The following is a 113,926-nucleotide window of genomic DNA, read 5'->3' on the forward strand; positions in this document are numbered from 1 at the left end:
GCCTCGGGCTGTCCGGGCCGCAGGTCGTCGAGGGCTGGTACGGCCGCCCGTTCCCGAGGTCGCCGCTGACCGCGACGCGGGAGTACGTGGATGGCGGTCGCCGCCCGCGCCGGGCGCGGTTCGGGTCACCGGGCGGAGTTCGGCCCGGGGCGGGTCAGCTGCCGAGGGTGGTGTCCTGGAAGATCCAGAGGTTGCCGACACTGATGGGCTCGCCGATCAACTTGGTGCAGGCGGTCGTGCTCTCCTTCGACCAGGCGAAGCCCACCACCGAGGCGGGACGGTTCTTGGCCTTCGCGTCGACCTTGTCGATGTCGGTTTTCACGCGTTTCGCGAAAGCGTCCGCCGACTCCGTGGCGGTCTCCACCTTGAGCTCGACCAGGAAGCGGTCGCCGAGGAAGAGGTCCGCACGGGAGCCACCAGTGGTGTCCACTGTGAAGGGCGGCTGCCGGGACACCGGGATATCCGCGTCCTGCAGCGCGAGGTAGAGCTCGACCTCCAGCCAGGACTCCCAACCGCCCTCGGATTGACAGGCCCTGCCGATGCGGCCCTTGTTGGCCTCCGCCCATGCGACGGCCGTCTGGATGAATATCTCGTGGTACCCCAGGTCCACCCTGGTGCCCTGGGAGCTCTGCGACTCGCTGCTCGAATCGTCCCGGGGCACATAGTCACCGACGGGCTGGCCGGGGTACTCCTGCGAGGAGTGCTCCTCCGACGAGGAGCCCTGATCCTCGGAATCCTCCTCCGACGAGGAGCCCTGGTCCCCGGAATCCTCCTCCGACGAGGAGCCCTGGTCCCCGGAATCCTCGTCGGAGGAGTTCCTCTTGATCTTCGGGCGCTTGGACGCAGGGCCATCGCCGCCGTCTTCGGCCTTCCGCTTCGTCCCGGTCGACACGGTTCTCGCCGCGGGGTGGTCCTGCTCGTCGTCGGAGATGTCCTCGGAGACGTCTTCGGACATGGGGTTCCCCTCCCTGGTCGGTGCCGAGAATCCTCCGATATCGACTATGTCCTGTAACCACCGATACAAGTCAGATGAAGAGACTTTCACATGACATCACTGTTTATAGAGGTAGCTTCCGCCTCACCCGCCACGCGCGAAAACACGGTCGGACATGGCCGTTCGGCTGGTCGGGACCCGGGCGAGCCATGGATTCATACAGGTGTTCGCCCCTCGCCACGGTGTCCGGAAATCGCGCCGGGACGGCGTTCGGCTGCCTGGCGGCCGTGCACGGTCAACCGCCCGCGACCTCCTCGATGACGTTCACCTGCCGCCTCAGGCAGCCGCGGTCAGCGGTGTTCCGAGCGCGTGTCCGTAGCGGTGGAGGATCAGCTCGGCCATCGCGGCATGCGCTCCCAGGGGAGCCGAGGCGAGCCACGGGGCGTGGGCCGCGCACTCGGTGGCGAAGCGGCCGGGGGCCGTGAAGTAGGAGGCGACGGCGATGTGGTGACGGCCCCTCGCGCGCAGGGCGGTGATCGCCTCCGGCACCGTCGGGGTCGCCGCCGAGGCGTAGGCGGGGAGAACCGGGACGCCCAGGCGGGCGCCGAGGAGGCCGGCCATGCGGTCCGTGTCGGCCCTGGACTCCGGATCCCGGGAGCCCGCCGCCGCCAGGATCACCGCGCTCGCGGGCCGGCGGCGCCAGCCCGCCTCCAGCAGGCGGGCATGCAGGACGCCGGCCAGCAGGGGGTCCGGGCCCAGCGGGGCGGCGACGCGGGTCCGGACGCCGGCGACCGCAGCCATCTCCGGGATGTCCCGCTTGACGTGGTAGCCACGGCCGAGGAGGAGCGGGACGAGGACGGCCTCGGTCTCCCCGAGGGCGGCGAGGGCGTCCGGGAGCAGCGGCTCGTTCAGCTCGATGTGACCGAGGTGCACGGGCAGGCCGGGGCGCAGCGCGCGTACCCGGTCCATGAGCGCCCGTACGGTGCTGAGCGCGCGCGGGTCGCGGCTGCCGTGGGCCACCAGGACCAGGGCGGGCGGACCGGGGCGCGGGGAGAGGTCGGTCACCGTCATGCGAAGATCCTCGCCGGGCGAGGTTGCACGCCCGTTGCCTGACCGTCACGAGTCTTTTCCGGCACTTCACGGCCCGCACCCACACGCTGTGAGCGAACCGGAACCTCCCGCGCTGCGTCCTCCATGGTCGAAGCCCGCAAGAAGGACCGCAGGAAGAACCCGCAGGAAGAACGAGGGGGGACCGAGCGTATGAGGATACGCCGACCGCGGCTGCCGCGGACCCGCACCGGCCGGCGGCGCCTGGTGCAGGGCGTGATGGCCGCGTGCGTGCTGGCGCTGCTGCCCGCCACCTGGCTGTACGTCTCGACGGCCGGCCGGCTGCGCACGGTGGCGGACGTCCCGCACGCCGATGTCGCGGTCGTCTTCGGCGCGGGCCTGTGGGACGGCGAACCCTCGCCCTACCTCGCCAACCGCCTGAACGCGGCGGCGACCCTGTACAAGGAGGGCCGCATCAAGGTCGTCCTCGTCACCGGCGACAACAGCCGCAAGGACTACGACGAGCCGGACGCCATGCGCACCTACCTGACCGCGCACGGCGTCCCCGGCACACGCATCGTCAGCGACTACGCCGGCTTCGACACCTGGGACTCCTGCGTCCGCGCGAAGAAGATCTTCGGCGTGCACCGGGCCGTCCTGATCAGCCAGGGGTTCCACATCCGGCGCGCGGTGGCGCTGTGCGAGGCCGCGGGGGTGGCGTCGTACGGGGTCGGGGTCGACGCCAAGCACGACGTGACCTGGTACTACGGCGGGACGCGGGAGGTCTTCGCGGCGGGAAAGGCCGCCCTCGACGTGCTGTTCGAACCGAACCCCCAGTTCCTGGGGAAGAAGGAACCAGGGGTGGCCCAGGCCCTGGCCGCGGCGCCGCACTAAGCGGTCGGCGCCGGAAATCCTTCGGGGGTTGATCACGCTGCCAGCGCGACGGAGGATTCTTCCGGGTGATCGGTGGTGTGCCGGTCGATCCTGGCCAGCAGATCGTCCCGGTCGGAGGTGGTGAACTTCCACTGGAACGGCTGTGCCGTGGCGTTGTAGTGGTCTTCGAAGGCTCGGAGCCGGTTCCCGACCTGGGCAAGGCCGGTGAAGTCGTTGGGCGCCACGACTTTGCGCTGCACGACGGAGAAGAAGATCTCCACCTGGTTCAGCCAGGAGGCGTGCACCGGGGTGTGGACCAATACGGCGGTCGGGAACGCGGCGACACGGCGGTCCACTGCGGCCTTGCCGCGGTGAGAGGAGCCGTTGTCGACGATCCAAAACACGCGCTTCGCGCTCGCGTAGGGTTCCTGTCTCATGACCTGGGCGACCAGGGTCATGAACTGAGCTGTACCGGTGGTCGGCTCGCCATGGCCGAGCACTGTGGCCTCGTGGACGTCGTAGGCGGCCAGGTAGGCCGGTGCACCGCCGCGCCCGTAGGTGTGGTTGACCCGCATCGCTCTCGCCTGGCCGGGCGCGAGGGTGGGGCGGCAGCGGAAGCGGGCCTGGATGGAGGTCTTCTCGTCCGCGCTGATCACGCACTCGTCCGCGCCGAGCGGCTCGCCGTCCCAGGTGCGGGCGTACAGGTCCAGGACCCGGGCCGCCTTGGGCCGGAAGTCCGGGTCGGTGAGGAAGATCCACGAGCGGTACCGCCAGGGTTTGATCGCGCCCTGGTCGAGCCAGCGGCGCACGGTGGACGCCCACAGGAAGGGTGCGATGCCGCGCTCAACGGCCTCGCGGGCCAGTTCCGGGCACGACCAGCGCGACAGCGGCGCGCCGGCCTCGGCGGGAAGCCGGCAGGCCAGCGCCTTGACCTGCGCAGCCTGCAACGCGGTGAAAGCAGCGGGCCGCCCCGGGCGCTTGCGGTCGCACAGTCCCGGCAGGCCCAGGTCCGCGAACCGGCCCCGCCACGTGCGCACGATGTCCACGTGCACTCCCACCTCGACGGCGATACGCGCGTTGGACCTGCCTCGAGCCGCCCGGAGCACGATCTGCGCCCGCACTCTGACCCGGTGCTCGGACTTGTGGCCCCAGGCCGCCTTCTTCAACCGGTGCCGCTCGGCGGCGGTCAGGACTGTCGGGCGCGCGGCGGCAACAGGCAAGGCAGGCAAACCGATCTGCAGAAGTGGATCACGACGGCCACAGCCTGCCGCATCCGCTTTCACCAGGGCCCGGCCCGTGCCTGGGCTGCGGGCCCGGGCGCTCACGGGGATTCCGGCGGGCGTCGATATCGATCGGGCGGCTCAGGAGAGTTCGCGCCGGGTGCCGGCGGCGACGGCGTGGAGCTTGTCGGGGTTGGCCACGTTGTGGATGGTCGAGATGCGGTCCTCCGCGTCGAAGTCGAAGGTCAGCGTCGCCATCACACGGTCCGGGCCGCGGAAGACCACGCCCGGGCCGCCGTTGATCCAGGTGAGCTCCGCCCGCATCTGATCGGGCGTGACGCCCTGGTAGGTCACGGTGCCGAGCGCGGCGAACCAACCAGCCACGGTCTCCAGGCCGACGACCGGCTTGAGGGCCTGGCGGACCTTGCCGCCACCGTCGGTCCACAGCGTCACGTCCGGCGAGAGCAGCTCCATCAGGATGTTGATGTCGCCGCCCGTGGCCGCCGCGAAGAATCGCTCGGTGACGTCGCGTCGGCGGGCAGGGTCGGCGGTGAAGCGGGGCCGCCGGGCCTGCACGTGCTCGCGGGCGCGGTGCGCGGCCTGCCGCACCGCCGCCTCCGAACGCTCCACCGCCTGGGCGATCTCCCCGTAGCTGAAGGCGAAGGCTTCCTTCAGTACGAAGACCGCACGCTCCAGCGGGCTCAGCGTCTCCAGCACGACCAGCAGCGCCATCGAGACCGAGTCCGCCGTGGCGACGCCGTCGGCGGCGTCCGGGCCGGTGAGGATCGGCTCGGGCAGCCACGGGCCGACGTACGTCTCACGCTGGTGGCGGGTCGAACGGAGCCGCTCCATCGCCAGGTTGGAGATGATCCGGGTCAGGTAGGCCTTGGGGTCGGCGACCTGGGACCGGTCGGCCGCCGACCACTTGAGCCAGGCGTCCTGGACCACGTCCTCGGCGTCGGCGGCGGAGCCGAGGATGCGGTAGCCGACCGAGAAGAGCAGGGTGCGGTACTGCTGGAAGGCGAGCTGGTCGGCGTCGGCCCGCTGCGGCTGGGTCACTTGGCGCTCCTGATCCGGGTGTAGCGCCCGCCGTGCGGCCAGAACGCGCCCGAGACGGGCATCTTCTTCATGCGGGCGAAGGTCGGCCACGGCGCGGCGCTGACCGTCTCCTTGTACTTCGCGGCCCGCTTGCCGGTCAGCACGATCCGGCGCGGGCTGTCATCGGGGTGGGTGAACTGCACGACGGCGTCGTTCCGGCCCAGGCTGACAGGCGTGTGGTAATAGCCGAAGCGGAAGGGCTTGGGCTCCCTGCCGGCCAGCACCCGCACGATCGAGAGCGCCGCGTGCACGCCGGTAGGCATGCCGCCCTGGCAGGTCCCGTGCATCACACCGTAGCCCTGACGGATCGCCGCCGCGTCGCCCACGGCGTAGACCTCCGGGTGGGAGACCGAGCGCAGCGCGCTGTCGGTGACCACCCGGCCGCGCTCGTCGACGGTCAGGCCCGCAGCCGCGGCCAGCGGGGAGACGCGGGTGCCGCTGGTCCACAGCACCGCGGCCGCCTCGATGCTGGAGCCGTCCGCGAGCTCGACGCTGTCCGGCAGCACCTTGACCACGTCGACGCCGCAGCGCACCTGCACGCCGAGGCGGGCGAGCGCCGCGTTCAGGTAGGCCTTGGCCTTCGGGTGCATGGTCGCGCCCGGCTCCGCCCGGCCAAGCAGGACCACCTGGAGCTCCGGGTGTCGCTCGGCGATCTCCGCGGCGGCCTCGATACCGGTGAGGCCGCTGCCGCCGACCACAACCGTCCCGCCGTCGAGGCGGGTCAGCCGGTCGGCGAGGAGGGTGGCGTCCTCCGGGCTGTTGAAGGTGTGGGTGTGGTCGTCCACGCCGGGGACGGAGGCCGTGTCCGCGATGCTGCCCAGGCCGTAGACCAGGGTGTCGTAGCGCAGCACCCGGTCGTCGTCGATCCGGACGGTCTTCGCATCGGCGTCCACGGCGGTGACCCAGCCGCGGACGAACTCGGCGCCGGTGCCGTCCAGCAGTTCCGGGATGTTCAGCTCGGCCGTCTCCTGGCCGGTGGCGGTCATGTGCAGCCGGAGCCGCTCGGTGAAGGTGTCGTAGGGGTTGACCAGCGTCACTCGCAGGTTCCCGCGCTTCCTGGTGCGGGCCGCGAGCTGCATCGCAGCGGAGAGCCCGGCGTAGCCGGCGCCCAGGACCAGGACCTCGTGCTGCTGCGTTGTCGTGTTCATCGCTCTGCTGCCTCTTTCGTGTGGACCGTTCCCGCGTTGCGGACGACCACCAGACGCAAGCTGCCCTTTCGTTCGTGACATGGGGCCGATGTGACCCACATCACCTCGCAGAGAGAAGACGGACGCGACGCGGCACCAGCCCCCCGGAGCGCCGCGACGCAGCATTCAACCATGATCGACTGACTCCGCACGGGAACTGACGGAACAGCAGAAGCCGCAGACCAGTGGCAGGGCTTGATGCACGCCACCCGCGAGCACGACCGCCTCTGCACCACCCCCGACAAGCGCCACTTCACCCTCACCACTCGATCGCGAGCTTCACTCGAGACGAACCGCACCCACATCGCCGATCGTCATCACCTCGACACCTGAACGGCGGCGGCCCGCGGCCGGCTCCGGAGTCAACCCCCGAAGGACCTCTGGAGCCGACCACTAAGCGCGGCGCCGTGGTCCTCATCGGGTGACTGTCACCGTGCCCGCCGTGCGTTCCCCGGCGAGCCGCAGCAGTGGCCGTTCACCGGGCGGGCCGAGCCGGCCGGCGGGGCGGCCGAGGTGTTCGAGGTCGCCGTCGGGGGTCCAGCGGCCGAGGTCGCGGGTGCGGAACATGACGCGGCCCTCGCCGAGGAACGGGTCCGGGGCGTACCGCTGGGCGTTCAGGGCCTCCTCGCCGAGGTAGCCGGCCGAGACCGGGTCGCCGCCCACCCACACCTCGCCGGTCTCCCCGACGGGCAGCGCACGGCGGTCGGCGCCGAGGACGTACACCGTGCCGTTGGGCAGGGGCCGTCCGGCGGCCGGGGTGCGGCGGCCCACGGTGGTGGCGAGGGTCGCCTCGGCCGGGCCGCGGCAGTGGAGGAGGGCGGTCCGGCGCGACCAGCGGTCGGCGAGCGGGCGCGGGCAGGGTTCCCCGGTGACGGCGACCGTGCGCAGGTCCGGGCAGCCGGCGGGGTCGATGCCGGCCAGCACGGCGGGGGTGGCGATCAGGACGGTCGCGGCGCGGGCCGCGGTGCCGGTGTCGGTGTCCGTGCCGCGGACGGCCAGCGTGGCGCCGCGGGTGAGGCAGCCGAGGATCTCCCAGACGGCGGGGCCGGAGGCGATGCCGAGGAGCTGGGCGACCCGGTCACCGGGGCGGATGCCGAGCCCGCCGGGTTCGGTGAGCAGCAGGTTGGTGATGTTGCGGTGGGTGAGCTGCACACCGTGGCGGCGGCCTGCGGTCCCGGGGACGAAGAGGACGCAGCAGCCGTCGTCGGGGTGCGGCGGCAGCAGCGGCACGGGGCCTGGATCGTACGGCGCCGGGTCGTCGAGGGCGATCAGCCGGTGGCCGCCGGGGAGCGGGAGGGGGACCCGCGGGACGTGTTCCTTCTGGGTGAGGATCACCCGGGTGCGGGCGGTGCGGATGACGTCGGCGAGCTGGGCCGGAGGCGTGCGGCCGATGTCCTGGGGGACGTAGGCGGCGCCCGCCTTGAGTACGGCGAACAGGCCGACGAGCATCGGGATGGAGCGCCGGGCGAACAGGCCGACCCGGTCACCGGGCCGGACGCCCTCGCGGACCAGCCGGGCGGCGAGGGCACCGGCGTAGCGGTCGAGTTCACCGTAGGTGAGGGTCGCACCGTGGTGCTCGGCGGCGACGGCGTGGGGGGTGACGATGGCGTGCCGCTCGATGGCCCGGTGGACGAGCGGTTCGTGGACGGGTACGTCGGCGCCGCGGCCGTACTGCCAGAAGAGGTGCTGGTCGCGGGGGGTGAGGTGACGCAGAGGCATGGCTCGGGGACCTCCTGGCTGGCTCTTTCGAGTGGGGGGAGGCCGAGTCCGGGAGCGGCGGGGGCCCGGTCAGGGCGGGGTGGGGCGCCGTGCGGGTCCTGCGGGTCCTGCGGGTCCTGCGATCTTGCGGGGGGGGGGCGGGCTTCGCGGAGTCTTACGGGTCCTGCGGGCTGCGGGCTGCGGGCTGCGGGCTGCGGGCTGCGGTGGCAGACGACGACTGTAGTCGGGCCCCTTGAAGACTCAACGGGGCGGGACCGGCCAACAGGGGTGGGGAATGAGCCACGTTCGGGGGTGCCGTGCCGCGGGGGCAACGGGAGCGGCGCCGGACCGGGCGCCCATCAGCCCCGCTCGGCCCGCCCGGGCCTGCTCCTCCCCGCTCATCCCTGCTCGGGCCCGGCGGCAGCAGCGGCACCGGCCGCCGACCGGCCATCGCTTCTCACGATGGCTGGGATACCGCGGGGAGTTGACCGGGCGCCGAACTCTCCGGCACCCCTCGGCCGGCTTCCCCGACGCCCCCGGTCAGCCCTGGCCCAGCCAGTCGCCGCCGTCGATGCGCCGCCCGTCCGCACGCAGCTTCCCGGCAACGACGGGCCCGGCGACGTACACCCAGGCCCGGACCGCGGCCCCGTCCCGCAGCCGTACGACGTCCCGCGCGACGCGCACGTACAGGCTCGCCGGATCCTGCGGCACGCACTCCTCCAACGCGTCGAGTTCCAGGAGGAGTCTGCCGTACGCCTCGGGCCGCGCGGTGACGAGTTCGCCGCGCACCGCCGCGGGACCGGGCTCCTCGACGGCGTAGGGGTAGCCGGGCCCGTCGTAGAGCACCGCGCCGTCGAGACGGCCGGATTCCTCGCTCTCCGTCCGCCCCCGCAGGTACGCGTCGTGGTTGACCTCGCCGGGGCGGAGCGTGCCGTAGACGAAGAACGGGAGGTGGCGGGGGTCGCGGGTGGTCACAGGAAGGATTCTGCACCCCCTCCACCTCCACACACATCTCCATGGAGGCGCTATGGACATGACATGTCATGGCCTCTTAAATCTCTGTCGTCATCAGCGCCACCCCCACGCCTTCGAGGCGCACCTCCAAGGAGACCGATGAGCCGGACACGGAACACCCGAGCCTCCCGTCTCGCCACGGCCGGCGTCGCCGTCACCACCGCGACCCTGCTGGCCGCCGCGCTCTCCCCCGCCGCCCACGCCGACGCAAGACCGTCCCGGGCCACCGCGATCGCGAACGCGGCACAGGCACTCGTCCAGCACGCCACCGCCCTGGGCCTCACGTCCGCCGAGGGCACCTCGGTCCGCGACGTGATCGTGGACAGGAACGGCAACCAGCACGTCCGCTACGACCGTACGTACCACCGACTCCCGGTCCTGGGCGGCGACTTCGTCGTCCACCTCACGTCGGACGGCGCGTACCGCAGCGCCGACCGGGCGACCCGGAGCCGGATATCCGTGGCGTCGACCGTCCCGAGCGTCTCCGCCCCGAAGGCCGCCGACCTCGCGGTGAACGCGCTGCGGGCGGCGAACCTCGGCGACGCGCTGAAGCAGGTGCAGGCCAAGCCCCAGCTGATCGTCGACGCCCTGCACGGCACCCCGAAGCTGGCCTGGCGCACCAACGCCGTCGGCAAGGACTCGCTCGGCAACCCGGTCGCCCGCACGGTGCTGACGGACGCCCGCACCGGGGCCCAGATCGACGCCTGGGACAGCATCGAGACGGCGACCGGCGACGGCAAGTCCCTGTACAGCGGCACGGTTCCGCTGGAGACGACGCAGTCGGGCTCGACGTACAACCTCACGGACCCGACGCGCGGCAACACCTACACGGGCGACGCGGCGAACAAGACCGACCTGTGCATCTTCGGCATCTGCATCAGCCGGGCGCCGTCCACGGTGTTCACGGACGCCGACAACCACTGGGGCACGGGCGCCACTTCGGACCGTTCCTCGGCCGCGGTCGACGCCCAGTACGGCACCAACGAGACCTGGGACTACTACAAGAACGTCCAGGGCCGCAACGGCATCGCGGGCGACGGCAAGGGCTCGTACAACCGCGTCCACTACGGCAACAGCTACAACAACGCCTTCTGGGACGACAGTTGCTTCTGCATGACGTACGGCGACGGTGACGGGACGACCTTCGGCCCGCTGGTGGCGCTTGACGTGGCGGGCCACGAGATGACGCACGGCGTCACCAGCAAGACGGCCGCGCTGACGTACTCCGGCGAGTCCGGCGGCCTGAACGAGGCGACCTCCGACATCCTCGGCACGCTGGTGGAGTGGTACGCGAACAACCCCTCGGACCCCGGGGACTACCTGATCGGCGAGAAGATCGTCCGCTCCGGCTTCGGGAAGGCGGCGCTGCGGTTCATGGACCAGCCGTCGAAGGACGGGAGTTCGGCGGACTACTGGAGCTCGTCGGTGGGCAATCTGGACGTCCACTACTCCTCGGGCGTCGCCAACCACTTCGCGTACCTGCTCGCGGAGGGCAGCGGCGCGAAGACCATCAACGGCGTGAGCTACAACTCCCCGACGTACAACGGCTCGACGGTGACGGGGATCGGCCGCGACAAGCTGGGCGCGATCTGGTACCGCGCACTGACGGTCTACATGACGTCCTCGACGAACTACGCGGGCGCCCGCACCGCGACCCTCAACGCGGCGAAGGACCTCTACGGCAACGGCAGCGCGGAGTACAACGCGGTGGCTGCGGCGTGGAGCGCGGTGAACGTGAACTGAGGCACGGCACACGGAGATGAGGCGGCCGCCCCGGCGAACGAACCGGGGCGGCCGTCACATACACCCCAGACAACGGGGGAACAGCGCAATTCAAGGAAACCGGGAAACCGGGAAACGTGGAACCCGGCGAATACCGAGCACTTCCTGAGTGGAACTCATGATGACGATGTGCAGTTTCGGTGACGGTATACGGAATTCCCGAACTCCTCTGTCCTGACGGGCACTTGCGGCAATTCCCCGAGTCGACTAACTAGATAAATCATGAACTTGTTCAGCCGCCCCCACACGGCCCGCCGCACCCCCACGGTCCCCTCACGCCCGACGGCGGCGCCGGCCTCCCCCACCTCGGCCCCCGTCCTCCTGGACCCCGCGCTCGCCGCCCTCACCGGTGAATGGGTCATCGACCCGGCGCACAGCAGAATCGGTTTCTCAGTCCGGCACGCCATGGTGACGACGGTCCGCGGGGCCTTCGCCGAGTACAAGAGCCGCCTCTACTTCGACGGCCGCGACCCGTCCCGTTCCCAGGCCGAGATCATCCTGTCCACGGCGAGCGTCGACACGGGCGTGGAACAGCGGGACGCCCACCTGGCGGGCCGCGACTTCCTCGACTCCGCGACCTATCCGCGGATGCGTTTCCAGAGCACGGCGGTACGCCTGAAAGCCCCGGACGTCTACGTCATGACCGGCGACCTGTCCATCAGGGAGACGACGCGCCCGGTGGACCTGGAACTCACCTACATCGGCAACGTCACGGACCCCTTCGGCTACCAGCGCGTCGGTTTCGACGGCACCACCACCATCAACCGCATGGACTGGGGACTGGCCTACAACTCCCGCCTGGCGGAGGGCGGCGCGATGGTGAGCGAGACGGTACGACTGCAGTTCGACATCGCCGCGATCCGGATGGCGCCGGAGGGCGTACAGGGCATGCCGTAACCGCGGGGAAACGGCACGGAAGGCGTTTCGCCGCGTATCCGGAAATGCGGCTCGGTCGATCCGGGACACGTTCGGAATCACCCCTTCCCATCCGGCGGCACCGGTCGGTGCTGCCGGGGGTCACCCGTTCACTCCCCCCACCCACCACCATTCGTGTGTTCTTCATACCGGTGCCCGTACGACCCCCTTGACCTGCCGGAATCCCCGCTCAACGGGGTCCTGGCCCCCTCGCCGTGACACCCGTTCATCCCAAACCTGACGGCGCCTCAGGGAGCGGGACCGGGCGCTTGGCTTTTACCTCGGTAGAGCAAGGGAGTGGACGACCTCGACCGAGGGAGCACCATGCGACGCACCGCCCGTCTGGTGACCGGGACCGCGCTGGCCGTGGCCACGGCCGGACTCGCCGTCGCGCCGGCGTACGGCGGCGCCACCGGCAGCCTCGACGTGTACCCGTCGACCGCGGCGGCGGGCGGGCAGGTCACCGTGAACACGGCGGCCTGCGGCGAGAAGGGAACGGCGGTCGGGGACGCCAGTTCGGTCGGCGCCGGCACGTTCACCCTTGCGCCGAGCACGCACGAGGGCGAGGCGATCGGGCAGTTCCAGGTGCCGCCGAGCGCGCAACCGGGGACGTACGAGATCGTCGCGAAGTGCGCCGAGGGGACCCGGCAGGTGACCGGGGACCTGGTGGTGGCACTGGCGCCGGCCGCGGGGCAGCAGGTGCAGCCCCACGGCAGTGTGAAGACGGGGGTCGGTGGTGCCTTCGGCTCCGACCCCGTGCAGACCGCGGCAGGCGTGGCGGCTCTGGCCGTCGCCGCCGCGGGCGGTACCTGGCTCCTGCATCGCCGGGCGAGAGGCGATGTGATCTGACGGACACCCTCCGCTGTCCGTCCGCCGGTACCGCACATCCCACCCCCTCCGGGTCCGACGCCCCTCGCGGCCCGGAGGGGGAGGGGGTCACGTCCGTCCCTCAGGGAGAGGGGTTCACATGCGCAGGATCGGGGACACCGCGATAGCCGCCGTGACGGTCATGGCCCTCGGCTCCGGCGTATGGCTGCTCGGCCCCGGCCTCGGACCGCACGACGCGCCGCCCCAGCCGTCCGCCGCCGAGGGCCGCCCCGATCCCGGCGAGGAACGCCTCGAAGCCCCCGCCCTGCCGCCCTCCCCACCCACCCGCATCCGCATCCCCGCCATCCGTGTGAACGCCCCCCTCATGGGCCTCGCCCTCACCCCCGCCGGCAGCCTCGACGTCCCGCCCGCCGGGCAGAAGAACCTCGCCGGCTGGTACGAGGCCGGCACCACCCCCGGCGAGACCGGCACCGCGATCGTCGCCGGGCACGTCGACAACACCGAGGGCCCCGCCGTCTTCTACGACCTCGGCGCCCTCAGACGCGGCGCGACCATCGAGCTGGACCGGAAGGACAGGAGCGTCGCCGTGTTCAGCGTCGACGCGGTGGAGGTCTACCAGGCCCGCGACTTCCCCGACGACAAGGTCTACGGCCCCGCGAACCGCCCCGAGCTCCGCGTCATCACCTGCGGCGGCGGCTACTCGCGCACGACCGGGTACCAGGGAAACGTCGTCGTCTTCGCCCACCTGACCGGCAGCCGCTGAGAGGCACTCGGCACTCGGCACACGGCGAGGGCATCGGGCGATCGGGGAGCGACCGGTAACCAGTGACCGCCGACGGCTGCCGCGAGAGGCGATCACCGACGGGGACGGGGACGGGGAACCGACGGAAACCGGGCGCTCCTCTGCGCCCGCGCGCTCCGGGTACGACGTACACAACCGCTCCCCCGCGCGACCGGCCCCGCCGCCACCCACCCCCGCTCCTGCCGCCACCCGCGCCCCCACCCCGCCCACCTGCGGCGCAGGCCGAGCGCCGCCCCCGTGTTTCCCCCGCCTCACAGTGCCCACCGCTCCTCCGCGCGGACCCCTCACACCCACCCCCCGCCACCGAAGAGGGCAGCGTTCCTCCTGGGAAACAGCGGTGATGCGGCCGGGTAACGTCGGCGCCGCAGGCTCCTGGGTATGACCTCGAATTCGCGTGTGGTGGTGAGCGGCGCCGGCCGCGCGGGCGACCGCTGCCCCGTCCCGCGGCCCGGCGAGCACGCCGGTACCCCCGCGACGCCCGAGGCACCCGAGACGCCCGAGGCATCCATCGGCGGCGAGGAGCGGCGCCCGTACGGCCGGCTGCCGCTCGCCGGGGCGACCGCCCACTCGACGCTCCCCCTGCGCTCTCGGTTCTCCCTGTTCTCCCTGTTCTCCCTGTTCTCCCTGTTCTCCCTGTTCTCCCTGTTCTCCCCGCTCCCCAACGACGGAGGCTCCTGATGACCGCCACCCCCGGGGCCACCCCCACGATCGTGCTCGTCGGTCACGGCATGGTCGGTCAGCGCTTCCTCGAAGCGCTCGCCGAGCGCGGTCTGACCGCCACGCACCGGGTGGTCGTGCTGTGCGAGGAACCGCGCCCCGCCTACGACCGCGTCGCCCTCACCTCGTACTTCTCGGGCCGTACCCCCGACGAACTCTCCGTGACCGACATGGAGTTCATCGACGCGCACGGCATCGAGCTGCACGTGGGCGACCCGGCTGAGACGATCGACCGCGCGGCGCGGACGGTAACGGCGAGGTCCGGCATGGCTGTCGGGTACGACACGCTCGTACTCGCCACCGGGTCCTACCCGTTCGTGCCGCCGGTCCCCCACAAGGACGCGACCGGCTGCTTCGTGTACCGCACGATCGAGGACCTGCTCGCGATCGAGGAGTACGCGCGGTCGGGGGCGACCGTGGGCGCGGTGGTCGGCGGCGGGCTGCTCGGGCTGGAGGCGGCCGGGGCGCTGAAGGGGCTCGGACTCACCTCCCACATCGTGGAGTTCGCGCCGCGGCTGATGCCGGTGCAGGTGGACGAGGGCGGTGGCGCGGCCCTGCTGCGCACCATCGAGGAGATGGGCCTGACGGTCCACACGGGCGTCGGCACGCAGGAGATCGTGGTCGACCCGGCGGGCGCCGTGACGGGGATGAGACTGTCCGACGGTTCCGAACTCGCCACCGACCTCGTGGTGTTCAGCGCAGGTGTCCGGCCGCGGGACCAACTTGCCCGGGACTGCGGGCTGACCGTCGGCGAGCGCGGCGGCATCACGGTCGACGAGCAGTGCCGTACCGTCTCCGACCCGCACGTGTTCGCGATCGGCGAGTGCGCGCTGGCGGCGGACGGCCGGGTGTACGGGCTGGTGGCGCCGGGTTACGAGCAGGCCGAGACGGCCGCCGCCACCATCGCCGCCGACGAGGCCGCCTTCACCGGCGCGGACCTGTCCACGAAGCTGAAGCTGCTCGGCGTGGACGTGGCCTCCTTCGGGGACGCGCACGGCACGGCCGAGGGCTGCCTGGACGTGGTGTACTCCGACTCCCGTTCGGGTCTGTACAAGAAGCTGGTCATCGGCCGGGACGGAACCCTGCTCGGCGGCATCCTGGTCGGCGACGCGGAGGCGTACGGCACCCTGAAGGCGTTCACCGGTTCGGTGCCGCCGGTCCCGCCCGAGTCGCTGGTGCTGCCGGCCGGCGCCGGCGAGTCCGTCCAGCTCGGGCCGGCCGCGCTGCCCGACGACGCGGTCATCTGCTCCTGCAACAACGTCCGCAAGGGCACGATCCGCGGCGCGGTCACGGAGCACGCCTGCACCACCGTGCCCGAGGTGAAGAAGTGCACCAAGGCCGGTACGACGTGCGGCAGTTGCGTCAAGGTCCTCGGCCAGCTGGTCACCGCCGAGCTGGAGGCGTCCGGCGTCGAGGTCGACAAGGGCCTGTGCGGGTGCTTCGCGCAGACCCGCGAGGAGCTGTACGAGATCGTCCTGGCGCTGCGCGTCGGCACCTACCGGGACCTGCTCGACCGGTACGGCCGGGAGAGTGCCCGGGGCGGCGACGGCTGCGAGGTCTGCAAGCCGGCCGTGGCGTCGATCATCGCGTCCCTCGCCCCGACGATCGGCGCGAGCGGCTACGTCCTGGACGGCGAGCAGGGGGCGCTCCAGGACAGCAACGACCACTTCCTCGCCAACCTCCAGAAGAACGGCTCCTATTCGGTCGTCCCGCGCATCCCCGGCGGCGAGATCACCCCGGAGGGCCTGATCACGATCGGGGAGATCGCCCGCGACTTCGGCCTCTACACGAAGATCACCGGCGGCCAGCGCATCGACATGTTCGGTGCGCGCGTCGAACAACTCCCGCTGATCTGGACCCGGTTGGTGGACGCCGGTTTCGAGTCGGGCCACGCCTACGGAAAGGCGCTGCGGACCGTCAAGTCCTGCGTGGGGTCGACCTGGTGCCGGTACGGCGTCCAGGACTCGGTCCGGATGGCGATCGACCTGGAGCTGCGCTACCGGGGTCTCAGGTCGCCGCACAAGCTCAAGTCCGCGGTCTCCGGCTGTGCCCGCGAGTGCGCGGAGGCCCAGTCGAAGGACTTCGGTGTCATCGCCACCGCGGCCGGCTGGAACCTGTACGTCGGCGGCAACGGCGGCGCCACCCCGCGCCATGCGGACCTGCTCGCCCAGGACCTCTCCGACGCCGAACTGGTCCGGCTGATCGACCGGTTCCTGATGTTCTACATCCGTACGGCCGACCGCCTGGAGCGCACGTCGACCTGGCTGGAGCGGATCCCGGGCGGCCTGGACCACGTCCGTGACGTGGTGGTCGAGGACTCGCTGGGCATCTGCGCGGAGCTGGAGTCCCTGATGGCGGCGCACGTGTCCGCCTACGCCGACGAGTGGGCGACCACCATCGACGACCCGGAGAAGCTCGCCCGGTTCGTCTCGTTCGTCAACGCCCCCGACACCCCCGACCCGGTCGTCGGCTTCGTGCCCGAGCGGGACCAGATGAAGCCCGACCTGCCGCTGCTGTCCATCGGCCTGCGCCGCCCGGACGGTACGGCGACCGTTCTGGAAGGAAGCGCCCAGCGATGACCCTGGCCCCCGAGACCACCGACCTGAAGGTCCAACTCCAGCTGGCCGACAGCTGGTTCACGGTCTGCGACCTCAGCCTGCTCACGCCCGGCCGGGGCGTGGCCGTACTCCTCCCCGACGGCCGCCAGGCCGCCGTCTTCCGCGACCGCGCCGACCGCCTCTACGCCATCGACAACCGCGACCCGTTCGGCGGTGCGGCGGTCCTCTCCCGCGGCCTGACCGGCACCCACCAGGGCCGCCCGTTCGTAGCCTCCCCACTCCTCAAACAGCGCTTCGACCTGGAGACCGGCGCATGCCTGGACGACGAGACGGTACGCGTGACGGCGTACGGGGTGCGGGCCGCGTAGACGACCGCGACGCTCATGGCGCCCCGCCGTACACCCTGCGCCGCGTAGGGTGCCAGGGTGATCGGCATTCCCATCGGCATTCCCGGGGCCCTGGTGCGGGGCACGATCGACCGCGAGGGTGACCGCGGGGCGGCATGGATCGCCGAACTCCCGGCGATCGTCGAGGACCTGCTGCGGCGCTGGGACTGCGTGCCCGACGGCGAGGTGACGCACGGCGGGGTGGGCGTGATCGTCCCGGTCCGCCTGCGGACCTCCGGCCTCCGCTGCGTCGTCAAGGTGTCCTTCCCCCACCCCGGCAACGTCCACGAGCCGGACGCGTTCGAGGCGTGGGCGGGCCGGGGCGCGGTCCGCCTGCACCGGCGCGACGACGCCCGCTTCGCCCTCCTCCTGGAGCGGGCCCACGTGTCGACGCTGGCGGCGCTGGAGTCCGACGACGAGACGGTGATGACGATCGCGGGCCGCCTGAACCACCGCCTCGCCGTCCCGGCACCACCGGGCCTGCCCCGGCTCCGGGACCGCGCGGACACGTGGGCGGCGGAGCTGCGCGAGAACGCCGCGGAACTGTCCCACGCGCTCCCGTCCCGCGCGCTGGACGCGGCCGTCGCCACCACCCGCGAACTGGGCCGGACCCAGCCGGACACCCTCGTCCACGGCGACCTGCACGCACGCAACATCCTGCGGGCCGAGCGGGAACCGTGGCTCGCGGTCGACCCGAAGGGCTACGTGGGAGACCCCGCGTACGACGGCGGCACCCTCCTGAAGTCCCGCGCCCTGAGCCTCATGCACTCCGACGACCTCCCGGGGACCGCCCGCCGCCTCCTGGACGTCTTCGCCGACGCGGCGGAGCTCGATCGCGAACGCGTTTGCCGCTGGGCCCAGTTGCATGCCGTCCAGGCGTCGTTCTGGGGTCGCAGGCACGGCTTCCGCATCGCCCGGTCCGGGCCGCGGCTCGACCAAGTCACCCGGTTCGCGGACCGGTTGGCGGAGGTACTGGTGGTCTAGCCGGAGAGGGTCGTCCCGCGGCGCGTCTTCCCGTCACCGTCGCCCGCCGAACTCCCAGTCGTGCGCCTCGACATCGGCGTACCGCACCGGCGCCAGCACCCCGAGTGCCTCGTCCCGGTCCGCGGCCCGGACCAGCGCCGCCGTGCCGATCCAGGTGGTGCCGTCGTCGGACAGCAGCGGGCCGAACGCGATCAGGTCGTCGGGGTCGGCGCCGGGCGAGAGGCCGCCGGGGTCGTCGGGGACCGGCCCCAGACCGAGCACCAGGTAGCGGTTGCCGCCGGTCCGGCCGCCGGGGAACTCCCACATGGTCCGCCCCAGCAGGTTGCGCCACCGCCGCAGCAGCACGTCCCGGTACACGCCGGCCTGGTGGTTGGGCTCGTCGAAGGCGAACGCCCGGGCGGCGGCGGGGTCCGGCAGGTCGACGACGTGCACGCTCCCGCTCGGCACGTCGCCGGCCCCGAACGTCGGCCCTCGCGCGATCAACCCGGCCGCGTAGCCGTCCATGTAGGCCCAGTGGTCCTCCACCAGCTCCGCGCGCAACTCCAGGGAGCCGGCCCGGTCACGGTGGTAACAGAAGAACTCCATACCGACGGAGCCTTCCGCAGGAGGGCCAGGACCCTCAACACGGTTTCCCGGCCCCTGCCCCCGCGACCCCTACGGCCGCAACGCCACCGCGACCGCCACGCCCAGCCTGCGCACGAACTCCGCGCGGTCGCCGACGCGGTGCTTCCAGCCCTCGCCGGCCGCCTGCAGGACCTCGGCGATCTGGCGCGGCGTGACGGTGCCGGGGACGGTCCGGCCGGAGTCGGAGACCGCCTGCGCGAGCGTGTCGAGGAAGGCGTCGCGGTGGGCGTCGTACAGGTCGTGGAGGTGCGCGGTCCCGTGTTCCAGGAGTTCGTCGACGCCCTCGTTGAGGTGTGTGCCGACGTACCGGCCGAGGTTCGCGTCGAGTGCGGCCACCAGGCGGGCGTCGAGGTCCGCGCCGGGTGCGGACAGCGCCGTACGGACGTCCGCCAGCGCCCGGTCCAGCTCCTGCCGCACGGTCTCGCGGAACAGCTCCTCCTTGTCCGAGAAGAGGAAGTACAGGCCGGGGCGGGAGATGTCGGCGGCCCGCGCCACGGCGTCCATCGACGTCCTGCGGTAGCCGAAGGTGGCGAAGACGGTCAGCGCCGCCGCGAGCACCTGCTCGCGGCGTTGGGTGTCCCCTCGGGTCACAGCCATGGGCACACCCTACCGACTGGGCTTGATGTACATTTTTCGGCTACTTTGTTCAGCTGGTCAGCTGGTCAGCTGGTCGGCTGGTCGGCTGGTCAGCTGGTCGGCTGTTTGTTCAGGTACTCAGCCGGCGACGCGCCGCAGTGCCTCCGGCGTGAGGTCGGCGAGGGCCGGGTAGCCGTCGACGGCCATGATCAGGTCGGCCTCGGCGAGCAGGGCCCGCAGGATGTGGACGAGCCCCTCCTCACCCCCGTTGGCCAGGCCGTACGCGTAGGGGCGGCCGACGCCGACCGCGGTGGCGCCCAGTGCGACCGCCTTGACGATGTCGGCGCCGGTCCGCACCCCCGAGTCGAACAGGACGGGCAGGCCGTCGGCGGCCTCGACCACCTCCGGCAGCGCGTCGAGGGCGGGCAGGCCGCCGTTGGCCTGACGGCCGCCGTGGTTGGAGCAGTAGACGCCGTCCACGCCGGCGTCCTTGGCCCGGCGGACGTCCTCGGGGTGGCAGAGGCCCTTGAGGATCAGCGGCAGGTCGGTGATCGACCGCAGCCAGGGCAGGTCGTTCCAGGTGAGCGGGTTGCCGAAGATCCCCGCCCAGAGCGCGACGGCGGCCTGCGGGTCGTCCTCCGGGTTCTTGCCGAGGCGGGCCCGGAAGACGGGGTCGCTGGTGTAGTTGGCCAGGCAGTTCCCGCGCAGCTGCGGGAAGTTGCCGGTGCTCAGGTCGCGGGGCCGCCAGCCGGTGATCCAGGTGTCCAGGGTGACCACGATCCCCTTGAACCCGGCCTTCTCGGCCCGGTGCACCAGGCTCTCGGCCAGCTCCCGGTCGGTGGGCGTGTAGAGCTGGAAGAAACCGGGGGTGTCGCCGAACCCGGCGGCCACCTGCTCCAGCGGGTCGACGGTCAGCGTCGAGGCGACCATCGGTACGCCGGTACGGGCGGCGGCGCGGGCGACGGCGACGTCGCCGTGACCGTCCTGCGCGCACAGCCCGATCACCCCGACCGGGGCCATGAACAGCGGCGAGGGCAGCCGCATCCCGAACAGGTCGACGGACAGGTCCCGTTCGGTGGCCCCCACCAGCATGCGCGGCACCAGCCCCCAGCGCTCGAAGGCGTCGGCGTTGGCCCGCTGCGTCCGCTCGTCACCGGCACCGCCCGCGACGTACGAGCGCACCGCGGGAGCCAGCGCGGCCAGGGCCAACGGCTCCAGATCGGCGTACGACATCGGGAACCGCGGCACCACTCCGCGCAGCCCGTCGAGGTAGATCTCGTTCTGGTAGTCGGCGAACGCCATGTCCCGGCCCTTCTTCACGACTGCGCCCGCGGGGTGCGGGCCCTGAAGTCCACAATGGGAGAGTGGCGCACAACGGCTCCGAACCGCAGGATTCCGGCTCACCCGCCGAGCAGACGCAGGATGCTGCCGCCGCTACGGCTGCCCCTGCGACCGCGCCGGACCTGCTGAGCGAGGACGAACTGGCGCTGATCAACGCGCTGCAACTGAGCCCGCGCGCCTCCTGGACCGAGCTCGGACGCGCCCTGGGCGTCGACCCGGTCACGGTGGCCCGCCGTTTCCACCGCCTCTCCGCGCAGGGCACGGCCTGGGTCGGCTTCTCCCCGGGCCCACGCCTGCTGGAGCAGATCTGCGTGGCGTACGTCGTGATCGACTGCGCCCCGGGAACCACGGCCCGGGTCGCCGGGTCCCTGAGCGCCCACCCCCACATGGTGACGATCGAGCGGACGTCCTCCGGCCACGACATCCTCGCCACCGTCGCCACCCGCGACCTGCCCGCCCTGTCCCGCTACACCCTCGACCTGCTGCCCCAGCTGCCGGGCATCACCGCCGTACGGTCCCGGATCGTCACCCACATGTTCACGGAGGGCGGCCACTGGCGCATCGCCGCCCTGGCCCCGGCCCAGCGCGCCCGGCTGACGGCCCGGGCACCCGCACCCGCCGCCGTCCCCGCCGCGCACCGGAGCACCCATCGGGAGCTCACCTCCTTCGACCGTGCCCTCGCCACCCTGCTCGCCCACGACGGCCGCGCGCCCTACCAGACGCTGGCCCGGGACCTCGGCGTCAGCCTCTCCACCGCCAAACGCCGCGTCGAGGCCCTCATCCGCCGTGGCCTGCTCCGCTTCCGCTGCGACTTCGCCCGCCCGCTCGGCGGCTGGCCGGTCGCCGTCACGTTCTGGGCCAGGGTGCCGCCCGCCGACCTCCCCGGCATCGGCCAGTCCCTCATCCGGCTCCCCGAGACCCGCAACTGCGCCGCCGTCAGCGGCCCGCAGAACCTCGTCCTCCAGGCCAGCCTGCACTCGGTCAGCGACATCCTCCGCCTGGAGACCCACCTGGCCACGGTCCACCCGGCCCTCGACATCGCGGACCGGGTCATCACCCTGCGCCAGGACAAACTCCTCGGCCGCCTCCTGGACGCGCACGGCCGCTCCGTCGGCGTCGTACCGGCGGACCTGTGGGCGGAACCGGCCCTGTAGCCGGGCTGTCGTACAGTGCACCGAGGTGGGGACACGACAGCAGCGTGTCGCGCAGTTCGAGGGGGAACCTGCCATGGGTACGCCGAAGAAGGACCGCCCCGTACCGACATCGGTGCCGGCACCGGCGCCGGCACCGATGAGCCCCGAGCAGATGATCGCGGAGGCGCGGAAGGCGTTCTTCGTGATGTTCGGCCTGCTCGCGGTCGTCTGGCTGGTGCAACTGGCCAACTACTCCGAGCACTACGCCCTCTCCCGGGACTACGCGGTGGTCTCCGGTGACGTCGGCACCCTGCCCGACATCCTGGTCGCACCGCTGCTGCACTGGAGTTGGGCACACATCGAGAGCAACTCCGGTCCGCTGTTCGTCTTCGGCTTCCTCGCCGCGTACCGCGGGGTGGCCCGGTTCCTCGGCCTCACCCTCCTGATCGCGCTGAGCAGCGGCCTGGTCGTCTGGTTCTTCGAGCACGGCGACGTCGCGACGGTCGGCGCCAGCGGCCTGATCTTCGGGTACTTCGGCTACGTCGTCGTACGCGGCCTCTTCGACCGGCACCTCATCGACACCCTGGTCGGGATCGTCATGGGCGCGTCCTTCGCCTACCTCCTCACCGTCGCCGTACCCGGCACCCCCGGCGTCAGCTGGCTCGGCCACCTCGGCGGACTGCTCGGCGGCGTCCTCGGCGCCTGGCTCTTCCGCGACCGCCGCACCCCGCGCAAAGCCACCGGCACCCTCACCCCGAAAACCCCGCCCACCGGCAACACCCCACAGCCCGGCCCCGGTTCCCCACGCTCCGACCTCTACAAGGAACTCGACGACCTCGGCCTGCTCTGACAGACCACCGCAGGAGTTTGCAGTGTCGGTCACCCTCACGGGGGGACCCGGAATTCCGGAGCAATGAATCCTGGAATCGTGAATTCACTTCACTTCGCTCTCTCCCTTCACTGTGATTGACAGACCCGAGGGATAACGGTCGGAATTCCGTTCGAATGCGCGATGGCCGGTCCGGGAAATCATCATGATCTCGGGACGAGACGGCACGGGAATTGCGCCCGTCCGGTATGCTTTTCGCCGTGTGCAATGCCGCGCGCCTTGGGGGCGAGGGGGTGGTGCGTTACTGCTGAGGCGCGAACTTCCGCCTGGCGGCGGAAGGTACGGCAGCAACACCGGATCGTACGCGGCTCGACTCGGCCGCCCCTCAAAGGAGGACACTCGATGAGCTTTCCTGTGAATTTCTACGGCGTGAACCCGCTCGTGTACACGAAAGAAAATCCTCCGGTGGGCAGGTCGAAAATAGCGAGGTTCCCGGAGCTTGACGGACTCAGGCAGTTCGGCATGCCGTTCCAGGTGACCACCTACAACGGTGCGGAAATCCTGGCGATCCAGGCACCCGTGTGGGTGGGCTCCGTGCGCAGCATGCTCAGGACCGCCGCCCGCGAGATGCTCAAGGACAAGCCGTTCCACCTGTGGAACGACCCCACCGACTTACTGCTGACCTACGACGAGACCGGCGAGCCGGCGGCGGTCCAGGACATGACCCCCAGCATGAAGGCGGCGACCGCCCTCACGACCGTCATCGGCTATCTGCAGGACCTCGAGGCCGACTACGTCGACATCGTCGCCGGTATCGACGTGGATTTCCTGAAAGAGAAGCAGGCCGCCACCCAACGCGCCGCGGAGGACGAGTTCAAGTCCGGGAAATGGGACGGGACCACGAAATCGACCTACATCCAGTTCCTGGACGACGCCGCATGGCGCAGCTACATCAAGATGAACCCGTCCCCGGGCGGTTCCTCACCGGAGTCCACCGAGGGAGAGACCACACCACCCCACAAGGCGAAGACCAGGGACCGGGTGATCAGGATGAACAAGGCGAACCATACGGTCGCCGCCGTCGTCCACGAGGTCTTCCACGTCATCGAGGGTGACGGCACGGACGAACTGGGCATGTACTTCGTCGAAGCCTGCTGCGAATACCTCACGTGCGAGGCGCTCGGCGGTATCGACCTGCGCTGGGCCAAAGGATACGGGAAAGACGCTCCTGCCCCCGTCTACCAGAAGAACCTGCGGAACATCAGGAAGGCCGTCGCGCAACAGGAACTCACGAAGCGGGACATCCACCTGGCGTTCTTCGCGTCCGACAAGACCGCCTTGGAGAAGGTCTTCGACAAGGTCGGCAACAACTGAGGGTTCTCGGCGTGGCCCGTCCGGCTCAGAAGCCCTGTCGGTCCAGTACCCTGCCGCACTCACCGACAGCCCACGCCGGCCAACACCGTTCTGGCAGGCCGGCGACGTAGCTTGACAGCCCCCGCAGCTCACGCACGAAGGGGCGGCACCCCCGCACAGGGTGCCGCCCCTCTTTTTGCGGGCCGGGGCCGCCGGCCATCGGTCTTGAGGGTCGGGGACGGACGGCGGGCCCGGGGTTCGCGGGAGGCCGGTCAGGGGACCGGCCTCCGGTCGGCGGGCCTCAGCGGTGGTCGCTGCCCGTCGACTGGGTTGCCGCGCGGCCCGCTTCGAGGCGGGCCACCGGGATGCGGAAGGGGCTGCACGAGACGTAGTCCAGGCCCACCTCGTGGAAGAAGTGGACGGACTCCGGGTCGCCGCCGTGTTCGCCGCAGACGCCGAGTTTCAGGTCGGGGCGGGTGGCGCGGCCGGCCTTCGCCGCGGCGGCGACCAGGGAGCCGACGCCGTCACGGTCGATCGTCTCGAAGGGGGAGACGCCGAAGATGCCCTTCTCCAGGTAGGCGGTGAAGAAGGAGGCCTCGACGTCGTCGCGGCTGAAGCCCCAGACGGTCTGGGTCAGGTCGTTCGTGCCGAACGAGAAGAACTCGGCCGCCTCGGCGATCTGGCCGGCCGTCAGGGCGGCGCGCGGGAGTTCGATCATCGTGCCGATGGCGAGCTTGAGGCTGGTGCCGGTCGCCGCCTCCACCTCCGCGATGACCTGGTCGGCCTCCTCGCGGACGATCTCCAGCTCCTGGACCGTGCCGACCAGCGGGATCATGATCTCGGCGCGGGGGTCGCCCTTGGCGTTCTTGCGTTCCGCGGCGGCCTCGGCGATCGCGCGGACCTGCATGGTGAACAGGCCGGGGATGACCAGCCCGAGGCGTACGCCGCGCAGGCCGAGCATCGGGTTCTGCTCGTGCAGGCGGTGCACCGCCTGGAGGAGGCGGAGTTCGTTCTCGTGGGGCTCCTGGCGGGACTCGGCGAGGGCCACGCGGACCGAGAGCTCCGTGATGTCCGGGAGGAACTCGTGCAGCGGGGGGTCGAGCAGCCGGACGGTCACCGGGAGGCCGTCCATCGCCGAGAAGAGTTCGACGAAGTCCTTCTTCTGGAGGGGGAGAAGGGCCCGCAGGGACTCCTCGCGGTCCTCCTGCGTGTCCGCCAGGATGAGGCGTTCCACCAGTTCGCGGCGGTCGCCGAGGAACATGTGCTCGGTGCGGCACAGGCCGATGCCCTGGGCGCCGAAGCGGCGGGCGCGCAGCGCGTCCTCGGCGTTGTCGGCGTTGGCGCGCACCCGCAGCCGGCGCTTGCGGTCGGCGAAGGCCATGATGCGGTGGACGGCCTCGACGAGTTCGTCGGCGTCCTGGGCGCCCGCGTGCATCCGGCCCTCGAAGTACTCGACGACCGGGGAGGGTACGACGGGTACCTCGCCCAGGTAGACCTTGCCGGAGGAGCCGTCGATGGAGATGACGTCGCCCTCCTCGACCACGTGGCCGCCCGGGACGGTCATGCGGCGGCGCTTGGTGTCGACCTCCAGCTCCTCCGCTCCGCAGACGCAGGTCTTGCCCATGCCCCGGGCGACGACGGCCGCGTGGGAGGTCTTGCCGCCCCGGGAGGTGAGGATGCCTTCGGCGGCGATCATGCCGTCCAGGTCGTCGGGGTTGGTCTCGCGGCGGACCAGGATGACCTTCTCGCCCGAGCGGGACCACTTGACGGCGGTGTAGGAGTCGAAGACCGCCTTGCCCACCGCGGCGCCGGGCGAGGCGGCGATGCCGCGGCCGACCTGCTCGGTCTTCGCCTGCTCGTCGAAGCGGGGGAACATCAGCTGGGCGAGCTGGGCGCCGGTGACACGCTGGAGGGCTTCGGTCTCGTCGATCAGGCCCTGGTCGACCAGCTGGGTCGCGATACGGAAGGCGGCACCCGCGGTGCGCTTGCCGACGCGGGTCTGGAGCATCCACAGCTGACCGCGCTCGATCGTGAACTCGATGTCGCAGAGGTCCTTGTAGTGGTTCTCCAGCGTCTCCATGATCTGCATCAGCTGGTCGTACGACCTCTTGTCGATGTTCTCCAGCTCGGCCAGCGGGACCGTGTTGCGGATGCCCGCGACCACGTCCTCGCCCTGGGCGTTCTGGAGGTAGTCGCCGTAGACGCCCTGGTGACCGGAGGCGGGGTCGCGGGTGAAGGCGACGCCGGTGCCGGAGTCCGGGCCGAGGTTGCCGAAGACCATCGAGCAGACGTTGACGGCCGTGCCGAGGTCGCCGGGGATGCGCTCCTGGCGGCGGTAGAGCTTGGCACGGTCGGTGTTCCAGGAGTCGAAGACCGCGCGGATGGCGAGGTCCATCTGCTCGCGCGGGTCCTGCGGGAAGTCCCGGCCGGCCTCCGTCTTGACGATCTTCTTGAACCGGGTGACCAGCTTCTTGAGGTCGGCCGCCTCCAGCTCCGTGTCGACGGTGACCTGCTTGGCCTCCTTCGCCGCGTCCAGTGCCTCCTCGAAGAGCTCGCCGTCGACGCCGAGGACCGTCTTGCCGAACATCTGGATGAGGCGGCGGTAGGAGTCCCACGCGAAGCGGTCGTCACCGGCCTGCTTGGCGAGGCCCTGCACGGACTTGTCGGAGAGACCGATGTTCAGGACCGTGTCCATCATGCCGGGCATGGAGAACTTGGCGCCGGAGCGGACCGAGACCAGGAGCGGGTTGTCGGCCTGGCCGAGCTTCTTGCCCATCCGCTCTTCGAGGGCTTCGAGGTGCGCACTCACCTCGTCACGGAGTGCCGTCGGTTCCTCGCCGCTGTCGAGGTAGACCTTGCAGGCGTCGGTCGTGACGGTGAAGCCGGGGGGAACGGGGAGCCCCAGGTTGGTCATCTCGGCGAGGTTCGCGCCCTTGCCACCCAAGAGGTCCTTGAGGTCTTTGTTTCCCTCGGTGAAGTCGTAAACGAACTTCACGCCGTGGGGTTCTTTGTTTTCCGACACGGGTCTCGACTCCCTCGAGGACTCGGTGGCTGCCCTGACGGCCAGGAACATACCCAGATCGAAGGCGCCTGGGTACGTCTACTTGCGTGTCATGCGCCCGTAACCAGTCGTCCGCCACCGGATCGAAAGTCAAAGCTTGGCAAGCGGAGACCGGGTCGTGTTTTCACTTCTTGAACACAAGACCGCTCAGCACCGCACCTTTCCGCTCACCTGAGCGGCCATACCGCACACTTGATTTCGATCGATGAACGATCAAGGGGTGGCACCCAGTGCCACCCCTTGGAGAAGTGCAGTCGCCCATGATCCGCTCATCTGAGCGCAACCCTTATCAAGGGTGGCGAGAATCACGCTGCCACAGACCGCCGGAGTTCACCATGCGGACGCGGGTGCGGACACCAGAACCCGCAGGAAACGCGCCGGTCACACGCCCAGCGCCAGCAACCGCTCCTCGACCCGCTCCGGCGCGTACAGGTGCTCCACGACCAGGGCGCCGGCGCCGATCAGGCCGGCCCGCTCCCCCAGCCGGGACGTCACGACGTCCAGATGAGCGGTGGAGCGGGGCAGGGCCCGCTGGTAGAGCAGTTCGCGGACGCCGGTGAGGAACGGGGTGCCCGCCAGGTCGCCCGCGATCATCAGGACGCCCGGGTTGAGGAGGGTCACGACGGTCGCCAGCACGTCCCCGACCAGGCGGCCCGCCTCCCGGGCCAGCGAGGCGGCCTCCGGGTGGCCCGAGGCCAGCAGGTCGCGCACGTCCGAGCCGGAGGCGGCCGGGATCCCCGCCTCCGCCAGCCGCCGGGCCACCGCACCGCCGCTGGCGACGGCGGCGAGGCAGCCGTACGAACCGCACCGGCACTGCGCCTCCGCGCCCACCCGGATGTGGCCGATGTCCCCGGCGCCGCCGTCGACGCCCCGGAAGATGGAGCCGTCCACCACGACCCCGGCGCCGATGCCCGTCGAGACCTTGACGAGGACGAACGCCGAGCAGTCCGGGTATCCGGTGCGCTGCTCCCCGTACGCCATCAGGTTCGCGTCGTTGTCGACCAGGACCGGGACGGCCGGCGCGCCCGTCTGCTCAGTGAACGCCCTGGCCAGGCGGCCTCTTATGTCGTAGCCGTCCCAGCCGGGCATGATCGGCGGCTGGACGACCCGGCCGGTCTCGGTGTCGACCGGGCCCGGTACCGCGAGCCCGATCCCGCACACCTCCTCCGCGCGGTGACCGGCCTTCTCCAGCAACTCGGCGAACCAGCCGCCGAGTTCGGCCAGTACGGCCTCGGGGCCGTCCTGGATGACCGGGGTGCCGGAGTGCTCGGCGAGGATCTCGCCGGTGAGGGTGAGCACGGCGGCGCGGGCGTGCCGGGTCTCCAGGTCGGCGGCGAGCACGACCGCGTGGGAGTCGTCGAACTCGAGGGTGATGGAGGGGCGTCCGCCCAGCGGGGAGTCGACCGGGCCGCCGGCGCCCTCGCGCAGCCAGCCGGCCCGGAACAGCCGGTCCAGGCGGTGGCCGACGGTCGCCCGGGACAGCCCGGTGGCCTGCTGGAGCGCGCCGCGCGTCACGGCCCGCCCGTTCCGCACCAGTTCGAGCAGATCTCCGGCGCTCGCCTGTCCGCCGCCCTTGCCGGTCCTGCCGGGACGTCCGGTCATGCGCACCCCCTTGTGTTTCTCAAGCTTGCATTACATATTGAGTTTTGCGTGTTAAATAGACGTAACCCTACGGTAGCCACTGCCAAACCCGGCCGGCCGGACGTCTTCGGGGAGTCCCGAGTGGATCGCACTGCCCAGCTCACCACCCATGCGCTCGATCGCGGTATTGCATACGATCCGCCGCCCGCCCGCGCCGCCACCGGCACTGGGGCCGGCGCACGACGGTCGCTGCACGTCAGGGCCGCACAGGTGCTCGACGAGAACTGGACCGGCGGTTCGACCGTGCCCTCCCGGAGCCTGTATCCGCACCAGTGGTCGTGGGACTCGGCGTTCATCGCGATCGGCCTCAGGCACCTCTCGCCGCTGCGCGCGCAGACGGAGCTGGAGACGCTGCTGGCCGCCCAGTGGGGCGACGGGCGGATCCCGCACATCGTGTTCAACCCCTCCGTGCCCCTCGACGCGTACTTCCCGAGCCCCGACTTCTGGCGCTCCTCGACCGCGGGGCGCGCTGCGGGCGCCCCGCGCACCGTACAGACCTCCGGGATCGTGCAGCCACCGGTGCACGCGCTGGCGGCCTGGCTGGTGCACCTCGCCGATCCGGGCCTGTCACGGGCGCGCGGCTTCCTGGCCGGCGTCTACCCGCGTCTGGCCGCCTGGCACCGCTACCTGCTGCACCGGCGCGACCTGGGCGGGGGCGGGCTGGCCTCGGTCGTGCACCCCTGGGAACAGGGTATGGACAACAGCCCCTGCTGGGACGCCCCGCTCGCCCGGGTCGCGCCCGCCCCGGCCCGCTCCTTCCGCCGCGCCGACCTGGACCACGGCGCCGCCGAGGACCGGCCGACGGATCTGGACTACGGGCGGTACGTGCGGCTGGCGGCCGACTACCGGGACGCCGGATACACCGACCGGACCAGGGACTTCGCCGTCGAGGACCCCGCGTTCAACGCGCTGCTCATCGCCTCCGAGCACGCCCTCGCCCGCATCGCGCGGGAGCTGGGCGCGCCCGGCACGGCCCGGCACGCGCGCGCGGAGCGGCTGACGGCGGCGCTGGTGGACCGGCTGTGGGACCCGGAGAAGGAGATCTTCCTCTGCCGGGACCTGCGGGGCGGTGCGGGGGACACGGGGGGCACGGGAGGCCGGCTCATCCCCGAGCGCGGGGTCTCCGGGCTGGTCCCGCTGCTGCTGCCCGGCCTGCCGCGGGAGGTCGTCGCCGCGCTCGTGCGCACGCTGGAGGGCCCGCACTTCGGCACCGGGTCCGGTCTGGTGCCCAGTTACGACCTGCTCGGCGAGGCCTTCGACCCGCACCGCTACTGGCGCGGGCCCGCCTGGTTCAACACCGGCTGGCTGCTGGAGCGGGGGCTGCGCGAGCACGGCGAGCGGGAGCGGGCGGACGCGCTGGCCGAGGCGGTCGTACGGACCGCCGACGCGAGCGGGTTCGCCGAGTACGTCGACCCGTACACAGGAGAGGCGTGCGGCGCGACCGGGTTCAGCTGGACCGCGGCGCTCGCGCTGGACCTGCACCACCAGCGGCACGCGGCCCCGCACGACACACCGCACGACACGACACATGACGCACCACACGATGCACCGCGCAACGCACCGCACGACGCGCCGCGCGAAACAACGCACGGCGCACCGCGTGAAGAGCCACATAACGAACGTCAAAATCTGCACAAGAGCTGACAAAACGGGGTGTCTTCGGCGGACACCGCACGTTCGACCAGAGGGACGAAGGAGGGGACCGGGGATGACGGACCGGCATCATCTGCTCGTGCACGGCACGACGTTCGCGGCCGTGGACGACCGCGGCGACATCAGCGGCGTGCGGGGCGGCGGCTCCCCGGACGGGTTATTCGTACGGGACGCCCGGCACCTCAGCCGCTGGCAGCTGACGGTGGACGGGGCGCTGCCCGAGGTGCTCACGCCGGTCGCCGACGGGGACGGCACGCGCTGTGTCCTGGTCCCGCGCGGGGGCCGCCAGGAACCGCCGGCGCACACGCTCTTCCGGGAACAGGCCGTCGGCGACGGCTCGTTCGTGGAGTCCCTGCGGGTCACCAGCAACCGTCCGGTGCCGACCACGATCCGGCTCGCGATCACCGCCGACGCCGACTTCACCGACCAGTTCGAACTCCGCGCCGACCACCGCACCTACACCAAGGCCGGTGCCGTGCGCTCCCGCCATGTCCTCGACGACGGGCTGGAGTTCGGCTACCGCCGCGGCGAGTGGCGGTCCTGTACGGCGATCACCGCCGAGCCGGCCCCGGACGGTGTGGAGGAGACCGGCACCGGCGCCCGGCGGATGGTGTGGACGCTGGAGCTGGAGCCGCACGGCACCACCGAGCTGCTGGTCCGGGTGATCGCGCGCCCGCACGGCGACCGGCGGGCGCTGCGGGTGCCCCGCGATCCGGCCGCGCTGAACGAGCAGCTCCTCGCGCTGGAGGGCGAGTTCGTGGAGGGCGTGGCCTTCCCGACGGGCTGGCCGGAGCTGGCGGCGGCCTGCGCCCGCGGCCTCTCCGACCTCGCCGCGCTCCAGGTGCCGGCCACCGGACCGGACGGCGAGGAGCTCAGGGTCCCGGCGGCCGGGGCCCCCTGGTTCCTCACCCTGCTCGGCCGCGACGCCCTCCTCACCTCCCTCTTCGCCCTCCCCTACCGGCCCCGCCTCGCCGCCGCCACGCTGCCCGCCCTCGCCGCCACCCAGGCCACCGAGACCGGCGCGCACTCCGTGGCGCAGCCCGGGAAGATCGTCCACGAGGTACGGCACGGGGAGCTGGCCCACTTCGGGCAGGTGCCGTACGGGCGTTACTACGGCTCGGTCGACGCGACACCGCTGTTCCTGATCCTGCTCGGCGCGTACGTGGAGCAGACCGGGGACGTCACCATGGCCCGGCGGCTCGAACGCCACGCACGCGCCGCCGTCGGCTGGATGCTCGACCACGGCGGGCTGACCTCGCGCGGCTACCTGGTCTACCGCGCGGACAAGGGCGGCCTCGCCAACCAGAACTGGAAGGACTCCCCCGGCGCGATCTGCTCCGCCGACGGCAGCCGGCCGATGGGGACCGTGATGGCGGCGGGGGCCCAGGGGTACGCGTACGACGCGCTGCGCCGGACGGCGTGGGTGGCGCGGACGGTGTGGGCCGACGAGACGTACGGGGCGCTGCTGGAGCAGGCGGCCTGCGATCTGCGGGACCGGTTCCAGCAGGACTTCTGGATGCGGGAGGCGTCCTTCCCCGCGCTCGCCCTCGACGGGGAGGGCCGGCAGGTCGACGCGCTCGCCTCGGACGCCGGGCATCTGCTGTGGTCCGGGCTGCTGGACAAGGAGTACGGGGAGGTGGTCGGGCGGCGGCTGCTGGAGCCGGACTTCTTCTCGGGGTGGGGGGTGCGGACGCTGGCCGCGGGGCAGGCGGCGTACCACCCGCTGTCGTACCACCGCGGGTCGGTGTGGCCGCACGACAACGCGCTGATCGCGCTGGGGCTGGCGCGGTACGGGCTGCACGACGAGGCGCGGGCGGTGGCCCACGGGCTGGTGGACGCGGCGACGGCGGGCGGGCACCGGTTGCCGGAGGTGCTGGCCGGGTACGGGAGGGATTCGCATCCGGAGCCGGTGCCGTATCCGCATGCGTGCGTACGGGAGTCCCGGTCGGCGGCGGCGCCGTTGGCGTTGCTCACGGCAGTCGGCGGAGCGTAGGAGAGGGGCAGGGGGTCGTGGGTCGGGTGCGGGTGCGTGGGGGCTGGTCGCGCCCACGCGGCGGAGCCGCACATCGAATACAGCCCCGCGTCTCTGAAAGGGCGCTGTGTTTGCCCGGTGTTTGCCGAATGGCCTGAACACGGACCTAAAGAGGGCCGTACGGAAATGTGGCGGGTTCGGCCTCCGAGTGTCGGCCCGCTTCCGTTTCACGGGTCTCGCACGGAAGGACCTCCGGGTTGTCTCAGCACACGAGCATTCGCCAGCCATCGGACACGCCGTCCGGGCCGTCCGAACGCGAAGCCCCGCCGGAGGAGTCCGAGGTAGTGAAGTCCGAGCGGGAAGCGGCGTCCGAGGCGCCCGCGCCCCCCGAGGCCGCGTCGGCATCCGGGGACGAGTCGAGCGACGCCGCGTCCGAAGCCGAGACCACTGCCACTTCTGAGGCCGAACCCGAGTCCATAGCCGCCGCCAAGACCGAAGCCGAATCCATAGCCGCCACCAAGACCGAAGCCGAAGCCGAAGCCGCCGCCAAGACCGAAGCCGAAGCCGAGGTTGGCGCCGTCGGCGAGACCGAAACCGCTTCCGAGGCCGGATCCGAAGCCGACACCGTCGGCGAGACCGAAGCCGCTTCCGGGGCTGGAGTAGACGGCAAGGCCGGCAGTGAGGCGGAGGCTGAAGTCGGCCCCGAAACCGACGCCGCGGACGACAGCGGCTCCCAGGCTGTCGCTGGAGTCGAGCCGGAGCACGGAAGTTCCGCCGAACCGGCCGCCGACGCCGACGCCCCCCGCCCCCGTCGCCGCGGCTGGGCCGCCTGGAGTGGGCGGGTTCAGGGGTGGCGGGAGGCGCATCCCGGGGCTGCCTCGGTGCTGTCGATCGGTGTGTCCGTGCTCTGCGCGGCGCTCGTGATCGGGGCGCTGGTGATGCCGAACACCGTGGTCGCGCTGGGGCCCGCGAAGTTCGTGCGGCTGCCGTCCGAGGGGATCATCGCGGCGGCCGTCGCGCTGGCGCTGCCCCGGCGACCCCGGATCGTGCTGGCCGCCGTGTTCGGCGTGGTGCTGGGCGCGCTGACCCTGGTCAACGCGCTCGACATGGGGTTCAAGCAGTACCTGGGCCGGAGCTTCAACGCCATCCTGGACTGGAGCCTGCTCGGCGACGCGGAGTCGTACCTGGAGGACACGCTGGGCCGGACGGCCACCCTCGCCGTCGCCGTCGGTGCCGTCGTCCTCGTGCTGGTGGTGTTCGTGCTGCTCGCCCTCGCCACGGTCCGGCTGAGCAATCTGCTCGCCCGGCATCCGGGGCGGGCCACCCGCGGCACGTTGATCGCCGGTGTCGTCTGGATCACCTGCTCCTCCTTCGGCGTCCAGCTCGCCGGCGGTGTGCCGCTCGCGGCCGACAGCACCGCGACCACGCTGGAGATCAAGGCCCGTCAGGTGAAGGACACCCTGCACGACGAGGCGGAGTTCCGGAAGGTCGCCAAGGTGGACGCCTTCGGGAACACCCCGCCCGACCAGCTGCTGACCAGCCTGCGCGGCAAGGACGTGGTCTTCACGTTCATCGAGAGCTACGGCCGCAGCGCCATCGAGGACCCGATCGAGGCACCCGGCGTCGACAGCACCCTCGCCGTGCGGACCGCGGCGCTCGCGAAGGCCGGCTTCCACGCGAAGAGCGGCTGGCTGACGTCGGCGACGTACGGCGGCAGCAGCTGGCTCGGGCACTCCACGACCATGTCGGGGCTGTGGGTGAGCAACCAGCAGCGCTACCGGACCGTGATGGCGAGCAACCACCTCTCCATCACCAAGGCGTTCCAGAAGACCGGCGACTTCGACACCGTCGGCGTGATGCCGGGTATCCAGAAGGGCTGGCCCGAGCAGAGCTACTACGGCCTCGACAAGGTCTACAACGCCTTCCAGCTCGGCTACAAGGGACCGAAGTTCAGCTGGTCGACGATGCCCGACCAGTACGCGCTGCAGCAGTTCCAGGACCGGGTGCACAGCAAGAAGCCGGCCGACGGCAAGTCCCGGATGTCGTTCGTGATCCTGACCTCCAGCCACCAGCCGTGGGCGCCGATCCCGAAGATGGTGCCGTGGGACCAGCTGGGCGACGGCTCGATCTTCGACGCGATCCAGAAGGCCGGCAACAAGGCGTCCGACGTCATCGCCGACACCACCAAGTCCCGCCAGGAGTACGGCAAGTCGGTCCAGTACTCGGTGACCGCGCTCACCGAGTGGCTGGAGCGGTACGGCAACGACGACACGGTGCTCGTCTTCCTCGGCGACCACCAGCCGATCGCCCGGGTCAGCGGCAACCACGCCAGCCGTGACGTGCCGATCTCGATCGTTGCCAAAGACCCGAAGGTCCTTGACGCGATCGACTCCTGGAACTGGACCGACGGGTTGCGCCCCGCGCACGACGCGCCGGTGTGGAAGATGAGCGCGTTCCGCGACAAGTTCCTGACGGCGTACGGGTCGACTCCGCACCCGAAGACGAACTGAGCGTCCGCCGGAAGTGCCGCGATGGCGTCGCCGTTCGGCCGCGGCGCCGTCGTGGCCGATCGCGCAGTTCCCCGCGCCCCTTCAGGGGCGCCCTCAGCCGCCGGACGTTTCCGGTGCCGCAGGTGACGCACAGCCGTACGGCCGCGGCGGCGCCGTGGCCGGTCGCGCAGTTCCCCGCGCCCCTGAAGGGGCGCGGTCAGCCGCCGGAGGTGTCCAGTTCTGCTTCTTCGGTGATGCCTGCGCAGTCGTAGGGGTCCTTGAGCCAGCCGTCCGGGAGGACCACGCGGTTGTTGCCGGACGTGCGGCCTCGGGGGCCGTCGGCGCCGGTGGGCCAGGGCTGGTCGAGGTCGAGTTCGTCGAGGCCGGCGCGGAGGTCGGCCAGCGAGGACGTGATGGCGAGCTTCTTGCGCATCTCGCTGCCGACCGCGAAGCCCTTGAGGTACCAGGCGACGTGCTTGCGGAAGTCGACGACGCCCTTGGACTCGTCGCCGAGCCACTCGCCGAGCAGGGTCGCGTGCCGGACCATGATGGCGGCGACCTCGCGCAGGACCGGCTTGAGGACGTCCTGCGGGCGGCCCTCGAAGGCGGCGACCAGGTCGGCGAAGAGCCACGGCCGGCCCAGGCAGCCACGGCCGACGACCACGCCGTCGCAGCCGGTCTCCCGGACCATCCTGAGCGCGTCCTCGGCCGACCAGATGTCGCCGTTGCCGAGAACGGGGATCTCCGGGACGTGCTCCTTCAGGCGGGCGATGGCGTCCCAGTCGGCGGTACCGCCGTAGTGCTGGGCGGCGGTACGGCCGTGCAGGGCGATGGAGGTGACGCCCTCCTCGACGGCGATCCGGCCGGCGTCGAGGTAGGTGATGTGGTCGTCGTCGATGCCCTTGCGCATCTTCATGGTGACGGGCAGGTCTCCGGCGCCGGCGACGGCCTCGCGGAGGATGGCCCGGAGCAGGTTCCGCTTGAAGGGGAGGGCGGAGCCGCCGCCCTTCCTGGTGACCTTGGGGACCGGGCAGCCGAAGTTCAGGTCGATGTGGTCGGCCAGGCCCTCCTCCGCGATCATGCGGACGGCCTTGCCGACGGTGGCCGGGTCGACGCCGTACAGCTGGATGGAGCGGGGCTGCTCGCTCGCGTCGAAGCGGATCAGCTGCATGGTCTTCTCGTTGCGCTCGACCAGCGCCCGGGTCGTGATCATCTCGCTGACGAACAGCCCCTTGCCGCCGCTGAACTCCCTGCACAGGGTGCGGAAGGGCGCGTTGGTGATCCCCGCCATGGGGGCGAGGACGACCGGCGGCCTGACGGTGTGCGGGCCGATCTGGAGGGGCGACGTGGGCTCGGGCATTCCCCCATTGTCCCGTACCCGGCACGGTGCTCGGCCGGCACGATCATGTATCACTCATTAGTTAGACGCACTATCGAAATGGGCGTACGATGGTCTCCATGCCCGAGCTCAGCCCCCGCCGCCGCATGCTCGTCCTCGCGATCTGCTGTATGAGCCTGCTCATCGTCAGTCTCGACACGACCGCGCTCAATGTCGGCCTGCCCTCCATGCAGCGCGAACTGCACGCCTCGACGGCGGGCCTGCAGTGGACGATCGACGCGTACACCCTGGTCCTGGCCTCGCTGCTGATGCTCGCCGGTTCCACGGGCGACCGGGTCGGCCGCAAGAAGGTCTTCATGACCGGCCTGGTCGTCTTCTCGATCGGCTCGCTGCTCTGCTCCCTCGCGCCGAACCTGGACTCGCTGATCGCGTTCCGGATGGTCCAGGCGGTGGGCGGCTCGATGCTCAACCCGGTCGCCATGTCGATCATCACCAACACCTTCACCGACCCGCGCGAACGGGCCCGGGCGATCGGCGTGTGGGGTGCGGTGGTCGGCATATCCATGGCCGCCGGACCGCTGGTCGGCGGCCTGCTCGTGGAGTCGGTCGGCTGGCGGGCGATCTTCTGGGTCAACCTCCCGGTGGGCCTGGCGGCCGTCCTGCTGACGCTGCGCTTCGTGCCGGAGTCCCGGGCGCCGAAGGCCCGCCGCCCCGACCCGGTCGGCCAGGTGCTGGTGATCGCCCTGTTCGGCTCGCTGACGTACGCGATCATCGAGGCGCCGACGGCGGGCGCCGGCACCGTGCTGCCCTTCGCCGCGGTGGCCGTCGTCGCCCTGGCCGGACTCCTCTGGTTCGAGCCGCGCCGCGAGGAACCCCTGATCGACCTGCGCTTCTTCCGCTCGGCGCCGTTCAGCGGCGCGACGGTGATCGCGATCAGCGCGTTCGCGTCCCTGGGCGGCTTCCTGTTCCTGTCCACGCTGTACCTGCAGAACGTGCGCGGCCTCGACGCCCTGCACGCGGGCCTGTGGATGCTGCCGATGGCGGTCCCGATGTTCCTGTGCGCGCCGCTCGCCGGCCGCCTGGTCGGCAGCCGGGGCCCGCGACTGCCGCTGGTGATCGCAGGTGTCGCGATGACCGCGAGCGCGGTCCTGTTCGCCGCGTTCGAGGCGGAGACCTCGGACACCGCCCTCTTCCTCGGCTACGTCCTGTTCGGCATCGGCTTCGGCTTCGTGAACGCCCCGATCACCAACACGGCGGTCTCCGGGATGCCGAGGTCCCAGGCGGGTGTCGCCGCCGCGGTCGCCTCCACCAGCCGCCAGCTGGGCCAGACCCTGGGCGTCGCGGTGATCGGCGCGGTGCTGGCCTCCGGGATCGGCTCGTCCTCGTACGCCGACAGGTTCGTGGACGCCGCCCGCCCCGGCTGGTGGATCCTGGCCGGCTGCGGCCTCGCGGTCCTGCTCCTGGGCGCCGTGACGAACGGCGGCTGGGCCCGCGCCACGGCGGAGCGGGCCGCGGACCGGCTGGCGGCACCGGAGATCCGCGCGACCGTGGGGAGCGCGGAGCGCGTCTAGCCGGAGATCCTCACCGGGGCTGCCCGGGCGGCCCGGGGCCGCTCGTGGGCTACGACGCGCTCGGTTGCGCCGTCGGGCCGAAGCCGCGCAGTTGCCGGATCGTGCCGCCGAGTCTGTCGCGGAACCCGTCCAGCACCTGCGGCTGGGCGCTGACGATCCATCGGGTGCCGACCAGGTACTCGCCGCCGTAGCCGGAGGCGGAGTCCAGCCAGGTCTCCTTGAGTTCGTCGGTGGGGAAGGTGGTGATGAGGTAGTCGACCTTCTTCGTGTGGCACAGGCCCTGGCGCAGTTCCGTGGCGTTGATGCGGATCTTGGGCTTGCAGCCGGTCAGACCGGCGATCACCTCGACCTTGGCCGGAGCCACCACCCCCTTCTCGGGGGCGTCCGACACGGAGACCCTCGCCCGTCTGCGCTCCGGGTCGGCGGCGTCGTCACTGCCGCCGCAGGCCGCGGTCAGGGGGACGATCGCCAGGGTCGCGGCGAGGGTCGCGCCGCGCATCAGGCGGCCGGTGTGCTGGGCTCGTGGCTGCTGCGGCACGTTGCCTCTCCGTCTCCGGGTGGTCCTGTCCGCGGCCGGGCGGTCAGGCGTACGGCAGGAGGTACGGACGAACATCAGCGGCTGTTCACCCCGTACCCGGCGCCCCGTCGGACGCCTGCGTCACGAGCAGCTGATCTCCGAGCGGCGGTGCCGGGCGAGGACGGCCTGCCGCAGGGCGCCGAGGACCAGGGACTGCAGCAGCGCCGAGACGACGACCGTGCCGACGAAGAACCAGTTCGGGGTGTCCGGGCGCCAGGCCGTCCTGCCGAGCGCCGAGAGCAGCGGATAGACCGGGAACGTGACCAGGGGCGGCCAGAGCCACGCGTAGTCGGAGCCGTGGTCGTCCGCACCGGCGGAGTCGACGGCGGCCTTGGCGATGACGACGGCGACCAGCACCAGATAGGCCACCGAGAGTCGGTTGGTGAGCATGAGCCGGACAACGGTGCGGGCCGGGCCGGTTTCCATCGTCTTCTCCCCCGTGGCCGGTCGTCGGTACGTCGCTTGCTCGTTCCCTCTCCCCTCCTGCATGGTCGGGGGAGGACGGCGCCCGGGTCCTGAGTACGCGTACTCAGTTGTTCGAACGAATTCCCGTGACACGGTCAGGAGTTCGGCGTCGACGCCTCCGTCCGCGCCAGTTCGTGCAGTCGGTCCAGGCGCTCCCGGGTCCCCTCGTCGGCCGGGACGTAGGTGACCATCCGCGCCCCGGACGCCGGGTTCAGGAACAGGTCCGTGTGTTCCATGGTGAGGGGACCGACCCACGGGTTGAGGAAGTGCTTGGTCCTGGAGCGCAGGTCCACCACCTCGTAGCGCTCCCAGTTCTCGCGGAACTCCGCGGACTCCGCGGCCAGCCGCTTGACCAGCATCTTCCAGGCCGGCTCGGCGAGATGGCCGGCCATGGATGCGCGGAGCTTCGCGGCCATGAGACGGCGGGTCTCCTCCAGGTGCACGATGGAGCGGTGCCACTCCGGGTGGGTGTACACGAGGATCATGCAGTTGCGGTCCTCGGGCGGGACCGCGTCCAGGTCGCACAGCAGCCGGGCGTAGGTGCGGTTGTAGGCGAGGATGTCGTAGCGGCTGTTCTGGACGCAGGCCGGGAGGGGTTCAAGGGCCCGGAGCATCTCCTGCAGCGCCGGGGTGACGCCCGTGCAGCTCGCGGCCGGGGTCGGGTCGACGGCTTCGGCCAGCTGGAAGAGGTGGGCGCGCTCGGTGCCGTCGAGCCGCAGGGTGCGGGCGAGGGCGTCCAGGACCTGGACGGAGACCTGGATGTCCCGGGCCTGTTCCAGCCAGGTGTACCAGGTGACGCCGACCGCGGAGAGCTGCGCGACCTCCTCGCGGCGCAGGCCGGGCGTGCGGCGGCGGGTGCCGCGGGGCAGGCCCACCTCCTCCGGGGTGATCCGCTCCCGGCGGCTGCGCAGGAACGCGGCCAGCTCGTGCCGCCGGATGTCCGCGCACCGGCCCGGGGCGGGGGCCGCGCTCTGCCGGAGGCCGGTCGTCTCCTGCGCCGTCGTCGTCATGACTCCAGCCTGCCCTGTCGCCGATCCTGTTGCCAGGTACTTCTACTACCAGGACAAGGAGACTCTGGTACCAGTCTCGGGGAGCCCGCAGGCTCGCAGCATGACCGAAACCGCCACCACCGCGACCGTACGGTCCCCGTCCGCGCCACCGGCGCTCGGCGGGCCCGGGCTGTTCACCGTCCTGCTGGCCGCCGCACTCCCCCTCGTCGACTTCTTCATCGTCAACGTCGCCCTGCCCACCATCGGCGCCGACCTGCACGCCGGCGAGGCGGTCCTGGAACTCGTCGTCGCCGGGTACGGCGTCGCCTACGCCGTACTGCTGGTGCTCGGCGGCCGGCTCGGTGACCTGTTCGGGCGCCGCCGCCTCTTCCTCGGCGGCATGGCCGCGTTCGGCCTGACCTCGCTGGCCTGCGGACTCGCGCCCAGCGCCTGGACACTGGTGGCCGCCCGGGTCGCCCAGGGCGCCGCGTCCGCCGCGATGCTCCCGCAGGTCCTCGCCACCATCCAGGCCGCCACCGCCGGCGGCCGACGCGCCCGGGCCATGAGCCTCTACGGCGCCACCGCCGGGCTCTCCATGGTGGCCGGGCAGATCCTCGGCGGGGTGCTGGTCGCCGCCGACATCGCGGGCACCGGCTGGCGCTCGGTGTTCCTCGTCAACGTGCCGGTCGTGCTCGTCGGCCTGGTGCTCGGCGCCCGCTTCGTGCCGGAGACCAGGTCGCAGAAGCCGGAGCCCGTCGACGGACCCGGCACCGTGCTCCTCGCCGCCTCCCTCCTCGCCCTGCTCGCGCCGCTCACCGAGGGCCGGGCGGCGGGCTGGCCGCTGTGGACCTGGCTGTCGCTGGCCGCATTCCCGGGCGTGGCCGTCGCCTTCTACAGCGTGGAACGCCGCGCCGACCGGGCGGGCCGTACACCACTGGTCCCGCCGAGCCTGTTCGAACTCGCCTCGCTGCGCCGGGGCCTGGCGCTGATGCTGCCGTTCTCCATCGGCTTCAGCGGGTTCATGTTCGTGATCGCCGTGGCCCTGCAGAGCGGGGAGCATCTGGGCCCGGTCGCGGCGGGCATGTCGCTCGCCCCGATGGCGGTCGTCTTCCTGTTCGTCTCACTCGCCGGGCCGCGGCTGATCGCCCGGTACGGCAGCCGGGTGGTGACGGCCGGGTCCGTGATCCAGGTGGCCGGCATCGTCCTCATCGTGCTCGCCGCCCGGCGGGACTGGCCGCACCTGGACTTCACCGGGCTGCTGCCCGGGGTCGCGGTCGCCGGCGCCGGGCAGGCCCTGCAACTGCCCAACGTGCTGCGCCTCGTCATGTCGGAGATACCGCCGGCGCGGGCCGGGGTCGGCAGCGGCGTGATGGTCACCACCCAGCAGTCCGCACTCGCCCTCGGCGTGGCCACCCTGGGCACCCTCTTCCTCTCCCTGGTCCCCCACCAGGGCATGCGCGACGCCCTGGTCACCACGCTGCTGGTGCAGCTGGGCCTCGCGGTGGTCACGGGCCTGCTCAGCCTGCGGTTGCCTCGAACGGTGCACTGACCGGCGCCCCGTAGGGGCGCGGGGAACTGCGCGACCAGCCACGACGACGCCGCAGCCGCCGGACGGCATATCGCGGCACCCCCGAGGGCGCACTCAGCCTCCGCTACCACCCAACTCGAACCACACGATCTTGCCGGTACCCAGCCGGGTCGTCCCCCAGCGCCGCGCCAGCCGATGCACCAGGTACAGCCCCCGGCCGTGCTCGTCCGTCGCCTTGGCCTGCCGCAGCCTCGGCAGCTGCGGCACGTCGTCGCCGACCTCGAAGCGCAGCACGTCCGTGCGCAGCAGCCGCAGGCTGATCGGCCGGGACGCGTGCCGTACGGCGTTGGTGACGATCTCGCTGACCAGCAGCTCGGCGGTGTCGGTGAGGTCCTCCAGGCCCCAGCCGGCCAGAGCTTCCCGGGTGAGCCGGCGGGCCCGGCCGGGGGCGCCGACCTCCGGTTCCAGGGTCCAGTACGCCACGTCGCTCGGCGCGATGCCGTCGAAGCGGGCGGCGAGCAGCGCGATGTCGTCGTCCCGGTCGCCCGGGCCGAGCATGTCGAGCACCTCGTCGCACAGCGCCTCAAGGGGCGGCGGCCGGTCGGGGCCGGTCAACTGGGCGGTGGCGGCGATCCGTTCGCGCAGCTGCTCGATGCCGGTCCACACGTCGCGCAGCCGGGACTCGACCAGGCCGTCGGTGTAGAGGAGCAGGGTCGCCCCGGTGGGGGCGTCCAGCTCGACCGCCTCGAAGTCGATGCCGCCGACGCCGATCGGGGCGCCCGGCGGCACGGTGAGGACCTCCGTCTTGCCGCCCGGGTGCAGCAGGATGGGCGGCGGGTGGCCGGCGTTGGCGACGGTGATGCGGTGCGAGACGGGGTCGTAGACGACGTACAGGCAGGTGGCCATGCGGTCGGTGCCGAGCCGCTGGGCCTGTTCGTCGAGGTGGTGCAGGACCTCCTGCGGGGGCAGGTCGAGGCCGGCCAGGGTCAGCGCTGTGGTGCGCAGCTGGCCCATGACGGCCGCCGAGGTCATGGAGTGGCCCATGACGTCGCCGACGACCAGCGCCACCCGGCTGCCGGGCAGCGGGATCGCGTCGTACCAGTCGCCGCCGACCCGCGCGGTCTCGGCGGCCGGCAGGTAGCGGGAGGCGAGCCGGACGCCGGTGGGCCGGGGCAGCGTCTGCGGGAGCATGGCGCGCTGCAGCCGGTCGGCGATGAACGCCTCTCTGCTGTACAGAACGGCCTTGTCGACGCCGAGCGCGGTGTGGGTGGCCAGTTGGGCGGCGACCAGCAGGTCGGCGGGTTCGAACGCCGGGCGTTCGGGGCGGCGCAGGAAGACGACGGCGCCGGTGACCCGGCGCCGGCCGCGCAGCGGGGCGAGGATCGCGTGCGAGCCGACCCAGTCGTTCAGCGCGCTGTCCGCGCCGACGAGTTCGCCCAGCGCGGCGCGGGTCGGCGGGGTGTCGGCGAACACCGGCCGGACCCCGCGCAGCACCTCGGCGAGGGCGCCGCCGGGCACCACCTCGCTCCAGTCGGAGGCGTCCAGGTCGTCCTGCTCGTCGTTCACCGTCTCCGCGGGCCAGACCAGATCCTCGGCGCCGGGACCCTTGAGCCGGTCGGTGCGGCGCAGCCGCAGTACGGCCGGGCCGTTGGGGCGTTCGTCGCCGACCGGCAGCGGGTCGCGCAGGTAGACGAGGGCCGCGTCGGAGTACGTCGGTACGGCGGCCCGGCACAGGCCGAGCACGATCTCGTCGGTGTCGAAACCGCGGGCGATCCGCCGGGTGGCGGCGCCGACGTAGCGCAGGCGGTCCTCGTCGGGGGCCTTCGGCGCGACGGGCGGCGCGGCGGCGAGGGAGTCCTCGCGCACGCCGAGCGCGGTCTGCGCGGAGAGCGCGTCGGCCAGGGCGATGTCGTCGTCCACGAAGTCCTCCCGGTCCGGGCGCCGCAGGAACACCGCCACGCCCACGACGGCGTCGGGGGCGCGCAGCGGGGCGAGCAGGACCCGGTTCCCCTGCGGCAACCGGGTCGCCGTGCCCAGGAGTTCGCGCAGGGCCTCGTCCACGTCGTCCGGGCCCCGGCCGCGTGCCCTGCCGCAGCGCAGCAGCGCGGCGAGCGCGCCGTCGGGCGCCACCGGTCTCGACGGCGGGGGCGATCCGCCCATGGCGCCGCCGAGTTCGGCGGGCACCCCGTCCAACTCCAGGCGCTGTGGCTCCGAACCGTCCGCCGGGTGGTCGCCGAGGTAGACGAACAATCCGTCCGCCAGGTCCGGGACCGTCACCCGGTACAGCTCACGGACGGCCTGGACCGCGCCCTCGGCGCGCGCGATCCGGCGGCCGGCAACGGCCAGGAAACGTTGAGGATCCGGCAGCATCGCCTCTCCGTGCCGGTGGCCGCTTCACAAGGTCGCTTTCATCTTGAGCCAGGGTCAATTCCCTGTCCAGGGTTTCCGTCGGTAGACCAATTCCTGTTCTTGATCCGGAGGTTGGGACCGGGACGTTTCGGATGGCACCCCCGGGCCCGTCCTGACCTCGTCCTCGTCCCGCGCGGCGGTGCCTCGTCGGCTGTGTGAACTCCCGGGACGTCCTCGACAAAACCCGGTGAAGAAATCCCCGTTGATGTTGGTCTTGCTGCACACTCCTTGCCGTCGGCCCGCCGTCGACACGTGCCGGACAGCAGACCGGGCACAGACTCCGGAGGCGTCAATGTCGCAGATCGACGAGAGCAAGGTCAGCCGCTGGGACCGGCACGGCCGGGAACACGTGGTCCGGGTGCAGCGCACGGGGGTGCAGCGCACGATCAAATGCGACACCTGCGGCTGGCAGAAGGGCGCGCAGTTCCTGCCCTGGCTGAAGGCGGAGGAGCACCTGGCCGAGGCCCACCAGGCCACCGTGGACCCCGCGGGCACCCAGCCCTCGCGATGACCTTCCGCGGGCGGGCGATCCGGACCGTGCGATGACTTTCCGGAGGGGCGGGAGTCGTACCAGCCGACACCGCGCCCACCGGAAGGACGACCGATGACCGTCTCCCCGCTGCACGCCACCCTGCGCCACCACGTCGAGGCAGGGACCGCCCCCGGGGCCGTGGGCCTGGTGGCCCGCGGCGACGACGTCGAGGTGGTGGCCGTCGGGCACACCGACGTCGAGGGGTCCGCCCCGATGGCCCGGGACTCGGTCTTCCGCATCGCGTCGGTCACCAAGCCGGTCACCGCCGCCGCGGTGCTGATGCTGGTGGACGAGGGCCGGATCGGGCTCGACGACCCGGTGGCCGACTGGCTCCCGGAGCTGGCGAAGCCGACGGTGGTCCGTACGCCCTCCGGTCCCGTCGACGACGTGGTGCCCGCGGAGCGCCCGGTCACCGTCGAGGACCTGCTGAGCTTCCGCGCCGGCTGGGGCCTCGCCGCCGACTTCTCGCTGCCCGCCGCGCGGGCCCTGACCGCGGTCCAGGACCACGGCCTGCCCTTCCGGGACTGGCCGGACCCGGACACCTGGCTGGGCCTGCTCGCCCGGGTGCCGATGCTGCACCAGCCGGGCGAGGCCTGGCTGTACGGCACCTCGTCCGCCCTTCAGGGCATCCTGGTCGCCCGGGTGTCGGGGCGTACCCTGCCCGACTTCCTGGCGGAGCGGGTCTTCGAGCCGCTGGGCATGCGGGACACGGCGTTCGAGGTGCCCGCGGCGAAACGGCACCGCTTCACCTCGTCCTACGCCCCCGACGCGGACGGCACCCTGCGGCTGACGGACACTCCGGACGGCGCGTACAGCAGCCTGCCGCGTTTCCCGTCGGGCGGCGGCGGGCTGGTCTCCACGGCCGACGACTGGCTGGCGTTCGGCCGCATGCTGCTGAACGCCGGCGCCACCCCGGACGGCCGCCGTCTGCTGACCGCCACCTCGGTCAGCCGCATGACCACCAACCACCTGACGGCGGCCCAGCGCGAGCACGCCGCGCCCTTCCTGGAGGGCCAGGGCTGGGGGTACGGCGGCTCGGTCGACGTCGCCCCCACGGACCCCTGGTCGGTGCCCGGCCGGTACGGCTGGATCGGCGGCACCGGCACCACCGCGCACGTCGTCCCGGCCACCGGCACGGTCACGGTCCTGTTGACACAGGCGGCCATGACGGGTCCGGCGTCGACCTCGCTGATGCGGGACTTCTGGCGGGTCACCGCCTAGCCCCGCGCGTTACGCCGTTCGGGTGAGCTTCCGGGTAAGAATCGCAAGGTCAGGACACCCGTTGCCACCTGCGGTCTTTACCTGATCCGAGGGCGGCGCAGACCGTTTCCGAAGCCGCCCGGGTCGCCGCCCGGCGCGACCCGGCCAAGCCTTGAGAGGTCCCCCCGTCCCTCGACAGGAGTACTTCCATGCACACCACCCAGCGCCAGATCTTCCGGGCCCTCGCCGCCGGTGCGCTCTCCGTGGCCCTGCTGTCGGCCGGTTCCGCCGGGGCCTTCGCCGCCGAGGCCAAACCGGCCCCGTCGCCCACCATGACCGCCAAGCCGCACATGAGCTCCAAGCCGGAGCCGAAGCCGAGCCCGACCACCGCGGCCTCGATCTCGGCCAAGGCGAACACGACCTCGGTCAAGCCGGGTGACTCGGTGACCTTCACCGGCCGCACCTCCGGCCTGAAGGTCGGCTGGCCGCTGGTGCTCCAGCACCAGAAGGACGGCAAGTGGATCCCGCTCAAGGCGACCGCGAAGGTCAGGAACGGCAGCTCCTACTCGCTGACCGGGAAGCTCAACAACCCGGGCACCGAGCACCTGCGGGTCGCGGCGGTCGGCAAGAAAGTCTACTCCCCGACCGTGACGGTCAACGTGGGCTGAGGCCGCGCAGCAGCAGCTCCACCAGCGACCCGAAGTCCGCCTCGGCCTCCGGCCGCACCCACTCCCGCGCGTAGCCCGGGTCGTGGAAGCGGCCGGTGGCCTGGAAGACGGTCCGGGCCGCGGCGGCGGGGTCGGGCACGGTGAAGACACCGGTCCCGGCCCCGTCCGCGATGATCGCGGTCAGCTGGCCGGTCAGGTCGGCGATGTGCTCGGTGACCGCCGGGCCGTTCTCGTCGACCAGCACCATGTAGGTGGCGAACAGCTCCGGGTCGGCGCCCGCCTTGCGGCGCTTCGCGTCGAACAGGGCCCGCAGCCAGTCGCGCAGCCGGGCCGCCGGCTCCCGGTCGCCGGCCGCGATGCCGGACAGCTCCGCCGAGGTGCGGTCCAGCCACCGCTTCGTCACCGCTTCGCGCAGCGCCGCCTTGGTCCGGAAGTGCCGGTAGACACTGCCGTGGCTGACACCGAGCGCGCGGGCCACGTCCACCACGGTGGCCTTGGCCGGGCCGTGCCGGCGCAGCACCTCCTCGGTCGCCTCCAGGATGCGTTCGGCGGTCAGGGCCGGGGTCGGGGTCGGGGACGTCGCTGCCATGGCCTAGACGGTACCTGGCGCCGCGGTCAGTGCTCGGTGCCGAGATGGCTCATCTGCGCGGCCGGGTAGCGGGTGCCCGCCGCCGCGTCCGCCGGTACGGCCTCCTCGATCGCCGCCAGGTCGGCCGCGTCCAGGGTGACGTCCAGCGCGCCCAGCGACTCGGCGAGCCGCTCGCGGGTGCGGGCGCCGACCAGCGGCACGATGTCGTCGCCGTGCTGGGCGCCCCGGGAGAGCACCCAGGCGATGGCGATCTGCGCGACCGTCACGCCCTTCTCGTCGGCGATCTTGCGCAGCGCCTCGACGAGGTCGAGGTTGTGCCGGAGGTTGTCGCCCTGGAAGCGCGGCGAGAAGGCCCGGAAGTCGCCCGCGCCGAGCTGCCGGTCGCGGGTGAAGTGGCCGGAGATCAGACCCCGGGAGAGCACCCCGTACGCCGTGATGCCGATGCCCAGCTCGCGGGTGGTCGGCAGGATCTCCCGCTCGATGTCGCGGGTGATGATCGCGTACTCGATCTGGAGGTCGGAGATGGGGGCGATGGCGGCGGCCCGCCGGATGTTGGCCACGCTCGCCTCGCTGAGGCCGATGTGCCGGACGTGCCCCTTCTCGACCAGTTGGGCGATGGCGCCGACGGTCTCCTCGATCGGCACGTCCGGGTCGACGCGGGCGATCCGGTAGACGTCGATGTGGTCGACGCCGAGGCGCTGGAGGGAGTAGGCGGCGAAGTTCTTCACGGCGGCCGGGCGGCCGTCGTAGGCGTTCCAGCCGCCGTCCGGGTCGCGCAGGGCGCCGAACTTGACGCTGGTCAGCGCCTTTTCACGGAGTCCGGCGGGGGCGGTGCGCAGGGCCTCGCCGATCAGCATCTCGTTGTGGCCCATGGCGTAGAAGTCGCCGGTGTCGAGCAGGGTCACGCCGGCGTCGAGGGCGGCGTGGACGGTGGCGATCGACTCGGCGCGGTCGGCCTCGCCGTACAGCGCGGACATGCCCATGCAGCCGAGGCCGAGGGCGGAGACCTGGGGGCCGGTGGATCCGAGGGTGCGGGTGTGCGTCGTCATGGCTCCACCTTGGCATGACAGCTGACAGATTTCAATATCTGTCATTCCATACCTGTCACCCCTTCCCGCGGAATGGTCCAGACCTATTGACGAAAGGTCTGGACCGCGCGCACTGTCATGCCTACGACATTCGCGCGCCGCGCCCCGACCCCACCGGGAGGCCCCGCATGATCCGCCGCACCCTCGCCCTGCTCGCCGCCGCGCTCACGACCGCGGCACTCACCCAGCTCCCCGCGGCCGGCTCCGCCTCGGCGGCCGACACCTGCGCGGTCAAGTCCCGGCCCGCGGGCAAGGTGCTGCAGGGCTACTGGGAGAACTGGGACGGCTCCGCCAACGGCGTCCACCCGCCGTTCGGCTGGACCCCGATCACCGACTCCCGGATCGCCGCCCACGGCTACAACGTGGTCAACGCGGCCTTCCCCGTGATCCGTTCCGACGGAACGGCGCTGTGGGAGGACGGCATGGACACCGGCGTGAAGGTGGCCACGCCCGCGGAGATGTGCGCGGCGAAGGCCTCCGGCCAGACGATCCTGCTGTCGATCGGGGGCGCGGCGGCGGGCATCGACCTCAGCTCGGCCGCGGTGGCCGACCGGTTCGTCTCGACGATCGTCCCGATCCTGAAGAAGTACAACTTCGACGGCATCGACATCGACATCGAGACGGGCCTGGTGGGCAGCGGCTCGATCACCCAGCTCTCCACGTCCCAGGCCAACCTGATCCGCATCATCGACGGCGTCCTCGCCCGGATGCCGTCCGGCTTCGGCCTCACGATGGCCCCGGAGACGGCGTACGTCACCGGAGGCAGCATCACGTACGGCTCGGTCTGGGGGGCCTACCTGCCGATCGTCAAGAAGTACGCCGACAACGGCCGGCTGTGGTGGCTCAACATGCAGTACTACAACGGCAGCATGTACGGCTGCTCGGGCGACTCGTACGCGGCCGGTACGGTCGCCGGCTTCACCGCCCAGACCGACTGCCTCAACAAGGGTCTCGTCGTGCAGGGCACGACCGTCAAGGTCCCCTACGACAAGCAGGTCCCGGGCCTGCCAGCCCAGTCCGGCGCGGGCGGCGGCTACATGTCCCCGTCCCTGGTCACCCAGTCCTGGAACCACTACGGCACGTCCCTCAAGGGCCTGATGACCTGGTCGATCAACTGGGACGGCGCCAAGAACTGGACCTTCGGCAACAACGCAAAGTCCCTACAACACCGCTGACCCCTGGCGGACCGGCGCGGGCCGGTGGACCCCCGCGGGCCGGTGGGGGCCGATCGCGCAGTTCCCCGCGCCCCTCAAGGTCGGGCGCCGTCCCCGGCGGTCACCACGCGCCGCCGCTTCACACCAACCCGCCGCGACGGTGATCAACCACGGCGGCGGAATCCGGCGGTGCCGGACCCGTGGATCCCCGCGGGCCGGTGGGGGCTGGTCGCGCAGTTCCCCGCGCCCCTGAGGGCGGCGGGCCTCGCCGGCATCCACAACCCACCGCCGCTCCACCCTCGTCCCGCCGCGACGGTGATCAGCCACGACGGCGGAGACCGGCGGCGCCGGACCCGTGGATCCCTGCGGGCCGGTGGGGGCTGGTCGCGCAGTTCCCCGCGCCCCTGAGGTTGGGTGCTGTCCCGGTGCTCGGAGCGCGTCGGTGGCCCGGACCGGAACGCCCACCCTCCAGCCGAGCGAGTCGGGTGGGAGGGTGGGCGGAGAGGGGGGAGCTAGCAGCCGAGGAGGCGGCCCGCGAGGTAGCCCTCGATCTGGTCGAGGGAGACGCGCTCCTGCTTCATGGTGTCGCGCTCGCGGACCGTGACCGCGTTGTCCTCGAGGGTGTCGAAGTCGACGGTCACGCAGTACGGCGTGCCGATCTCGTCCTGGCGGCGGTAGCGGCGGCCGATCGCGCCCGCGTCGTCGAACTCGATGTTCCAGTTCTGGCGGAGAGCCTGGGCGAGGCCCTTGGCCTTCGGGGAGAGCTCGGGGTTGCGGGACAGCGGCAGGACCGCGACCTTGACCGGGGCGAGGCGGTGGTCCAGGCGGAGCACCGTGCGCTTCTCCAGCTTGCCCTTGGCGTTGGGCGCCTCGTCCTCGACGTAGGCGTCCAGGAGGAAGGCGAGCATGGCGCGCCCGACACCGGCCGCCGGCTCGATGACGTACGGCGTCCAGCGCTCCCCGGCCTCCTGGTCGAAGTAGGAGAGGTCCTGGCCGGAGGCCTTGCCGTGGGCGTTCAGGTCGTAGTCGGTGCGGTTGGCGACACCCTCCAGCTCGCCCCACTCGTTGCCGCCGAACTGGAAGCGGTACTCGATGTCAGCGGTGCGCTTGGAGTAGTGGGAGAGCTTCTCCTTCGGGTGCTCGTACCACCGCATGTTCTCCTCGCGCAGGCCCAGGCCGGTGTACCAGTTCCAGCGCTGCTCCATCCAGTACTCCTGCCACTTCTCGTCCTCGCCCGGCTTGACGAAGAACTCCATCTCCATCTGCTCGAACTCGCGGGTGCGGAAGATGAAGTTGCCGGGCGTGATCTCGTTGCGGAAGGACTTGCCCATCTGCGCGATGCCGAACGGCGGCTTGCGGCGCGAAGTGGTCTGCACCTGGGCGAAGTTGGTGAAGATACCCTGCGCGGTCTCCGGCCGCAGGTAGGCGACGGAGCCGCTGTCCTGGGTCGGGCCGAGGTGGGTGGAGAGCAGACCCGAGAACTGCTTGGGCTCGGTGAACTGGCCCTTGTTGCCGCAGTTGGGGCAGTTGACGTCCGCGAGGCCGTTCTCCGGGAGACGGCCGTGCTTGGCCTCGTACGCCTCCTCCAGGTGGTCCGCGCGGAACCGCTTGTGACAGGCGGTGCACTCGGTCAGCGGGTCCGTGAAGGTGGCGACGTGACCGGAGGCCACCCAGACCTCGGGGGCCAGGATGACGGACGAGTCGAGACCGACCACGTCCTCGCGGGACGTCACCATGTAGCGCCACCACTGGCGCTTCAGGTTCTCCTTGAGCTCGACACCCAGCGGCCCGTAGTCCCAGGCGGCACGCTGGCCACCGTAGATCTCACTGCACGGGAATACGAAGCCACGGCGCTTGCTCAGGCTGACGATGGTGTCGATCTTGTCGGCGGCCACGGTGCTCTCTTCATTACGACGACGGGCGACGAAGCAAAGACGCTTCAGAGCGAATGCTTCAGCGTACCGGCGGGGCCTCCCCCTCAACCAAATCGGTTCCCCTCCAGAGGTTTGTTGACAACGGTTTCCATATTTGTTGAAAATGACTCTCATGAACGTACGACGAGGCCTCATACCCGCCGCCGCCGCGGCCACCGTCACCGCACTCGGCCTGGCCACCCTCACTGCCTGCGGCGGCGACGCCACGGCGGCCCAGACGGGGAAGTTCGACGTCGTCGCGTCGTTCTACCCGATGGCCTACCTCGCCGATCAGATCGGCGGCAGCCACGTCCACGTCACCAGTCTCACCCAGCCCGGCCAGGAGCCGCACGACCTGGAGATCAGCCCCAAGCAGATCATCGGGATCGAGAAGTCCGACGCGGTCCTGTACCTGAAGAACCTCCAGCCCTCCGTCGACGACGCGGTCGCCCAGTCGTCGGTCGGGACGAAGATCGACGCGGCCTCCCTGACCACGCTGGAGCAGCACGGCAACGAGGTCGGCGGACACGCGGCCTCGCACGACGCCTCCAAGAACGAGGAGCTGTCCGGCCTCGACCCGCACATCTGGCTGGACCCGGTGCGCTACGCCCAGGTCGCCGAGGGCGTCGGCAAGGCCTTCTCGAAGGCCGACCCGGACCACGCGGCCGACTACCGGAAGAACACCGCGGCCCTGGTGAAGAAGCTGGACGCGCTGAACGTCCGGTTCAAGGACGGTCTCGCGGACACGAAGTCCAAGGTCTTCATCACCACCCACGCGGCCTTCGGCTACCTCGCCGAGCGCTACGGCCTCACCGAGGAGGCCATCAACGGCCTCGACCCGGAGTCCGAGCCGAGCGCCGCCCGCGTGAAGGACCTGGAGACCATGGCGAAGGCCGACGGCGTCACCACCGTGTTCTACGAGACGCTCGTCAGCGACAAGACCGCCAAGACCATCGCTTCCGACGCCGGGCTGAAGACGGACGTCCTCGACCCGATCGAGGGCATCACCGCCAAGTCCCGCGGCAAGGACTACTTCGCGGTCCAGGAGGCCAACCTCAAGGCGCTCCAGCAGGCACTGGGCGGCGCGAAGTGACAGGAGACGAGATGAGCGGCGAGCCCGTCATAGCCCTGCGCGGCGTGAGCGCCGAGCTCGGCTCGCGCCCCGTCCTGCGCGGCATCGACCTCACCGTGCACCGCGGTGAGGTCGTCGCGCTGCTCGGCGCGAACGGCTCCGGCAAGTCGACCGCGATCCGCACGATCGTCGGCCAGGTGCCGGCCAGCGGCGGCGAGATATCCCTGTTCGGCATCCCGCGCCGTACCTTCCGCGACTGGTCCCGGATCGGCTACGTCCCGCAGCGCACCACCGCCGCGGGCGGCGTCCCCGCCACCGTCACCGAGGTCGTCTCCGCCGGCCGCCTCTCCCGCACCCGCTTCGGCGTCTTCCGCAAGGCCGACCACGCGGCCGTACGGCACGCCCTCGGCCTGGTCGGCATGGCGGACCGGGCCAGGGACAGCGTGGAGGCGCTCTCCGGCGGCCAGCACCAGCGGGTGCTGATCGCCCGCGCGCTGGTCGCCGAGCCCGAACTGCTGATCATGGACGAGCCGATGGCGGGCGTCGACCTGGCCAGCCAGGAGATCCTCGCGGCGACCCTGCGCGAACAGGTCGCCCAGGGCACCACGGTCCTGCTCGTCCTGCACGAACTGGGCCCGCTGGAGCCGCTGATCGACCGCGCGGTCGTGCTCCGCGACGGCTGCGTGCTCCATGACGGCCCGCCACCGCGCGCGGTCGGCCAGCACGCCCTGCCCGGCCACGACCACGTCCACCCCCACGACGAGCACACACCACTGCGCACGGGACTGCTGAGCTGATGGACTTCCTGAACTACGCCTTCATGCAGCGGGCCCTGCTCGCCGCCGTCCTGGTCGGCATCACCGCCCCCGCCGTCGGCATCTACCTGGTCCAGCGCCGCCAGGCCCTGATGGGCGACGGCATCGGCCACGTGGCGATGACCGGCGTCGGCCTCGGCTTCCTCCTCTCCACCTCCCCCGTCTGGATGGCGACGGCGGTCTCCGTCCTCGGTGCCGTCGTCATGGAGCTGATCCGCTGGTACGGCCGCACCCGCGGCGACATCGCCCTCGCCATGCTCTTCTACGGCGGGATGGCCGGCGGCGTGATGCTGATCAACCTCGCACCGGGCGGCTCCAACGCCAACCTGATGTCGTACCTGTTCGGCTCGCTGTCGACGGTGTCGGAGTCGGACGTGACCGCGATCTGCGTGCTGGCCGCCTTCGTCCTCCTGGTCACCCTCGGTCTGCGCCGGCAGCTGTTCGCGGTGAGCCAGGACGAGGAGTTCGCGCGGGTGACGGGCCTGCCGGTGCGGGCGCTGAACCTGCTGACGGCGATCACCGCGGCGGTCACCGTGACGGTCGCGATGCGCGTCGTGGGGCTGCTCCTGGTCTCCGCGCTCATGGTCGTCCCGGTCGCCGCCGCCCAGCAGCTGAGCCGCAGCTTCGCGGCCACGTTCGCGATCGCCGTCGCGATCGGTGTGACGGTGACGATCGGGGGCACGATCACGTCGTACTACCAGTACGTCCCGCCGGGCGCGACGATCGTGCTGCTGACCATCGCCGCGTTCATCGCGCTGAGCGTGCTGGCCACCCCGCTGGCCCGCCGACGCGCCCGCGCGGCTGCCGCGCGGCGCCCTGCGGGGGATCCGGCGGAGTGCGCGATTCCGGCCGGCCGGGGGGCCGCCGACGAGGTCGGCGTCTGAACGCCCTCGGCCCGGGCTGGCACAATGGCCCGGCAGAGGCAGTGACGTGAGGAGGCAACCGGTGACGACCGCTGGACAGCCCGTGAAGGGCCGCTCGACCCGTCAGCGGGCGGCCGTGGCGGCGGCCCTGGACGAGGTCGAGGAGTTCCGCAGTGCGCAGGAACTGCACGACATGCTCAAGCACAAGGGCGACTCGGTCGGCCTGACCACGGTCTACCGCACGCTCCAGAACCTCGCCGACGCCGGCGAGGTGGACGTCCTGCGCACGTCCGAGGGCGAGTCGGTCTACCGCCGCTGCTCCACCGGCGAGCACCACCACCACCTGGTCTGCAGAGCCTGCGGCAAGGCGGTGGAGGTGGAGGGGCCGGCGGTCGAGAAGTGGGCGGAGGCCATCGCCGCCGAGCACGGGTACGTCAACGTCGCCCACACCGTGGAGATCTTCGGCACCTGCGCGGACTGCGCCGCAGGCTGAGCCGGTTTTCGTCCGCGGGCCGGTGGGGGTTGCTCGCGCAGTTCCCCGCGCCCCCAAAAGACAAAGACCCAGCCGCAGGCAGCCGCTCCGCCGCGGGCCGGTGGCGGCTGAGCGCGCAGTTCCCCGCGCCCCTTGCGGGGCGCTGACCCACCGCATCCTCCTGGCTGCGGGCAGGCGTGCCGCAGGGCGGCACGGGTGGGCGCGGCGGCACCCTGCAAGCGCAGGTAAGCGTCCCCGCCCCCGCCCAGCCCCGGGTCAGCTTCGGTCGAAGCAGTGTTCCAGTTCGTTGAGGTTGTAGAACTTGGAGCCCTTCTTGATCGGGTGGCAGTCCGCCTTGAAGGGGATCTCCTTCTCGTTGTAGAGCATGCGCACCAGGTAGTCGTCGCCCTTCTTGAAGACGTCCCACTGGATGTTGGAGGCGAGGGAGGCGGTCTCGGCGCCGCGCCAGGGGTTGTTGGCGTAGGTGTAGTCGGCGCCGGGGGTGGCGGGCTTCTCGCTGCCGGGGAGCTGCATCAGCGCGGCCAGCGGGATGATCTCCTCGGCGTGGGTGAAGCGGAGTTCGGCGCCGAGGGTGCTGGTGCCGTCGCGCTTCGCCTCGACCTGCTTGAAGAGGTCGTCGAGAAGGGGCTGGGCCATCTTGTAGGTGATGTCGCTGTCCGAGAAGCTCGGGCCCTTCTCGTAGAAGTCCTCGGCGTCGCTGAGGTAGCCGAACCAGGCCGCGTCGCGCGGCGCGATGTAGCGGTCGAAGTCCCAGCCCTTGCCGTCCGCGCTCTCCTCGCTCATCGCGGGCGCGATGGCGTAGAGGTTGTAGACAGCGGTGGCGGCGGTGATGTCGTCGGCGGTGGAGGCGAACTCGCCGTTCACGATGCGCTGGACGAACGCCGGCTTGAAGATCCTGCCGAGGACCCGCGCGGCGGCCCGGTGCGTGGCCGGCTGGTCGGTGATCGACTTCAGGGTGGTGGCGAGACGCTCGTCGGACGCGAGCCACTTCTGGTAGTCGGCGCCGCCGGACGACTTGTGGAAGTAGAGGAGGTTCTTGTCGACACGGGCGGTGCCGAGGGAGGCCTTCAGCGCCGGGTCGGCGTCGGTGAGGGCGGTGGAGAAGACCGTACCGCTGTCCACCGCGCGGCCCTGGCCGGAGCTGACGACGTCGATCTTCTCGCCGTTCGCGGCGATCGAGGAGAAGAGCGACGGCAGGCGCTTCTCCAACCGGACGGCGGTGGCGCGGAGTTCGTCCTTGCCGCGACCGCTGAGGTTGCCGTACCCGATCGCGCTCATGGCCGCTTCCAGCGCCTGGACGTCCGGGCCGAACTTCTTGCCGCGCGCGGTGAGCTGGCCGTCGGCCTTCGCCTGGTTCCAGAGCGCGAGGATCGTGTCGCCGTCCTCGCCGTCGGTGGCGGAGCGGGAGCCGTGCCGGGAGACGTTCTCGGTGAAGACGGCGGTGTAACCGGCCGGCGGCTGCTGGTAGGTGCGCGGGTTCTGGCCGGGGGCATAGACGGCCTTGGTGCCGTAGCTGTCGCGGTGGGTGAGCCCGGTGTCCGTGGCGTGCGCGGGGAGCGCGGTGAGGAGCAGGGCACCGAGCGAGAGGACGGGGATGACGCGCTTCATGAGGACCGTTCCAGAGGCGGGGGACCGGGGGGGGTGGCCAGCGATGGATCTTCCGCATCCTCGACGGCCCTCATGAACGGCGGATGGCTGTCAGTTGCCCTCCTGGTTGCCCTCCATGGCCAGCAGCTCCTCGTTGGGGATCGCCCCGCCGAACCGCCGGTCGCGGGAGGCGAATTCGAGGCACGCCCGCCACAGGTCGCGGCGGTCGAAGTCGGGCCACAGCACGTCCTGGAAGACCATCTCGGCGTAAGCGCTCTGCCAGATCAGGTAGTTGGAGGTGCGCTGCTCGCCGCTGGGCCGCAGGAACATGTCCACGTCCGGCATGTCGGCGTAGTACATGTGCTTCTGGATGGTCTTCTCGGTGACCTTCGACGGGTCGAGGCGGCCCGCCTTCACCTCCTCGGCGATGGCCTGTACCGCGTCGGTGATCTCCGCCCGGCCGCCGTAGTTCATGCAGAAGTACAGGGTGAGCAGGTCGTTGTCCTTGGTCTGCTCCTGGGCGACCTGCAACTCCTTGGCGACCGACTTCCACAGCCGGGGCATCCGGCCCGCCCAGCGCACCCGGACACCGAGCGAGTCGAGCTGGTCGCGGGACTTGCGGATGAAGTCGCGGTTGAAGTTCATCAGGAAGCGGACCTCTTCGGGCGAGCGCTTCCAGTTCTCGGTGGAGAAGGCGTACAGGGAGATGTTGCGCACGCCCATCTCGATCGCGCCCTGGAGCACGTCGAGGACCTGCTCGGCGCCGACCTTGTGGCCCTCGGTGCGCGGCAGCCCGCGCTCCTTCGCCCAGCGGCCGTTCCCGTCCATGACGATCGCCACATGGTTCGGGACCAGTTCGCCCGGGAGCTTCGGCGGGCGGGCGCCGGACGGGTGCGGTTCCGGCGCCGTGTACTCGCGGCGCTGACGCCCCAGGATCCCGCGTACGACCATGTGCTTCTCGTCTCCCTCTGGCTTTTCCCGCTAGCTCTTCCCGCTAGCTCTTCTCCACGTACCTGAGCGAGCGCAGCCCGCGCTCCAGATGCCAGTGCAGGTAGGCCGACACCAGCCCGCTGCCCTCCCGGACGTGCCGGGCCTCGGCCGCGTCCGCGGTCTCCCAGTCTCCCGTAAGCAGCGCCCCGAGCAGAACCAGGGTCTGCGGCGAGGGTACGACGCTGCCGGCCACCCGGCAGTCGACGCAGACGCTGCCGCCGGAGGCGACCGAGAAGAAGCGGTTCGGTCCGGGCATGCCGCACCTGGCGCAGGCCTCGAAACTCGGCGCGTAGCCGTTGACGGCGAGGGAGCGCAGCAGGAAGGCGTCGAGGACGAGGTGCGGGGCGTGCTCCCCGCGGGCGAGGGTCCGCAGGCCCCCCACGAGCAGCAGGTACTGCTGCACGGCCGGCTCGCCCTCGTGGTCGGTGAACCGCTCGGCGGTCTCCAGCATGGCTGTCCCGGCGGTGTACCGGGCGTAGTCGGTGACGATCCCGCCGCCGTACGGCGCGATGGTCTCGCTCTGCGTGCACAGCGGCAGGCCGCGCCCGACCAGCTCGCTCCCGCGGGCGAAGAACTGCACGTCGACGTGGGAGAAGGGTTCGAGCCGGGCCCCGAACTTCGACTTCGTCCGCCGCACCCCACGGGCCACCGCGCGCACCCGGCCGTGCCCGCGGGTGAGCAGCGTGATGATGCGGTCCGCTTCACCCAGCTTCTGGGTGCGCAGCACGATGCCGTCGTCGCGGAACAGGCTCATGGGCCCATTCTGCCCTGCCGCCGCACGGGGGCGCCGGGCAAGGCGGCCCTCAGGAGGCCTCGCCGCGGCTGCGGGCGTTGGCGTGGGCGGTGGCCGCGCCGAGCCGTTCGGCCTGGGTGGCGACGCGTACGGCGTCCGGGGGCGCGTCCCACTCCCGTCCTCCCCCGTACGGCCGCAACTGCACGTAGGGGCCCTCGTGGCCCATGACGATGCCCAGCCGTCCGGTACGGGTGTCGACGGCACAGGAGCCGATGGGGAGGTTCATCGCGTTCACCTCACCTGGCTCCCCCGCCCCTGGGAATTTCACGCTTCGCATCACCGGTGTGGCGCTGCGTGCCTAGACTCGGCCGGAGTCTGTCCCACCACGCGCGGCGGGCCGGGGCGGTTCCTACATCAGTCCCGCACCCGCGAGGTACTTCGCCACGCACTCGGTCTCCTCCTGCGACAGGGGCACCTGGGGCTCGGCGGTGGCGGGGCAGTCGATCACCCCGCGCAGGTGCAGCGCCGCCTTGAACGCGCCCAGCCCCGCCGAGCCGGCGCCCATCCGGGCCGGGTCCCCGACAGCGGTCATCCGGAAGAGGCCGCAGAGCCGCTCCTGCTCGGCCCGGGCCCGTTCCCAGTCGCCCGCGCGGCAGAGCCGGTCCAGGCGGACGTACCCGTCCGGGTCGACGTTGGCGAGCCCCGGGACCGCCCCGTCGGCGCCCAGCGCGAGGGCCGAGTCGACGGTCAGCTCGGACCCCGTCAGCGCGCTGAAGCCTGCCAGGCCCCTGCTGCCGGTGACGACCTCGCGGAAGCCCGCCAGGTCGCCGCTGGAGTCCTTCAGCCCGGCCAGCACCCCGGCGGCGGCGAGTTCGAGCACCAGGCCGGCGGGGAGCTTGCTGTGGACGGCGACCGGGATGTCGTAGGCGATGACCGGGACCGGCGACCGCTCGGCGACCAGCCGGAAGTGGCGGGCGATCTCGGCGGGGTGGGTGCGGGTGTAGAAGGGGGCGGTGACGACGACGGCGTCCGCACCGGCCGCGGTGACGGACGCGACGTGGTCCAGGACCCGGGGGGTCGTCATGTCGACGACGCCCGCCAGGACCGGGAGCCGGCCGGCCACGTGGGCGGCCACCGTCTCGGTGACCAGCCTGCGCTGCCGGTCCGTCAGGTAGGCCACCTCCGAGGTCGAGCCCAGCACGAACAGGCCGTCCACCCCGGCCGCCGTCAGATGGTCGACGAGCCGCCTGAGGGAGGCGACGTCCACCTCGCGGTCCGGTGTCAGGGGCGTGCAGACGGGCGGTACGACACCGGTCAGCGGGATGGGCAGCGTCATCAGGGCTCCCTGGGCAGGCTGTGGCTCGGCTGGTCCTCCTCCACAGGATGAACGGGGTGGTGGCAGCGGTAGCGGTGACCGGGCCGTGACGCGGCCGTGAAGTCAGGCATGCGGAGGGCACAGTCGTCGTCCGCCCGCCAGCAGCGGGTGCGGAACGGGCACCCGGACGGCGGCCGGGTCGCCGAGGGCACCGGGCCCGTGAGCGGGATCGGGTCGATCGGGTTCAGCAGGCCCGGAGTGGCCGAGAAGAGGGCCCGGGTGTACGGGTGCCGGGCGTGGCCGGTGACGTCGGCGGCCGGGGTGTCCTCGACGATCCGGCCCAGGTACATGGTGATCACCCGGTCGCTCATCCGCCGTACGGTCTGGATGTCGTGGGAGACGAAGACCATGGCGAGGCCCAGGCGTTCGCGCAGGTCGAGAAGGAGGTTGAGGATCTGGGCGCGGACGGAGACGTCCAGGGCGCTGGTCGGTTCGTCCGCCACCACCAGGTCGGGGTCCAGGGCGAGCGCGCGGGCGATCGCGACGCGCTGCCGCTGGCCGCCGGAGAGCTGGCCGGGCAGAGCCTCGGCGAGCGCCCGGGGCAGCCCGACGAGGCTCATCAACTCCCGCACCCTGTCCTCCCGTTCGGCCTTCGTGCCGCGCTCGTGGACGTCCAGCGGGTCGCGCAGGATGCGGCGGACGGGCAGGCGGCGGTTGAGGGCCGTCGACGGGTCCTGGAAGACCATGCCGGTGCTCGCGCCGACGGTCGTCCGGCGTTCGCCCGGCGGCATCGTCCACAGGTCGCGGCCGTGGAAGGTGACCGTGCCGGCCGTCGGCCGCTGGATGCCGACCAGGACCTTCGCCAGCGTCGACTTCCCGCACCCCGACTCGCCGACCACGCCGACCGTCTCGCCGGGTGCCACGGTGAGGTCGGCGCCGGTCAGCGCGTACACCCGGTCCCGGCCGAACAGGCCTCCGCCGCGGGCCCGGTGGACCACGTCGACACCGGTCAGCTCCACCGCGCTCATGTCACCGCCTCCGTGCTCGCCGCCAGGTCGACGGCCGGGTGGTGGCAGGCCGCGGTGTGGGTGGGGGTGCCGGTGAGGCCGGGTGGTGTCGTACGGCAGACGTCGGTCGCGGCCGGGCAGCGGTCGCTGAAGCGGCACCCCGCGGGGAAGTCGGCGGGGGACGGGACCACGCCCCTGATCTGGGTGAGCCGTTCGGCCCCGGACTCCAGCGACAGCACGCTGCCGAGCAGGCCGCGCGTGTAGTGGTGGGTGGGGGCGCCGACCAGTTCGGCGGTGACGCCGGTCTCGACGATCTGGCCGCCGTACATCACCACCACCCGGTCGGTGACGTCCGCGACCAGGGCGAGGTCGTGGGAGACGAGGATCAGCGCGAAGCCGAGTTCCTCGCGGAGGCGGAGCAGGAGTTCCATCACCTGGGCCTGGACGGTGACGTCGAGGGCGGTGGTGGGTTCGTCGGCGATGATCAGGCGGGGGTCGCGGGAGAGGGCCATCGCGATGAGGACGCGTTGGCGCTGGCCGCCGGAGAGTTCGTGGGGGTAGCTCCGCAGTGTGCGGGGTGGGTCGAGGCCGACGAGGGTGAGGAGTTCGGCCGGGGTTTGGTGGCCGCCTCGTCTTGTCAGCTGTTTGAGCTGGGCGTTGACCGTCATGGACGGGTTCAGGGAGGAGAGGGCGTCCTGGTAGACCATCGCGAGCTCGTGGCCCAGGAGGCGGTGGTGGGGGGTGGTGAGGTCCGTGGGCGGGTGCGGGTGGGTGGGGGTTGTTCGCGCCCGCGCGGCGGCAGCCGCATATTCAGTACAGCCCCGCGCCCCTTTGGGGCGCGTTCCCTCACCGGCGTGGAAATCGATTCGGCCCGCTACCCTTGCCGACTTCGGTTGGAGGCCCATGATCGTGAGGGCCGTCAGGGATTTGCCGCAGCCCGACTCGCCGACCAGGCCCAGGACTTCACCGGGGTGGACCTCGAAGTTGATGCCGTTCACGATGTTCACGCCCCGGTGGCGGTCCGGGAAGGCGATCATGAGGTTCTCCACGGACAGGACCGGTGGGCCGTCGTGGGAGGGGAGCGGACGGGCGCGGGCCCGGAGCCGTTCTGCCGCCTCGGTCAGGGACGGCAGCTCCGGGGCCTCCCCCGGCGCAAGCACCTCCACGGGCTCCGTCGGCTCCACTTCCCTCCCCGCCGGTGACGCCCACGCGTCCGAGACGCCCTCGGAGAGGATGTTGAGGGAGAGGACCGTGAGGAGGATGAGCAGGCCGGGGAAGAGGGTGGCCCACCAGCCGCCGGTCAGGACCATGTTCTTGCCGTCGGCGATGACGCTGCCCCAGGACGGGTCGGGGGGCCGTACGCCCGCGCCGATGAAGGACAGGGACGCCTCGAAGACGATGGCCTCGGCGACCTGGACGGTGCAGAAGACGAGGACGGGGGCGAGGCAGTTGACCGCCACGTGACGGATCACGATGTGCGGGGTGCGGGCGCCGATGACACGCTCCGCGGTGACGTAGTCCTCGCCGTACTGGTCGAGGACGTTGGCGCGGACGACCCTCGCGACCGGTGGGGTGAAGAGGAAGGCGATCGCGCAGATCAGGACCGTGATGCCGCCGCCGAAGACGGCGACCAGGACGGCGGCGAGGGCGATGCCGGGGAACGCCATCACCACGTCCAGGCAGCGCATCAGGGTCTCGTCGACGGCCTTGCGGGAGGTGGCCGCGAGGGCGCCGAGAAGGGCGCCGGCGACCAGGGCGAGGCCGGTCGCGCCGAGGCCGATGGCGAGGGACCAGCGGGCGCCGTACACGAGCCGGCTGAGGATGTCCCGGCCGAGGCTGTCCTGGCCCATCCAGTGGCCGGCGGAGGGGTGGCCGGTGCCGTCGGCGGGGGCCTGCTGTGCGAGCGGGTCGTCGGGGGCGAGGAGGGGGGCGAGGACCGCGACCAGGACGATCACGGTGAGGAAGGCGAGGGCCGTCTTCGACAGCGGTGACAGTCTGCGCAGCCGTACGCCGGGCCGGGCGAGGGCGGCGGTGAGGGCCGCGCGGGTGAACGTCGTCATGTGGCCTCCCTCAGGCGCGGGTTGACCAGCAGGTAGAGGATGTCGATGACGAGGTTGACGACGACGAAGCCGGTCGCGGTGGTGAGGACGACGCCCTGGACGACGGCGGGGTCGCCGTTCTGCACGGCGTCGATCATCAGCTTGCCCATGCCGGGCAGGGCGAAGACGGTCTCGATGACGACGGCGCCGCCGAGCAGGTAGCCGACCCGCAGGCCCAGCACGGTCAGGGGGTTGACCAGGGCGTTGCGGAGCACGTTGCGGCCGACGACGACGTGGGGCGGCAGGCCGCTGCCGATCGCGGTGCGGACGTAGTCCTTGTCGAGTTCCTCGACCACCGAGGTGCGGACGATCCGGGTGAGCTGGGCGGCGACCGGGAGGGAGAGCGCGAGGGCGGGCAGGGCCATGGTCTTCAGCCAGCCGGTGACGGAGTCCTCGGGGTTGATGTAGCCGCCGGACGGGAACCAGCCGCGGTCGACGGCCAGGTACTGGATCATCAGCAGGGCCAGCCAGAAGGCGGGGGCGGCGACGCCGACCAGGGAGAGCACGCGGATGACCTGGTCCGGCCAGCGGTCGCGGTGGATGGCCGCGGTGACGCCTCCGGCGAGGGCCAGGACGACGGCGATGCCGAGGCCGAGGAAGGTCAGCTGGAGGGTGAGCGGCAGGGCGGTGAGGACCTGGTCGAGGACCGGGGTGCGGGTGAGGGCGCTGGTGCCGAGGTCGCCGTGGAGCAGGCCGCCGACGAAGTGGACGTAGCGCAGGGGCAGCGGGTCGAGGAGGCCGTTGCGTTCACGGAAGGCGTGGAGTTGCTGCGGGGTGGGGTTGGCGCCCTGGAAGAAAGCGGACGCCGGGTCGACGTCGGAGAACCGCATCACCAGGAACACGAACAGGGCGATGCCGAGCAGCAGGGGCACCAGCAGGGCGGTGCGGCGCAGCAGGATGCGCAGGACGGCGGTCATGCGGTCAGGCCCACTTGGCGGTGAGGACGTTGATGCCCGGGTAGGGCTGGGCCCTTATGCCGGTGAGTCTGCGCGGATCCCAGGCGGTGATCAGCTCGTTGTGGACGACCGGGTAGAGGACGGCCTGTTCGGCGACGACGTCGAGGTACTCCTGGATCATCGTCCTCTTCTTGTCCGGGTCCGGTTCGCGGGTGGCCGCGTCCATGTCCTTGAAGAGCTGCCTGGCGACGGCGTCGTCGGCCCAGCGGGCGTAGCCCATCCACAGGTTCCGGGGGCCGTAGTTGTAGTGCATGATCAGGTCGGCGTCGAGGCCGAACTGGTTGGGGTTCGAGACGGCGGCGACGACCTGGTAGTCCTGTTTCTGGTCCATCTTGGTGAACACGGCCGTGGTCTCCTGCGGGGACAGGGTCGTGGCGACGCCGATCGCGTCCCAGGACGACTTGATGGTGGGCAGGCAGTCGACGAGCCAGCTCACGTTGGAGGCGAGGATGTTCACGCGCAGGCCGCTGACTCCGGCGGCCTTCAGGAGCGCCTTCGCCCGGTCCGGGTCGTGGTCGTAGACCGTCTTCGCGCGGCGGTAGGCGGGGTTGGTCTCGTTCAGGAACGAACTGGCGGGTTTTCCGTGGCCCTTGAGGGCGACCTCGACGATCTTCGCCTTGTCGATGGCGTAGTGCAGGGCCTGGCGGACCCGGACGTCGTCGAAGGGCTTGTGCCGGGTGTTGAACATCAGGAACGCGTTGTTCATCCCGGCGCCGCCGCCGACCGACAGGCCGCCCTGTTCGAGGCGGGGGATGTTGGCGTAGGGGATGTTGTCGGAGATCTGGGCGCCGGCGCCAGCGCCGGAGATCCGGGCCACGCGGGAGGCCGCGTCGACGATCGTCAGCCAGTTCATCCTCCGGAAGGCGGGCTTGCGGGGGCCGTTGTAGCGGTCGTACGCGGCGAAGGTGGTGTTCGACTTCGGGTGGTGCCCGGTCTGCCGGTACGGTCCGGAGCCGACCGCCAGTCCCCTGATCGCGTCGTCCCAGGCGCCGGGCCGGGAGAACACGTGCTCCGGCATGATCTTGGCGAGGGTGAGGCGGGCGACGCCGTCCGGGAAGGGGAACCTCAGCACCAGGTCGACGGTCCGGGCGTCGACCTTGCGGGCCTGCTTCAGCCAGCTCGCGAAGAAGCCCTGGGCGAGGGTCTGGGTGCCGGGGTCGAGGATCCGGTCGAAGACGAAGACCACGTCGTCGGCGGTGACCGGTTTCCCGTCGTGGAAGGTGGCGCCCGGGCGCAGGGTGAACCGCCAGGTGGTGGCGTTCGCGTCGGCGGGCAGCCGGGTCGCCAGCGCCGGGTAGGGGGCGCGGGTGATCGGGTCGGTGTCGGCCAGGCCCTCGTAGAGGTGGTTGTTGGCGGCCATCGCGAACGCGGACGCGGTCTGGGTGGGATCCCAGCTGCCGTCGTTGCCGTAGCCGATCACCGCGGTGAGGGTGCGGTCGGAGCCGCTGCCGCCGAGGTCGATCGTGGACTTCGGGCCGCACGCCGTCAGCGCGGACAGGCCGGCTGCCGCGCCGAGCGCGCCGCCGCGGGCCAGGAACGTCCTGCGGCCGTGGGTCGCCTCGTCGCGCACGGTGCCTCCAGCGTGGGGGAAAGGAGACGTCGGACGTCGGGTGTTAGCGCGACCATAAGAAAGGGCCCGGGGACGGTCAAGGCAAGACGCGCGAATGGCGTAAACCGTCAGAGGTGGGACCAATGACGCCGCGCACACGGGACCCATGCCGCCACCGGAGCGCGGGAGTTGACCCCGGGGCGCTACGCGGAAGCCGCGAGCCGGGCGGCCCGCCCCCTCCTCGACACAGCGCCACACGAGGAACCCGAGGACCAGGCACACCACCGAAGCCCCCTACGGCCCGACAGCACCCCAAAGTCCAGCCCAGCCCGACAGCGCCCCCAAAGTCCACCCCGGCCCGGACAGCGCCCCCCAAGGGGCGCGGGGAACTGCGCGACCAGCCACGACGGCGCGGGCGACACCCCCCGACGGGCGGAGCAATTAGTGAACGCCGAGTCCATATAATCTAGTGGTGGACGCAGCGTCCATATGTCACAGTGAGTGGTCGACGGAGACGGCCGGAACCACGCTCGGGAGGCGGCACGTGGAGCAGGGCACGGAAGGGACGCCGATACGGCGGGGCCGCGGACGGCGGCCCGCGGAGGAGGTGCGGGCCGACGTGCTCGCCGCCGCCGGGGCACTGCTCCTGCGCGACGGCATGGCCGCCTTCACCTTCGAGCGGGTCGCCCAGGAGGCCGGGGTCAGCAAGACGACCCTGCACAAGTGGTGGCCCTCACGCGGCACGCTCGCGCTCGACGGCTACTTCCACGCCGTCGAGCCGACCCTCGCCTTCCCCGACACCGGCGACATCGGCGCCGACCTGGCGGCCCAGCTCCGCGCGTTCGTCCGGCTGCTCACCGGAACCCCCGCCGGGCGGGTCATCGGCGGGCTCATCGGCCAGGCGCAGACCGACCCCGAGCTGTCCGCCGCGCTGCTCCAGCGCTACTCGGGGCCGCGCCGCGCACTGGCCGTCACGGCGATGCGGCGCGCCCAGGACCGCGGCCAGCTGCACCCCGACGCCGACCCCCGGATCCTGGTCGACCAGCTCTGGGGGGCCTGCTACCACCGCCTGCTGCTGCCCGACGAGCCCCTCACCGAGGAGTTCGCGGACCGGCTGGTCGCCAACCTGCTGCTCGGGGTCGGCGCCGGCTAAGCCGCCCGCTACGGCAGCGTCTTCTCGTAGGACGCGTCCTGGTCGGAGTCGTAGACGAGCTTGCCCGCCGCGTCGTAGCCCTTCAGGTGCGGGGCCGCGGTGACCTGCTTGTCCAGCGTGCCGGTGGCGACGAACCAGCCGTGGTCGAGGACCACCTCGCCCGCGCCGCCGCCGTAGGAGACCGTCATCGTGGCCACCGAGGCGCGGTAGCCGCCGATGATCCCCCACCGGAACGGCAGCTTCCAGTTGCCCTTGTCGATGACCGACTGCTGGTAGAGCTTGCCGCTGTTGATGTCCGGGACCACGGGTGTCCGCGCGTCGCCGAAAGGGTCCCCGATGCTGGTGTTCAGGCCGTCGGCCGCGCCGTCCTTGACGGTGCAGATGAGCCGGGTCGGCTTCGGCTTCTCCCGTACCGCGACCACGAAGTAGCCGTCGCCGGGGGCGTTGGAGTCCCCGGTGCTGCGCATCGCCAGGATGATCCGGTAGTCGGCCGGCCTGCCGAGGTCGGTGTAGGTCGGGTCCTTGGGGATGCGGTGCGCCTTGTTGTAGGCGAGGCACTTGCCGAGTCCGGCGGCGGCCTGGTCGAAGGTGATCCCGTCGAGGAGCTGGTCCGCCGCGGACGCCGGGCGGGCCGGGGCCGACGGGTCGCCCGACGGGGTCGACGCCGACGAGGCCGACGAAGCCGACGAAGTCGTAGGGGCGGCCGGGCCCGACGGGGTCCCGGACGGCGGCGGGGCCGACGCGGTGGCCGGGCCGGTCGGTGCCGGGCTGGCGCTGGTCAGCACGGTGGGGCTGGGCCCGGCCGGGCTCGTCGTGGTGCCGCCCCCGCCGAGCGCGTACGCGCCGACCGGGACCACCGCCAGCGCCGCCAGCGCTGCCCCGCCCACGGCCAGGCGCCGCCGCCGCTCCAGCACGCCCCGGCGCCGGATCTCCGGGTACGGCACCGGTGACGGCCGGACCAGGGACGCGTCCCCCGCCAGCAGCGTCCGCACCCGGTCCTCGAACTCCGGCTCGGCCGCTCCGCCCTGCTGTTCGCCGCTCACCTGCTGCCTCCCTGTACGGGCGCCGCGTGGCTCACGGCCTGCGCGAGCCCCGGAACCGTACGCAACTTCGCCAGGCCCTTGGACGCCTGGCTCTTCACCGTGCCCGGGGAGCACCCGAGCACCTCGGCCACCTCCCCCTCGGACAGGTCCTCCCAGTACCGCAGCACCACCACCGCGCGCTGCCTCGGCGGCAGCCCGGCCAGGGCCGCGAGCAGCGTGCCGCGCTCGTCGGCCCGGGACACCGCGTCGTCGTACCCGGCGCGCTCCGGCGGTGCGTCGGTCAGCGACTCGGTGACCCGGCGCTTGCGGAACCGGTCACTGTTGCAGCTGACCAGCATGCGGCGGACGTACGCCTCCGGATGGTCGGTCCGGGAGACGCGCCGCCAGGACCGGTAGGCCTTCGCCAGCGCGGTCTGCGTCAGGTCCTCCGCGTGGTGCGGGTCGCCGGTGAGCAGATAGGCGGTCCGTACGAGATGCGACCACCGTGCTCTGACGAATTCCTGGAACTGGGCCTCTAGTTCGGCCTGCATCGGCCACCCCCTCGCCCTCCAGACCACCGGATCCGCGGATTCGGTTGCCCTGTGGGCGGAAGCGGCCCGGGCCGGGCGTCCGGAGCCCGTCCCGGTACACCGCTCAGGGCGCCGCGACCCGCCGGAACTCGATCGTGTCGTACGCCGTCCTCGTACCCGTCTCGTACAGCACCCCCACCGTGCCCCTGGCCACCTGGACCAGGTCCGAGTAGGCGGCCTTCCGGTCGGACAGGGTGAGGTACTTGTCGAAGGTGATGCCCTGGTCCGTGCTGGTCCACAGGGCCATGGCCCGGCGGGCCGTCGGGACCGAGGGGGCGGAGAAGAGCAACGGGCCCTCGCTGCCCGGCAGTTGGAGGACCGAGCCTTCGACCACCGGGACCTTGGAGAGGGCCGGCTGGACGGTGTAGGGGGCGTCCAGGGTCTCGCCGCCGTCGCTCGACCAGGCCTCCAGACGGTTGCCCGGGCTGGAGCCGTTCTGGTCGCGGGCGTTGAAGTAGAGGCGGCCGTCGGGGAGTTGGGCGGCGGTGGTCTCGTTGGCGTTGTCGTGGCCGGTGTAGGAGTCGTCGACGAAGCCGAGGTGCCAGTGCAGGCCGTCGTCGTCGCTGTAGATCGCGTGGCCGCCGTAGTACCTGGCCTCCCGGCCGGTGTCGGCGGAGCCGGCGCGCGGGGCGGCGGAGTGGTCGGCGGCGACCACCAGGCGGCCCCGGTGCGGCCCCCGGGTGAGTGCGACGGCGTGCCCGGGGCCGGTGGCGTACCAGCGCCAGCCGGAAGGTTTCACCTGTGCGGTGATCTCGTGCGGGCGGGTGAAGTGGCGGCCGTCGTCGCCGCTGCGCTGCACGTACACCCGGCGGCTCTGCGCCGTGGTGACCTGGCCGCGCATGATCTGGTCCTCGCTCACCGAGCCGCCGTTGTAGGAGGTCACCAGGACGACCTGGCCGGTCCGCGGGTCGACGACCGGCGCCGGGTTGCCGCGGGTGTCCCCGTCGCCCGCGGCCACCACCCGGAGCGGGTCCCAGGTGCAGCCGCCGTCGGCGGAGCGTCTCAGCACGACGTCGATGTCGCCGCTGTCCCCGGTGGTGGTGTGCCGGCCCTCGGCGAAGGCGAGCAGCGTGCCGCGCGCGGTGCGGACGACGGCCGGGATGCGGAACTGGGCGTAACCGCCCTCGCCGGAGACGTACGGCACGGAGGACTCACAACCGGCCGCCCAGGCCCGGGGCGAGGCCGTGAACGCCCCGAACAGCAGGGTCGCGGCGAGGGAGATCCGGCCCGCACAGGTCACAGGAGACACATGGCTCACTCCTCCATGGTGCTCCCGGCCGCCCGCGCCGCATCCCGCAACAGCCGAACGGGTCACCCGCTCTGGCACACCGTCAGGTCGCGCGACAGGCCATGTCGGGTTCCGGTGCACCGGGCTGACGTGGCGTGTTCTGCCGGTGACCGGCTACGCGCACCCAACGAGGGCCGGGGACAAGGGCACTGACGATCCGTCGGTGCCCGTGCGGCCACCCGGGTGAACGGCCGCCGGCCCCCGCCGAGGCACCGGGTGATCATGTCGACGAGTTCGTTCCCGAACGTCTCCACGAGGATGGTCCGCGGGTCGGCCATGGGGGCTCGCCACGCGGTCGGACCGCGACCGGGTCGCGCTGCCGTGACCGCCTGCGGACCGGCTCAGGACGGCATGCGCGCCGCCGCCAGCAGCCGGCTCACGTCGTCGGCGCAGATGGTCAGGGCCGCGCCGACGGTGCCGAGGACCTCGCGTTCGGCGTTGGTGTAGGGGCCGTCGGCGAGCGCGATCCGGGCGCCCTGCAGGAGCAGCGCCTCCCGCCCGGCGGGGGCGAGATGCGGGGCCAGCGGGTCGAGGGCCTCGTGCAGCTCTATCGCGAGGCTCGCGCGGTACGGCTGCTCGAAGACCCGCCCGGTGTCCGCGGCGAGGGCCTCGACCAGCGCGCTCAGCTGGTCCTCCGTGGCCTCCTCGAAACCGGCCGCGCGGACCGCGCCCGCCGCCGCCTCCAGGGCCGTACGGGCGCAGGTGCCGCCGGCCGCCAGGACGGCCAGGGCGACGGTGTGCACGGCGTCGCGGAGCATCGCCGAGAAGCGGGAGGTGGTGGGGTGGTCGAGGACGTCGGTGCCGTAGTGGTGGCGGCAGGCGGCGCACTCCACGACCGGCCCGGTGGTGCCGCGCGGCAGCACGGGCACGCCGAGCAGGGTGAAACGGCGCCGGCCGGTGAGCCGCTGGTAGTTGCGGTCGCCGCCGCAGCCGGGGCAGAAGAACTCCCCGTCGCCGACGGGTGTCCAGGCGGTGCGGGTGCCCAGAATGCGGGCAGGCCTGGCGGTTCGGCAGTCTCGTCCCCGTACTGGCAGCACGTCGCACCTCCGTAACGCCGTGGCAACATCGCCACCGCTGGCGTGATGTTAGCCACATGGAGGAGCCTGAGTCAGTACCCCGTACGAGACCAGTCCGTGACCTGCACATCGGGATGGCCGGGAAACGACGGGGCCCCGATCGCCACGAGAGCTGATCAGGGCCCCGAAACCGCCGGTCAGAGGGGTTATCGCGTGGCGCGGTTGACGGCGGAGACGACCGCCTTCAGCGACGCACGCGTCGTGTTCGCGTCGATGCCGATACCCCACAGGATCTTGCCGTCGATCGCGCATTCGATGTAGGAGGCGGCCTGCGCGGAGGCACCCTCGCTCATCGTGTGCTCCTGGTAGTCCAGGAGACGCGCGTCGATGCCCAGGCCCTGCAGCGCGTCGAAGAACGCGGAGATCGGGCCGTTGCCGGAGCCGGTCAGCACGGTGTCCTCGCCGTCGACCGTCGCCTCCACCGTCAGGGTGTCCACGCCGTCGGTGTCGGTGGTCGACTGGCCCGTCTTCACCTGGACGCGACCCCAGGGGTTCTCCGGGTTCGGCAGGTACTCGTCCTGAAAGACCGCCCAGATGGCGGCGCCGGTGACCTCGCCGCCCTCGGCGTCCGTCTTGGCCTGGATCAGCTTGGAGAACTCGATCTGCATCCGGCGCGGCAGGTCCAGCTTGTGGTCGTTCTTCAGGACGTAGGCGATTCCGCCCTTGCCGGACTGCGAGTTGACCCGGATGACCGCCTCGTAGGAACGGCCGACGTCCTTCGGGTCGATCGGCAGGTACGGGACCGCCCACTCGATGTCGTCGACCGTGACGCCCTTGGCCGCGGCATCGGCCTCCATGGCGTCGAAGCCCTTCTTGATGGCGTCCTGGTGGGAGCCGGAGAAGGACGTGTAGACCAGGTCGCCCACGTACGGGTGGCGCGGGTGGACCTCCATCTGGTTGCAGTACTCCCACGTACGACGGATCTCGTCGATGTCGGAGAAGTCGATCTGCGGGTCGACGCCCTGCGAGAACAGGTTCATGCCCAGGGTGACCAGGTCGACGTTGCCGGTGCGCTCGCCCTGCCCGAACAGGCAGCCCTCGACGCGGTCGGCGCCGGCCATCAGCGCCAGTTCGGCGGCGGCGACGGCGGTGCCGCGGTCGTTGTGCGGGTGGATCGACAGCACCACGTGCTCGCGGCGGGACAGGTTGCGGTGCATCCACTCGAAGCGGTCCGCGTGCGTGGACGGCGTCGAACGCTCCACGGTGGCGGGCAGGTTGAGGATGATCTCGCGGCCCGGACCCGGCTGGTAGACGTCCATCACCGCCTCGCAGACCTCCAGCGCGAAGTCCAGCTCGGTGTCGGTGAAGATCTCCGGCGAGTACTGGTAGCCGAACTCGGTCTCCGGGCCCAGCAGTTTCTCGGCGTACTCCATCACCAGGCGGGTGCCGTCGACGGCGATCTGCTTGATGTCGTCCTTGGAGCCGCGGAACACCACCCGGCGGAAGACCGGCGCGGTGGCGTTGTACAGGTGGACGGTGGCCCGCTTGGCGCCCTTCAGCGACTCGACGGTCCGCTCGATCAGGTCCTCGCGGGCCTGGGTCAGTACGGAGATCGTCACGTCGTCCGGGATCGCGCCCTCTTCCTCGATGATCGAGCGCACGAAGTCGAAGTCGGTCTGGCCGGAGGCGGGGAAGCCGACCTCGATCTCCTTGTAGCCCATCTTGACCAGCTGGTCGAACATCCGGCGCTTGCGCTCGGGCGACATCGGGTCGATCAGGGCCTGGTTGCCGTCACGCAGGTCGGTGGAGAGCCAGCGGGGGGCTTCGGTGATCCGCTTGCCGGGCCAGGTGCGGTCGGGAATGTCGACCTGCTCGTACTGGCCGTACTTGTGGACCGGCATGGTGCTGGGCTGCTGGCGGTTGGCCATGATTGCGGGGCTCCTGGTGGGTGTCCGGAAGGACGGCCGACGACGCAACGCGAAGCTCCGCGGGGAGGGAGTCGACCTGGACTACAGGCCCTCGCCGCGGCAGCTAAGAAGAAGCAGCCCGAAACGCATGATGCGACCACTGTAACGGAGCCCCCCGCAGCGAACGCTTCTGTATCAGCATGCGGGACTGAGGCGCCCCGCCAGGGGCGCGGGGCTGCGACATCTGCGGCTCCGCCGCGTGGGCGCGATCAGCCACAACGGCGGCACGCGGCATAACACAGCGCAACCATCCGCGGCGAGTGCATCCCTATTTTTCACCAATCATGGTCGCCTCTAGTGACACCAAGCTCACGCAGTGCAATCGTGGAGCATGACGACCAACGGGGGCTTCACGCCCGTCTTCTGCACGATCGTGCCGCCGCACATCCTCGACCACCTCGCCACCCACGAGGACCAGGCACTCGCCGACTCCGCGCTGCGCACCCTCCAGCACGACTCGGCCCAGCGCACCCGCCGCCGCGTGACCGCGGTCCGCACCGCGACCGCCGCCGTCGCCGCGCCGGCGCCCGCGACCGCGCAGCCCCACCGCACGATCTACGACGCCGAGCACCGCACCGACCTGCCCGGCACCGAGGTCCGCGCCGAGGGGGCCGAGCCCGGCCAGGACGCCACCGTCAACCGCGCCTACGCCGGCCTGGGCGCCACCTTCGACCTGTACCTGAAGGCGTACGAGCGGGACTCCATCGACGGCAACGGCCTGCCGCTGAACGCGAGCGTCCACTACGACGTCAACTACGACAACGCCTTCTGGAACGGCGACCAGATGGTGTTCGGGGACGGCGACGGCGAGATCTTCGTCGACTTCACCTCCTCCGTCGACGTCATCGGCCACGAACTCACGCACGGCGTCACCCAGTACACCGCCAACCTGGAGTACTACGGCCAGTCCGGCGCCCTCAACGAGTCGGTCTCCGACGTCTTCGGCTCGCTCATCAAGCAGTACTCCCTCGGCCAGAGCGCCGACCAGGCGGACTGGCTGATCGGCGAGGGCCTGCTCGCCCCCGGCGTGCACGGCGTGGCGCTGCGCTCGATGAAGGCCCCGGGCACGGCGTACGACGACCCCCGCCTCGGCAAGGACCCGCAGCCGGCCACCATGCAGCACTACGTGAAGACCAGCCGGGACAACGGCGGCGTGCACATCAACTCCGGCATCCCCAACCACGCCTTCTACCTGCTCGCCACCGCCCTCGGCGGCAACGCCTGGGAGCGGGCCGGGCAGATCTGGTACGACGTCCTCACCGGCGGCGAGCTTCAGTCCGACGCCACGTTTACGGACTTCGCGAAGCTCACGGTGGCCGCGGCCAAGGCCCGCTACCAGGCGGGCGAGGAGAGCGAGGCGGCCCTCAAGGCCTGGTCCCAGGTCGGGGTGCAGGCCTCCTGACCGTGCGGGGGCGGGGGTGCACGGCGCCCCGTTCCGTACTACACAGGGACCCATGCGTATTCAGGTGAGGCGCACGGGCGGGTTCGCGGGCATCGAGCGCCGGGCCGAGGTGGACACCTCGGGCCGGCCCGACGCCCCCGAGTGGCAGGCCCTGGCCGAGCGCGCGCTCGCGGCCGGCCGGGGCTCCCCGCCGCCCGGCGTGCCGGACGGGTTCGCGTACGAGATCACGGTGGACGGACGGACGGTGTACGCGGCCGATCCGCGGCTGTCCGAGGACCAACGCGAACTGATCTCACGGATCTTGAAGGAAGGGGCGTGACCGGGCCCCGTAACGGGTAGTTCACACCCGGGCGTTGACTTATGTTACCGGGGGTAAGGATGATCCCGGCCATGGCAACAGACGCGGTCCACCCGACACCTCCCTTCCCCCGGTTCCCCGACGGCTTCCTCTGGGGCGTCTCCACCTCGGCGCATCAGATCGAGGGCGCGGCCGACCTGCGGGAGCCGTCCGTGTGGGACGTGTTCGAGGCGGAGCCGGGCCGGATCAAGGACGGCTCGACGGCGGCGGTGGCCTGCGACCACTACCACCGCCACGGCGAGGACGTGGCGCTCCTGGCCGGCCTCGGCGTGGACGCGTACCGCTTCTCGATCTCCTGGCCGCGGGTCCGCTCGGCGGGCGGCCTGGACTTCTACGACCGGCTGGTGGACGAGCTGTGCGCGGCCGGCATCCGCCCGGTCCCGACCCTCTTCCACTGGGACCTGCCGGCGGCTCTCCAAGCTGTGCCCGAGAGCGGCTCCGCCGCGGGGGGCGGCTGGCTGGACCGGGACACCGCGGCCCACTTCGCCGACTACGTCTCCACCGTCGCCGACCGGCTCGGCGACCGGGTCAAGAAGTGGATCACCCTCAACGAGCCCGCCGAACAGACCCTGTTCGGCTACGCCCTGGGTGCCCACGCCCCCGGCAAGCAGCTGATGTTCGACGCGCTCCCGGTCGCCCACCACCAACTCCTCGCCCACGGCCTGGCCGTACAGGCGCTGCGCGCGGCCGGCGCCGCCGACATCGGCATCGCCAACTCCCACGGCCCGACCTGGCCGGCCTCGCAGGAGCAGCCGGACCTGGAGGCGGCCTCCTTCTACGACCTCCTCCTCAACCGCCTGTTCGCCGAGCCGATCCTGCTCGGCGAGTACCCGGACGGCATGGGCGACCTGATGCCCGGCGACGTCGCCGCCGACCTGAAGGTGATCGCCGAACCGCTCGACTGGTACGGGATCAACTACTACGCCCCCACCAAGGTCGGCGCCCCGCAGGGCACCGAGATCGAGTTCGGCGGGCTCACCCTCCCGGCCGAACTCCCCTTCTCCGTCCAGGACATCGAGGACGTCCCGGTGACGGACTTCGGCTGGCCGGTCGTCCCCGAGGCCCTCACCGAACTCCTCACCGGCTTCCGCGACCGCTACGGCGACCGGCTCCCGCCCGTCGTCATCACCGAGAACGGCTGCTCCTACGAGGGCGTCGACGACCAGGACCGGATCGCCTACCTGGACGGCCACGTGCGCGCCCTGCACAAGGCGGCCGAGGCCGGCGTGGACGTGCGCGGCTACTTCGTCTGGTCGCTCCTCGACAACTTCGAGTGGGCCGAGGGATACGCCCGCCGCTTCGGCCTGGTGCACGTCGACTACGCGACGCAGCAGCGGACGCCGAAGTCGTCGTACACCTGGTACCGGGACCTCCTGCGGGCGCAGAGATGACGACGCTCCGGGAACCCGCCGCCGCCCTGGCGGAGCCGGTCGAGCGGGTCGGCCGCGGCTGGACGTCCGCGCTCTCGCTCGCCAACGGGGCGATCTGGGTGGGCTGGTACGGCCCGCTGCAGATCCTGCTCGCCTCCCAGGCCAAGGACTTCGCGCCCGGCTCGGGGATGTCGAAGGAGACGATGCTGGCGTGGGTGACCGGCGTCGGCGCGGTGGTGTCGCTGGCCGCGAACCCGGTCTTCGGCGCGCTGTCGGACCGTACGACGTCCCGCCGGGGCCGCCGCACCCCGTGGATCGTCGCCGGTACGGCGGGCGGGGCGCTGTCCCTGCTGCTGCTCGCGGGCGCCGGCGGCATGTGGACGATGATGCTGGGCTGGGCCCTGGTCCAGCTCACCCTGAACGCGGCCTTCGCGGCGGTGACGGCGGCGGTCCCGGACCGGGTGCCGCGGCTCCAGCGGGGCTCGGTGGGCGGCTGGCTGGGGGCCGCGCAGATCCTCGGCGTGGTCGGCGGCACCGGCCTCGCGACGGCCGCCGGGGGTGTCGGGGCCGGCTATGTGGCGTGCGCGGTGTTCACGGCGCTGGGCGTCCTGCCGTACGTGCTCAGGTACCCGGACCTGCGGCTGGCGGCCGAGGACCGGCCGCCCTGGTCCTGGCGGGACTTCCTGGCCGGTTTCTGGCTGAGCCCGCGCCGGTATCCGGACCTGGGCTGGGCGTGGCTGACCCGCTTCCTGATCAACCTGAGCAACGCGCTGGTGCTGCTGTACCTGCTCTACTACCTCCGCGACCGCCTCCACTACTCCGACCCCGACCAGGGCGTCCTGATCCTGACCGCGGTCAACGGGCTGACGCTGATGGCGACGGTCGTGGTCGGCGGGGTCTGGTCGGACCGGGTGGGCCGCCGCAAGCCCTTCGTGATCTGGTCCGGGATGCTGATGGCGGTGGCGACGGCGCTGCTGGCGGCCTGGCAGACCTGGCCGGGGGCGCTCGTGGCCGCGGCGGTGCTGGGCGTCGGCTTCGGGGTGTTCACCTCCGTGGACTTCGCGCTGATGACCGACGTCCTGCCGAAGGCGGTGGACCGCGGCAAGGACCTCGGCGTCATCAACGTCGCCAACGCCCTCCCCCAGGTAGCGGCCCCCGCCCTCGCCGCCCCGATCGTCACCTACCTCGGCGGCTACCGCGTCCTGTACCTCGTCGCGGCAGTGATCGGACTGGCCGGAGCATGGCTGGTGCGCCGGATCAGAGGCGTCGACTGAACACGCCCCCGAAGGGGCGCGGGGAACTGCGCGACCGGCCACGACGGCGCCGCGGCCGACCGACGACGTGCCGCGGCCTACAGGGCTCCGGCGTCCCAGGCCGTCCAGGCGCTCGGGTAGATCGGCCGGAAGCCGAGATCCCGCCGGATCTTCCGGTTGGACATGATCCCGTACCAGGGGTCGCGGTCGGTCTGGACGGACAGTTCCTCGGGCGGCTCGACGCCGGCCAGCCGGTACAGCTCCACGGTCGTGACGGGCGCGTCGTCGGCGATGTTGTAGACCGGGCCGTTCACCGCGGGTGCGTACAGCAGCCGCATCAGCCCCTGCCCGACATCCGCGTGGTGGGCCATCTGGAGCCGCTGCGCCGGGGCCCAGCGCGCAGCCCACGGCATCGCGTTCGCGATGTGCGGGTCCCCTTCGCCGTAGACGAACGGCAGCCGCCCGATCCGCACCTCCATGCCACCCGCCAGGGCGAGCAGCTCCCGCTCGGCCGCCGCCTTGGACTCGGGGTACGCGCCCCACAGCTCGCCGCCGGGCCGGCTCTCGTCGTCCTCGGTGAGCGGGCGGCCACGCCCGGATCCGTACACGTTCCCGGTGCTGACCTGCACGAACCGTCGTACACCGGCGCTCAGCGCGGCCCGCCCGAGGGCCACGGCCGCGTCCCGGTTGACGGCCCAGGCCTCCTCGTCGGGCACCCCGCGGAAGGCGGCGGCGACGTTCACGACGGCGTCCGCCCCGGCGACGGCCTTGCCGAGCGCCTCCTCGTCCCGCAGGTCCCCGACGACGACCTCGGCGCCCAGCGCGGCGAACGGCTCACCCCGGGCCGCGTCCCGCACCAGCACCCGTACCTGCTCCCCCGCCTGCCGCTGCCCCAGCAACCGGGGCACGAACCGACGCCCGACCTGTCCGGTCGTACCGGTGACGAGAGTGATCATGACCAGCTCCTTCGCTCTGGATGTGCCACCACCCTCGTCCGTCCGCGGCCCGGCCGGGAGAGACCTCCCGATCGGGGGACCGGCGGTCCCTGGATAAGCCGCACGCCCCGGGTCACCCTGGAGAGATGGACCGCCCCGCACTCGCCGACTTCCTGCGCCGCACCCGCGCCCGTCTGGACCCCTCCGACGTGGGCCTGCCGCCCGGCGCCCGGCGGCGCACCCCGGGGCTGCGGCGCGAGGAGGTGGCCGCGCTGGCGGGCATGTCCGCCGACTACTACACGCGCCTGGAACAGTCCCGGGGCCCGCGCCCGTCCCGCCAGATGCTGACGGCGCTGGCCCGCGCGCTGCGCCTGACGGAGGACGAACGGGACCACCTGTTCCACCTGTCGGGCGAGGAACCGCCGCGGCGGGAGGCGACGAGCACCCATGTCCGCCCCGGCCTCCTGCTGGTCCTGGACCGGCTGCACGACACCCCGGCGCTGGTGACGACCGACTGCGGTGAGGTCCTGGCCCAGAACGCGTTGTCGCGGGCGCTGAGCGGCGACGTCCTGGCCCTCCCGCCGCGCGAACGCAACCTGGTCCGCCGCTACTTCCTGGACCCGTCGGCGCACGGCCCCTTCCCGCCGGAGGACCGCCCGGCGCGGGCCCGGGAGCACGTGGCGAACCTGCGCGCGGTGGCGGCGGCCCGCCCCGCCGACCCGGTGCCGGCCGCCCTGGTGGCCGAACTCCTCGCCGGCAGCGAGGAGTTCGCCCGCCTGTGGGCCGAACACGAGGTGGCGGTGCGCCGCGCGACCACCAAGCGGTTCCTGCACCCGGCCGTCGGTCTCCTGGAGCTGGACTGCGAGGTCCTCGTCAACACCGACACCCACCAGCACCTCGTCGTGCACACGGCCCGTCCGGGCACGGAGTCGTACGAACGGCTGCAACTGCTAAGGGTGGTGGGGCTCCAGGACATGAGCGCGGCCCTGCCGGGTCACCAGGTGTGAGCCACGTCCACGACGAGGTGGTTGGCCGTCTGGAAGACCCGGAACGGCAGCCGGGCCCGGACGCCCAGACCCGCCTGGGTGTACCCCTCGGAGCCGCCGGTGACCTTGAACTCCCGGAACGTCCGGTACCCGGTGACGTCCACGGCCGGCAGCGCCGGGTAGGGCTGTCCGGTCGCCGGGTCGTAGCGCGGGGCGAACAGCGAGATCTCCAGAATCGCCCCGCCCTTGATCGGGACGACGACGTCCGACGGGTCCTGGTGCAGTACGTCGACGTAGCGGACGCTGTAGCCGACCGGGTCGGCCGAGGTGCCCTGGGCGTCGAAGACCAGCCGGTCGAAGCACTCGTGCTGTCCGGTCCGGACGTCGGTGAGCCGCCTGCCGGCCGCGGCGTCGGCGGTCTTGTCCAGACTCCCCCACGTCACGGCGCAGTCCGCGGTCACGGCCGTCGGCGCGGCCACCGCCGGAACCGTGCCGGCCAGCAGGCCGCCGCCCACGAGCACCATAGCGGCCAGTGCAGTACCTGTTCGTCGCATGACTACCCCCCGGTAGTTCGCGTAGGTGTGTGCCAGTTCAGACCGATGGCCGTCCGGCAAGGTTGTACGCGCGGGGGGAGCGGTCAGAACCCGAGCCGCCGCAACTGCTTCGGATCCCGCTGCCAGTCCTTCGCCACCTTCACGTGCAGGTCGAGGAAGACAGGTGTGCCGAGCAGCGCTTCGATCTGCTTGCGGCTCTTGATGCCGACCTCCTTGAGGCGCTTGCCCTTGGGGCCGATGATGATGCCCTTCTGGCTGGGGCGCTCGATGAAAAGGTTGGCGTGGATGTCCAGGAGGGGCTTGTCGGCGGGGCGGTCCTCGCGCGGGAGCATCTCCTCGACGACGACGGCGATGGAGTGCGGCAGTTCGTCGCGGACGCCCTCCAGGGCCGCCTCGCGGATCAGCTCGGCGATCATGACCTGCTCGGGCTCGTCGGTGAGGTCGCCCTCGGGGTAGAGCGCCGGGCCCTCGGGCAGCAGCGGGACGAGGAGGTCGGCCAGCAGACCCACCTGCTTGTCGCCGACCGCCGAGACCGGCACGATCTCGGCCCACTCGAAGCCGAGCTCCTTGCCGAGCTGGTCGATGGCGATCAGCTGCTCGGCGAGGGTCTTGGAGTCGACCAGGTCGGTCTTGGTGACGATCGCGACCTTCGGGGTCTTGCGGATCCCGGCCAGCTCCTTGGCGATGAAACGGTCACCCGGACCGATCTTCTCGTTCGCCGGGAGGCAGAAGCCGATCACGTCCACCTCGGCCCACGTCGTGCGGACGACGTCGTTGAGGCGCTCGCCGAGCAGCGTGCGCGGCTTGTGGAGGCCCGGGGTGTCGACCAGGATCAGCTGGGCGTCGTCCCGGTGCACGATCCCGCGGACCGTGTGCCGCGTCGTCTGCGGCTGGTCCGCGGTGATCGCCACCTTCTGCCCGACCAGAGCGTTCGTGAGGGTGGACTTGCCCGCGTTGGGGCGGCCCACGAAGCAGGCGAAGCCCGCCCGGTGGACGGCCTCCGACGACTCCGACGGCTCGGTTGACTGGCTGCGAACGCTCATGGCCCCCATTCTCCCTGATCGTCGAGGCGCCGCCGCACCGTGAGTTCTCGGTAACCGCGACGCAACGAAACGTCACGGAAACACAGCCGTACGCAACCGGAAACGGGGACCGGTGACCCTCTGACGAGCCCCGACCGACGTTGGAGACGCCCGTGTTCCTGTCCGCCGCGCACGCCGACACCGGTGACACCGCCTGGCTGCTGGCCGCGACCGCCCTGGTCCTGCTGATGACCCCCGGTCTCGCCCTGTTCTACGGCGGCATGGTCCGCACGAAGAGCGTCCTCAACATGCTGATGATGAGCTTCGTGTCGATCGCCCTGGTGACGGTGGTGTGGCTGGCGGGCGGCTACTCGCTCGCCTTCGGGGACGACCTGGGGGCCGGGCTCCTCGGCGACCTCGCCCACGCGGGCATGAGCGGCCTCGGCCCGGACAGCGTCCAGGGCACCGTCCCCACCCTGCTCTTCGCCACCTTCCAGCTCACCTTCGCGATCGTCACGGCCGCGCTGATCAGCGGGGCCGTCGCGGACCGGGCGAAATTCGGGGCCTGGCTGGTGTTCGTCCCCGTCTGGGCGCTGCTCGTATACGTTCCCGTCGCCCACTGGGTGTGGGGCCCGGGTGGCTGGATCGCGCACCGCCTCGGCGCCCTCGACTTCGCCGGCGGCCTGCCCGTCGAGATCACCTCCGGCGCCTCCGGCCTCGCCCTGTGCCTGGTCCTCGGCCCGCGGCTCGGCTTCAAGAAGGACGCCATGCGACCGCACAACCTCCCGATGGTGGTCCTGGGCGCCGGCCTGCTCTGGTTCGGCTGGTTCGGCTTCAACGCGGGCAGCGCGCTCGGCGCCAACGGCCTGGCCGCCGCCGTCTTCCTGAACACCCTCGCGGCCGGCTGCACCGGCCTGCTGGGCTGGCTCTTCGTCGAGCAGAAGCGCGACGGCCACCCCACCACCCTGGGCGCGGCCTCCGGCGCCGTCGCCGGCCTGGTCGCCGTCACCCCGTCCTGCGGCTCGGTCTCCCTGCTCGGCGCCCTCGTCGTCGGCCTCGCCGCGGGCGTGGTCTGCTCGTACGCCGTGAGCTGGAAGTTCAAGCTGGACTACGACGACTCGCTGGACGTCGTCGGCGTCCACCTGGTCGGCGGGATCATCGGTACCCTGCTGATCGGCCTGTTCGCCGAGAAGGCCATGACCGGCTCCACCGAGGGCCTCTTCTACGGCGGCGGGCTCGCCCAGCTCGGCAGGCAGGCGGTGGCGGTCGTGGCCGTCGCCGCGTACGCGTTCGCCGTGACGTACGGCATCGGCAAGCTGCTCGACAAGACGATGGGCTTCCGGGCGGCCGAGGACCAGGAGCACACCGGCCTGGACCTTACGGTGCACGCCGAGACCGCCTACGATCACGGGGTCCTGGGCCACGGCGCCCCGGTCGCCCACTCCGTCGTCCCCACCGCCAAGAAGGTCAACTCCCAGGCATGAAGCTCATCACCGCGATCGTCAAGCCCTACCGCCTCGACGCGGTGAAGACCGCGCTCCAGGAGCTCGGCGTGCACGGCCTGACCGTGACCGAGGCCAGCGGCTACGGCAGGCAGCACGGCCACACCGAGGTCTACCGGGGCGCCGAGTACCGCGTCGACCTGGTCCCCAAGGTCCGGATCGAGGTCGTCGTCGAGGACGCCGACGCCGAGCCCGCGATCGACGCGATCGTCAAGGCCGCGCAGACGGGGAAGATCGGGGACGGGAAGGTGTGGGCGCTGCCGGTGGAGACGGTCGTACGGGTGCGGACGGGCGAACGCGGTCCCGACGCCCTCTGAACCACCCGGCGAACGGCCGCCGGCCCCTGCGGCGGGTCCGGGCGAACAGCGCGCCGCCCGCCGCCCCGGCGGCGAACACCACCACCAGCACCAGCCACGGCAGCGCGAGGAACGACGCGCTCGCCGACTCCCTGGTACCGGTCGCGCTGGCCGTCAGCGTCACCTTCCCCCAGTCGAGCTGGGGCGCGTCCCGCCAGCGGGCGGTGAGCTTGACCCGCTCCCCCGGCAGCAGTTCGGAGGGGAGCCCGGTGAGGTCGCGGCTGAGCAGCGTACGGCCGAACAGGCCCGCCGCCCGCAGCCGCACCTTCGGGTCGAGCGTCACGTTCCCGGTGTTGTGCAGGGTGTAGGAGACCGTCGCCGTGCTGGTGCCGAGGCCGGGCACGAGCGGCTGGTGGTGGCTGACGTGCACGTTCTCGACGGCGAGGGCCGGGAGCGTCGGCCCGCTCACTCGCAGGTAGACGCGGGCGCCGACGGCCCGCTGCACGCCGAGCGCCAGGGACCCGGACCCGGGATCGACCTGCTCGTCCAGCGCGACGATCGCCCCGGGATGGTCACCGGGTTCGGCGCCCTTGGGCACCCGCAGCGTGAACGGAACGGTGACCGTCCGGTGCGGCGGGACGGTGACCCGCGCCTTCGCGAGCTCGGCCCAGGCCCCCACCCCCCGCATCCGCTCCCGCACCGTCCGGACGGCGAAGCCGCCGTCCCGCGCGGTGTTGTAGGCGTCCGCCGCGTACAGCCGGAAGGTCAGCGGCTTGCCGGTCTTGTTGGCGACGGCCACCTTGTCGGTGATCGTCTGCCCGGGGTCGAGGGAGAGATAGAAGTACGGCCGCGCCGCGATCTTCGAGGCGACCGGGTAGACGGACCAGCTTCCGTTGTCGGCGGCGCGCGCGGGACCCGCCGTGCACAGGACGCCGAGGATCAGGCTCAGGAGGAGGACATACGGCTTGACGCGACGCATGGGTGCGGACCCCCGGTCGGAAGCGGGTCGGGTGGCGACCGGGCCCTCGGTCACTCGGAAGCCCGGTCGCCACAGGGGAGTTGGCTCAGGTGAGGGTCAGGGTCAGGACTCCGGAGTACGACCCCGGAGGCGTGAACGCCGGCACGTCCAGGGAGAGTCCGGCGTCGACCGTGAACTCACCGCCGGTGAGCGTGCCGTCCGGCGTGGAGGCGAGGGTCGCCCCGGAGCTGCCGACGGTGCCCGCCGTACCGGCCGCACAGGTGCTGGGGCTGCCCGCCTTGGTCGCACAGGCCGGCGTCCAGCTCAGCTTCCCGGCGTCGATCTTGGCGCCGGGACCGGTGAAGTCGGTGACCTTGCCGGTGAGCGACCAGCCGGCCGGCCCGCCGCGGAAGTCCTTGACGGTGACGGTCTGCAGGCTGCCCGTGGACGCCCCGCCCTGCCCGAAGTCGACCGCCGACAGCGCGACGGAGTCCCCGGCCTGGGACATGGACAGGGTCCCCGCCTTGACGGTGGTGGTCAGCTTCTGGCTGCCGGGCGGCACCGGAGTGGTGTCGTTGACGGTGTAGGCGGCCGGTCCGGCCCCCAGGTCGTCGCTCCACGCGCTTCCCTCGTACGCCACGATCCCGGTCGTCGTCTTGTCGTTGACGACGACGGGTGCGTTGAAGGAACCGTCGGAGCCCGCGGTCGTCGTGGCCGTGTCGGCGGTCTGGCTGCTGCCGGACCGCCCGGCCAGCGTCACGGTGGCCCCGGGCGTGAAGTTCTTCCCGGTGACGGTCACGCTGTCACCGGGGTTGCCGGAGGCCTTGTCCAGGCTGATGGCGCGGGTGTTGACCGGGGTGGTCGAGGTGGCCGTGACGGTCTCCGACACCGGGGCGGGCGGGTTGGTGACCGTGCACGGGGTGTCCAGCTCCAGGATGTAGCTGGTGTGGATGTTGTAGTCGCTGGGCGACAGCGTGATGGCGCCCGGCGAGGTGACGGTGAACGTCCCCGTCATGGAGAACGACGGGAAGGTCCCGTATCCCGGCACCGGATCGTTCTTCTTCGGCCCGGTCACCGTCACGTCTCCGGTCTGCGCGCCGCCCAGCGTCACCTTCCCGGTCGGCGTCATGATGTCGGCCGGCAGGGCGAGCGCGGTGGGGTTGTTGGCGGCGGGCGTGACCACGGTGTAGGTCACGGTGACCGTGTCGCCGACCTTCGGGGCGGTGTTGTCCACCGAGATGTTGGCGGTGGTGGTGCCGTCGATCGGCGGGAGGCCCGCGACGGCGGGCGGGATGCAGTGCGTGGCGAAGTCGACGTTCGTCCCGGCGGCACCGGCCGGACAGGCCAGCGCACCGCCCGCCGCGACCGCGAGCGCGGTCGCCCCGAACAGCGAGATCCAGCGCCACCGAAGGGATCTTCGTGATCCTGGGGGTGAACCCATCTTGGCCCCCTCCTGAGGGTTGCGGGCGCAGCGGCTCCTCTGCGCCGACAGGGGGCCATTGATGTGGAGGCCGCGTGAGAAGTCAATGGAGATGCCGCAGAAACCTGACGGTTCATCAGCTTCTGCGGCATCCGGAACGAACCAGTCAGCGGGCTCAGAAGACGAACGGCCCGGGGGACTGGGCCGCGCTGGACGTACAGGTGACGGTGATGCCGAAGATGACCATCTTCAGCGAGCCGCCGTAGAAGTCGAGGCTGTCGCCGGAGGCCACGGTGCCGGGGAGCGGGCCGACGGTGACCGCGGAGCCGGCCGCCATGGCCGGGTTCACGGTGCCGCTGAAGACGACGTTGCTGCCGGTGGAGTTGGCCATGGTGAGCGTGGAGGCGATGGAGTTCGCCGACAGGGCGAGCGGGGTGGTGATCGCGCTGGAGGTGAGCGTGAGGGTGGCGCTCGTGCCGCTCTGGGTCGCGGTGAGCGTGGCCGCGCCGCCGCCGAAGATGCCGCAGCTGGCGGTGACGGTGGCGGTGGTGGGGGTCACGGCGGCGGCCGTGGGCGCAAAGGCCAGCGCCGTTGCGGCGAGGGCCCCCGCCGCGAGTGCCGCACCGGTGGCGATTCGTTTCATGGGGTTCGGTCTCCCTTCCCGTTACGTGGGAATGCCATGTGGGAATGGCGACCCCGGGCCGGGTGGGTGCGGACACACCGCGGGGCCGAATCTGACGGTCCGTCGGAACTTACGGTCCCATTGATACGCGAGAGACACACACCGACAAGGTTGAAATTTGGCCGACTGTGCGGAGGGGGTGGGCGACGTGTGTGGGCGGGTGCGGCGGCGGCGTGGTTGCTCGCGCAGTTCCCCGCGCCCCTGAAGGGGCGCTCAGCGCAGCGCCCTGCTTTTTTGGGGGCGCGGGGAACTGCGCGACCAGCCCCCGCGCGCCCGCAGTCACCCACGCACCCCGGCCACCCCGGTCAAACAAGCCCCGCCCCTCCCCCGACGGAGTCAGAGAAGACCTCGCTTCTCGGCGGAGCGAGTCGGGTGGGTGGGTGGGAAAAGGTCAGGCGGGGACAGTGAGCCGAACCTCCCCGTCCGCCCCCGCGAGCAGCACCGGCGTCCCCGGCCCCCCAAGATCCCGCACCGCGGCCAGGTCCTCCGCCGAAACCCCCTCCGCCCCCGAAACCACCGCCGCCGCCTCCAGCGACTCCGCCCCCGACGCCACCGCCATCGCCACCGCCGTTCGCAGCGCGCTCAGCTTCAGCGAGGCCAGCTCCACGGTCCCCGCCACATACGTACGGCCCGTCGAGTCCCGTACGGCCGCCCCCTCGGGCACCCCGTTGCGGGCCCGGGCCGAGCGGGCCAGGGTGACGATCTTGCGGTCCTCGGCGCCAAGCGCGTTGCTGTCGGTCATGCCCCGAGCATACGAACAACCCGGACCGGCCCCGCTCTCCTCCCCTTCCCTCCCGGACGGAGTCAGTCGAGAGTCTGGACGATCTGACTCCGGACGGCCGTGTGCAGCACCCGCCCGCGCACGTCGAGCACGGCCCCGGGCCGGCCGGGAGTCGGACTGCCCCGCGGCCCGGTACCGCGCGGGCGGGGTCTGGGTGAACGGCGGCCCCTGTGGCGCGGCCACGACGTCCGGCCAGGACAGGTGGTCAGGCGCACGGCCTTCCCTCGCCTCGGTGGCCGGCTACGGCCGGTCCAGCCGCAGCCGTTCCGCCCTCGGCAGGCCCGCGACGACGAGGTCGTAGGAGTCCTCGATCAGCTCCCGGACGAGCCGCTCGGGGAGGGCGCCGTCCACGGTCACGGTGTTCCAGTGCCGTTTGTTCATGTGGTAGCCCGGCGCGATCAGCCCCTCGTGCTCGTCGCGCAGCCGTACCGCGTCGTCGGGGTCGCACTTGAGGTTGACCTTGAGGGGCTCGGCGTCGATCCAGCTCAGCGCGAACATCTTGCCGAGCACCTTGAAGACGGAGATGTCCGGGTTGAAGGGGAAGTCCTCCTCGGCCGCGTTGAAGGAGAGGCAGAAGGCGCGGAGCTGGTCCGGGGTCACTCGGGGTCGTCCTCCGAGGTGTCGGGTACCGGCACCGGCTCGACCAGCACCGTCACGATCTTGTTGCGGCGGCCGGCGGCCGACTCCGCGGTGAGGGCCAGCCTGCGGCCGTCGGGGAGTTCGACCTGGGCGGCGGCACCGGCGATCGGCACCCTGCCGAGGGCCTTCGCGAGCAGCCCGCCGACGGTCTCCACGTCCTCGTCGTCGTACTCCTCCAGGCCGTACAGCTCGCCGAGATCGGTGATGTCGAGGCGGGCGGTGACCCGGTAGCGGTCGTCGCCCAGGTCGGTGACGGGCGGGAGTTCACGGTCGTACTCGTCGGTGATCTCGCCGACGATCTCCTCCAGGATGTCCTCGATGGTGACGATCCCGGCCGTGCCGCCGTACTCGTCGATGACGACGGCGACGTGGTTGCGTTCCTTCTGCATCTCGCGCAGCAGGTCGCCGGCGTTCTTGGTGTCGGGCACGAAGAACGCGGGCCGCATCGCGGTGGAGACCAGGTCGGACTCGGCGTCCCGGCTGATGTGCGTCTTGCGGACCAGGTCCTTCAGGTACACGATCCCGACGATGTCGTCCTCGCTCTCCCCGGTGACCGGGATCCGCGAGAAGCCGGAGCGCAGCGCGAGGGTGAGGGCCTGGCGGATCGTCTTGTAGCGCTCGATGACGACCAGGTCGGTGCGCGGGACCATGACCTCCCGCACCAGGGTGTCGCTCAGCTCGAAGACCGAGTGCACCATCCGGCGCTCCTCGTCCTCGATCAGCGACTCCTTCTCGGCGAGGTCGACCAGCGCCCGCAGTTCGGCCTCGGAGGCGAACGGGCCGCGTCTGAAGCCCTTGCCGGGGGTGAGCGCGTTGCCGATGAGGATGAGGAGATACGGGATCGGGCCCATGATGCGGGCCAGCGGCAGCAGCACGTAGGCGGCGGCCGTCGCCGTGTTCAGCGGGTGCTGGCGGCCGATGGTGCGCGGGGAGACGCCGACGGCGACGTACGACACGAGCACCATCACGCCGATCGCGGCGAGCAGCGCCTGCCAGGTGGCGGGGATCTCCTGGAGGCAGGCGTAGGTGACCAGCGCGGCGGCTGCCATCTCGCAGGCGACGCGGACCAGCAGCGCCACGTTGAGGTAGCGGGTGGGGTCGGCGGCGACCTGGGCGAGCTTGGCGCTGCCGCGCCGCCCGGACTTCACCGCCTCCTCGGCCCGGAAGCTGGAGACGCGGGCGATACCGGCCTCGGCGCAGGCGGCCAGCCAGCCGACGACGACCAGCACGACCGCGCCGAGGACGATCTGCGGACTCATACGACGACGACCCGCCCGACTAGGAGACCGTCGGCGCCGGCGAGGGCCCGGTGAGGCCCTGCTCCGCACGCCAGCCGTCCACGATGGCCGCCTGCAGGCCGAACATCTCGGCCTTCTCGTCGGGCTCCTCGTGGTCGTAGCCGAGCAGGTGCAGCACGCCGTGGACGGTGAGCAGCTGGAGCTCCTCGTCCATGGAGTGCTGCGTCTCGGCCTCGGCACCCTGCTTGGCGGCGACCTCCGGGCAGAGCACGATGTCGCCGAGCAGCCCCTGCGGCGGCTCCTCCTCGTCCTTCGACGGCGGCCGGAGCTCGTCCATCGGGAACGACATGACATCCGTCGGACCCGGCAGGTCCATCCACTGGATGTGCAGCTGCTCCATGGCGTCGGCGTCCACGACGATCACCGAGAGCTCGGAGAGCGGGTGGATGCGCATCCGTGTGAGCGCGTAGCGGGCGATGTCGAGGATCGCCTGCTCGTCGACCTCGGTTCCGGACTCGTTGTTGACGTCGATCGACATGGCGCGGTGCTTGTCTACTTCCCCTTGTGCGCGGACTTCGAGCGACCGCCCTTGTGCGTGCCGTTCTCCGTGCCGTGCGTGCTGTCGTACTTCTCGTACGCGTCGACGATACGGCCCACCAGCTTGTGCCGTACGACATCGTGGGACGTCAGCCGGGAGAAGTGCACGTCGTCCAGGCCGTCCAGGATGTCCTGCACCTGGCGCAGACCGGACTTGGTGCCGTTGGGCAGGTCGACCTGCGTCACGTCACCGGTGATCACGATCTTCGACTCGAAGCCGAGCCGGGTGAGGAACATCTTCATCTGCTCGGGCGAGGTGTTCTGGGCCTCGTCGAGGATGATGAAGGCGTCGTTGAGGGTACGGCCGCGCATGTAGGCGAGCGGCGCGACCTCGATCGTCCCGGCCGCCATCAGGCGCGGGATCGAGTCGGGGTCGAGCATGTCGTGCAGCGCGTCGTACAGCGGGCGCAGGTACGGGTCGATCTTCTCGTAGAGCGTGCCCGGCAGGAAGCCGAGCCGCTCGCCCGCCTCGACCGCCGGCCGGGTCAGGATGATGCGGTTGACCTGCTTGGACTGCAGGGCCTGCACCGCCTTGGCCATGGCCAGGTAGGTCTTGCCGGTGCCCGCGGGCCCGATGCCGAAGACGATCGTGTGCTTGTCGATCGCGTCGACGTACCGCTTCTGGTTGAGGGTCTTGGGGCGGATGGTGCGACCGCGCGAGGACAGGATGTTCTGTGTCAGAACCTGGGCCGGGGTCTCCTCCGGGCCCTCCCCGTTCTCACTCGCCCGCAGCATGGCGATCGAGCGTTCCACTGCGTCCTCCGTCATCGGCTGCCCGGTGCGGAGCACCAGCATCATCTCGTCGAACAGGCGCTGTATGAGGGCGACTTCACGCGCATCGCCGACCGCGCTGATCTCATTGCCCCGGACGTGGATGTCGGCCGCCGGGAAGGCCTTCTCGATCACGCGCAGCAGGGAGTCGCCGGATCCCAGCACGGTGACCATGGGGTGCTGGGCGGGAACCTCGAACTGAGCTCGGGCCTGCTGCTGCGCGGGGGTGTGAGCTGTCGGTGTCTGAGTCATGGGCCGGCGCTTAAGGCCTGCGGTTCCTCCTCGTCACGGCCGCGTAGCTGAGGGCGGCCTCGCGGTATCAAGCGTACGACGCGGGGCCGACAACGCCGTAGGCCTTTTCCCAGCGGAAGGCGCCCCCGCTGCAGCCGTGAGCCCTGCATGCGCTCCCGCACGCCGGGGCAGGATCGGGCCGTCACTGCCATCACGTGGTCGGGGGGCCGCGTCCGCTCGCTCCGGCCACCTGTCCGCACAGAAAGCAGGTAGCCGTGCTGCTGCGTCTGCCCACGTCGGTGTCCGAGGCCCGGGACTGTCTGGCCGAGGGGGCGATACCCGTCGGCGGAGCGACCCTGATATGGGCCGCGTGGCAACGGGACGGCTTCCCGGAACAGGCGGTGTCCCTCCGGAAGGTACCGGAGGCGACGGCGGTGGGGAACGGGGTGCTGGGCGGCGCGGTGCTGCTGGGTCAGGTGGACGAGAGGGTTCCGGAGGTGCTGCGGCAGGCGGCGAAGGGCGTCGGCACGGGGGCGGTGCGCCGGGCGGCGACGGTCGGCGGGAACATCGCCGGGTCGAGCCTGCGGGACCTGCTGCCGGCGGCGATCGTGCTGGACGCGTGGGCCGACGTGCTCACGGCGGACGGGGTGGAACAGGTGGACCTGGCCGAGGTGCAGGCCAAGTCGCCGGTACTGCTGTCGCTGCGCTGGCGGGAGCCGGTGAAGGGGGCGTACGCGAAGGTCGCCGACCCGGCGGGCGGGGAGGTGCCGACGATCGCCGCCGCGGCGCTGGACACGGAGGGTGTACTGCGGGTCGCGGTACGGGAGGGGTACGTGGTGAGCAGCGGGAGCGCGGGGGCCGGCGGGGGCGGCGTGGACGAACTGTTCGCCGGCCCACTGTCGGGACTGTCGGATACGGGCCGGTCACTGGCGCGCCGGCAGGTCACCGCGGTGCTCGGCGAGTAAGGGCCCACCGTCGGCCGCGGGCCCGTGGGGGCTGACCGCGCAGTTCCCCGCGCCCCTGACGGGGCGCTGCAGCTGACGTGGCTACCCAGCTGCGGGCAGGCGTGCCGCAGGGCGGCACGGGTGGGCGCGGGGGCACCCGGCCAGCGCCGGTGAGCGTCCCAGCCCCCGGCGCCCTCTACCCCGCGCGGCCGAACCCGATCGTGGGTACCGCCCGCCGTAGGGGCCAGGGCCGTACCTGGTCCTCCTCGGGTACCAGGCCCTCCAGGAACGCGTACCGGCGCAGCGCTGCCGGGTCCTGGCCCGCCACGGACTGGACCTTGCGCCACCAGGCGCCGATCTCCGACCAGCCAGGAGCGGACAGCGAGCCGCCGAACTCCTGCACGGAGAGCGCCGCGGTGAGGCCCGCGAAGGCGAGGCGGTCGGCGAGCGGCCAGTCGGCGAGCGTGCCGGTGACGAAGCCCGCGACGAAGACGTCCCCGGCGCCGGTCGGATCGAGCGCCTCGACCGCGATCGCCGGGACCTCCGCGGACTCGCCGGTGCGCCGGTCGACGGCGTAGGCCCCCTCGCCGCCCAGGGTGACGACGGCGATCGGAACGTGCTCGGTGAGGGCGTGGGCCGCGGCGCGCGGGCAGTCCGCGCGGGTGTACCGCATCGCCTCCTGCGCGTTCGGCAGGAACGCCTCGCAGTGTTCGAGGTCGGCGAGGGCGGCCAGGTCCCACTCACCGGTGTCGTCCCAGCCGACGTCGCCGAAGATCCGGGTGCCCTCCGCGGCGGCGCGGGCGATCCAGGGGTTGCGCTTGCCGGGCGTGAGGGAGGCGACCGCGGCGCGCGCACGGGCGGGGTGGCCGGGTGCGTTCTGCTGGCGGAACAGCAGGTCGGCGGGCGGCTCGTGGCCGTGCGAGACCATGGTCCGCTCGCCCTCGTACGCCATGGAGACGGTGACCGGGGAGTGCCAGCCGCGCACGCTCCTGGAGGGGGAGAGGTCGATGCCCTCGCCCTGTTCGAGGGCGTCCCAGCAGTACTCGCCGTAGTGGTCGTCGCCGAAGGCCGCCGCGAGGGAGGTCTTCAGGCCCAGACGGGCCAGGGCGGTGGCCATGTTGGCGATGCCGCCGGGGCTGGATCCCATGCCCCGGGCCCAGGACTCGGTCCCGCGCACCGGCGCGGAGTCGAGGCCGGTGAAGATGATGTCGAGGAAGACGGTGCCGGTGAGGTAGACGTCCCAGGGCGGATCGTCCGGTGCGCGCAGGCCGACCAGCGGGTCGACCTGCGCGGCACAGTGCGGTGTCGTTGCTCCCCTGTCGTCGTCGAGGTACTCCGGTTCCTCTCCGGCGAACGCGTTGGACGCGGTCACGGTGTGCTCCCTGACGTGGTGCCGATCCGGCCAGTCTGCACCATCTCGCAGGGCGGGCGGCGGCTCTCGCCGTACGACCGCCCGGACGACCGCCCGGACGACCGCCCGGACGAAGGCCCGGACGAAGGCCGCTATCGGCGCGGTCCCCCGACGCCGACCTGCCCGGGGCCCCCGTCCGCGGCCACGGCGACGGCGACGGCGACGGCGAACAGCCCGTTCAGGTCCGGGACCTGCCGCGGGTTCACCGGGACGCTCCCACGAGGTCGAGGCCGGTGTCGAGCAGGGCCCGGAGGTCGGCGAGGTCCGCGGCGGTGGGGTCGGTGAGCGGGGCCCGCACGGGTCCCACCGGCCGGCCGCGCAGCCGGGCCGCCGCCTTCACCAGCGACACCGCGTAGCCGGGCACCCGGTCGCGCAGTTCGACGAACGGCACGTAGAAGCCGCGCAGCAGCTTGTCGACGGTGCCCTGGTCGCCGTCGCGGAGGGCGGCGAAGAACGCGTCGGCGATCTCGGGGGCGAAGGCATGCACGGCGGAGGAGTAGGCCGGGACGCCGACCGTCGCGTAGGCGCGGGCCTGGATCTCGGCGGTGGCGGCGCCGTTGAAGAAGAGGAAGCCGTCGGGGGCGGCGAGGGTGAGCCGCTGGAGCCGGTCGAGGTCGCTGTGCCCGTCCTTGAGGCCGATGACGCCGGGGATACGGGCGATCCGCGCCACCGAGCCGGCCGTGTACGTGACCTGGCCGCGCTGGTAGACGACGAGCGGCAGCCCGGTCCGGCCCGCGATCGCCTCGACCTGCGCGACGAGTCCGTCCTGCGGGGCGGCGACGAGGTAGTGCGGCAGCACGAGCAGGGCGTCGGCCCCGGCCTCCTCCGCGATGCGCGCGAACCGGACGGCCTGCGCCCAGCCGTACCCCACCCCCGCGACCACCGGCACCCGTCCGCCGGCCTCCTCGACCGCGACCTCCACGACCTGCCGGTACTCCTCCTCGTCCAGCGAGAAGAACTCCCCGGTCCCGCAGGCCGGGAAGAGGGCGCCGGGCCCGGCGGCCAGCTGCCCCGCGACGTACGCCCGGAACCCGTCCACGTCCAGGGACCCGTCGGCCCGGAACGAGGTGAGCGGGAACGACAGCACCCCGCCCGCCATCCCGTCCCGCAGCCTGCGCGCCACCCGCTCCGGCCGTCCGGCCACCGCACCCATCGCTCTGTCTCCCCATATAGACGTCATCCACGTATGAAGACTGAGACTAGATATGCGAACGCACCCCCGTCAACGGCGTCCGCCTCGCCCACCCCCATACGATCTGCTCATGTCCGAGACAGCAGGGGTCCGCGAGGTGAAGTCCGCGGCGCGCACCGTGGAGCTGCTGGAGCTCCTCGCCGCCCGCGGCGACCGCCCGGCCCGCCTCCAGGAACTGGCCGACGGCCTCGGCGTCCCGCGCAGCTCGATGTACGCCCTGCTCCAGACGCTGGTCACCAGGGGCTGGGTGCGCTCCGACACCACCGGCTCCCTCTACGGCATCGGCATCCGCACCCTGCTGACCGGCACCAGCTACCTGGACTCCGACCCGCGCGTCCGCCTCGTCCGCCCCTACCTGGACGAGGCCTCCGAGGCACTGGGCGAGACGATCCACCTGGCCCGCCTGGACGGCCCGGACGTCGCGTACCTGGCGACCCGGGAGTCCCACGAGTACCTGCGCACGATCAGCAGGGTGGGCCGCCGCCTCCCGGCCCACGCGGGCGCCCTCGGCAAGGCACTGCTGGCCGCGCGCCCGGACGGCGAGCTCGCCGAGGGCCCGTACGAGGCCCTGACCCCCAACACCCGCACCACGAGGGACGAACTGGCCGCCGACCTCGCCCAGGTGCGCACCCGCGGCTACTCGGTCGACCGCGAGGAGAGCGTCCTCGGCATCACCGGCTACGGCTTCGCCCTGCGCTACGACACCCCGGCCCAGGACGCGATCAGCTGCTCGGTACCGGTGGCACGCCTGACACCGGAGCACGAGGCGGAGATCCTCGCGGTGATGCGGGAGATCCGCACACGGATCGAATCGGCGACGACGGGCGGCACGGTCAACTGGCGCTGAGGGGACCGGTTCGTCGTCGGCCGCGGGCCGGTGGGGGCCGGTCGCGCAGTTCCCCGCGCCCCTGAAGGGGCACCCCGTAGGGGCGCGGGGAACTGCGCGGGCAACCCCCGCCCAGCCGCACCCGCGAACGCTTCGCTCCCCCACGGCGCGCGGCGCTCCTACCCCCCGCCTCGCACCGAAAACCGAACATGACCCACATCACACCCCCCGCACTTCTTCGAGCCCCCCGCGCTTGATACAAATTGCCCGCGCGTTCCTGTCCCTCGACGGCCTGCGCCCAACCCCCTTCTTGAGCCGCTCCTTTCGCATGCCCTGGGAACGCCCGTGTCCGCCCCCCGCACCACCCCCTGGCCCCTCGTCGCCCTCTTCACGGCCGGGTACCTCGCCCCGTACCTCCTGCCGACCACCGTCGGCCGGCTCGAGTCGGGGCTCCCTCTCTCCCCCACCCGGGCAGGCGCCGTCGGCAGTGCCCTGCTGCTGAGTTCGGCGACGGCCGGCTTCCTGCTCGCGTCCCGGGTCGACCGCGTCGGCCCCCGCACCCTCGCCCGCCTCGGCCTCCTGCTCGCGGTCCTCGGCTACGGCGGCGCCGCCCTGACCACCGCCGTCCCCGCGGTCGTCGCCGGCGCCGTCCTCGGCGGCTTCGGCTCCGGCACGGTCACCGCCGTCGCCGCCACCGGAATCGCCGCGCAGCGCGACCCCCACCGCACCACCACCTTCGGCCTGCTCGGCGTCTCCGCCCTCGCCGGCGCCGTCTACCTGACGGTCCCGCACCTCGGCCCCGGCCACGCGCAGCCCCTCGCCGCGCTCGCGCTCACCGCGCTCGCGGTCTGGCCGCTCACCGCCCGCCTGTCCCCCCGTACCGCCCCGGCCCTCCCCCGCACGGCCACCGGCTCCCGGCTCCCCCACCTCCGTTCGGGCCTGCTGCTGGCCGCCGCGATGCCGTGCTGGTCGGCCGCGCAGAACTCGCTGTGGGGGGTCAGCGGCCGGATCGGCCTCACCCAGGCGCATCTCGGCGAGGCGACCGTCGGCGCGGTGTTCGCGGTCGCGCTCGGCACCGGCCTGCTCGGCACGGTCGGCGCGGGCGCCCTCGGCCCGCGGCTCGGCCGGGCCCTGCCCATCGGTCTCGGCACCGTGCTGATCGCGGGCTGCATCGCGCTCAGCGCGTCCGCGACCGACCTCACGTCCTTCGCGGCCGGCGAGATCGCCTGGAACCTGCTCTACCCGGTCGTCCTGTCCTACGTCATCGGGCTCGCCGCCGCCCTCGACCCGCGGGGCCGCTGGGCGGTGCTGGTCGGCTCGGCGTCGTCGCTGGGCACGGCCGTCGGCCCGATGACCGGCAGCCTGCTGGCGGCGCGGGCCGGGTACCCGGCGATGGGAACGGTCCTCGCGGTAGGCCTGCTGGCGGTCGCGGTACCGCTGACGGCGGTGGCACTACGACGCACGACCACCACCGTCGCGACCGGCCCGGCGGTTCGGCAGCGCCCCGAAGGGGCGCGGGGAACCGCGCGACCGGCCACAACGGCGCCGCAGACGGCAGACGGCTGACGGCTGACGGCTGACGGCTGACGGCTGACGGCTGACGGCATGTAGCTAGCGGCGCTTCCAGCGAACCGCTCAGCCGTGAACCTCGCCGAACTCGAACGCGTCCACCTCCGCGAGGTACCGCGCCCGCAGCTCCTCGTCGTCCTCCAGGAACGACGCGAGGAAGGAGTTGCGGGCCAGTTCCCGCATCTGCTCCCTGGACAGGCCCAGGGCGTCGCGCACGGCGTGGTAGTTGTCGGCGACGTAGCCGCCGAAGTAGGCCGGGTCGTCGGAGTTGACCGTGCACAGCAGCCCGGCCTCGATCATGGCCGGAAGCGGGTGGTCGGCGAGCACGTCGACCGCGCGCAGCCGGACGTTCGACAGCGGACACAGCGTCAGCGGGATCCGCTCCCGCACCAGCCGCTCCACCAGCCGCGGGTCCTCCATGCAGCGCAGCCCGTGGTCGACGCGCTCGATGCCGAGCACGTCCAGGGCCTCGGTGATGTACTCCGGCGGCCCCTCCTCACCCGCGTGCGCCACCCGGCGCAGCCCCAGCGCGGCAGCCGCCTCGTACACCTCGCGGAACTTGACCGGCGGGTGCCCGACCTCGGCGGAGTCGAGCCCGACACCGGTGATCCGGTCCAGGTAGGGCTTCGCCGCCTCCAGCGTCGCCAGCGCCGACTCGGCGGACTCGTCGCGCAGGAAGCACATGATCAGGCGGGTGGAGACCCCGTGGTTCTCGGCGCTGCGGCCGAGCGCCCGCCACAGGCCCTCGACGACCGTCCCCATGTCCACGCCCCGCGCGAGGTGCGCCTGCGGGTCGAAGAAGATCTCGGCGTGCCGCACGCCCTGCGCGGCGGCCCGTGCGAGGTAGGCGTCGGCGAGGTCGGCGAAGTCCTGCTCGGTACGCAGGACGGCCATGAGCTCGTAGTAGAGGTTCAGGAAGGACTGCAGGTCCTCGAACTGGTAGGCCTTGCGCAGCGCGTCGGTGTCCGCGTAGGGCAGCTCGACGCCGTTGCGTGCGGCGAGGAGGAACGCCAGGTCGGGCTCCAGGGTGCCTTCGATGTGAAGATGCAGTTCTGCTTTGGGGAGGGGCATCAGAGCATCGTACGGCCGTTTCACCTGCGCTTCGGGACCGGCACTCGGAGCAGGTCGCGGGCGACGGTCAGCTCGCCCGCGTAGCCGGCGGCCCGTGCCTGCCGTTCGAAGCTCTCGGGGTTCTCGGGTTCGGCGTAGCGCTGGCTGAAGTGGGTCAGCACGAGGTGCCGTACGCCCGCGTCGCGGGCGACGGCCGCCGCCTGTCCGGCCGTCAGGTGGCCGTGGTCCGCGGCGAGCCCGGCGTCCTCGTCGAGGAAGGTCGACTCGATGACGAGCAGGTCGCAGCCCTCGGCGAGCGTGTGCACCCCGTCGCACAGGCGGGTGTCCATGACGAACGCGAACCGCTGGCCGCGCCGCACCTCGCTGACCTCGTCGAGCGTGACGTCCCCGAGGACGCCCTCGCGCTGGATCCGGCCGACGTCGGGGCCGGTGATGCCGTGCGCGGCGAGCCGTTCGGGCAGCATGCGGCGGCCGTCGGGCTCGGTGAGCCGGTAGCCGTACGACTCGACGGGGTGGGAGAGCCTGCGGGCTTCCAGCGTGTAGGCGGGGGTGGCCGCGAGGTCGCCGTCCGCGTCGACCGGGGCCTCGGTGATGCCGACGGTCTCGCGGTAGGCGGTGGCGTACCGGAGCCGGTCGAAGAAGCGCTGCCCGGACCTCGGGTAGTGCGCGGTGACCGGGTGCGGGACCTGGTCGAGGTTGATGCGCTGGATGACGCCGGCGAGGCCGAGGGAGTGGTCGCCGTGGAAGTGGGTGACGCAGATCCGGTTCAGGTCGTGGGCGGCGACCCCGGCCCGCAGCATCTGCCGCTGGGTGCCCTCGCCGGGGTCGAAGAGGATGCCCTCGCCGTCCCAGCGCAGCAGGTAGCCGTTGTGGTTGCGGTGCCGGGTGGGGACCTGGCTGGCGGTGCCGAGGACCACCAGCTCACGTACGGACATGGTGAGTTACCCGGGCGGCCACTGCAGGCCACGGCCGCCGATGACGTGCGCGTGGGCGTGCCAGACGGTCTGCCCTGCGCCGCTGCCGGTGTTGAAGACGAGGCGGTAGCTCTCCAGCTTGTCCTCGTCGGCGACGGCCTGCGCCTCACGCAGTATGTCGGCGGCCACGGCGGGTTCGCCTGCGGCGAGCTCGGCCGCGTTCCTGTAGTGGACCTTGGGGATCACCAGGACGTGGGTGGGGGCCTGGGGATTGATGTCCCGGAAGGCGACGGTGGTGTCCGTCTCCCGGACGATCGTCGCGGGGACGTGGCCCGCGACGATCTTGCAGAAGAGGCAGTCCTCTTGAGGTTCCCCTGCCATTCGGGCGTCTCCTCGCAAAGGGTGATCGATTACAGGCCGCATCGTATCGTCGTCGGGTGCGGGTCCGGTGGGGGCTGGTCGCGCCCACGCGGCGGAGCCGCATGTCACATGCGGCCCCGCGCGCCTTGGGTGGGACCCGGCGCCCCTCGTCAGGTCGGCAGCGTCGGCGGAGTCTTCGCGGGAGTCGTCTCCAGGGTCTCCAGGGCTATCCGTACCGCCTCGTCCAGTTGGGGGTCGCGGCCAGCCCCCCAGTCCTGCGGGGTCTGTACGACCTCGACGTCGGGGTCGACGCCGTGGTTCTCGACGCCCCAGCCGTAACCCTCCAGCCAGAACGCGTACTTCGGCTGGGTGACGAGCGTGTCGTCGACGAGGCGGTAGCGGCTGTCGATGCCGATCACGCCGCCCCAGGTGCGGGTGCCGACGACCGGGCCGATCCCGAGCGCCTTGATGGCCGCGTTGACGATGTCGCCGTCCGAGCCGGAGAACTCGTTGGCGACGACGACCACCGGGCCGCGGGGTGCGTCCCGCGGGTAGCTGAACGGGCGCATGCCGCGCGGCAGGTCCCAGCCGACGATGCGGCGGGCCAGTTTCTCGACGACGAGCTGGGAGGTGTGGCCGCCGCGGTTCTCGCGGACGTCGACGACGATGCCCTCGCGGGCCATCTCCACGTTCAGGTCGCGGTGGATCTGGGCCCAGCCGGGCGCCTGCATGTCGGGGACGTGGAGGTAGCCGAGCCGGCCGCCGGACGCCGCGTGCACATGGGCGCGGCGGTCGGCGACCCAGGCGTGGTAGCGGAGGGGTTCCTCGTCGGCGATGGGGACGACCACCGGGTGGCGCGGCTCGCCGCCGCCCGCCGGGGACACGGTCAGTTCGACGGCCTTGCCCGCGGTGCCGACGAGGAGGGGGCCAGGGCCGGTCACCGGGTCGACGGGGCGTCCCGCGACGGCCACGATCGCGTCGCCGGGGCGGACCGCGGCGCCGGGTGCGGCGAGCGGGGAGCGGGCGCCGGGGTCGGAGGTCTCGGCGGGCAGGATCCGGTCGATGCGCCAGCTGCCGTCGGCGTGCCGGGAGATGTCGGCGCCGAGCAGGCCCTGCCGGGCGCCGCCGCCGTGGCCGCCGCGCGGGGTGACGTAGGCGTGCGAGGTGCCGAGTTCGCCCTGGACCTCCCAGAGCAGGTCGACGAGGTCGTCGTGGGTGGCGCAGCGGTCGACGAGCGGGCGGTAGCGGTCGAGGACGCCGTCCCAGTCGACGCCGCCGAGGTCGGGCCGCCAGAACTGGTCGCGCATGATGCGGCCGGTCTCGTCGAACATCTGCCGCCACTCGGCGGCCGGGTCGACGGTCTGCCGGACCCGGGACAGGTCGACGGTGACGTTGGTGTCGCTGTCTTCGTCGCCCGAGGCGCGCCGGTCGCTGGGTACGACCTTCAGCTTGCTGTCGGCCCACAGCAGCACGCGTTTGCCGTCGCCGCTGACCTCGAAGTGGTCGGCGTCGGAGGCGAGGTACTCGATGCGCTGCTGGGCGAGGTCGTAACGCTCCAGTTCGGTCTTGGGCGCCGGGTCCTCGGGGTGGGCGCGGGAGGCGCCGAGGACGCCGCGGACCGGGTGACGCAGCCAGAGCACGCCGTCCTTGGCGGCCCGGAGGGTGGAGTAGCGGCCGGCCTCGACGGGGAAGGGCACGATCCGGTCGGCGAGGCCCTCCAGGTCGATGCGGGTGGCGGGGGTGCCCTCGGCGTCCGGGGTCTCGTCCTTGTCGGGGGTCTCGAAGGGGCGGCCGTGCCGCTGCGGGCCGAACGGCGAGGGGGTGGTGGCCGCCAGGGTGATCAGGTGCGGGCGGTCGCCGACCACGAACGCCAGGTCGAAGACGTGCTCGTCGTAGACCGGGTCGAAGGACCGGGTGGAGAGGAACGCGAGGTGTTTGCCGTCGCGGGTGAAGGCGGGGTCGTAGTCCCGGAACCGCAGCGGGGTGGCCTCGGTGACGGTGAGGTCGGTGGTGTGGGCGATGCGGAGCTGGCAGAGCCCGCCGGCGCCGGGGTGGGACCAGGCGAGCCAGCCGGAGTCCGGTGAGAAGGCGAGTCCGGAGACGTCGCCGTCCTCGCTGCGGTCGACCTCGCGGACCTCGCCCGTCTCGCGTTCGACGAGGAGCAGCCGCCCGTCGTGGGCGGCGACGGCGACCCGGCCGCCGTCGGGGGCGACGGCGAGGTCCAGGACCCGGCCGAGCTGTCCGGCGGCGATCCGGCGCGCGGTGGCACCGGGCGCGAGCCCGGTGGCGGGGGCGAACTCCAGGGCGTCGTCGCCCTCGGCGTCCGTCACCCACACCACCCATTCCTCGGCGTCCGCGCGGAAGGTGACGGGCAGCCGGGCCCGCACCCCGGGCTCGGCGACGAGCGCCCGCGCCGGGCCGGACCGGTGGGTCACCCAGTGCACGCCGCCGCGCACCAGGACGGCGCTGCCGCGCGCGGTGTGGTCGGGCGAGGCGTGCGAGAACCAGCGGGCCGCGTTGACCGGGTACGGCTGCCGGTCCACCCGCTGTCCGCCGAGCCGGATGTCCAGGCGGCGCGGCTCGGCGCCCTCCAGGTCGTCCAGGAGCCAGAGTTCACCGGCGGAGGCGTAGACGACGCGGGTGCCGTCGCCGGACGCGTGCCGGGCGTAGAAACCGTCGAGGGGGGTGTGGCGGCGCAGGTCGGAGCCGTCGGCGAGGGAGGAGTACAGGGCGCCCGTGCCCTCGTGGTCGGAGAGGAAGGCGATCCGGTCGCCGGCCCACACCGGGTACTCCAGGTTCCCGTCCAGATCGGCGTGCAGCCGGACGAAGTCGCCGGCGCCCTCGCCGTCCCGGTCGTCCCGGTCGATCCACAGCTTGCCGGCCGTACCGCCCCGGTACCGCTTCCACCAGGCCGCCTCCCGCCCCATCGGCGCGGACAGCAGCACGGTGCGCGGGCCGAGGGCGACATGGCCGACCGGGCCGTACGGCAGGACGGTGGAGGGGCCGCCGTCGAGCGGGACGGTGTGCGCCCAGCTGCGCCGGAGGCTGGCCTGGCCGTGGGTGGAGATCGCGAGGACCTGCCCGTCGGCGGTCCAGCCGCGTACCTGCGTACGCGAACTCCCCCAGTGCGTCAGGCGGGTGGACGGGCCGCCGTCGACGGGGGCGAGGTGGATCTCGGGGGCGCCGTCGCGGGTGGAGGTCCAGGCGACCGTGGTCCCGTCGGGCGAGACGCGCGGCAGCGTCACGGGGACGTTGTCGGCGCTGACCCGCCAGGCCCGGCCGCCGTCCAGGGGCGCGAGCCACACGTCGTCCTCGGCGGTGAAGGCGACCAGATCGCCGTGGACATGCGGAAATCGGAGGTAGGACCGCGGTCCTGTCGCTGCACCCTGAGTCACTCGCTCAGCCTATGCACCGCGGCGTGTCGGCGGTGGCCGATTTCGATCACTTTCCCTGCACCGGCCAGCACTTGGGGTCGCCCTGACACCAGATCGTCTTCGTGACGGTCACGGTGGGGCCGGGCTGCTGTCCGTAGGTGGGCGGCCGGTAGGTGCTGTACGTCGGTCCGGGCGTCGCGTCGCAGTCGCCCAGTCCGTTCACCCGGAACCACTCCTTCCCGCCGACCTCGGCGACGAGTTCGCCGCGCACGCAGGCCCCGCTGACGGCCTTGGTGATCCGCCCGGTGACGGTGATGTCCCGGCCGTCCTTGGTCCGGCCCCGGCAGTCGACGGAGACGACGGTGGTCGCGGTGGCCGAAGGCGTCTTCGTGTTCTTCGCGGTCCCCGTGCTCTTCGCCGACGCCCCGTAGTTGCCGGTGCAGGTGAGCCAGTCGACGTCGACGTGCTGGCGTTCCAGCTCGGCGGTGGCGGTCCGGTCGGTGGTGTAGGCGACCGTCGCGGTGTTCAGGTCGCTCGGCTGACACGCCGTCGCACCGCCCACGGCGAGCACCACGAGCCCTGCCACGGCCGCCGCTCTGGTCCCGCGCGGCCGGCCCCAAACCCGCCTCAATGCCCCCATGGAGGGCAGCCTGCCACCGTCGCGCCGGTGGCGGTAGGGGGCTTACGGCCACTCACGTGTTCGGAGAGTCCCCCGTGCCGGTGCCTCCCTCTTCCGCCGGGTTCTCAGGTGCGCAGCAGCAGCCACTCCTGGAGTTCCACCAGGTTGCCCTCGGGGTCCTTGAGGTGGGCGACCCGCATGCGATCCGTCATCGCCGCCGGCCCGTGCAGAAGGACCGCCCCGCGCCCGGCGATCTGCTCGCAGTAGCCGTCGAGGTCGTCGACGCGCAGCACCACCAGCGAACGGTGCCCGGTCGCCGCGTCCCCCAGCTCGCCCAGTATCGCGGCCATCATCGCCCGGTCCTGCAGGGCGATCCCCGCGGACCCGGCGTGCGGGCTGAACTTCTCGTACGGTCCCTCGCTCGCCCCGGACTGCGGCTTCAGCCCGAGCACCTCGGCGTAGAAGCGGTAGCAGGCGGCGAAGTCGGTGACCAGGAGCCGGACTTGGGCGAGTTCCACGGCGTGTCCCCCAGGGTGCGGTGCGGTCGGTTCAGGACCACCGGCCGGTGCGGCCCAGGAGCAGGGCCGTGGCCGCCGTACCGGCGGTCGACGTGCGCATCACGGTAGGCCCCAGGGTGTACGTCCTCGCACCCGCCTCCTCGAACAGCGCCACCTCGTCCCGGGCGAGGCCCCCTTCGGGCCCGACGACCAGCACGATCTCGCCGTCGGCGGGCAGTTCGGCCGCGGCGAGCGGTGCGCTGCCGTGCCCGAAGTCGGAGTGCAGGACGGCGGCGAAGTCGGCTCCGGCCAGAAGTGCGGCAACCTGCTTGGTGCTCGCCGCGTCCGCGACCTGCGGGAACCGCACCCGGCGGGACTGCTTGCCGGCCTCGCGGGCGGTGCCCCGCCACTTCGCGAGCGACTTGAGCCCCCGCTCGCCCTTCCACTGGGTGATGCAGCGGGCGGCCTGCCAGGGCACGATCACGTCGACGCCGACCTCGGTCATGGTCTCCACGGCGACCTCGCCGCGGTCGCCCTTGGGCAGGGCCTGGACGACCGTGATCCGGGGAGCGGGCGCCGGTTCCTCGGAGACCGACGTCAGGTGGACGACCAGCCGGTCCTTGCCCTCGGCGGCGACCACGTCGCAGACCGCGTAGCGGCCGGCGCCGTCGGTGAGGACGACCTCCTCGCCGGGCTGGAGCCGCTTCACGGAGACCGCGTGCCGTCCCTCGGGCCCGTCCAGGACGTACTGCCCGGAGCCGTCCGCCGGGAACTGCTCGACGACGAACACGGGAGCGGTCATCGCCGGTCCCCCTCCGCCTTGGCCGACAACGCTGTCGACGCGGCGGCGAGTTCCGCCGCGAGGGTCTCCACCAGCTGCCCGGCGGGCAGCTCGCGGGCCATCCGGTGCCCCTGCCCGGCCCACAGGGCCATGCCCTGCGCGTCACCGGCCCGGGCGGCGGCCTTGCGCAGCGGGGAGGTGAGGTGGTGGACCTCCGGGTAGGCGGCGGGCGCGTACGGGCCGTGCTCGCGCATGAACCGGTTGACCAGGCCGCGGGCGGGCCGCCCGGAGAACGCCCGGGTCAGCGCGGTCCGCGTGAACAGCGGGTCGGTGAGTGCCTGCTTGTGCGGGGCGGCGGCGCCGGACTCCGGGGTGGCGAGGAAGGCGGTCCCCAGCTGCGCGGCGCTCGCCCCCGCGGCCAGTACGGCCGCGATCTGGCCGCCGCGCATGATGCCGCCCGCGGCGACGACCGGGATCCCCACGGTCTCGCGCACCTGGGCGACCAGCGACAGCAGCCCGATCCCGGACCCGTCGTTCTCCGGCACGTCCCGGTGGGTGCCCTGGTGTCCGCCGGCCTCCACGCCCTGGGCGATCACCGCGTCCGCCCCGGCCCGCTCGGCGGCCCGGGCCTCCTCGGCGGTGGTGGCGGTGACCAGCGTGAGCGTCCCGGCCCGCCGCAGGGAATCCAGCACCTCCCGCGTCGGCACGCCGAAGTGGAAGGAGACGGCGGCCACCGGGTCGTCCAGCAGCACGGCCAGCTTGGCCTCGTACCCGTCGTCCCGGCCGCTGTCCGGGTCACCGAGCTCGGTCTCGTACCAGGCGGCCTCACCGGCCAGCTGATGCGCGTAGACCTCCACCGCGCCCGACTCGGCGTGTTCGGGCTGCGGCATGAAGACGTTCACACCGAAGGGCCGGCCGGTCAGCCCCCGCATCTGCTTGATCTCCTGGTACATCCCGTCGGCGGTCTTGTACCCGGCGGCGAGGAACCCCAGCCCGCCCGCCTCGGACACGGCGGCGGCGAGCGGCGGCACGGAGACCCCGCCTGCCATGGGGGCCTGCACGATCGGAAGAGGGAAGAGATCGGTCAGTGCGGAGGACATGACGGCATGTTGTCACGTCCTCCGAACAAGACCGAATCGGGCCGCCCCATTGGCACATGCCAGAAATCTCCCGGCCCGGGGGCCCACCACACCTCCCGACGAACCTGGTCCCAGGGGCGACCACGCCTCCCGACGGACCGAGCCACACCAGGCAAATCCCGCCCCCGACGGACCGAGCCACACCAGGCAACCCGGCCTCCCGACGAACCGAGCCACACCAGGGAACCCGGCCTCCCGACGAACCGAGTCACACCACGCAACCCCGCCTCCCGACGAACCGAGCCGCGAGGCGACCGCACCCTTCTGCGGACCGAGTCGGGTGGCGACCGCACCCTTTCGGCGGACCGAGTCGGGTGGTGGGTGGGCATAGGTTTCGGGGGTCCAGGGGGCGGAGCCCCCTGGTGGGGTCGAAGGGGCGGAGCCCCTTCACGGTGCGCCCGGCCGAGGGCACCCGCTCAACGCCCGTTGAACGCGTCCTTCAGCCGGCTGAACAGCCCTTGCTGACCCGGCTGGAACTGCCCCGTCGGCCGCTCCTCCCCCCGCAGCTTCGCCAACTCCCGCAGCAACCGCTCCTGCTCGGGATCCAGCTTGGTCGGCGTCGTCACCTCGACGTGCACGATCAGGTCACCCCGCCCGCCACCCCGCAGATGCGTGACCCCACGCCCGTGCAGCGGAATCGACTGCCCGGACTGCGTCCCCGGCCGGATGTCGACCTCCTCCAGCCCGTCCAGCGTCTCCAACGGCACCTTCGTACCGAGCGACGCCGCCGTCATCGGGATCGTCACCGTGCAGTGCAGGTCGTCCCCGCGCCGCTGGAACGTCGAGTGCGGCAGCTCGTGGATCTCGACGTACAGGTCACCGGCGGGACCGCCACCGGGCCCGACCTCGCCCTCGCCGGCGAGCTGGATCCGCGTGCCGTTGTCGACACCGGCGGGGATCTTCACGGTCAGCGTCCGCCGCGACCGCACCCGCCCGTCGCCCGCACACTCGGGACACGGCGTCGGCACGACCGTCCCGAACCCCTGGCACTGCGGGCAGGGCCGCGAGGTCATGACCTGGCCGAGGAAGGACCGCGTCACCTGCGAGACCTCACCACGGCCCCGGCACATGTCACACGTCTGGGCGGAAGTGCCCGGCGCCGCGCCCTCACCGTTGCAGGTGTTGCAGACGATCGCCGTGTCGACCTGGATGTCCTTGGTCGTACCGAAGGCCGCCTCGTCTAGCTCGACCTCGATCCGGATCATCGCGTCCTGGCCGCGCCGGGTACGCGACCGCGGCCCGCGCTGCGACGCCGTACCGAAGAACGCGTCCATGATGTCAGAGAAGTTCCCGAACCCACCGGCCCCGAAGCCGCCCGCGCCCGCGCCGCCGCTCTGCGACAGCGGATCCCCGCCGAGGTCGTAGACCTGCTTCTTCTGCGGGTCGGAGAGCACCTCGTAGGCGGCGTTGATCTCCTTGAACCGCTCCTGGGTCTTCGGATCCGGGTTGACGTCCGGGTGCAGCTCGCGCGCGAGCCGACGGAACGCCTTCTTGATCTCTTCCTGCGACGCGTCGCGGCGCACGCCGAGAACGGCGTAGTAGTCCGTGGCCACTTACGACTCCGCCAGGATCTGTCCGACGTACCGTGCCACCGCTCGTACCGCTCCCATCGTTCCCGGGTAATCCATGCGGGTCGGTCCGACCACGCCGAGTTTGGCGACTGCCTCGCCGCCCGAACCGTAGCCGACCGACACCACGGACGTGGAGTTGAGTCCCTCGTAGGCGTTCTCGTGACCGATGCGTACGGTCATGCCCGAATCCCCCGCCTCGCCCATCAGCTTGAGGAGCACGACATGCTCCTCCAGCGCCTCCAGGACGGGCCGGATCATGAGAGGGAAGTCATGCCCGAAGCGGGTGAGATTGGCGGTACCGCCGATCATCAGCCGCTCCTCGTTCTCCTCGACGAGCGTCTCCAGCAGGGTGGAGAGCACCGCCGAGACCGCGCCGCGGTCCTCGACCTCGAACGCCTCCGGCAGATCCTCCACCAGCCGGGGCACGTCCGAGAACCGGCGCCCCGCGACCCGGCTGTTCAGCCGCGCCCGCAGGTCCGCCAGGGACGTCTCCCCGAAGGGCGCCGGGCAGTCGACCATCCGCTGCTCGACCCGCCCGGTGTCGGTGATCAGCACCAGCATCAGCCGGGCCGGGGCCATCGACAGCAGCTCCACGTGCCGCACGGTCGACCGGGTCAGCGACGGGTACTGCACGACCGCCACCTGCCGGGTCAGCTGCGCCAGCAGCCGCACGGTCCGCGCCACCACGTCGTCGAGGTCGACGGCGCCGTCGAGGAAGTTCTGGATGGCCCGCCGCTCGGGCGCGCTCATCGGCTTGACGCCGGCCAGCTTGTCGACGAACAGCCGGTACCCCTTGTCGGTGGGGATCCGCCCCGCGCTGGTGTGCGGCTGGGCGATGAACCCCTCGTCCTCCAGGGCGGCCATGTCGTTGCGCACGGTCGCCGGGGAGACCCCGAGGTTGTGCCGTTCGGTCAGCGCCTTCGACCCGACCGGTTCCTCGGTGCCGACGTAGTCCTGGACGATGGCGCGCAATACCTGAAGCCTGCGTTCACTCAGCATCCGGCGCCACACCTCCAGAAAGTCGTCCCCGCGGCCTTTCGGTCCCTTCGGGCCTTTCGTCTGGCACTCTGCGAACGCGAGTGCCAGCATCCCCGGCCCAGTGTACGGCCGTGGGGTACTGACTGGGCAAGGTCGGGCGGGACCCATGGCGTTCTACGGCTAGCGTCGCGGCATGACGGTGACTTGGGAAGAGCTGGGCTGGGAGCGGCTGGCCGACGGGGTCGGCCGGTGCCGGCTGCCGGGCTGGGACTGCACGGCGGGTCTGGTCCTGGGCGCGGGCCCGGCCCTGATGGTGGACGCCGGGTCGAGCCTGGCGGAGGGCGCACGGTTGCGTACGGAGGCGCAGGCGCTGGCCGGCCGCCGTGTGACCCATCTCGCGCTCACCCATCCCCACTTCGACCACGTCTTCGGCGCCGCCGCCTTCGCGGGCGCGGACCTGTACGCGGTGGCGGGCGCGGAGGCCGTCCTCGCACACGGCCGCGAGGAGCTCCGCCTGGACGCGATCCGCAACGGCCTGCCGTCCCCGGAGGCCGAGGAGGCGACGGACACCCTTCCCCTCCCCCGCCACCCGGTCTCCGGCGAGTGGACCCTCGACCTGGGCGACGGCCGCCTGGCCCTGCTGGCCGCCGTGGGCCCCGGCCACACCTCCCACGACCTCGCGGTCCTCGTCCCCGGCGACCTCCCGGTGGTCTTCTGCGGCGACCTGGTGGAGGAGTCCGGCGACCCGCAGGCCGGCCCCGACGCCGTACCGTCCCGCTGGCCCGCGGCCCTGGACCGCCTGCTCGCGCTCGGGGGCGACCGCGCCCGGTACGTCCCCGGTCACGGAGCGGTGGTCGACGCGGCGTTCGTCCGGGCCCAGCGCGACGCCCTGGCGGCCCGTTTCGGCGTGTCGTAGGCGCACCCGTTCGGCTTCTCCTATCGTCATCCGAATGCGCCAGTACTCCGCCGATCTGACCCCGCCGTGGAAGAAGCCCAAGCCGGTGCCGGAGGTGGCCGCCGAGCCCGGTCTGGTGGTCGAGGAGCCCGGTACCGGTTTCTGCGGCGCGGTGATCCGCTGCGAGGCGGGCACGGTCACCCTGGAGGACCGCTTCGGCAAGCACCGCGTCTTCCCGCTGGAGCCGCGCGGCTTCCTCCTGGAGGGCCGGGTCGTCACCCTCGTACGCCCCGCGTCGGCCGCCCCCGTACGCCCCTCCCGTACCGCCTCCGGCTCGGTCGCCGTCCCGGGCGCACGCGCGCGTGTCGCCCGCGCGGGCCGCATCTACGTGGAGGGCCGCCACGACGCGGAACTGGTCGAGAAGGTCTGGGGCGACGACCTGCGCATCGAGGGCGTGGTCGTGGAGTACCTGGAGGGCGTCGACGACCTGCCCGCCATCGTCGCCGAGTTCGCCCCCGGCCCCGACGCCCGCCTGGGCGTCCTCGTCGACCATCTGCTCCCGGGCACCAAGGAGTGGCGCATCGCCCAGTCGGTGACGAGCGACCACGCGCTCGTGGTCGGCCATCCCTACATCGACATCTGGGAAGCGGTGAAACCGTCGTCCCTGGGCATCGACGCGTGGCCGCGCATCCCGCACGGCCAGGACTGGAAGACGGGCGTGTGCCGGGCGCTGGGCTGGCCCTCGGAGAACACGGGCGCGGTGTGGCAGGCGATCCTCGCGCGCGTGGGCTCCTACAAGGACCTGGAGCCGGAGCTGCTCGGCCGGGTGGAGGAGCTGATCGACTTCGTCACGGGTAGCGGTGGGGCTTGACGTTGGGGAGCGTTCCGAACTCAGTGGTATCCAGTTCGAGTCCCAGAACTTCCAACGGGACTGGATCGCCGAATTTGATGATCTCCTGGCTTAGGTAGTCGCCGTCCTCCCCCTCGCCCGCGGGCTTCGTCAGCAGGACGCAGTGCCTCATGATCGGGTCGAGGATGAGGTAGGCGGGGATCTTCCCGGCAGCATAGATCGAGCGCTTGACCACGTAGTCTTGATGGACGCTGGACTTGGAAACGACCTCCACAACCATCGTGACCAGCTTGGCGGGCAGCAGACGGCCCGAGTCGGGAAGAGCGTCTCGCACCACGACAACCAGATCCGGTACGGGCTCGCTGGCCTCCTCCAGGATGTCCACGTCCTGGGTCTGAAGGCGAGACCAGCGCTGTCGCGGGATCTGGTCCTGTACATCGGCAACGATCATGTTGTGCACGATGTCAGGGCTGGCCATCATCACGATTACCCCCCGGAGAAGCTCCATCTTGACGCCCTCAGGAGGCTCAAGCTCCTCGAAGATCTTCACCATGCCGGTGGTCATCGGTCGGTCGTCCACAGCGGTCATCTCCGCAGCCCTCCGGTTCCCGCCACCGTGCAATTACGGGGGCAGCGTACGAACCAGGTTAGGGACCGAACCGGCGTTCCGGGCGGATTCACTCGCCAGAGTGATCAGTCCACCAGATCCCGCACCACCGCATCCGCCAGCAACCGCCCCCGCAGCGTCAGCACGGCCCGCCCCTCGTCGTACGCACCGCTCTCCAGCAGCCCCTCCCCCGACGCGCGCCGCGAGGCCTTCAGGCCCTCCTCCCGCAGGAGCGAGAGCGGCACCCCCTCCCGCAGCCGCAGCTCCAGCAGGATCCGCTCCACCCGGCGGTCCTCGTCCGACAGGACCTCCCGCCCGGCGCCCGGCGACCGCCCCGACGCCAGCGCCGCCGCGTACGCCCCCGGGTGCTTGACGTTCCACCAGCGCACCCCGCCCACGTGCGAGTGCGCCCCCGGCCCGGCGCCCCACCAGTCCGCGCCCCGCCAGTACAGCTCGTTGTGCAGGCAGCGGCCCGCCTCCGAGGTGGCCCAGTTGGACACCTCGTACCAGTCGAAGCCCGCGTCCGCCAGCACCGAGTCGGCGATCAGGTAGCGGTCGGCGTGGACGTCCTCGTCGGTCATCGGGACCTCGCCGCGGCGGATCCGGCGGGCCAGCTGCGTGCCCTCCTCGACGATCAGCGCGTACGCCGACACGTGGTCGGGCCCGGCGCCGATCGCCGCCTCCAGGGAGGCCCGCCAGTCGTCGTCGGACTCGCCCGGGGTGCCGTAGATCAGGTCGAGGTTGACATGCTCGAAACCGGCCGCGCGGGCCTCCGCGACGCACGCCTCGGGGCGGCCGGGGGTGTGGGTGCGGTCGAGGACCCGCAGCACGTGCTGCTTCGCGCTCTGCATGCCGAAGGAGACCCGGTTGAAGCCGCCCTCGCGCAGGGCCGCCAGGTAGGCGGGGTCGACGGACTCCGGGTTCGCCTCCGTCGTGATCTCCGCGTCCGCCGCGAGCCCGAACTCGTCCCGGATCGCGCCCAGCATCCGTACGAGATCGGCGGCGCCCAGCAACGTAGGCGTACCACCGCCGACGAACACGGTCCGCACCTCGCGCGGGTCGTCGCCGAGGACCTTCCTGGCCAGCCTGACCTCGTCGATCAGCGTGTCCGCGTAGTTGTCGCGGGAGGCCAGGACACCGCCGGTGCCGCGCAGCTCGGTCGCCGTGTACGTGTTGAAGTCGCAGTAGCCGCAGCGGGTCGCGCAGTAGGGGACGTGCAGGTAGAACCCGAGAGGGCGGGCTACGGCACCGGCGAGCGCGGACGCGGGGAGCGCGCCGTCGTCGGGGACGGGCTCGCCGTCGGGGAGTGCGGAAGGCATGTCCCCCATTGTCCCGTACCGATTTCCTGTACGGCCTCTTTCCTGTACGGCCTCGGTCACTCCGCCTGGAGCACCATCAGCGCCAGGTCGTCCTCCGGCTGACCACCGCCGAACTCGTGGACGAGCCGTCTGATCCGTTCGGCGATCAGGTCGGCGTTCAGCCCCGCGCAGCCGGCCAGCGCCCGCGCGAGCCCGTCGCCGTCGTCGAACTGACGGCTGCCGGAACGCCGCTCGGTGACCCCGTCGGTCACGCAGAGCAGGCTGTCGCCCGGCGCGAGCTCGATCGTCTCGCTGGTGTACGTCTCGTCCTCGACGACCCCGAGCAGGGTCTGCGGGCGGGCGGCGGTGCGGACCTCGCCGTCGGGGCCGAGGAGCAGCGGCAGCGGGTGCCCGGCGGAGGCGAGGGTGCAGCGGACACCGCCGTCACCGAGGGGGGTGAGTTCGCCGTAGAGCAGGGACAGGAACCGGGTCTGCGGGCCGTCGCCGGGCGGCAGGGCACGGCCGCCGGCGGCGACCAGGGCGCGGGCGGCGGCGTCGGCGGCCTCGGTGGCGTCGTCGAGGAGCAGCTGGTTGAGCCGGTCCAGGACGTCGGCGACCCGGTAGCCCTCGCGGGCGAGGAGCCGCAGCCAGGGCCTGGCCAGGCCGATGACGACGGCGGCCTCGGGGCCCTTGCCCTGGACATCGCCGACCGCGAAGCACCAGCGGCCGTCACCGGCCGGGAAGAGGTCGTAGAAGTCGCCGCTGGGGCCGCCCTTGTCGCAGGGTTCGTAGACGAGGGCGCTGCGCACGCCCGGGATCTCGGCGACCGCACCGGGCAGCAGCCCGCGCTGCAGGACGGCGCTGATGGTGGCCTGGCGGGCGTACTGGCGGGCCGCGCCGATGGCGAGGGCGACCCGGCGGCCGAAGTCCTCCACGAGACCGGTGATCTCGTCGGGGATGCCGTCCGGGCCGGAGCGGCCGATGACGAGCGAGCCGAGCGGGCGACCGCCCGCGATCAGCCGGTAGGCGAGCGCCGAGCCGTGGGTGCCCTGCGGGCCGAGCGCCGCGCCGGGCCAGGGATACGGCTCGGGCCCGGACCGTAAGCCGCTCCGCGCGCACGGCGGGTCCTTCTCCAGGGCGCGGCGCAGTTCCTCGATGCGGTTCTCGCTGCCGTGCCAGACCCGGGCCAGCCGCGGGCCACCCGCGCCGCCCGCAGCACCGGAGTCGCCCCAGCCGCCGGCGCGCGCCGTCGCCTCGTCCTCCAGCCACACCGCGCACCAGTCGGCGAGCCTCGGCACGATCAGCTGGCCGGTGAGCGCGGCCACCAGGTTCTCGTCGAGCTGCCCGGCGAGCAGGTCGGAGGCCTCGGCGAGGAAGGACAGCGCGCCCCGGTTGACCCAGTCCCGGTCGCGCTCGGGGCGATGGGCGCAGCCGCCGCGCTCCGCCCCAGGCGCGCCCGCGCCCGCGTGCGCGTGCGCGTGCTGGGGCGGCTCGGGGGCGAGGATCTCGGCGACCTTCAGCTGCCGCTCGTCGGGGAGCGTGCCGCCGCGGCCGGTCAGCCGCGCCCACACCGACTTGGCGCCGGTGCGGTACGTCACCCCCCAGGACTCGGCGAGCGAGGCGACCAGGCGCAGCCCGCGCCCGAACTCCGGTGTCTCGTACGGCGTCTCGCCCGAGTGGTCGCGGGGCGCACGGGAGGGATGGTGGTCGGTGACGTCCACGACGAACGCCGCCTCCTCCCGCCCCTCCAGCCACCAGTCGACCTCGACGTCCGTGCCGGCGTGGACGACGGCGTTGGTGACGAGTTCGCTGACGACGACCAGGGCGTCCTCGGCGACCCGCTGTTGCTCGGGGCGGAGGAGCCCGCACTCGGTCCACTCGTCGAAGGAGGCGCGCACCAGGGCGCGGGCGGAACCGGGCGCGAGCGGGCTTCCGGGCAGGGTCGCACGCCCCTGCGCGCGCGGGCCCGCGGTGTCGTGCGCGGGTGCGGCGTCGTGCTGCGCGGGCGCCGCGTCGTGCGCAGGCGCCTCACGGACCCGGGAGACGGTCTCCCGTTGCGTGGGTATGGCCCCCATGTCCAGCTCCCCGAGCAGTTCGGACGAATACATCCCGATCGATGCGGACAGAGTGACAGACTGACTGCGCCCATAAGCACCGAGTTACCGAAGTGGGCCGCCATGAGTGAGAACAGTGCTACGCGCGTGCTCGAAGACGGACAGAAAACAGCACAACTCCGAGCATCCGCACTGCGCCCACTGCTCGCCGCGACGACCGCCGCCCGCGACGGCGACTTCACGAAGGTCCCGGAGACCGGGCCGGCCGGTCCCGCGGGTCCCGACGGGGAGGGGCCGGTGCTGTACGCGGAGAACGGCCGGGAGGGCATCGAGACCCTCGAACGCAACCCCGACGTCGAACTCGTCCTGATGGACATCATGATGCCGGAGATGGACGGCCACGAGACCATCGCGGCCATCCGTCGCGCGCCCCGCTGGACCGGCCTGCCGATCGTCGCCCTGACCGCGAAGGCGATGCCGGGCGACCGGGAGAAGTCCATCGCGCGCGGCGCCAACGACTACGTACCCAAACCGGTGGACGTCGACCGGCTGCTCACCGTCGCCTGCGCACTCCTGGACCCCGACAACACGCAGGACGGCGAGACCGCCGACGACGAACGGACGGAGCAATGACCGCTGACGACCGTGCCGGCATCCTCCTGGTCGACGACATGGAGGACAACCTGATCGCACTGGAAGCCGTTCTGGCGTCGCTGAACGAGCCGATCGTACGGGCCCGTTCCGGCGAAGAGGCGATGAAGGCCCTGCTCCGCCGCCGCTTCGCCGTCGTCCTCCTCGACATCCGCATGCCCGGGATGGACGGCTTCGAGACAGCCGCGAACATCAAACGCCTCGACCAGACGAAAGACGTCCCGATCATCTTCCTGACCGGAGCGGACGAGGACGCCGGGTACACGTTCCGCGGCTACGCCACGGGCGCGGCGGACTACCTGACGAAGCCGTTCGACCCGTGGGTACTGCGGGCGAAGGTCAACGTGTTCCTGGAACTGCACCGCAAGAACCAGCAGCTGCAGGAGCTGCTGGCCCGGGAACAGGCCGACTTCGGCGAGTTGAACAAGCGGTTGGCCGTGCTGGAGGACCGGCTGTCCGAGGACCCACTCGACGTAGCGACACTACGAAAAGAGGCCAGGGAACTGCGGCAACTGCTGAGCAGAGCTGAACGGTCCCACTGAGAAGGGGCGCGGGGAACTGCGCGACCAGCCCCCACGCACCCGCACCCGCACCCGCACCCGCACCCGGCGGCGAACCCTCAGGCCTCCCGCGTCCCGGCGTACATCTCGTCGATGAGGTGCTTGTACTCCCGCTCCACAACCGGCCTCTTCAGCTTCAGGCTCGGCGTGATCTCCCCGTGCTCCACGTCGAGATCCCGGGGCAGCAGCCGGAACTTCTTGATGGTCTGCCACCGCTGCAGCCCCTCGTTGAGTTCCCTGACGTACCCGTCGACCATCCCGACGGTCACCGGCGCGGCCACCACCTCGGCGTAGGACTTGCCGTCCAGGCCGTTCTCCTTGGCCCACTCCAGGATCGCCATCTCGTCGAGGGCGATCAGGGCGGTGCAGAAGTTCCGGTCGGCGCCGTGCACGAGGATGTTGGAGACGTAGGGGCAGACCGCCTTGAACTGTCCCTCGACCTCGGCGGGCGCGATGTACTTGCCGCCGGACGTCTTGATGAGGTCCTTCTTGCGGTCGGTGATCCGCAGATAGCCGTCGGGGGACAGTTCGCCGATGTCCCCGGTGTGGAACCAGCCGTCGGCCTCCAGGACCTCCGCCGTCTTCTCGGGCAGCCCGTGGTAGCCCTGCATGATGCCGGGGCCGCGGAGCAGGATCTCGCCGTCGTCGGCGATCCGCACCTCGCAGCCGGGCAGCGGCTTGCCGACCGTACCGGTGCGGTAGGCCTCGCCGGGGTTCACGAACGACGCGGCGGAGGACTCGGTGAGGCCGTAGCCCTCCAGGATGTGCACGCCGGCACCGGCGAAGAAGTAGCCGATCTCGGGCGCCAGCGCGGCCGACCCGGAGACGCAGGCCCGCAGCCGCCCGCCGAAGGCCTCGCGCAGCTTGGAGTAGACGAGGCCGTCGGCGACCTTGTGCTTGGCGGCGAGCCCGAAGGGCGCGGTCGCCTGTCCGGTGCGGCGGAAGTTGTCCTGGGTGACCTTGGCGTACTCGCGGGCGACCTCGGCCGCCCACTGGAAGATCTTGTACTTGGCGGCGCCGCCCGCGCGGGCCTTCGCCGCCACGCCGTTGTAGACCTTCTCGAAGATGCGCGGCACGGCGGCCATGTACGTCGGCTGCACGACCGGCAGATTCTCGATGATCTTGTCGACGCGGCCGTCGACGGCGGTGACGTGGCCGACCTCGATCTGCCCGGAGGTGAGCACCTTGCCGAAGACGTGGGCGAGCGGCAGCCACAGGTACTGCACGTCCTCGGCGCTGATCAGCCCGGTCGCGGCGATCGCCTTCGCCATGTAGGACCAGTTGTCCTGGGGCAGCCGTACGCCCTTGGGGCGGCCGGTGGTGCCGGAGGTGTAGATGAGGGTGGCGAGCTGGTCCTTGGTGATCGCGCCGACCCGTTCCTTGATCAGCTCGGGGTGCTTCTCCAGGTACCTGGCGCCGCGCTGCTCCAGTTCGGCGAGGGTGATGACGAAGTCGTCGGTCTCGACGCCGGCCGGGTCGATGACGACGACCTGGACGAGTTCGGGCAGTTCGGCGCGC

At 72.0% G+C, this 113,926-nt stretch carries 100 protein-coding genes and 1 pseudogene (1 of these 101 cut by a window edge); 40 read left to right on the forward strand and 61 right to left on the reverse strand.

Features of this window, described 5'->3' with window-relative positions:
* Nucleotides 1–154: 154 nt before the first annotated feature.
* Nucleotides 155–955: a hypothetical protein gene (locus tag AB0D74_RS08675; RefSeq protein ID WP_362583103.1), complete on the reverse strand. Its 801-nt coding sequence runs from the start codon at nt 953–955 to the stop codon at nt 155–157.
* A 315-nt stretch (nt 956–1,270) separates the two neighbouring features.
* On the reverse strand, nt 1,271–2,005 hold the full coding sequence (locus tag AB0D74_RS08680; protein ID WP_362581966.1) for a sirohydrochlorin chelatase: 735 nt from the start codon (nt 2,003–2,005) through the stop codon (nt 1,271–1,273).
* A gap of 189 nt (nt 2,006–2,194) precedes the next feature.
* Between AB0D74_RS08680 and AB0D74_RS08685 the strand changes: the two genes are divergently transcribed.
* Complete coding sequence (locus tag AB0D74_RS08685; protein ID WP_362581967.1) at nt 2,195–2,875, forward strand: ElyC/SanA/YdcF family protein; 681 nt, start codon at nt 2,195–2,197, stop codon at nt 2,873–2,875.
* A 32-nt stretch (nt 2,876–2,907) separates the two neighbouring features.
* Here the strand turns inward: AB0D74_RS08685 and AB0D74_RS08690 are convergent, their stop codons facing one another.
* From AB0D74_RS08690 to AB0D74_RS08710, 5 genes are all read right to left on the reverse strand, one after another.
* On the reverse strand, nt 2,908–4,179 hold the full coding sequence (locus AB0D74_RS08690; RefSeq protein ID WP_362581969.1) for an IS630 family transposase: 1,272 nt from the start codon (nt 4,177–4,179) through the stop codon (nt 2,908–2,910).
* Nucleotides 4,180–4,215: 36 nt separating this feature from the next.
* Nucleotides 4,216–5,133, reverse strand: a complete 918-nt coding sequence (locus AB0D74_RS08695; protein WP_362581971.1) for an RNA polymerase sigma-70 factor — start codon at nt 5,131–5,133, stop codon at nt 4,216–4,218.
* Nucleotides 5,130–6,320: an FAD-dependent oxidoreductase gene (locus tag AB0D74_RS08700; RefSeq protein WP_362581973.1), complete on the reverse strand. Its 1,191-nt coding sequence runs from the start codon at nt 6,318–6,320 to the stop codon at nt 5,130–5,132. The genes AB0D74_RS08695 and AB0D74_RS08700 overlap by 4 nt, the downstream gene beginning before the upstream one ends.
* A 453-nt stretch (nt 6,321–6,773) precedes the next feature.
* Nucleotides 6,774–8,078, reverse strand: coding sequence for an AMP-binding protein (locus AB0D74_RS08705; protein ID WP_362581975.1), 1,305 nt, complete (start codon nt 8,076–8,078; stop codon nt 6,774–6,776).
* A 519-nt stretch (nt 8,079–8,597) separates the two neighbouring features.
* On the reverse strand, nt 8,598–9,032 hold the full coding sequence (locus AB0D74_RS08710; protein ID WP_362581977.1) for a gamma-glutamylcyclotransferase family protein: 435 nt from the start codon (nt 9,030–9,032) through the stop codon (nt 8,598–8,600).
* Between the two features lie 138 nt (nt 9,033–9,170).
* Here AB0D74_RS08710 and AB0D74_RS08715 point away from each other — a divergent pair, with 138 nt between their 5' ends.
* The 8 genes from AB0D74_RS08715 to AB0D74_RS08750 all read left to right on the forward strand — a co-directional run bounded on the left by AB0D74_RS08715 (nt 9,171) and on the right by AB0D74_RS08750 (nt 18,043).
* Nucleotides 9,171–10,814, forward strand: coding sequence for a M4 family metallopeptidase (locus tag AB0D74_RS08715; RefSeq protein ID WP_362581979.1), 1,644 nt, complete (start codon nt 9,171–9,173; stop codon nt 10,812–10,814).
* Between the two features lie 261 nt (nt 10,815–11,075).
* Entirely contained in the window at nt 11,076–11,750 is a 675-nt protein-coding gene (locus AB0D74_RS08720; protein WP_362581982.1) for a YceI family protein, read from the forward strand.
* Between the two features lie 342 nt (nt 11,751–12,092).
* The gene (locus tag AB0D74_RS08725) at nt 12,093–12,617 is read left to right on the forward strand and encodes a hypothetical protein (RefSeq protein WP_362581984.1); all 525 of its coding nucleotides are present in this window, start codon (nt 12,093–12,095) and stop codon (nt 12,615–12,617) included.
* Nucleotides 12,618–12,735: 118 nt separating this feature from the next.
* Nucleotides 12,736–13,359 (forward strand): class F sortase, encoded by a 624-nt coding sequence (locus AB0D74_RS08730; RefSeq protein ID WP_362581986.1) that lies wholly within the window; start codon nt 12,736–12,738, stop codon nt 13,357–13,359.
* Nucleotides 13,360–13,776: 417 nt separating this feature from the next.
* Nucleotides 13,777–14,076 carry a hypothetical protein gene (locus tag AB0D74_RS08735; protein WP_362581988.1) on the forward strand — a complete coding sequence of 100 codons (300 nt, stop codon included), beginning with the start codon at nt 13,777–13,779 and terminating at the stop codon, nt 14,074–14,076.
* Entirely contained in the window at nt 14,076–16,694 is a 2,619-nt protein-coding gene (nirB, locus tag AB0D74_RS08740; protein ID WP_362581990.1) for a nitrite reductase large subunit NirB, read from the forward strand. Before AB0D74_RS08735 ends, nirB begins: the two co-directional genes overlap by 1 nt.
* Nucleotides 16,691–17,041, forward strand: a complete 351-nt coding sequence (gene nirD, locus AB0D74_RS08745; protein WP_362581992.1) for a nitrite reductase small subunit NirD — start codon at nt 16,691–16,693, stop codon at nt 17,039–17,041. The genes nirB and nirD overlap by 4 nt, the downstream gene beginning before the upstream one ends.
* 57 nt (nt 17,042–17,098) lie before the next feature.
* Nucleotides 17,099–18,043 (forward strand): aminoglycoside phosphotransferase family protein, encoded by a 945-nt coding sequence (locus tag AB0D74_RS08750; protein ID WP_362581994.1) that lies wholly within the window; start codon nt 17,099–17,101, stop codon nt 18,041–18,043.
* A 33-nt stretch (nt 18,044–18,076) separates the two neighbouring features.
* On the opposite strand, the gene AB0D74_RS08755 is transcribed toward AB0D74_RS08750, so the two are convergent.
* From AB0D74_RS08755 to AB0D74_RS08765, 3 genes are all read right to left on the reverse strand, one after another.
* Nucleotides 18,077–18,628 (reverse strand): YciI family protein, encoded by a 552-nt coding sequence (locus tag AB0D74_RS08755; protein ID WP_362581996.1) that lies wholly within the window; start codon nt 18,626–18,628, stop codon nt 18,077–18,079.
* A 69-nt stretch (nt 18,629–18,697) separates the two neighbouring features.
* Complete coding sequence (locus AB0D74_RS08760) at nt 18,698–19,264, reverse strand: TetR/AcrR family transcriptional regulator (protein WP_362581998.1); 567 nt, start codon at nt 19,262–19,264, stop codon at nt 18,698–18,700.
* Nucleotides 19,265–19,381: 117 nt separating this feature from the next.
* Complete coding sequence (locus AB0D74_RS08765; protein ID WP_362582000.1) at nt 19,382–20,545, reverse strand: alpha-hydroxy-acid oxidizing protein; 1,164 nt, start codon at nt 20,543–20,545, stop codon at nt 19,382–19,384.
* Nucleotides 20,546–20,607: 62 nt separating this feature from the next.
* Here AB0D74_RS08765 and AB0D74_RS08770 point away from each other — a divergent pair, with 62 nt between their 5' ends.
* The 3 genes from AB0D74_RS08770 (at nt 20,608) to AB0D74_RS08780 (ending at nt 23,920) form a co-directional block, all read left to right on the forward strand.
* The gene (locus AB0D74_RS08770) at nt 20,608–21,738 is read left to right on the forward strand and encodes an Lrp/AsnC family transcriptional regulator (RefSeq protein WP_362582002.1); all 1,131 of its coding nucleotides are present in this window, start codon (nt 20,608–20,610) and stop codon (nt 21,736–21,738) included.
* Nucleotides 21,739–21,811: 73 nt separating this feature from the next.
* Nucleotides 21,812–22,567, forward strand: coding sequence for a rhomboid family intramembrane serine protease (locus tag AB0D74_RS08775; RefSeq protein ID WP_362582004.1), 756 nt, complete (start codon nt 21,812–21,814; stop codon nt 22,565–22,567).
* A 501-nt stretch (nt 22,568–23,068) separates the two neighbouring features.
* Complete coding sequence (locus AB0D74_RS08780; RefSeq protein ID WP_362582006.1) at nt 23,069–23,920, forward strand: hypothetical protein; 852 nt, start codon at nt 23,069–23,071, stop codon at nt 23,918–23,920.
* A 280-nt stretch (nt 23,921–24,200) separates the two neighbouring features.
* Here AB0D74_RS08780 and ppdK read toward each other — a convergent pair whose 3' ends face one another.
* The gene (gene ppdK / locus AB0D74_RS08785; protein ID WP_362582008.1) at nt 24,201–26,921 is read right to left on the reverse strand and encodes a pyruvate, phosphate dikinase; all 2,721 of its coding nucleotides are present in this window, start codon (nt 26,919–26,921) and stop codon (nt 24,201–24,203) included.
* Nucleotides 26,922–27,341: 420 nt separating this feature from the next.
* Nucleotides 27,342–28,562 (reverse strand): ROK family protein, encoded by a 1,221-nt coding sequence (locus AB0D74_RS08790; protein ID WP_362582010.1) that lies wholly within the window; start codon nt 28,560–28,562, stop codon nt 27,342–27,344.
* Nucleotides 28,563–28,682: 120 nt separating this feature from the next.
* Between AB0D74_RS08790 and AB0D74_RS08795 the strand changes: the two genes are divergently transcribed.
* The 3 genes from AB0D74_RS08795 to AB0D74_RS08805 all read left to right on the forward strand — a co-directional run bounded on the left by AB0D74_RS08795 (nt 28,683) and on the right by AB0D74_RS08805 (nt 34,736).
* Nucleotides 28,683–30,245 carry a hypothetical protein gene (locus AB0D74_RS08795; protein WP_362582012.1) on the forward strand — a complete coding sequence of 521 codons (1,563 nt, stop codon included), beginning with the start codon at nt 28,683–28,685 and terminating at the stop codon, nt 30,243–30,245.
* 64 nt (nt 30,246–30,309) lie between these two features.
* Nucleotides 30,310–32,247 carry a glycogen debranching N-terminal domain-containing protein gene (locus AB0D74_RS08800; RefSeq protein WP_362582014.1) on the forward strand — a complete coding sequence of 646 codons (1,938 nt, stop codon included), beginning with the start codon at nt 30,310–30,312 and terminating at the stop codon, nt 32,245–32,247.
* Between the two features lie 917 nt (nt 32,248–33,164).
* The gene (locus AB0D74_RS08805; RefSeq protein WP_362583029.1) at nt 33,165–34,736 is read left to right on the forward strand and encodes a sulfatase-like hydrolase/transferase; all 1,572 of its coding nucleotides are present in this window, start codon (nt 33,165–33,167) and stop codon (nt 34,734–34,736) included.
* 196 nt (nt 34,737–34,932) lie between these two features.
* On the opposite strand, the gene dusB is transcribed toward AB0D74_RS08805, so the two are convergent.
* The gene (dusB, locus tag AB0D74_RS08810) at nt 34,933–36,075 is read right to left on the reverse strand and encodes a tRNA dihydrouridine synthase DusB (protein ID WP_362582016.1); all 1,143 of its coding nucleotides are present in this window, start codon (nt 36,073–36,075) and stop codon (nt 34,933–34,935) included.
* A 98-nt stretch (nt 36,076–36,173) separates the two neighbouring features.
* On the opposite strand from dusB, the gene AB0D74_RS08815 reads away from it, so the two are divergent.
* Nucleotides 36,174–37,625: an MFS transporter gene (locus tag AB0D74_RS08815; protein WP_362582018.1), complete on the forward strand. Its 1,452-nt coding sequence runs from the start codon at nt 36,174–36,176 to the stop codon at nt 37,623–37,625.
* A 49-nt stretch (nt 37,626–37,674) separates the two neighbouring features.
* On the opposite strand, the gene AB0D74_RS08820 is transcribed toward AB0D74_RS08815, so the two are convergent.
* The 3 genes from AB0D74_RS08820 to AB0D74_RS08830 all read right to left on the reverse strand — a co-directional run bounded on the left by AB0D74_RS08820 (nt 37,675) and on the right by AB0D74_RS08830 (nt 39,677).
* A complete protein-coding gene (locus tag AB0D74_RS08820; protein ID WP_362583032.1) occupies nt 37,675–38,124 on the reverse strand; it encodes a hypothetical protein in 450 nt (149 codons plus the stop codon).
* A gap of 159 nt (nt 38,125–38,283) precedes the next feature.
* Nucleotides 38,284–38,628, reverse strand: coding sequence for a hypothetical protein (locus AB0D74_RS08825; RefSeq protein WP_362582020.1), 345 nt, complete (start codon nt 38,626–38,628; stop codon nt 38,284–38,286).
* Between the two features lie 134 nt (nt 38,629–38,762).
* Nucleotides 38,763–39,677 (reverse strand): helix-turn-helix transcriptional regulator, encoded by a 915-nt coding sequence (locus tag AB0D74_RS08830; RefSeq protein ID WP_362582021.1) that lies wholly within the window; start codon nt 39,675–39,677, stop codon nt 38,763–38,765.
* Between the two features lie 100 nt (nt 39,678–39,777).
* On the opposite strand from AB0D74_RS08830, the gene AB0D74_RS08835 reads away from it, so the two are divergent.
* Nucleotides 39,778–41,205, forward strand: a complete 1,428-nt coding sequence (locus AB0D74_RS08835) for an MFS transporter (RefSeq protein ID WP_362582023.1) — start codon at nt 39,778–39,780, stop codon at nt 41,203–41,205.
* Between the two features lie 93 nt (nt 41,206–41,298).
* On the opposite strand, the gene AB0D74_RS08840 is transcribed toward AB0D74_RS08835, so the two are convergent.
* A complete protein-coding gene (locus tag AB0D74_RS08840; RefSeq protein ID WP_362582024.1) occupies nt 41,299–43,554 on the reverse strand; it encodes a SpoIIE family protein phosphatase in 2,256 nt (751 codons plus the stop codon).
* A gap of 331 nt (nt 43,555–43,885) precedes the next feature.
* Here AB0D74_RS08840 and AB0D74_RS08845 point away from each other — a divergent pair, with 331 nt between their 5' ends.
* From AB0D74_RS08845 to AB0D74_RS08855, 3 genes are all read left to right on the forward strand, one after another.
* Nucleotides 43,886–44,104 (forward strand): hypothetical protein, encoded by a 219-nt coding sequence (locus tag AB0D74_RS08845; protein WP_362582028.1) that lies wholly within the window; start codon nt 43,886–43,888, stop codon nt 44,102–44,104.
* A 93-nt stretch (nt 44,105–44,197) separates the two neighbouring features.
* Nucleotides 44,198–45,346, forward strand: coding sequence for a serine hydrolase domain-containing protein (locus AB0D74_RS08850; RefSeq protein ID WP_362582030.1), 1,149 nt, complete (start codon nt 44,198–44,200; stop codon nt 45,344–45,346).
* A 188-nt stretch (nt 45,347–45,534) separates the two neighbouring features.
* Nucleotides 45,535–45,993 (forward strand): hypothetical protein, encoded by a 459-nt coding sequence (locus AB0D74_RS08855; RefSeq protein ID WP_362582032.1) that lies wholly within the window; start codon nt 45,535–45,537, stop codon nt 45,991–45,993.
* Here AB0D74_RS08855 and AB0D74_RS08860 read toward each other — a convergent pair.
* Entirely contained in the window at nt 45,980–46,582 is a 603-nt protein-coding gene (locus tag AB0D74_RS08860) for a TetR family transcriptional regulator (RefSeq protein WP_362582034.1), read from the reverse strand. The two genes, AB0D74_RS08855 and AB0D74_RS08860, sit on opposite strands and share 14 nt — an antisense overlap.
* Nucleotides 46,583–46,608: 26 nt before the next feature.
* Entirely contained in the window at nt 46,609–47,631 is a 1,023-nt protein-coding gene (locus AB0D74_RS08865; RefSeq protein ID WP_362582036.1) for an aldo/keto reductase, read from the reverse strand.
* A gap of 167 nt (nt 47,632–47,798) precedes the next feature.
* Here AB0D74_RS08865 and AB0D74_RS08870 point away from each other — a divergent pair, with 167 nt between their 5' ends.
* On the forward strand, nt 47,799–48,845 hold the full coding sequence (locus AB0D74_RS08870; RefSeq protein ID WP_362582038.1) for a chitinase: 1,047 nt from the start codon (nt 47,799–47,801) through the stop codon (nt 48,843–48,845).
* Between the two features lie 491 nt (nt 48,846–49,336).
* Here AB0D74_RS08870 and AB0D74_RS08875 read toward each other — a convergent pair whose 3' ends face one another.
* On the reverse strand, nt 49,337–50,719 hold the full coding sequence (locus AB0D74_RS08875) for a glycine--tRNA ligase (protein ID WP_362582040.1): 1,383 nt from the start codon (nt 50,717–50,719) through the stop codon (nt 49,337–49,339).
* A 151-nt stretch (nt 50,720–50,870) separates the two neighbouring features.
* On the opposite strand from AB0D74_RS08875, the gene AB0D74_RS08880 reads away from it, so the two are divergent.
* From AB0D74_RS08880 to AB0D74_RS08895, 4 genes are all read left to right on the forward strand, one after another.
* A complete protein-coding gene (locus tag AB0D74_RS08880; protein WP_362582042.1) occupies nt 50,871–51,830 on the forward strand; it encodes a metal ABC transporter substrate-binding protein in 960 nt (319 codons plus the stop codon).
* A gap of 11 nt (nt 51,831–51,841) precedes the next feature.
* Complete coding sequence (locus tag AB0D74_RS08885; protein ID WP_362582044.1) at nt 51,842–52,606, forward strand: metal ABC transporter ATP-binding protein; 765 nt, start codon at nt 51,842–51,844, stop codon at nt 52,604–52,606.
* On the forward strand, nt 52,606–53,508 hold the full coding sequence (locus AB0D74_RS08890) for a metal ABC transporter permease (protein WP_362582046.1): 903 nt from the start codon (nt 52,606–52,608) through the stop codon (nt 53,506–53,508). The genes AB0D74_RS08885 and AB0D74_RS08890 overlap by 1 nt, the downstream gene beginning before the upstream one ends.
* Nucleotides 53,509–53,569: 61 nt before the next feature.
* Nucleotides 53,570–53,980, forward strand: a complete 411-nt coding sequence (locus tag AB0D74_RS08895) for a transcriptional repressor (RefSeq protein WP_362582048.1) — start codon at nt 53,570–53,572, stop codon at nt 53,978–53,980.
* A 255-nt stretch (nt 53,981–54,235) separates the two neighbouring features.
* Here AB0D74_RS08895 and AB0D74_RS08900 read toward each other — a convergent pair whose 3' ends face one another.
* The 9 genes from AB0D74_RS08900 to AB0D74_RS08940 form a co-directional block, all read right to left on the reverse strand.
* Nucleotides 54,236–55,588, reverse strand: a complete 1,353-nt coding sequence (locus AB0D74_RS08900) for a histidine-type phosphatase (RefSeq protein ID WP_362582050.1) — start codon at nt 55,586–55,588, stop codon at nt 54,236–54,238.
* A 90-nt stretch (nt 55,589–55,678) separates the two neighbouring features.
* A complete protein-coding gene (locus tag AB0D74_RS08905) occupies nt 55,679–56,518 on the reverse strand; it encodes an isoprenyl transferase (RefSeq protein WP_362582052.1) in 840 nt (279 codons plus the stop codon).
* A 43-nt stretch (nt 56,519–56,561) separates the two neighbouring features.
* Nucleotides 56,562–57,311 (reverse strand): DNA repair protein RecO, encoded by a 750-nt coding sequence (gene recO / locus AB0D74_RS08910; RefSeq protein WP_293989183.1) that lies wholly within the window; start codon nt 57,309–57,311, stop codon nt 56,562–56,564.
* 49 nt (nt 57,312–57,360) lie between these two features.
* Nucleotides 57,361–57,576: a hypothetical protein gene (locus tag AB0D74_RS08915; protein ID WP_351954944.1), complete on the reverse strand. Its 216-nt coding sequence runs from the start codon at nt 57,574–57,576 to the stop codon at nt 57,361–57,363.
* Nucleotides 57,577–57,699: 123 nt separating this feature from the next.
* Nucleotides 57,700–58,626: a dihydrodipicolinate synthase family protein gene (locus AB0D74_RS08920; protein WP_362582054.1), complete on the reverse strand. Its 927-nt coding sequence runs from the start codon at nt 58,624–58,626 to the stop codon at nt 57,700–57,702.
* Nucleotides 58,626–59,633, reverse strand: a complete 1,008-nt coding sequence (locus tag AB0D74_RS08925) for an ABC transporter ATP-binding protein (RefSeq protein WP_362582056.1) — start codon at nt 59,631–59,633, stop codon at nt 58,626–58,628. Before AB0D74_RS08925 ends, AB0D74_RS08920 begins: the two co-directional genes overlap by 1 nt.
* Nucleotides 59,630–61,672, reverse strand: a complete 2,043-nt coding sequence (locus tag AB0D74_RS08930) for a dipeptide/oligopeptide/nickel ABC transporter permease/ATP-binding protein (protein WP_362582059.1) — start codon at nt 61,670–61,672, stop codon at nt 59,630–59,632. The genes AB0D74_RS08925 and AB0D74_RS08930 overlap by 4 nt, the downstream gene beginning before the upstream one ends.
* Nucleotides 61,669–62,628 (reverse strand): ABC transporter permease, encoded by a 960-nt coding sequence (locus tag AB0D74_RS08935; RefSeq protein ID WP_362582062.1) that lies wholly within the window; start codon nt 62,626–62,628, stop codon nt 61,669–61,671. Before AB0D74_RS08935 ends, AB0D74_RS08930 begins: the two co-directional genes overlap by 4 nt.
* Before the next feature lie 4 nt (nt 62,629–62,632).
* Entirely contained in the window at nt 62,633–64,237 is a 1,605-nt protein-coding gene (locus AB0D74_RS08940) for an ABC transporter substrate-binding protein (protein ID WP_362582065.1), read from the reverse strand.
* A gap of 451 nt (nt 64,238–64,688) precedes the next feature.
* Here AB0D74_RS08940 and AB0D74_RS08945 point away from each other — a divergent pair, with 451 nt between their 5' ends.
* Entirely contained in the window at nt 64,689–65,369 is a 681-nt protein-coding gene (locus AB0D74_RS08945) for a TetR-like C-terminal domain-containing protein (protein WP_362582068.1), read from the forward strand.
* An 8-nt stretch (nt 65,370–65,377) separates the two neighbouring features.
* On the opposite strand, the gene AB0D74_RS08950 is transcribed toward AB0D74_RS08945, so the two are convergent.
* The 5 genes from AB0D74_RS08950 to leuA all read right to left on the reverse strand — a co-directional run bounded on the left by AB0D74_RS08950 (nt 65,378) and on the right by leuA (nt 71,213).
* The gene (locus AB0D74_RS08950) at nt 65,378–66,412 is read right to left on the reverse strand and encodes a hypothetical protein (RefSeq protein ID WP_362582071.1); all 1,035 of its coding nucleotides are present in this window, start codon (nt 66,410–66,412) and stop codon (nt 65,378–65,380) included.
* Complete coding sequence (locus tag AB0D74_RS08955; protein WP_362582074.1) at nt 66,409–66,942, reverse strand: SigE family RNA polymerase sigma factor; 534 nt, start codon at nt 66,940–66,942, stop codon at nt 66,409–66,411. Before AB0D74_RS08955 ends, AB0D74_RS08950 begins: the two co-directional genes overlap by 4 nt.
* A gap of 103 nt (nt 66,943–67,045) precedes the next feature.
* A complete protein-coding gene (locus AB0D74_RS08960; RefSeq protein WP_362583035.1) occupies nt 67,046–68,185 on the reverse strand; it encodes a sialidase family protein in 1,140 nt (379 codons plus the stop codon).
* A gap of 425 nt (nt 68,186–68,610) precedes the next feature.
* A complete protein-coding gene (locus AB0D74_RS08965) occupies nt 68,611–69,306 on the reverse strand; it encodes a TerB family tellurite resistance protein (RefSeq protein ID WP_362582077.1) in 696 nt (231 codons plus the stop codon).
* 185 nt (nt 69,307–69,491) lie between these two features.
* Complete coding sequence (gene leuA / locus AB0D74_RS08970) at nt 69,492–71,213, reverse strand: 2-isopropylmalate synthase (protein ID WP_362582080.1); 1,722 nt, start codon at nt 71,211–71,213, stop codon at nt 69,492–69,494.
* A gap of 370 nt (nt 71,214–71,583) precedes the next feature.
* Between leuA and AB0D74_RS08975 the strand changes: the two genes are divergently transcribed.
* From AB0D74_RS08975 to AB0D74_RS08990, 4 genes are read left to right on the forward strand one after another with little or no spacing between them, the layout of a single operon-like run.
* Nucleotides 71,584–72,654, forward strand: coding sequence for a M4 family metallopeptidase (locus AB0D74_RS08975; protein ID WP_362582083.1), 1,071 nt, complete (start codon nt 71,584–71,586; stop codon nt 72,652–72,654).
* 52 nt (nt 72,655–72,706) lie between these two features.
* The gene (locus AB0D74_RS08980; RefSeq protein WP_362582086.1) at nt 72,707–72,973 is read left to right on the forward strand and encodes a protealysin inhibitor emfourin; all 267 of its coding nucleotides are present in this window, start codon (nt 72,707–72,709) and stop codon (nt 72,971–72,973) included.
* Nucleotides 72,974–73,032: 59 nt separating this feature from the next.
* Nucleotides 73,033–74,403, forward strand: coding sequence for a GH1 family beta-glucosidase (locus AB0D74_RS08985; protein WP_362582089.1), 1,371 nt, complete (start codon nt 73,033–73,035; stop codon nt 74,401–74,403).
* Nucleotides 74,400–75,656, forward strand: a complete 1,257-nt coding sequence (locus AB0D74_RS08990; protein ID WP_362582092.1) for an MFS transporter — start codon at nt 74,400–74,402, stop codon at nt 75,654–75,656. The genes AB0D74_RS08985 and AB0D74_RS08990 overlap by 4 nt, the downstream gene beginning before the upstream one ends.
* Before the next feature lie 77 nt (nt 75,657–75,733).
* Here the strand turns inward: AB0D74_RS08990 and AB0D74_RS08995 are convergent, their stop codons facing one another.
* Nucleotides 75,734–76,591: an NAD(P)-dependent oxidoreductase gene (locus AB0D74_RS08995; protein ID WP_362582095.1), complete on the reverse strand. Its 858-nt coding sequence runs from the start codon at nt 76,589–76,591 to the stop codon at nt 75,734–75,736.
* 125 nt (nt 76,592–76,716) lie between these two features.
* Between AB0D74_RS08995 and AB0D74_RS09000 the strand changes: the two genes are divergently transcribed.
* Entirely contained in the window at nt 76,717–77,577 is an 861-nt protein-coding gene (locus AB0D74_RS09000) for a helix-turn-helix transcriptional regulator (RefSeq protein ID WP_362582098.1), read from the forward strand.
* Here AB0D74_RS09000 and AB0D74_RS09005 read toward each other — a convergent pair.
* Both AB0D74_RS09005 and era read right to left on the reverse strand, forming a co-directional pair.
* Nucleotides 77,565–78,077, reverse strand: a complete 513-nt coding sequence (locus AB0D74_RS09005) for a hypothetical protein (protein ID WP_362583038.1) — start codon at nt 78,075–78,077, stop codon at nt 77,565–77,567. The genes AB0D74_RS09000 and AB0D74_RS09005 overlap by 13 nt on opposite strands.
* A gap of 116 nt (nt 78,078–78,193) precedes the next feature.
* Nucleotides 78,194–79,162, reverse strand: a complete 969-nt coding sequence (gene era, locus AB0D74_RS09010; protein ID WP_362582101.1) for a GTPase Era — start codon at nt 79,160–79,162, stop codon at nt 78,194–78,196.
* A gap of 143 nt (nt 79,163–79,305) precedes the next feature.
* Between era and AB0D74_RS09015 the strand changes: the two genes are divergently transcribed.
* Together AB0D74_RS09015 and AB0D74_RS09020 are read left to right on the forward strand one after the other, a co-directional pair.
* Complete coding sequence (locus AB0D74_RS09015) at nt 79,306–80,616, forward strand: ammonium transporter (RefSeq protein ID WP_362582103.1); 1,311 nt, start codon at nt 79,306–79,308, stop codon at nt 80,614–80,616.
* The gene (locus tag AB0D74_RS09020; RefSeq protein WP_362582106.1) at nt 80,613–80,951 is read left to right on the forward strand and encodes a P-II family nitrogen regulator; all 339 of its coding nucleotides are present in this window, start codon (nt 80,613–80,615) and stop codon (nt 80,949–80,951) included. Before AB0D74_RS09015 ends, AB0D74_RS09020 begins: the two co-directional genes overlap by 4 nt.
* Here the strand turns inward: AB0D74_RS09020 and AB0D74_RS09025 are convergent.
* The 8 genes from AB0D74_RS09025 to AB0D74_RS09060 form a co-directional block, all read right to left on the reverse strand.
* Entirely contained in the window at nt 80,845–81,909 is a 1,065-nt protein-coding gene (locus AB0D74_RS09025; protein WP_362582109.1) for a DUF916 domain-containing protein, read from the reverse strand. The genes AB0D74_RS09020 and AB0D74_RS09025 overlap by 107 nt on opposite strands.
* 85 nt (nt 81,910–81,994) lie before the next feature.
* Nucleotides 81,995–83,329, reverse strand: coding sequence for a beta-xylosidase (locus AB0D74_RS09030; protein ID WP_362582112.1), 1,335 nt, complete (start codon nt 83,327–83,329; stop codon nt 81,995–81,997).
* A gap of 154 nt (nt 83,330–83,483) precedes the next feature.
* On the reverse strand, nt 83,484–83,951 hold the full coding sequence (locus AB0D74_RS09035; RefSeq protein WP_362582115.1) for a hypothetical protein: 468 nt from the start codon (nt 83,949–83,951) through the stop codon (nt 83,484–83,486).
* 430 nt (nt 83,952–84,381) lie between these two features.
* A complete protein-coding gene (locus AB0D74_RS09040) occupies nt 84,382–84,732 on the reverse strand; it encodes a cytidine deaminase (protein WP_351490560.1) in 351 nt (116 codons plus the stop codon).
* A 279-nt stretch (nt 84,733–85,011) separates the two neighbouring features.
* On the reverse strand, nt 85,012–85,371 hold the full coding sequence (locus AB0D74_RS09045; RefSeq protein WP_362582117.1) for an MmcQ/YjbR family DNA-binding protein: 360 nt from the start codon (nt 85,369–85,371) through the stop codon (nt 85,012–85,014).
* On the reverse strand, nt 85,368–86,669 hold the full coding sequence (locus AB0D74_RS09050) for a hemolysin family protein (protein WP_362582120.1): 1,302 nt from the start codon (nt 86,667–86,669) through the stop codon (nt 85,368–85,370). Before AB0D74_RS09050 ends, AB0D74_RS09045 begins: the two co-directional genes overlap by 4 nt.
* A gap of 19 nt (nt 86,670–86,688) precedes the next feature.
* The gene (gene ybeY, locus AB0D74_RS09055; protein ID WP_362582123.1) at nt 86,689–87,186 is read right to left on the reverse strand and encodes an rRNA maturation RNase YbeY; all 498 of its coding nucleotides are present in this window, start codon (nt 87,184–87,186) and stop codon (nt 86,689–86,691) included.
* Nucleotides 87,187–87,200: 14 nt separating this feature from the next.
* On the reverse strand, nt 87,201–88,268 hold the full coding sequence (locus AB0D74_RS09060) for a PhoH family protein (protein ID WP_362582127.1): 1,068 nt from the start codon (nt 88,266–88,268) through the stop codon (nt 87,201–87,203).
* 254 nt (nt 88,269–88,522) lie between these two features.
* Here AB0D74_RS09060 and AB0D74_RS09065 point away from each other — a divergent pair, with 254 nt between their 5' ends.
* Entirely contained in the window at nt 88,523–89,212 is a 690-nt protein-coding gene (locus tag AB0D74_RS09065; protein ID WP_362582130.1) for an FAD binding domain-containing protein, read from the forward strand.
* 175 nt (nt 89,213–89,387) lie between these two features.
* Here the strand turns inward: AB0D74_RS09065 and AB0D74_RS09070 are convergent, their stop codons facing one another.
* A complete protein-coding gene (locus tag AB0D74_RS09070) occupies nt 89,388–90,467 on the reverse strand; it encodes a PfkB family carbohydrate kinase (RefSeq protein ID WP_362583041.1) in 1,080 nt (359 codons plus the stop codon).
* A 337-nt stretch (nt 90,468–90,804) separates the two neighbouring features.
* Nucleotides 90,805–91,755, reverse strand: a complete 951-nt coding sequence (locus tag AB0D74_RS09075; RefSeq protein WP_362582133.1) for a 5-dehydro-4-deoxyglucarate dehydratase — start codon at nt 91,753–91,755, stop codon at nt 90,805–90,807.
* A gap of 109 nt (nt 91,756–91,864) precedes the next feature.
* Here AB0D74_RS09075 and AB0D74_RS09080 point away from each other — a divergent pair, with 109 nt between their 5' ends.
* Together AB0D74_RS09080 and AB0D74_RS09085 are read left to right on the forward strand one after the other, a co-directional pair.
* Entirely contained in the window at nt 91,865–92,641 is a 777-nt protein-coding gene (locus AB0D74_RS09080) for an IclR family transcriptional regulator (RefSeq protein WP_362582135.1), read from the forward strand.
* 324 nt (nt 92,642–92,965) lie between these two features.
* Nucleotides 92,966–94,186 (forward strand): MFS transporter, encoded by a 1,221-nt coding sequence (locus AB0D74_RS09085; protein ID WP_362582139.1) that lies wholly within the window; start codon nt 92,966–92,968, stop codon nt 94,184–94,186.
* A 69-nt stretch (nt 94,187–94,255) separates the two neighbouring features.
* On the opposite strand, the gene AB0D74_RS09090 is transcribed toward AB0D74_RS09085, so the two are convergent.
* The 10 genes from AB0D74_RS09090 to hrcA form a co-directional block, all read right to left on the reverse strand.
* Nucleotides 94,256–95,260, reverse strand: coding sequence for an adenosine deaminase (locus AB0D74_RS09090; protein WP_362582142.1), 1,005 nt, complete (start codon nt 95,258–95,260; stop codon nt 94,256–94,258).
* Nucleotides 95,261–95,280: 20 nt separating this feature from the next.
* Nucleotides 95,281–96,195, reverse strand: coding sequence for a ribonuclease Z (locus AB0D74_RS09095; RefSeq protein WP_362582145.1), 915 nt, complete (start codon nt 96,193–96,195; stop codon nt 95,281–95,283).
* A gap of 6 nt (nt 96,196–96,201) precedes the next feature.
* Entirely contained in the window at nt 96,202–96,555 is a 354-nt protein-coding gene (locus AB0D74_RS09100; RefSeq protein WP_362582148.1) for a histidine triad nucleotide-binding protein, read from the reverse strand.
* Nucleotides 96,556–96,704: 149 nt separating this feature from the next.
* Nucleotides 96,705–99,929 carry a S41 family peptidase gene (locus AB0D74_RS09105; protein ID WP_362582151.1) on the reverse strand — a complete coding sequence of 1,075 codons (3,225 nt, stop codon included), beginning with the start codon at nt 99,927–99,929 and terminating at the stop codon, nt 96,705–96,707.
* A gap of 46 nt (nt 99,930–99,975) precedes the next feature.
* The gene (locus AB0D74_RS09110) at nt 99,976–100,548 is read right to left on the reverse strand and encodes a hypothetical protein (RefSeq protein WP_362582152.1); all 573 of its coding nucleotides are present in this window, start codon (nt 100,546–100,548) and stop codon (nt 99,976–99,978) included.
* 104 nt (nt 100,549–100,652) lie between these two features.
* Nucleotides 100,653–101,045, reverse strand: coding sequence for a VOC family protein (locus AB0D74_RS09115; RefSeq protein ID WP_362582154.1), 393 nt, complete (start codon nt 101,043–101,045; stop codon nt 100,653–100,655).
* 31 nt (nt 101,046–101,076) lie between these two features.
* A complete protein-coding gene (locus tag AB0D74_RS09120) occupies nt 101,077–101,826 on the reverse strand; it encodes a 16S rRNA (uracil(1498)-N(3))-methyltransferase (RefSeq protein ID WP_362582156.1) in 750 nt (249 codons plus the stop codon).
* Nucleotides 101,823–102,905, reverse strand: a complete 1,083-nt coding sequence (locus tag AB0D74_RS09125; protein ID WP_362582158.1) for a nitronate monooxygenase — start codon at nt 102,903–102,905, stop codon at nt 101,823–101,825. Before AB0D74_RS09125 ends, AB0D74_RS09120 begins: the two co-directional genes overlap by 4 nt.
* A gap of 455 nt (nt 102,906–103,360) precedes the next feature.
* Nucleotides 103,361–104,497 carry a molecular chaperone DnaJ gene (gene dnaJ, locus AB0D74_RS09130; RefSeq protein WP_217549614.1) on the reverse strand — a complete coding sequence of 379 codons (1,137 nt, stop codon included), beginning with the start codon at nt 104,495–104,497 and terminating at the stop codon, nt 103,361–103,363.
* Complete coding sequence (hrcA, locus tag AB0D74_RS09135) at nt 104,498–105,514, reverse strand: heat-inducible transcriptional repressor HrcA (protein ID WP_362582162.1); 1,017 nt, start codon at nt 105,512–105,514, stop codon at nt 104,498–104,500. It abuts the gene before it with no gap.
* Nucleotides 105,515–105,686: 172 nt separating this feature from the next.
* Here hrcA and AB0D74_RS09140 point away from each other — a divergent pair, with 172 nt between their 5' ends.
* Entirely contained in the window at nt 105,687–106,409 is a 723-nt protein-coding gene (locus AB0D74_RS09140; RefSeq protein ID WP_362582165.1) for an MBL fold metallo-hydrolase, read from the forward strand.
* Between the two features lie 34 nt (nt 106,410–106,443).
* Nucleotides 106,444–107,259: a DUF3097 domain-containing protein gene (locus AB0D74_RS09145; protein WP_362582168.1), complete on the forward strand. Its 816-nt coding sequence runs from the start codon at nt 106,444–106,446 to the stop codon at nt 107,257–107,259.
* Here the strand turns inward: AB0D74_RS09145 and AB0D74_RS09150 are convergent.
* The 3 genes from AB0D74_RS09150 to AB0D74_RS09160 all read right to left on the reverse strand — a co-directional run bounded on the left by AB0D74_RS09150 (nt 107,237) and on the right by AB0D74_RS09160 (nt 111,218).
* Nucleotides 107,237–107,827 (reverse strand): Uma2 family endonuclease, encoded by a 591-nt coding sequence (locus AB0D74_RS09150; protein ID WP_362582171.1) that lies wholly within the window; start codon nt 107,825–107,827, stop codon nt 107,237–107,239. The genes AB0D74_RS09145 and AB0D74_RS09150 overlap by 23 nt on opposite strands.
* Before the next feature lie 104 nt (nt 107,828–107,931).
* Nucleotides 107,932–109,164: a radical SAM family heme chaperone HemW gene (gene hemW / locus AB0D74_RS09155; protein WP_362582174.1), complete on the reverse strand. Its 1,233-nt coding sequence runs from the start codon at nt 109,162–109,164 to the stop codon at nt 107,932–107,934.
* A 56-nt stretch (nt 109,165–109,220) separates the two neighbouring features.
* On the reverse strand, nt 109,221–111,218 hold the full coding sequence (locus tag AB0D74_RS09160; RefSeq protein ID WP_362582176.1) for an ATP-binding SpoIIE family protein phosphatase: 1,998 nt from the start codon (nt 111,216–111,218) through the stop codon (nt 109,221–109,223).
* A 273-nt stretch (nt 111,219–111,491) separates the two neighbouring features.
* Between AB0D74_RS09160 and AB0D74_RS09165 the strand changes: the two are divergent.
* Together AB0D74_RS09165 and AB0D74_RS09170 are read left to right on the forward strand one after the other, a co-directional pair.
* Nucleotides 111,492–111,830 (forward strand): annotated as a pseudogene (locus tag AB0D74_RS09165) (response regulator); the annotation flags it as partial.
* Nucleotides 111,827–112,390, forward strand: coding sequence for a response regulator (locus AB0D74_RS09170; protein WP_362582178.1), 564 nt, complete (start codon nt 111,827–111,829; stop codon nt 112,388–112,390). The pseudogene AB0D74_RS09165 and the gene AB0D74_RS09170, both read left to right, overlap by 4 nt.
* A gap of 77 nt (nt 112,391–112,467) precedes the next feature.
* On the opposite strand, the gene AB0D74_RS09175 is transcribed toward AB0D74_RS09170, so the two are convergent.
* Nucleotides 112,468–113,926: the 3' portion of an AMP-dependent synthetase/ligase gene (locus AB0D74_RS09175; protein WP_362582180.1), read on the reverse strand. It continues 416 nt past the right edge of the window; the window shows 1,459 of its 1,875 coding nt (coding positions 417–1,875); its start codon lies off the right edge, out of view — the gene reads right to left on this strand; its stop codon occupies nt 112,468–112,470.

Origin of the sequence: Streptomyces sp. NPDC048278 (genome assembly GCF_040652195.1) — a bacterium.
GTDB lineage: Bacteria > Actinomycetota > Actinomycetes > Streptomycetales > Streptomycetaceae > Streptomyces.

Coding starts and splice junctions, on each gene's coding strand:
- AB0D74_RS08675 (WP_362583103.1), bottom strand. CDS start 955: ATGTCCGAAGACGTCTCCGAGGACATCTCCGACGACGAGCAGGACCAC.
- AB0D74_RS08680 (WP_362581966.1), bottom strand. CDS start 2,005: ATGACGGTGACCGACCTCTCCCCGCGCCCCGGTCCGCCCGCCCTGGTC.
- AB0D74_RS08685 (WP_362581967.1), top strand. CDS start 2,195: ATGAGGATACGCCGACCGCGGCTGCCGCGGACCCGCACCGGCCGGCGG.
- AB0D74_RS08700 (WP_362581973.1), bottom strand. CDS start 6,320: ATGAACACGACAACGCAGCAGCACGAGGTCCTGGTCCTGGGCGCCGGC.
- AB0D74_RS08705 (WP_362581975.1), bottom strand. CDS start 8,078: ATGCCTCTGCGTCACCTCACCCCCCGCGACCAGCACCTCTTCTGGCAG.
- AB0D74_RS08715 (WP_362581979.1), top strand. CDS start 9,171: ATGAGCCGGACACGGAACACCCGAGCCTCCCGTCTCGCCACGGCCGGC.
- AB0D74_RS08720 (WP_362581982.1), top strand. CDS start 11,076: ATGAACTTGTTCAGCCGCCCCCACACGGCCCGCCGCACCCCCACGGTC.
- AB0D74_RS08725 (WP_362581984.1), top strand. CDS start 12,093: ATGCGACGCACCGCCCGTCTGGTGACCGGGACCGCGCTGGCCGTGGCC.
- AB0D74_RS08730 (WP_362581986.1), top strand. CDS start 12,736: ATGCGCAGGATCGGGGACACCGCGATAGCCGCCGTGACGGTCATGGCC.
- AB0D74_RS08735 (WP_362581988.1), top strand. CDS start 13,777: ATGACCTCGAATTCGCGTGTGGTGGTGAGCGGCGCCGGCCGCGCGGGC.
- nirB (WP_362581990.1), top strand. CDS start 14,076: ATGACCGCCACCCCCGGGGCCACCCCCACGATCGTGCTCGTCGGTCAC.
- nirD (WP_362581992.1), top strand. CDS start 16,691: ATGACCCTGGCCCCCGAGACCACCGACCTGAAGGTCCAACTCCAGCTG.
- AB0D74_RS08755 (WP_362581996.1), bottom strand. CDS start 18,628: ATGGAGTTCTTCTGTTACCACCGTGACCGGGCCGGCTCCCTGGAGTTG.
- AB0D74_RS08760 (WP_362581998.1), bottom strand. CDS start 19,264: ATGGCTGTGACCCGAGGGGACACCCAACGCCGCGAGCAGGTGCTCGCG.
- AB0D74_RS08765 (WP_362582000.1), bottom strand. CDS start 20,545: ATGGCGTTCGCCGACTACCAGAACGAGATCTACCTCGACGGGCTGCGC.
- AB0D74_RS08775 (WP_362582004.1), top strand. CDS start 21,812: ATGGGTACGCCGAAGAAGGACCGCCCCGTACCGACATCGGTGCCGGCA.
- AB0D74_RS08780 (WP_362582006.1), top strand. CDS start 23,069: ATGCCGTTCCAGGTGACCACCTACAACGGTGCGGAAATCCTGGCGATC.
- AB0D74_RS08790 (WP_362582010.1), bottom strand. CDS start 28,562: ATGACCGGACGTCCCGGCAGGACCGGCAAGGGCGGCGGACAGGCGAGC.
- AB0D74_RS08800 (WP_362582014.1), top strand. CDS start 30,310: ATGACGGACCGGCATCATCTGCTCGTGCACGGCACGACGTTCGCGGCC.
- AB0D74_RS08805 (WP_362583029.1), top strand. CDS start 33,165: ATGCCGAACACCGTGGTCGCGCTGGGGCCCGCGAAGTTCGTGCGGCTG.
- dusB (WP_362582016.1), bottom strand. CDS start 36,075: ATGCCCGAGCCCACGTCGCCCCTCCAGATCGGCCCGCACACCGTCAGG.
- AB0D74_RS08815 (WP_362582018.1), top strand. CDS start 36,174: ATGCCCGAGCTCAGCCCCCGCCGCCGCATGCTCGTCCTCGCGATCTGC.
- AB0D74_RS08820 (WP_362583032.1), bottom strand. CDS start 38,124: ATGCGCGGCGCGACCCTCGCCGCGACCCTGGCGATCGTCCCCCTGACC.
- AB0D74_RS08825 (WP_362582020.1), bottom strand. CDS start 38,628: ATGGAAACCGGCCCGGCCCGCACCGTTGTCCGGCTCATGCTCACCAAC.
- AB0D74_RS08830 (WP_362582021.1), bottom strand. CDS start 39,677: ATGACGACGACGGCGCAGGAGACGACCGGCCTCCGGCAGAGCGCGGCC.
- AB0D74_RS08835 (WP_362582023.1), top strand. CDS start 39,778: ATGACCGAAACCGCCACCACCGCGACCGTACGGTCCCCGTCCGCGCCA.
- AB0D74_RS08840 (WP_362582024.1), bottom strand. CDS start 43,554: ATGCTGCCGGATCCTCAACGTTTCCTGGCCGTTGCCGGCCGCCGGATC.
- AB0D74_RS08845 (WP_362582028.1), top strand. CDS start 43,886: ATGTCGCAGATCGACGAGAGCAAGGTCAGCCGCTGGGACCGGCACGGC.
- AB0D74_RS08850 (WP_362582030.1), top strand. CDS start 44,198: ATGACCGTCTCCCCGCTGCACGCCACCCTGCGCCACCACGTCGAGGCA.
- AB0D74_RS08855 (WP_362582032.1), top strand. CDS start 45,535: ATGCACACCACCCAGCGCCAGATCTTCCGGGCCCTCGCCGCCGGTGCG.
- AB0D74_RS08860 (WP_362582034.1), bottom strand. CDS start 46,582: ATGGCAGCGACGTCCCCGACCCCGACCCCGGCCCTGACCGCCGAACGC.
- AB0D74_RS08865 (WP_362582036.1), bottom strand. CDS start 47,631: ATGACGACGCACACCCGCACCCTCGGATCCACCGGCCCCCAGGTCTCC.
- AB0D74_RS08870 (WP_362582038.1), top strand. CDS start 47,799: ATGATCCGCCGCACCCTCGCCCTGCTCGCCGCCGCGCTCACGACCGCG.
- AB0D74_RS08880 (WP_362582042.1), top strand. CDS start 50,871: ATGAACGTACGACGAGGCCTCATACCCGCCGCCGCCGCGGCCACCGTC.
- AB0D74_RS08885 (WP_362582044.1), top strand. CDS start 51,842: ATGAGCGGCGAGCCCGTCATAGCCCTGCGCGGCGTGAGCGCCGAGCTC.
- AB0D74_RS08890 (WP_362582046.1), top strand. CDS start 52,606: ATGGACTTCCTGAACTACGCCTTCATGCAGCGGGCCCTGCTCGCCGCC.
- AB0D74_RS08900 (WP_362582050.1), bottom strand. CDS start 55,588: ATGAAGCGCGTCATCCCCGTCCTCTCGCTCGGTGCCCTGCTCCTCACC.
- AB0D74_RS08905 (WP_362582052.1), bottom strand. CDS start 56,518: ATGGTCGTACGCGGGATCCTGGGGCGTCAGCGCCGCGAGTACACGGCG.
- recO (WP_293989183.1), bottom strand. CDS start 57,311: ATGAGCCTGTTCCGCGACGACGGCATCGTGCTGCGCACCCAGAAGCTG.
- AB0D74_RS08915 (WP_351954944.1), bottom strand. CDS start 57,576: ATGAACCTCCCCATCGGCTCCTGTGCCGTCGACACCCGTACCGGACGG.
- AB0D74_RS08920 (WP_362582054.1), bottom strand. CDS start 58,626: ATGACGCTGCCCATCCCGCTGACCGGTGTCGTACCGCCCGTCTGCACG.
- AB0D74_RS08925 (WP_362582056.1), bottom strand. CDS start 59,633: ATGAGCGCGGTGGAGCTGACCGGTGTCGACGTGGTCCACCGGGCCCGC.
- AB0D74_RS08930 (WP_362582059.1), bottom strand. CDS start 61,672: ATGACGACGTTCACCCGCGCGGCCCTCACCGCCGCCCTCGCCCGGCCC.
- AB0D74_RS08935 (WP_362582062.1), bottom strand. CDS start 62,628: ATGACCGCCGTCCTGCGCATCCTGCTGCGCCGCACCGCCCTGCTGGTG.
- AB0D74_RS08955 (WP_362582074.1), bottom strand. CDS start 66,942: ATGCAGGCCGAACTAGAGGCCCAGTTCCAGGAATTCGTCAGAGCACGG.
- leuA (WP_362582080.1), bottom strand. CDS start 71,213: ATGGCCAACCGCCAGCAGCCCAGCACCATGCCGGTCCACAAGTACGGC.
- AB0D74_RS08975 (WP_362582083.1), top strand. CDS start 71,584: ATGACGACCAACGGGGGCTTCACGCCCGTCTTCTGCACGATCGTGCCG.
- AB0D74_RS08980 (WP_362582086.1), top strand. CDS start 72,707: ATGCGTATTCAGGTGAGGCGCACGGGCGGGTTCGCGGGCATCGAGCGC.
- AB0D74_RS08985 (WP_362582089.1), top strand. CDS start 73,033: ATGATCCCGGCCATGGCAACAGACGCGGTCCACCCGACACCTCCCTTC.
- AB0D74_RS08990 (WP_362582092.1), top strand. CDS start 74,400: ATGACGACGCTCCGGGAACCCGCCGCCGCCCTGGCGGAGCCGGTCGAG.
- AB0D74_RS08995 (WP_362582095.1), bottom strand. CDS start 76,591: ATGATCACTCTCGTCACCGGTACGACCGGACAGGTCGGGCGTCGGTTC.
- AB0D74_RS09000 (WP_362582098.1), top strand. CDS start 76,717: ATGGACCGCCCCGCACTCGCCGACTTCCTGCGCCGCACCCGCGCCCGT.
- era (WP_362582101.1), bottom strand. CDS start 79,162: ATGGGGGCCATGAGCGTTCGCAGCCAGTCAACCGAGCCGTCGGAGTCG.
- AB0D74_RS09020 (WP_362582106.1), top strand. CDS start 80,613: ATGAAGCTCATCACCGCGATCGTCAAGCCCTACCGCCTCGACGCGGTG.
- AB0D74_RS09025 (WP_362582109.1), bottom strand. CDS start 81,909: ATGCGTCGCGTCAAGCCGTATGTCCTCCTCCTGAGCCTGATCCTCGGC.
- AB0D74_RS09030 (WP_362582112.1), bottom strand. CDS start 83,329: ATGGGTTCACCCCCAGGATCACGAAGATCCCTTCGGTGGCGCTGGATC.
- AB0D74_RS09035 (WP_362582115.1), bottom strand. CDS start 83,951: ATGAAACGAATCGCCACCGGTGCGGCACTCGCGGCGGGGGCCCTCGCC.
- AB0D74_RS09040 (WP_351490560.1), bottom strand. CDS start 84,732: ATGACCGACAGCAACGCGCTTGGCGCCGAGGACCGCAAGATCGTCACC.
- AB0D74_RS09050 (WP_362582120.1), bottom strand. CDS start 86,669: ATGAGTCCGCAGATCGTCCTCGGCGCGGTCGTGCTGGTCGTCGTCGGC.
- ybeY (WP_362582123.1), bottom strand. CDS start 87,186: ATGTCGATCGACGTCAACAACGAGTCCGGAACCGAGGTCGACGAGCAG.
- AB0D74_RS09060 (WP_362582127.1), bottom strand. CDS start 88,268: ATGACTCAGACACCGACAGCTCACACCCCCGCGCAGCAGCAGGCCCGA.
- AB0D74_RS09075 (WP_362582133.1), bottom strand. CDS start 91,755: ATGGGTGCGGTGGCCGGACGGCCGGAGCGGGTGGCGCGCAGGCTGCGG.
- AB0D74_RS09080 (WP_362582135.1), top strand. CDS start 91,865: ATGTCCGAGACAGCAGGGGTCCGCGAGGTGAAGTCCGCGGCGCGCACC.
- AB0D74_RS09090 (WP_362582142.1), bottom strand. CDS start 95,260: ATGCCCCTCCCCAAAGCAGAACTGCATCTTCACATCGAAGGCACCCTG.
- AB0D74_RS09095 (WP_362582145.1), bottom strand. CDS start 96,195: ATGTCCGTACGTGAGCTGGTGGTCCTCGGCACCGCCAGCCAGGTCCCC.
- AB0D74_RS09100 (WP_362582148.1), bottom strand. CDS start 96,555: ATGGCAGGGGAACCTCAAGAGGACTGCCTCTTCTGCAAGATCGTCGCG.
- AB0D74_RS09110 (WP_362582152.1), bottom strand. CDS start 100,548: ATGGGGGCATTGAGGCGGGTTTGGGGCCGGCCGCGCGGGACCAGAGCG.
- AB0D74_RS09120 (WP_362582156.1), bottom strand. CDS start 101,826: ATGACCGCTCCCGTGTTCGTCGTCGAGCAGTTCCCGGCGGACGGCTCC.
- AB0D74_RS09125 (WP_362582158.1), bottom strand. CDS start 102,905: ATGTCCTCCGCACTGACCGATCTCTTCCCTCTTCCGATCGTGCAGGCC.
- hrcA (WP_362582162.1), bottom strand. CDS start 105,514: ATGCTGAGTGAACGCAGGCTTCAGGTATTGCGCGCCATCGTCCAGGAC.
- AB0D74_RS09140 (WP_362582165.1), top strand. CDS start 105,687: ATGACGGTGACTTGGGAAGAGCTGGGCTGGGAGCGGCTGGCCGACGGG.
- AB0D74_RS09145 (WP_362582168.1), top strand. CDS start 106,444: ATGCGCCAGTACTCCGCCGATCTGACCCCGCCGTGGAAGAAGCCCAAG.
- AB0D74_RS09150 (WP_362582171.1), bottom strand. CDS start 107,827: ATGACCGCTGTGGACGACCGACCGATGACCACCGGCATGGTGAAGATC.
- hemW (WP_362582174.1), bottom strand. CDS start 109,164: ATGCCTTCCGCACTCCCCGACGGCGAGCCCGTCCCCGACGACGGCGCG.
- AB0D74_RS09160 (WP_362582176.1), bottom strand. CDS start 111,218: ATGGGGGCCATACCCACGCAACGGGAGACCGTCTCCCGGGTCCGTGAG.
- AB0D74_RS09170 (WP_362582178.1), top strand. CDS start 111,827: ATGACCGCTGACGACCGTGCCGGCATCCTCCTGGTCGACGACATGGAG.